This window comes from Devosia aquimaris (genome assembly GCF_020169335.1).
Taxonomy (GTDB): domain Bacteria; phylum Pseudomonadota; class Alphaproteobacteria; order Rhizobiales; family Devosiaceae; genus Devosia; species Devosia aquimaris.
In genome coordinates this window covers 2128640-2241134 of the sequence record NZ_JAIEZN010000001.1, presented here as the reverse complement: position 1 = coordinate 2241134, position 112495 = coordinate 2128640, and the positions used below count along the sequence as shown (strand labels likewise).

Annotated in this window: 112 protein-coding genes (1 of these 112 only partly in view); 49 read left to right on the top strand and 63 right to left on the bottom strand. The window is 63.9% G+C overall.

Annotated features, from left to right (window positions below):
- Window positions 1-384: 384 nt before the first annotated feature.
- Window positions 385-1980, top strand: coding sequence for a DEAD/DEAH box helicase (locus K1177_RS10775; protein WP_224703300.1), 1596 nt, complete (start codon window positions 385-387; stop codon window positions 1978-1980).
- A gap of 59 nt (window positions 1981-2039) precedes the next feature.
- Entirely contained in the window at window positions 2040-2939 is a 900-nt protein-coding gene (locus K1177_RS10770; protein ID WP_224703299.1) for a 2-dehydropantoate 2-reductase, read from the top strand.
- Between the two features lie 27 nt (window positions 2940-2966).
- On the opposite strand, the gene K1177_RS10765 is transcribed toward K1177_RS10770, so the two are convergent.
- The 6 genes from K1177_RS10765 to K1177_RS10740 all read right to left on the bottom strand — a co-directional run bounded on the left by K1177_RS10765 (window position 2967) and on the right by K1177_RS10740 (window position 7981).
- Window positions 2967-4382, bottom strand: coding sequence for an alpha,alpha-trehalose-phosphate synthase (UDP-forming) (locus tag K1177_RS10765; protein ID WP_224703298.1), 1416 nt, complete (start codon window positions 4380-4382; stop codon window positions 2967-2969).
- A 124-nt stretch (window positions 4383-4506) separates the two neighbouring features.
- Window positions 4507-5283 carry a trehalose-phosphatase gene (otsB, locus tag K1177_RS10760; protein WP_224703297.1) on the bottom strand — a complete coding sequence of 259 codons (777 nt, stop codon included), beginning with the start codon at window positions 5281-5283 and terminating at the stop codon, window positions 4507-4509.
- 322 nt (window positions 5284-5605) lie between these two features.
- Complete coding sequence (locus K1177_RS10755) at window positions 5606-6229, bottom strand: nucleoside deaminase (protein ID WP_318153288.1); 624 nt, start codon at window positions 6227-6229, stop codon at window positions 5606-5608.
- A gap of 3 nt (window positions 6230-6232) precedes the next feature.
- Window positions 6233-6730 carry an ureidoglycolate lyase gene (locus K1177_RS10750; protein WP_224703296.1) on the bottom strand — a complete coding sequence of 166 codons (498 nt, stop codon included), beginning with the start codon at window positions 6728-6730 and terminating at the stop codon, window positions 6233-6235.
- A complete protein-coding gene (locus K1177_RS10745; RefSeq protein ID WP_224703295.1) occupies window positions 6727-7551 on the bottom strand; it encodes a bifunctional allantoicase/(S)-ureidoglycine aminohydrolase in 825 nt (274 codons plus the stop codon). Before K1177_RS10745 ends, K1177_RS10750 begins: the two co-directional genes overlap by 4 nt.
- Window positions 7552-7645: 94 nt before the next feature.
- Entirely contained in the window at window positions 7646-7981 is a 336-nt protein-coding gene (locus K1177_RS10740) for an ArsR/SmtB family transcription factor (protein WP_224703294.1), read from the bottom strand.
- A gap of 52 nt (window positions 7982-8033) precedes the next feature.
- Here K1177_RS10740 and K1177_RS10735 point away from each other — a divergent pair, with 52 nt between their 5' ends.
- On the top strand, window positions 8034-8546 hold the full coding sequence (locus K1177_RS10735) for an SRPBCC family protein (protein ID WP_396119961.1): 513 nt from the start codon (window positions 8034-8036) through the stop codon (window positions 8544-8546).
- Window positions 8547-8615: 69 nt separating this feature from the next.
- Entirely contained in the window at window positions 8616-8744 is a 129-nt protein-coding gene (locus tag K1177_RS18425; RefSeq protein ID WP_263574805.1) for a hypothetical protein, read from the top strand.
- A gap of 18 nt (window positions 8745-8762) precedes the next feature.
- Here the strand turns inward: K1177_RS18425 and puuE are convergent, their stop codons facing one another.
- The 3 genes from puuE to K1177_RS10720 all read right to left on the bottom strand — a co-directional run bounded on the left by puuE (window position 8763) and on the right by K1177_RS10720 (window position 11740).
- Window positions 8763-10181: an allantoinase PuuE gene (puuE, locus tag K1177_RS10730; RefSeq protein WP_224703293.1), complete on the bottom strand. Its 1419-nt coding sequence runs from the start codon at window positions 10179-10181 to the stop codon at window positions 8763-8765.
- A gap of 105 nt (window positions 10182-10286) precedes the next feature.
- A complete protein-coding gene (locus tag K1177_RS10725) occupies window positions 10287-10670 on the bottom strand; it encodes a DUF1801 domain-containing protein (RefSeq protein ID WP_224703292.1) in 384 nt (127 codons plus the stop codon).
- An 89-nt stretch (window positions 10671-10759) separates the two neighbouring features.
- Window positions 10760-11740 carry a LysR family transcriptional regulator gene (locus K1177_RS10720; protein ID WP_224703291.1) on the bottom strand — a complete coding sequence of 327 codons (981 nt, stop codon included), beginning with the start codon at window positions 11738-11740 and terminating at the stop codon, window positions 10760-10762.
- 111 nt (window positions 11741-11851) lie between these two features.
- Between K1177_RS10720 and uraH the strand changes: the two genes are divergently transcribed.
- From uraH to K1177_RS10665, 11 genes are all read left to right on the top strand, one after another.
- Window positions 11852-12208, top strand: a complete 357-nt coding sequence (gene uraH / locus K1177_RS10715) for a hydroxyisourate hydrolase (protein ID WP_137152871.1) — start codon at window positions 11852-11854, stop codon at window positions 12206-12208.
- Window positions 12209-12211: 3 nt separating this feature from the next.
- Window positions 12212-13678, top strand: a complete 1467-nt coding sequence (gene xdhA, locus K1177_RS10710; protein WP_224703290.1) for a xanthine dehydrogenase small subunit — start codon at window positions 12212-12214, stop codon at window positions 13676-13678.
- On the top strand, window positions 13678-16014 hold the full coding sequence (xdhB, locus tag K1177_RS10705; RefSeq protein WP_224703289.1) for a xanthine dehydrogenase molybdopterin binding subunit: 2337 nt from the start codon (window positions 13678-13680) through the stop codon (window positions 16012-16014). The genes xdhA and xdhB overlap by 1 nt, the downstream gene beginning before the upstream one ends.
- A 55-nt stretch (window positions 16015-16069) precedes the next feature.
- Entirely contained in the window at window positions 16070-16933 is an 864-nt protein-coding gene (gene xdhC, locus K1177_RS10700; protein ID WP_224703288.1) for a xanthine dehydrogenase accessory protein XdhC, read from the top strand.
- Window positions 16923-18467: an ABC transporter ATP-binding protein gene (locus K1177_RS10695; RefSeq protein WP_224703287.1), complete on the top strand. Its 1545-nt coding sequence runs from the start codon at window positions 16923-16925 to the stop codon at window positions 18465-18467. The genes xdhC and K1177_RS10695 overlap by 11 nt, the downstream gene beginning before the upstream one ends.
- Complete coding sequence (locus tag K1177_RS10690; protein WP_137152866.1) at window positions 18451-19530, top strand: ABC transporter permease; 1080 nt, start codon at window positions 18451-18453, stop codon at window positions 19528-19530. Before K1177_RS10695 ends, K1177_RS10690 begins: the two co-directional genes overlap by 17 nt.
- A 2-nt stretch (window positions 19531-19532) precedes the next feature.
- A complete protein-coding gene (locus K1177_RS10685) occupies window positions 19533-20456 on the top strand; it encodes an ABC transporter permease (RefSeq protein ID WP_224703734.1) in 924 nt (307 codons plus the stop codon).
- Between the two features lie 52 nt (window positions 20457-20508).
- Entirely contained in the window at window positions 20509-21597 is a 1089-nt protein-coding gene (locus tag K1177_RS10680; RefSeq protein WP_171015896.1) for a BMP family ABC transporter substrate-binding protein, read from the top strand.
- Between the two features lie 127 nt (window positions 21598-21724).
- Window positions 21725-22951: a urate hydroxylase PuuD gene (locus K1177_RS10675; protein WP_224703286.1), complete on the top strand. Its 1227-nt coding sequence runs from the start codon at window positions 21725-21727 to the stop codon at window positions 22949-22951.
- On the top strand, window positions 22948-24258 hold the full coding sequence (guaD, locus tag K1177_RS10670) for a guanine deaminase (RefSeq protein ID WP_224703285.1): 1311 nt from the start codon (window positions 22948-22950) through the stop codon (window positions 24256-24258). Before K1177_RS10675 ends, guaD begins: the two co-directional genes overlap by 4 nt.
- A gap of 37 nt (window positions 24259-24295) precedes the next feature.
- A complete protein-coding gene (locus K1177_RS10665) occupies window positions 24296-26455 on the top strand; it encodes a malate synthase G (RefSeq protein WP_224703284.1) in 2160 nt (719 codons plus the stop codon).
- Between the two features lie 102 nt (window positions 26456-26557).
- Here the strand turns inward: K1177_RS10665 and ade are convergent, their stop codons facing one another.
- The 4 genes from ade to K1177_RS10645 form a co-directional block, all read right to left on the bottom strand.
- Complete coding sequence (ade, locus tag K1177_RS10660; protein WP_224703283.1) at window positions 26558-28267, bottom strand: adenine deaminase; 1710 nt, start codon at window positions 28265-28267, stop codon at window positions 26558-26560.
- Window positions 28268-28354: 87 nt separating this feature from the next.
- Window positions 28355-29836, bottom strand: coding sequence for a diguanylate cyclase domain-containing protein (locus K1177_RS10655; RefSeq protein ID WP_224703282.1), 1482 nt, complete (start codon window positions 29834-29836; stop codon window positions 28355-28357).
- A gap of 91 nt (window positions 29837-29927) precedes the next feature.
- Window positions 29928-32171: a putative bifunctional diguanylate cyclase/phosphodiesterase gene (locus K1177_RS10650; protein ID WP_224703281.1), complete on the bottom strand. Its 2244-nt coding sequence runs from the start codon at window positions 32169-32171 to the stop codon at window positions 29928-29930.
- Window positions 32172-32262: 91 nt separating this feature from the next.
- Window positions 32263-33489, bottom strand: a complete 1227-nt coding sequence (locus K1177_RS10645; protein ID WP_224703280.1) for an ROK family transcriptional regulator — start codon at window positions 33487-33489, stop codon at window positions 32263-32265.
- 329 nt (window positions 33490-33818) lie between these two features.
- Here K1177_RS10645 and K1177_RS10640 point away from each other — a divergent pair, with 329 nt between their 5' ends.
- From K1177_RS10640 to K1177_RS10615, 6 genes are all read left to right on the top strand, one after another.
- Entirely contained in the window at window positions 33819-34838 is a 1020-nt protein-coding gene (locus K1177_RS10640) for a substrate-binding domain-containing protein (protein WP_396119950.1), read from the top strand.
- A gap of 101 nt (window positions 34839-34939) precedes the next feature.
- Window positions 34940-36019 carry an ABC transporter permease gene (locus K1177_RS10635; RefSeq protein ID WP_224703279.1) on the top strand — a complete coding sequence of 360 codons (1080 nt, stop codon included), beginning with the start codon at window positions 34940-34942 and terminating at the stop codon, window positions 36017-36019.
- The gene (locus K1177_RS10630) at window positions 36016-36807 is read left to right on the top strand and encodes an ATP-binding cassette domain-containing protein (protein ID WP_224703278.1); all 792 of its coding nucleotides are present in this window, start codon (window positions 36016-36018) and stop codon (window positions 36805-36807) included. The genes K1177_RS10635 and K1177_RS10630 overlap by 4 nt, the downstream gene beginning before the upstream one ends.
- Window positions 36808-36931: 124 nt before the next feature.
- Window positions 36932-37978 carry an NAD(P)-dependent alcohol dehydrogenase gene (locus K1177_RS10625; RefSeq protein ID WP_224703277.1) on the top strand — a complete coding sequence of 349 codons (1047 nt, stop codon included), beginning with the start codon at window positions 36932-36934 and terminating at the stop codon, window positions 37976-37978.
- Window positions 37979-38011: 33 nt separating this feature from the next.
- Window positions 38012-38797, top strand: coding sequence for an SDR family NAD(P)-dependent oxidoreductase (locus tag K1177_RS10620; RefSeq protein ID WP_224703276.1), 786 nt, complete (start codon window positions 38012-38014; stop codon window positions 38795-38797).
- Complete coding sequence (locus K1177_RS10615; RefSeq protein ID WP_224703275.1) at window positions 38797-39600, top strand: hypothetical protein; 804 nt, start codon at window positions 38797-38799, stop codon at window positions 39598-39600. Before K1177_RS10620 ends, K1177_RS10615 begins: the two co-directional genes overlap by 1 nt.
- A 273-nt stretch (window positions 39601-39873) precedes the next feature.
- Here K1177_RS10615 and K1177_RS10610 read toward each other — a convergent pair whose 3' ends face one another.
- Window positions 39874-40320 (bottom strand): response regulator, encoded by a 447-nt coding sequence (locus K1177_RS10610; RefSeq protein ID WP_224703274.1) that lies wholly within the window; start codon window positions 40318-40320, stop codon window positions 39874-39876.
- 327 nt (window positions 40321-40647) lie between these two features.
- On the opposite strand from K1177_RS10610, the gene K1177_RS10605 reads away from it, so the two are divergent.
- On the top strand, window positions 40648-42339 hold the full coding sequence (locus K1177_RS10605) for a hypothetical protein (RefSeq protein ID WP_224703273.1): 1692 nt from the start codon (window positions 40648-40650) through the stop codon (window positions 42337-42339).
- Here the strand turns inward: K1177_RS10605 and K1177_RS10600 are convergent.
- From K1177_RS10600 to K1177_RS10585, 4 genes are all read right to left on the bottom strand, one after another.
- The gene (locus K1177_RS10600; protein ID WP_224703272.1) at window positions 42336-42668 is read right to left on the bottom strand and encodes an SMR family transporter; all 333 of its coding nucleotides are present in this window, start codon (window positions 42666-42668) and stop codon (window positions 42336-42338) included. The genes K1177_RS10605 and K1177_RS10600 overlap by 4 nt on opposite strands.
- Window positions 42665-43966, bottom strand: coding sequence for a UDP-N-acetylmuramoyl-L-alanine--D-glutamate ligase (murD, locus tag K1177_RS10595; RefSeq protein ID WP_224703271.1), 1302 nt, complete (start codon window positions 43964-43966; stop codon window positions 42665-42667). Before murD ends, K1177_RS10600 begins: the two co-directional genes overlap by 4 nt.
- Window positions 43956-45287 carry a hypothetical protein gene (locus tag K1177_RS10590; RefSeq protein ID WP_224703270.1) on the bottom strand — a complete coding sequence of 444 codons (1332 nt, stop codon included), beginning with the start codon at window positions 45285-45287 and terminating at the stop codon, window positions 43956-43958. The genes murD and K1177_RS10590 overlap by 11 nt, the downstream gene beginning before the upstream one ends.
- A 126-nt stretch (window positions 45288-45413) precedes the next feature.
- Window positions 45414-46304: a metallophosphoesterase family protein gene (locus K1177_RS10585; RefSeq protein WP_224703269.1), complete on the bottom strand. Its 891-nt coding sequence runs from the start codon at window positions 46302-46304 to the stop codon at window positions 45414-45416.
- A 110-nt stretch (window positions 46305-46414) separates the two neighbouring features.
- Here K1177_RS10585 and K1177_RS10580 point away from each other — a divergent pair, with 110 nt between their 5' ends.
- Window positions 46415-46891, top strand: coding sequence for an NUDIX domain-containing protein (locus K1177_RS10580; RefSeq protein WP_224703268.1), 477 nt, complete (start codon window positions 46415-46417; stop codon window positions 46889-46891).
- 39 nt (window positions 46892-46930) lie between these two features.
- Here K1177_RS10580 and K1177_RS10575 read toward each other — a convergent pair whose 3' ends face one another.
- Window positions 46931-47890, bottom strand: coding sequence for a glutathione S-transferase family protein (locus K1177_RS10575; RefSeq protein ID WP_224703267.1), 960 nt, complete (start codon window positions 47888-47890; stop codon window positions 46931-46933).
- A gap of 350 nt (window positions 47891-48240) precedes the next feature.
- Between K1177_RS10575 and K1177_RS10570 the strand changes: the two genes are divergently transcribed.
- The 3 genes from K1177_RS10570 (at window position 48241) to K1177_RS10560 (ending at window position 50739) form a co-directional block, all read left to right on the top strand.
- A complete protein-coding gene (locus K1177_RS10570; protein WP_224703266.1) occupies window positions 48241-48801 on the top strand; it encodes a GNAT family N-acetyltransferase in 561 nt (186 codons plus the stop codon).
- A 139-nt stretch (window positions 48802-48940) separates the two neighbouring features.
- Window positions 48941-49567 carry a CoA pyrophosphatase gene (locus K1177_RS10565; protein ID WP_224703265.1) on the top strand — a complete coding sequence of 209 codons (627 nt, stop codon included), beginning with the start codon at window positions 48941-48943 and terminating at the stop codon, window positions 49565-49567.
- Window positions 49564-50739 (top strand): CCA tRNA nucleotidyltransferase, encoded by a 1176-nt coding sequence (locus K1177_RS10560; RefSeq protein ID WP_224703264.1) that lies wholly within the window; start codon window positions 49564-49566, stop codon window positions 50737-50739. The genes K1177_RS10565 and K1177_RS10560 overlap by 4 nt, the downstream gene beginning before the upstream one ends.
- On the opposite strand, the gene K1177_RS10555 is transcribed toward K1177_RS10560, so the two are convergent.
- The gene (locus K1177_RS10555; protein WP_224703263.1) at window positions 50736-50939 is read right to left on the bottom strand and encodes a DUF1059 domain-containing protein; all 204 of its coding nucleotides are present in this window, start codon (window positions 50937-50939) and stop codon (window positions 50736-50738) included. The two genes, K1177_RS10560 and K1177_RS10555, sit on opposite strands and share 4 nt — an antisense overlap.
- 163 nt (window positions 50940-51102) lie before the next feature.
- On the opposite strand from K1177_RS10555, the gene K1177_RS10550 reads away from it, so the two are divergent.
- Window positions 51103-51669, top strand: a complete 567-nt coding sequence (locus K1177_RS10550) for a DUF2062 domain-containing protein (protein WP_224703262.1) — start codon at window positions 51103-51105, stop codon at window positions 51667-51669.
- An 8-nt stretch (window positions 51670-51677) separates the two neighbouring features.
- Here the strand turns inward: K1177_RS10550 and K1177_RS10545 are convergent, their stop codons facing one another.
- The 3 genes from K1177_RS10545 to K1177_RS10535 are packed head-to-tail and all read right to left on the bottom strand — an operon-like array spanning window position 51678 to window position 54230.
- Window positions 51678-52850 (bottom strand): AAA family ATPase, encoded by a 1173-nt coding sequence (locus tag K1177_RS10545; protein WP_224703261.1) that lies wholly within the window; start codon window positions 52848-52850, stop codon window positions 51678-51680.
- Window position 52851: 1 nt separating this feature from the next.
- Window positions 52852-53739 (bottom strand): oxygen-dependent coproporphyrinogen oxidase, encoded by an 888-nt coding sequence (gene hemF / locus K1177_RS10540; RefSeq protein ID WP_224703260.1) that lies wholly within the window; start codon window positions 53737-53739, stop codon window positions 52852-52854.
- A 20-nt stretch (window positions 53740-53759) separates the two neighbouring features.
- On the bottom strand, window positions 53760-54230 hold the full coding sequence (locus tag K1177_RS10535) for a tRNA (cytidine(34)-2'-O)-methyltransferase (protein ID WP_224703259.1): 471 nt from the start codon (window positions 54228-54230) through the stop codon (window positions 53760-53762).
- A 235-nt stretch (window positions 54231-54465) separates the two neighbouring features.
- On the opposite strand from K1177_RS10535, the gene petA reads away from it, so the two are divergent.
- From petA to K1177_RS10510, 5 genes are all read left to right on the top strand, one after another.
- A complete protein-coding gene (gene petA / locus K1177_RS10530; protein WP_224703258.1) occupies window positions 54466-54990 on the top strand; it encodes a ubiquinol-cytochrome c reductase iron-sulfur subunit in 525 nt (174 codons plus the stop codon).
- Between the two features lie 14 nt (window positions 54991-55004).
- On the top strand, window positions 55005-56255 hold the full coding sequence (locus K1177_RS10525) for a cytochrome b (protein ID WP_224703257.1): 1251 nt from the start codon (window positions 55005-55007) through the stop codon (window positions 56253-56255).
- A gap of 16 nt (window positions 56256-56271) precedes the next feature.
- Window positions 56272-57144: a cytochrome c1 gene (locus K1177_RS10520; protein ID WP_224703256.1), complete on the top strand. Its 873-nt coding sequence runs from the start codon at window positions 56272-56274 to the stop codon at window positions 57142-57144.
- 142 nt (window positions 57145-57286) lie between these two features.
- On the top strand, window positions 57287-57481 hold the full coding sequence (locus K1177_RS10515; protein ID WP_224703255.1) for a hypothetical protein: 195 nt from the start codon (window positions 57287-57289) through the stop codon (window positions 57479-57481).
- A gap of 24 nt (window positions 57482-57505) precedes the next feature.
- Entirely contained in the window at window positions 57506-58039 is a 534-nt protein-coding gene (locus K1177_RS10510; protein WP_224703254.1) for an adenine phosphoribosyltransferase, read from the top strand.
- Window positions 58040-58057: 18 nt separating this feature from the next.
- Here K1177_RS10510 and K1177_RS10505 read toward each other — a convergent pair whose 3' ends face one another.
- The 8 genes from K1177_RS10505 to K1177_RS10470 all read right to left on the bottom strand — a co-directional run bounded on the left by K1177_RS10505 (window position 58058) and on the right by K1177_RS10470 (window position 63685).
- Window positions 58058-58453 (bottom strand): GFA family protein, encoded by a 396-nt coding sequence (locus tag K1177_RS10505; RefSeq protein WP_224703253.1) that lies wholly within the window; start codon window positions 58451-58453, stop codon window positions 58058-58060.
- 74 nt (window positions 58454-58527) lie between these two features.
- Complete coding sequence (locus tag K1177_RS10500) at window positions 58528-58920, bottom strand: VOC family protein (protein WP_224703252.1); 393 nt, start codon at window positions 58918-58920, stop codon at window positions 58528-58530.
- A 127-nt stretch (window positions 58921-59047) separates the two neighbouring features.
- The gene (locus tag K1177_RS10495) at window positions 59048-60067 is read right to left on the bottom strand and encodes a TerC family protein (RefSeq protein WP_224703251.1); all 1020 of its coding nucleotides are present in this window, start codon (window positions 60065-60067) and stop codon (window positions 59048-59050) included.
- A gap of 165 nt (window positions 60068-60232) precedes the next feature.
- On the bottom strand, window positions 60233-61141 hold the full coding sequence (locus K1177_RS10490; RefSeq protein WP_224703250.1) for a dioxygenase family protein: 909 nt from the start codon (window positions 61139-61141) through the stop codon (window positions 60233-60235).
- A 149-nt stretch (window positions 61142-61290) separates the two neighbouring features.
- Window positions 61291-61635, bottom strand: coding sequence for a hypothetical protein (locus tag K1177_RS10485; protein ID WP_224703249.1), 345 nt, complete (start codon window positions 61633-61635; stop codon window positions 61291-61293).
- A gap of 32 nt (window positions 61636-61667) precedes the next feature.
- Entirely contained in the window at window positions 61668-62225 is a 558-nt protein-coding gene (locus tag K1177_RS10480; protein ID WP_224703248.1) for a MaoC family dehydratase, read from the bottom strand.
- Window positions 62222-62701 (bottom strand): MaoC family dehydratase, encoded by a 480-nt coding sequence (locus tag K1177_RS10475; protein ID WP_224703247.1) that lies wholly within the window; start codon window positions 62699-62701, stop codon window positions 62222-62224. The genes K1177_RS10480 and K1177_RS10475 overlap by 4 nt, the downstream gene beginning before the upstream one ends.
- 111 nt (window positions 62702-62812) lie before the next feature.
- Entirely contained in the window at window positions 62813-63685 is an 873-nt protein-coding gene (locus tag K1177_RS10470) for an AraC family transcriptional regulator (protein WP_224703246.1), read from the bottom strand.
- A gap of 104 nt (window positions 63686-63789) precedes the next feature.
- Between K1177_RS10470 and melA (K1177_RS10465) the strand changes: the two genes are divergently transcribed.
- Window positions 63790-65244 (top strand): alpha-glucosidase/alpha-galactosidase, encoded by a 1455-nt coding sequence (melA, locus tag K1177_RS10465; RefSeq protein WP_224703245.1) that lies wholly within the window; start codon window positions 63790-63792, stop codon window positions 65242-65244.
- 154 nt (window positions 65245-65398) lie between these two features.
- On the opposite strand, the gene melA (K1177_RS10460) is transcribed toward melA (K1177_RS10465), so the two are convergent.
- The 5 genes from melA (K1177_RS10460) to K1177_RS10440 all read right to left on the bottom strand — a co-directional run bounded on the left by melA (K1177_RS10460) (window position 65399) and on the right by K1177_RS10440 (window position 72829).
- On the bottom strand, window positions 65399-66766 hold the full coding sequence (melA, locus tag K1177_RS10460; protein ID WP_224703244.1) for an alpha-glucosidase/alpha-galactosidase: 1368 nt from the start codon (window positions 66764-66766) through the stop codon (window positions 65399-65401).
- A 12-nt stretch (window positions 66767-66778) separates the two neighbouring features.
- On the bottom strand, window positions 66779-68449 hold the full coding sequence (locus tag K1177_RS10455; RefSeq protein WP_224703243.1) for an ABC transporter ATP-binding protein: 1671 nt from the start codon (window positions 68447-68449) through the stop codon (window positions 66779-66781).
- Window positions 68450-68460: 11 nt separating this feature from the next.
- A complete protein-coding gene (locus K1177_RS10450; protein WP_224703732.1) occupies window positions 68461-69591 on the bottom strand; it encodes an ABC transporter permease in 1131 nt (376 codons plus the stop codon).
- 50 nt (window positions 69592-69641) lie between these two features.
- Window positions 69642-70652: an ABC transporter permease gene (locus K1177_RS10445; RefSeq protein ID WP_224703242.1), complete on the bottom strand. Its 1011-nt coding sequence runs from the start codon at window positions 70650-70652 to the stop codon at window positions 69642-69644.
- 95 nt (window positions 70653-70747) lie between these two features.
- Window positions 70748-72829, bottom strand: a complete 2082-nt coding sequence (locus K1177_RS10440) for an ABC transporter substrate-binding protein (RefSeq protein WP_224703241.1) — start codon at window positions 72827-72829, stop codon at window positions 70748-70750.
- 159 nt (window positions 72830-72988) lie between these two features.
- Here K1177_RS10440 and K1177_RS10435 point away from each other — a divergent pair, with 159 nt between their 5' ends.
- The gene (locus tag K1177_RS10435) at window positions 72989-73912 is read left to right on the top strand and encodes a helix-turn-helix domain-containing protein (RefSeq protein WP_224703240.1); all 924 of its coding nucleotides are present in this window, start codon (window positions 72989-72991) and stop codon (window positions 73910-73912) included.
- 9 nt (window positions 73913-73921) lie between these two features.
- Here K1177_RS10435 and K1177_RS10430 read toward each other — a convergent pair whose 3' ends face one another.
- Entirely contained in the window at window positions 73922-74698 is a 777-nt protein-coding gene (locus K1177_RS10430; RefSeq protein WP_224703239.1) for a helix-turn-helix domain-containing protein, read from the bottom strand.
- A gap of 132 nt (window positions 74699-74830) precedes the next feature.
- Between K1177_RS10430 and K1177_RS10425 the strand changes: the two genes are divergently transcribed.
- Both K1177_RS10425 and K1177_RS10420 read left to right on the top strand, forming a co-directional pair.
- Window positions 74831-75655 carry a phytanoyl-CoA dioxygenase family protein gene (locus tag K1177_RS10425; protein WP_224703238.1) on the top strand — a complete coding sequence of 275 codons (825 nt, stop codon included), beginning with the start codon at window positions 74831-74833 and terminating at the stop codon, window positions 75653-75655.
- A 216-nt stretch (window positions 75656-75871) separates the two neighbouring features.
- A complete protein-coding gene (locus K1177_RS10420; protein ID WP_224703237.1) occupies window positions 75872-76306 on the top strand; it encodes a hypothetical protein in 435 nt (144 codons plus the stop codon).
- A 338-nt stretch (window positions 76307-76644) separates the two neighbouring features.
- On the opposite strand, the gene ychF is transcribed toward K1177_RS10420, so the two are convergent.
- Window positions 76645-77742 (bottom strand): redox-regulated ATPase YchF, encoded by a 1098-nt coding sequence (gene ychF / locus K1177_RS10415; protein ID WP_224703236.1) that lies wholly within the window; start codon window positions 77740-77742, stop codon window positions 76645-76647.
- A 166-nt stretch (window positions 77743-77908) separates the two neighbouring features.
- On the opposite strand from ychF, the gene K1177_RS10410 reads away from it, so the two are divergent.
- A complete protein-coding gene (locus K1177_RS10410; protein WP_224703235.1) occupies window positions 77909-79213 on the top strand; it encodes a PQQ-dependent sugar dehydrogenase in 1305 nt (434 codons plus the stop codon).
- Here K1177_RS10410 and K1177_RS10405 read toward each other — a convergent pair.
- Window positions 79210-79914, bottom strand: a complete 705-nt coding sequence (locus K1177_RS10405) for an anti-sigma factor (protein WP_224703234.1) — start codon at window positions 79912-79914, stop codon at window positions 79210-79212. The two genes, K1177_RS10410 and K1177_RS10405, sit on opposite strands and share 4 nt — an antisense overlap.
- Window positions 79911-80456 carry a sigma-70 family RNA polymerase sigma factor gene (locus tag K1177_RS10400; RefSeq protein ID WP_224703233.1) on the bottom strand — a complete coding sequence of 182 codons (546 nt, stop codon included), beginning with the start codon at window positions 80454-80456 and terminating at the stop codon, window positions 79911-79913. Before K1177_RS10400 ends, K1177_RS10405 begins: the two co-directional genes overlap by 4 nt.
- 154 nt (window positions 80457-80610) lie before the next feature.
- Here K1177_RS10400 and K1177_RS10395 point away from each other — a divergent pair, with 154 nt between their 5' ends.
- Window positions 80611-81393: a DUF4394 domain-containing protein gene (locus K1177_RS10395; RefSeq protein ID WP_224703232.1), complete on the top strand. Its 783-nt coding sequence runs from the start codon at window positions 80611-80613 to the stop codon at window positions 81391-81393.
- Window positions 81394-81426: 33 nt separating this feature from the next.
- Here the strand turns inward: K1177_RS10395 and pth are convergent, their stop codons facing one another.
- The 10 genes from pth to lgt form a co-directional block, all read right to left on the bottom strand.
- The gene (gene pth / locus K1177_RS10390; protein ID WP_224703231.1) at window positions 81427-82128 is read right to left on the bottom strand and encodes an aminoacyl-tRNA hydrolase; all 702 of its coding nucleotides are present in this window, start codon (window positions 82126-82128) and stop codon (window positions 81427-81429) included.
- Window positions 82129-82198: 70 nt separating this feature from the next.
- Complete coding sequence (locus K1177_RS10385) at window positions 82199-82822, bottom strand: 50S ribosomal protein L25/general stress protein Ctc (RefSeq protein ID WP_224703230.1); 624 nt, start codon at window positions 82820-82822, stop codon at window positions 82199-82201.
- Between the two features lie 124 nt (window positions 82823-82946).
- Complete coding sequence (locus K1177_RS10380) at window positions 82947-84185, bottom strand: RNA polymerase sigma factor (RefSeq protein WP_224703229.1); 1239 nt, start codon at window positions 84183-84185, stop codon at window positions 82947-82949.
- Window positions 84182-84523 (bottom strand): YciI family protein, encoded by a 342-nt coding sequence (locus K1177_RS10375; protein ID WP_224703228.1) that lies wholly within the window; start codon window positions 84521-84523, stop codon window positions 84182-84184. The genes K1177_RS10380 and K1177_RS10375 overlap by 4 nt, the downstream gene beginning before the upstream one ends.
- An 11-nt stretch (window positions 84524-84534) precedes the next feature.
- The gene (locus K1177_RS10370) at window positions 84535-84882 is read right to left on the bottom strand and encodes a YciI family protein (RefSeq protein WP_224703227.1); all 348 of its coding nucleotides are present in this window, start codon (window positions 84880-84882) and stop codon (window positions 84535-84537) included.
- Window positions 84883-84975: 93 nt separating this feature from the next.
- A complete protein-coding gene (locus K1177_RS10365; protein WP_224703226.1) occupies window positions 84976-85335 on the bottom strand; it encodes a YciI family protein in 360 nt (119 codons plus the stop codon).
- A gap of 73 nt (window positions 85336-85408) precedes the next feature.
- Window positions 85409-86341 carry a ribose-phosphate pyrophosphokinase gene (locus K1177_RS10360; RefSeq protein WP_263574804.1) on the bottom strand — a complete coding sequence of 311 codons (933 nt, stop codon included), beginning with the start codon at window positions 86339-86341 and terminating at the stop codon, window positions 85409-85411.
- 113 nt (window positions 86342-86454) lie between these two features.
- Window positions 86455-87225 (bottom strand): peptidoglycan editing factor PgeF, encoded by a 771-nt coding sequence (pgeF, locus tag K1177_RS10355; protein ID WP_224703225.1) that lies wholly within the window; start codon window positions 87223-87225, stop codon window positions 86455-86457.
- Window positions 87225-88304, bottom strand: coding sequence for a class I SAM-dependent methyltransferase (locus K1177_RS10350; RefSeq protein ID WP_224703224.1), 1080 nt, complete (start codon window positions 88302-88304; stop codon window positions 87225-87227). Before K1177_RS10350 ends, pgeF begins: the two co-directional genes overlap by 1 nt.
- A gap of 114 nt (window positions 88305-88418) precedes the next feature.
- Window positions 88419-89243 (bottom strand): prolipoprotein diacylglyceryl transferase, encoded by an 825-nt coding sequence (gene lgt, locus K1177_RS10345; protein WP_224703223.1) that lies wholly within the window; start codon window positions 89241-89243, stop codon window positions 88419-88421.
- A 112-nt stretch (window positions 89244-89355) separates the two neighbouring features.
- Between lgt and K1177_RS10340 the strand changes: the two genes are divergently transcribed.
- From K1177_RS10340 to proC, 4 genes are all read left to right on the top strand, one after another.
- Complete coding sequence (locus tag K1177_RS10340; RefSeq protein ID WP_224703222.1) at window positions 89356-89610, top strand: accessory factor UbiK family protein; 255 nt, start codon at window positions 89356-89358, stop codon at window positions 89608-89610.
- Window positions 89611-89613: 3 nt separating this feature from the next.
- Window positions 89614-90336, top strand: a complete 723-nt coding sequence (locus K1177_RS10335; RefSeq protein ID WP_224703221.1) for a metallophosphoesterase family protein — start codon at window positions 89614-89616, stop codon at window positions 90334-90336.
- Window positions 90337-90586: 250 nt separating this feature from the next.
- A complete protein-coding gene (locus K1177_RS10330; protein ID WP_224703220.1) occupies window positions 90587-91087 on the top strand; it encodes a type III secretion system chaperone family protein in 501 nt (166 codons plus the stop codon).
- Window positions 91084-91908 (top strand): pyrroline-5-carboxylate reductase, encoded by an 825-nt coding sequence (gene proC / locus K1177_RS10325; RefSeq protein WP_224703219.1) that lies wholly within the window; start codon window positions 91084-91086, stop codon window positions 91906-91908. Before K1177_RS10330 ends, proC begins: the two co-directional genes overlap by 4 nt.
- Window positions 91909-91980: 72 nt before the next feature.
- On the opposite strand, the gene K1177_RS10320 is transcribed toward proC, so the two are convergent.
- Window positions 91981-92190: a cold-shock protein gene (locus K1177_RS10320; protein WP_137152801.1), complete on the bottom strand. Its 210-nt coding sequence runs from the start codon at window positions 92188-92190 to the stop codon at window positions 91981-91983.
- 522 nt (window positions 92191-92712) lie between these two features.
- On the opposite strand from K1177_RS10320, the gene K1177_RS10315 reads away from it, so the two are divergent.
- Together K1177_RS10315 and ltaE are read left to right on the top strand one after the other, a co-directional pair.
- Window positions 92713-93693, top strand: coding sequence for a methyltransferase (locus K1177_RS10315; RefSeq protein ID WP_224703218.1), 981 nt, complete (start codon window positions 92713-92715; stop codon window positions 93691-93693).
- Between the two features lie 58 nt (window positions 93694-93751).
- Window positions 93752-94768 carry a low-specificity L-threonine aldolase gene (ltaE, locus tag K1177_RS10310; protein ID WP_224703217.1) on the top strand — a complete coding sequence of 339 codons (1017 nt, stop codon included), beginning with the start codon at window positions 93752-93754 and terminating at the stop codon, window positions 94766-94768.
- 17 nt (window positions 94769-94785) lie between these two features.
- Here the strand turns inward: ltaE and K1177_RS10305 are convergent, their stop codons facing one another.
- The 3 genes from K1177_RS10305 to carB all read right to left on the bottom strand — a co-directional run bounded on the left by K1177_RS10305 (window position 94786) and on the right by carB (window position 100153).
- Complete coding sequence (locus K1177_RS10305) at window positions 94786-95703, bottom strand: hypothetical protein (RefSeq protein ID WP_224703216.1); 918 nt, start codon at window positions 95701-95703, stop codon at window positions 94786-94788.
- A 124-nt stretch (window positions 95704-95827) separates the two neighbouring features.
- Entirely contained in the window at window positions 95828-96622 is a 795-nt protein-coding gene (locus tag K1177_RS10300; protein WP_224703215.1) for a phytanoyl-CoA dioxygenase family protein, read from the bottom strand.
- 219 nt (window positions 96623-96841) lie between these two features.
- On the bottom strand, window positions 96842-100153 hold the full coding sequence (gene carB, locus K1177_RS10295) for a carbamoyl-phosphate synthase large subunit (RefSeq protein ID WP_224703214.1): 3312 nt from the start codon (window positions 100151-100153) through the stop codon (window positions 96842-96844).
- 609 nt (window positions 100154-100762) lie between these two features.
- Between carB and motA the strand changes: the two genes are divergently transcribed.
- Complete coding sequence (gene motA / locus K1177_RS10290) at window positions 100763-101626, top strand: flagellar motor stator protein MotA (RefSeq protein WP_224703213.1); 864 nt, start codon at window positions 100763-100765, stop codon at window positions 101624-101626.
- Between the two features lie 20 nt (window positions 101627-101646).
- Window positions 101647-102567, top strand: coding sequence for a flagellar motor protein MotB (locus K1177_RS10285; RefSeq protein ID WP_224703212.1), 921 nt, complete (start codon window positions 101647-101649; stop codon window positions 102565-102567).
- A 2-nt stretch (window positions 102568-102569) separates the two neighbouring features.
- Here K1177_RS10285 and clpS read toward each other — a convergent pair whose 3' ends face one another.
- The 6 genes from clpS to K1177_RS10255 form a co-directional block, all read right to left on the bottom strand.
- Window positions 102570-102875 carry an ATP-dependent Clp protease adapter ClpS gene (gene clpS / locus K1177_RS10280; RefSeq protein WP_224703211.1) on the bottom strand — a complete coding sequence of 102 codons (306 nt, stop codon included), beginning with the start codon at window positions 102873-102875 and terminating at the stop codon, window positions 102570-102572.
- Between the two features lie 120 nt (window positions 102876-102995).
- Window positions 102996-103463, bottom strand: a complete 468-nt coding sequence (locus K1177_RS10275) for a GNAT family N-acetyltransferase (RefSeq protein WP_224703210.1) — start codon at window positions 103461-103463, stop codon at window positions 102996-102998.
- A gap of 31 nt (window positions 103464-103494) precedes the next feature.
- Window positions 103495-105042 carry a permease gene (locus K1177_RS10270; protein ID WP_224703209.1) on the bottom strand — a complete coding sequence of 516 codons (1548 nt, stop codon included), beginning with the start codon at window positions 105040-105042 and terminating at the stop codon, window positions 103495-103497.
- A complete protein-coding gene (locus tag K1177_RS10265; RefSeq protein WP_224703208.1) occupies window positions 105039-105782 on the bottom strand; it encodes an ABC transporter ATP-binding protein in 744 nt (247 codons plus the stop codon). The genes K1177_RS10270 and K1177_RS10265 overlap by 4 nt, the downstream gene beginning before the upstream one ends.
- Before the next feature lie 85 nt (window positions 105783-105867).
- Window positions 105868-106110, bottom strand: coding sequence for a hypothetical protein (locus tag K1177_RS10260; RefSeq protein ID WP_224703207.1), 243 nt, complete (start codon window positions 106108-106110; stop codon window positions 105868-105870).
- Between the two features lie 106 nt (window positions 106111-106216).
- Window positions 106217-106651 carry an organic hydroperoxide resistance protein gene (locus K1177_RS10255; protein ID WP_224703206.1) on the bottom strand — a complete coding sequence of 145 codons (435 nt, stop codon included), beginning with the start codon at window positions 106649-106651 and terminating at the stop codon, window positions 106217-106219.
- A 116-nt stretch (window positions 106652-106767) separates the two neighbouring features.
- Between K1177_RS10255 and K1177_RS10250 the strand changes: the two genes are divergently transcribed.
- Window positions 106768-107217, top strand: coding sequence for a MarR family winged helix-turn-helix transcriptional regulator (locus K1177_RS10250; RefSeq protein WP_224703205.1), 450 nt, complete (start codon window positions 106768-106770; stop codon window positions 107215-107217).
- Here the strand turns inward: K1177_RS10250 and K1177_RS10245 are convergent.
- The gene (locus tag K1177_RS10245) at window positions 107214-108200 is read right to left on the bottom strand and encodes a ribonuclease T2 family protein (RefSeq protein ID WP_224703204.1); all 987 of its coding nucleotides are present in this window, start codon (window positions 108198-108200) and stop codon (window positions 107214-107216) included. The two genes, K1177_RS10250 and K1177_RS10245, sit on opposite strands and share 4 nt — an antisense overlap.
- A gap of 71 nt (window positions 108201-108271) precedes the next feature.
- The gene (locus tag K1177_RS10240; protein WP_224703203.1) at window positions 108272-110248 is read right to left on the bottom strand and encodes a bifunctional 2',3'-cyclic-nucleotide 2'-phosphodiesterase/3'-nucleotidase; all 1977 of its coding nucleotides are present in this window, start codon (window positions 110246-110248) and stop codon (window positions 108272-108274) included.
- A gap of 309 nt (window positions 110249-110557) precedes the next feature.
- Between K1177_RS10240 and ypfJ the strand changes: the two genes are divergently transcribed.
- Both ypfJ and K1177_RS10230 read left to right on the top strand, forming a co-directional pair.
- Window positions 110558-111499 carry a KPN_02809 family neutral zinc metallopeptidase gene (ypfJ, locus tag K1177_RS10235; RefSeq protein ID WP_224703202.1) on the top strand — a complete coding sequence of 314 codons (942 nt, stop codon included), beginning with the start codon at window positions 110558-110560 and terminating at the stop codon, window positions 111497-111499.
- A gap of 48 nt (window positions 111500-111547) precedes the next feature.
- Window positions 111548-112345 carry a neutral zinc metallopeptidase gene (locus tag K1177_RS10230; protein ID WP_224703201.1) on the top strand — a complete coding sequence of 266 codons (798 nt, stop codon included), beginning with the start codon at window positions 111548-111550 and terminating at the stop codon, window positions 112343-112345.
- Window positions 112346-112405: 60 nt separating this feature from the next.
- Here K1177_RS10230 and carA read toward each other — a convergent pair whose 3' ends face one another.
- Window positions 112406-112495 carry the 3' portion of a glutamine-hydrolyzing carbamoyl-phosphate synthase small subunit gene (gene carA, locus K1177_RS10225; RefSeq protein ID WP_224703200.1) on the bottom strand. It continues 1116 nt past the right edge of the window, so only the last 90 of its 1206 coding nucleotides appear in the window; the start codon falls outside the window, past its right edge; the stop codon is at window positions 112406-112408.

The following is a 112495-nucleotide window of genomic DNA, read 5'->3' as shown; positions in this document are numbered from 1 at the left end:
CCGCGCCGGAGCTCCAGGCATGTTACTGAAACCAGCATTATGCGATCGTCTGCACACCCCCCATGCAGCGGGGATAGGCGAATGTCCTTGCAATTTCAGCGGTGATCGCCCAAATAGGCGGCATCGTCACCGGCGCATGGACCCCAAAGAGGGCTCCGCAGGCGCCAGACTTTGGTGACGGACTTCACTTCTTATCCCCTGCGGTGAGCGGCGAAGTCAGCCCGGAAACTGTTTGTCCGGGTTCGAGCCAGCACCCGCGCGATACCTCTCAATTATCGCCCGATTGCATCTGTTTATCCGCCAGCGCATGTGCGTCTGGCGACTTGCGCGCTGCATTGTCCTGCGCGCATCGCAGCGCCATCCGGCGCAGAAAGACATAGTCACTTGAACGACTTCATTTCCCTGGGCCTGCCCGAAATCCTGACCGACAGCCTGACTGCGGCCGGTTTCACCGAGCCCACCAAAATTCAGACCCAGGCCATCCCCAAGCTGCTCGAAGGCCGCGACATGATGGGCATTGCCCAGACCGGCTCGGGCAAGACGGCCGCCTTTGGCCTGCCGATCCTGGCGGGCCTGTTGACCCTCAACGGCCGCCCGCGGCCAATGACCACCCGTGCACTGATCCTGGCGCCGACGCGCGAGCTGGCGGTGCAGATCGACGAAGCCATCCGCAAGTTCGCCGGCTCCAAGATGAAGCTGGACACCGTGCTGCTGCTGGGCGGCGTGTCGCGCTATCATCAGGTCAAGCGCCTGGAACGCGGCGTCGACATCACCGTCGCCACCCCCGGCCGTCTCAAGGACCTGATGGACGACGGCAAGATCAAGCTGGCCGAGACGCGCTGGCTGGTGCTGGACGAAGCCGACCGGATGCTCGACATGGGCTTTATTGCCCCGGTGCGCGCCATCGTGAAGGCCATCGGCATCAAGCGCCACACCATGATGTTCTCGGCCACCATGGCCCCTGAAGTCGCCGATCTGGCCAAGACGCTGCTGCAGGACCCGGTGCGGGTCGATGCCTCGGTGGCCGGTTCCACCGTGGTCAAGATCGACCAGCGCGTGATCCTGTCCGGCGCCAAGGCCAAGCGCGGCGTGCTCAACGAGCTGCTGGCCAGCGAAACCGAGAACATGGAACGCGTGATCATCTTCGCGCGCACCAAGCATGGTGCCGATCGCGTCGCCAAGAACCTCGAGATCGATGGTCACAAGGCGGCCGCCATCCATGGCAACAAGAGCCAGAACGCCCGTCAGGGCGCGCTCAAGGGCTTTGCCAGCGGCGATGTGCGCATTCTGGTGGCGACCGATATTGCCGCCCGCGGTATCGACGTTCCCGGCATCACCCATGTGATCAACTATGAACTGCCCGATGATCCGGAAAACTATGTGCACCGCATCGGTCGCACCGGCCGCAACGGCGCCTCTGGCTTTGCCATCACCCTGTGTGACGGCACCGAACGCGGCAAGCTGCGTGATGTCGAACGGCTGATCCGTCGCACGCTGCCCTATACGGGCGACCTGCATCTGGCCAATGATACCGGCGTGGTGGAAGCGCCGCGCTCGGCCTACAAGAAGCCCAGCGGTGGCCGTCCGGGTCCGCGCAGCGCCAAGAACCCGCGCCAGGCCCAGGCCGATCGCCGGTCTCCGGCGGAGCGTCGTCCCTTTGCCGAGTTCGGCAAGGAGGGCGCGGGCAAGAGCCAGCCACACCGCGCCCCTTCGGACACGCCGCGCAATCGCCCGGCAGCCGAGGCGCCGCGCTCGCGGCCCGCTGCCGAAGGCCCGCGTAGCCGCGCCGCCGATGCGCCGCGGACCCGCCCCGAGGGCGCCCCGAGCCGCGGCGTGCGTCGCGACATGGAAACCGGCAAGCCCATGGCTGCCAAGCCGGCAGGCGCCAAGCAGCGCTGGGGCAAGAGCCAGAAGGACGCGGTGCGCCATGAGGGCCGCTCCAATGCCGACCGGCAGCGCGGCCGGGTTGTGCAGGGCTGATTGATTTCAGATAGTAAGAGGGCGGCCAATGGCCGCCCTCTTTGTTTCTGGAGCATGAAATGACCCGTATCGCCATAGTCGGACCAGGCGCCATTGGCGGCACGATTGCCGCCTGGCTGGCACAGAACCCGGCGCTGTCCATAACGGTGTGCGCCCGCACGCCGTTTGACGATCTGGTGGTTGAGACGCCGCAAGCGCAGATCACAGCGCGGCCCAAGGTCGTGACCGATCCGGCCGATGTCGAACCGGTCGACTGGGTGATGGTGGCCACCAAGACCTATGATGTGGACAGTACGGCCCCCTGGTTGAGCCGGCTGGTGGACAAGACCAGCCGCATCGCCATCGTCCAGAATGGGGTGGAGCATGTGCGGCTGTTCTCCCATCTGGTGCCGCCGGCACAGCTGGTGCCCGTGATGATCAACCTGCCGGCGGCGCGGACAGCACCCGGGCGGATTGTGCAGCAGCGGCACGGCATCATCTCCGTACCGGCCGGCGCTGATGGCGAGGCCCTGGTGGCGCTGTTCGCCGGCACCGAGATCTCGGCGTCCGCCGATGCCGATTTCCTGTCGCAGGTCTGGATCAAGCTGGTGAGCAACAGCGCGGCGATCTTTCCGGCGCTGACGCTGCGGGCAACCGGACCGGTGTGGAACAACGACGTGGCGGACATCATTGGCGGTATCGTCACGGAATGCGCCGCCGTGGCCCGCGCCGAGGGCGCCATAGTCCCCGAGAGCGTTGTGGCGGCTACCATCGAGAGTGCCCGCACGATGGACGAGGGGACGCGCGGCAGCTCCATCCAGGTCGACCGCATGGCGGGCAACCGGATGGAGATCGATGCCCGCAATGGGGTGATCGTGCGCCTGGGCGAGAAGCACGGCATCCCGACGCCGGTGAACAAGATGCTTGTCACCCTTTTGGCTGCGTCGGGAAGTCCGTGGGCCAAGCGGGACCAGGTGTAGTCAAACCGTCGCGCGCTGTGATGGTGCTCAGGCCGTTGAGGCCAAATACAGCATGTCGCGATTGACGCCGACGCCGCCGCTGGTATCGGGCGACAGGCGCGCCAGGAAGCTGGCAGCCCAGTTGTCGACGCTGTGCCGGCGCGAGGCCTCCATCAACGCCGTCCAGCGGGCGATGCGCTCGTCGAGCGGCATGTCGAGCGCCATGCGCAGGGCCTCGGCCGTCTCGTCGGTGTCAAAGGGATTGACCTGAATGGCCTCGGGGAAGATTTCGGCCGCGCCGGCGAAGCGCGACAGGATCAACACGCCCGGATTGGCCGGGTCCTGGGAGGCGACGAACTCGTGGGCCACCAGGTTCATGCCATCGCGCAGCGGCGTCACCAGCCCAACGCGGGCGAGGCGATAGAGGCCGGCCAGGCTCGGCTGGCCATAGGCGCGCTTGACATAGGTCAGCGGCTGCCAATCGGGCTCGGAAAAGCGCCCCATGACCCGGCCGCAGATGGCGTCCAGGGTGTCGCTGGTTTCCTGATATTCCTTGATGGTGTCACGCGAGGGCGGGGCCACCTGCATCATGTGCACAGCGCGGCGGAAGCGCGTGTCGTTGGCGAGCAGCTTTTCATAGGCCTCGATGCGCTGCGGCAGACCCTTGGAATAGTCGAGCCGGTCAACGCCCAGGATCAGCTTCTGGTCGCGCAGGGAACGCTCGACGCGCTTGACCATCTTGGTGGCCGCCGGCGTCACCGCGAGCCGGGCGAAGGCGTCGGGGTCCGAGCCAATGGGGAAGGCTGCGGTTTCGGTGCGCGTGAAATCAACCGATCGCAGCGGATTGCCCGACAGGCTCGAGGGCGACTGATGGTCGGCGAATTCGGTAAAGGCCGTGACGTCGCGATTGGCCTGCATGCCCACCACGTCATAGCGCGAGAGATCGCGCATCAGTTCATTGTGGTGCGGAATGGCATAGAGCGCATCGGTGGTGGGGAAGGGGATGTGCAGATAAAAGCCGATGCGATTGCGCGCCCCCAGATTGCGCAGCTCATTGGCCAGCGGAATCAGGTGATAATCATGGACCCAGATGATGTCATCGGGCTGCAGCAGCGGCAGCAGGGCGCGGGCGAACTGGCGGTTGACGGCGCGGTAGCCCTCGTACCAATGCCCCTCGATGGTGGCCAGATCGAGCCGCAGGTGGAAGCTGGGCCACAGGATGGAGTTGGAGAAGCCGGCGTAATAGGCGTGGTGATCTTCGCGGGTGAGATCGATCTGGGCGATGGTGAGCCCGTCGATGTCGTCGAAATGCGCTTCCTCGGACGGCGTGTCCGACAGCTTTCCCGACCAGCCAAACCAGAAGCCGTCGCGCGCGGCCAGCGTCTTGCGCAGCGCGACGGCCAGGCCGCCGGCGGCCGGACCCCTGCCGGGCGTTCGGTTGGATACAACAATCAATCTGCTCATAATGTGCCCCCAGGCGTTGGAGTGATGACGGGCGCACCGCATGCGGGCATGTCAGCGCGCCTGTAGCCAAGACGATGTGCAGGCGGGTGGCGGAAGGCCCGACCCAGGCCCTCCGCGGCCGCGATCAATGGATCGGCGCGAACTCGCGTTCGCGCGCTGCAATATCGCCCAGGCCCTGGATGAGGGCGTGGACGGAGGCGACGTCGGCAATGCGCATGCGGGCCGCGGTTTCGCCTTCGCCCAGCTTGATGCCGATGCCGCCCAGATCCTGGGCAGCAATGAAGGCGTCCTCATCAGTCACGTCGTCGCCGATGAAAATCGGCGTGCGGCCAAGGAAAGGTTCTTCGCGCATGAAGGCGCGCAGGGCATCGCCCTTGCTGACGCCACGTGGACGCGCCTCAAGCACCATCTTGCCGGGCACAAGAGAGAAGCCTTCAACATGGCCGAGCGCTTCGTCCATGGCGGTGCGCACCGCGTCTTCGAGCTCGGGCGCCTGGCGGAAATGGAGCGCGACGGCACCCTGCTTGGTTTCCAGCAGGAGCTCGGGATGGGCGATCAGCAATGGGGAGAGGGAGTCCGCGATCGCCTGGGCATCGCGCAGGCTGGCAGGGTCGATAGGCTCGACAAAGCCATCGGCCCGGCGGCGCTGGGCGCCATGGGCGCCGGCGATGGGCAGCTGAAGCGGGGAGAGGAAGCGGTCGATATCGGCGATTTCACGCCCGGTCAGCACGGCAAAGGCGCTGTCGAACTCGCGGGCGGTCTGTTCAAGGCGGTGGGCAAGAGCGTCGGGGACGGAGACGGCGTCGGGCGTTTCAGCCAGCTCGACCAGCGTTCCGTCGAAATCGGTGAAGATGGCCAGGAGCGGTGTGGTGGCGGTGGACGTTGAGCCTGTCTGCGGCATGCTGCGCCTCATGTGACGTTGACGATGTCATGCGTCATAGGACCGCATTGGGGTCACGATGTGGCGAAAAGGCGACTCATGGCAGGCATGCGCCAGCCGGCCTTCTCGGCGGGCTGCAAGTGGCGCAATCCAAGATCGTGTTGTGGCATGTGCGTGAGCAGGACCGGACAAGAGTGTTCCAGCGTCGACAGTCAGGTCAAAGCAGATGGATGCGCTGGGCGCTGGCGGCGCTGACTGCCGCTGTGGTGAGCCTGGGCGCCTACGCCGGCTCGTTTGCCGCTGCGCCGCGCAGTGAGTTCACCGTCAGTGGCGATGCTCCGGCTCAGGCCAGCGGTATGCCCTTGTTGCCCTTGTCCTTCTGATAGACGGCCGAAAGGTCGGCATAGAGCCCGGTCAGGTCGTCGAAACGGGCGACCAGGGCTTCGCGATCATCACGCGACAGGGCCGCAATCATGCCGCCGATATTGTGGCTGGTCCAATATTGATTGGTGCGGTTGTAGAGCGGGCGGTCTGGCGAGACCAGGCCGGTCTCCGGTTCTGGCACGGCATAGACCGCCTTGAGGATGGCGATGTCATAGGGAATGGCGAAGCTGTCGCGCGTGTCTTCATAGCTGAACAGATAATAGAAATTGTCAAAGCCAGACCAGGTAATGCCGGACAGGCACAGCGAGCAGGGCTCGTGGGTGGCCAGGAAGAGGCAATCCTTGACGTCAGGCCGCTGATCGGCCGGAAGCTCGAAGAAGCGCTTGATGGCGTGCATTTCGCCATGCCAGAGCGGATTTTCGATCTCGTTGTTGGTCTCGGCGATGACGACCGAGAGGTCGGACTTGCGCAGGATGGCGGCGCCGAAGAGCTTGTTGCCCTGGGCGACGCCCCGGCGGGTAACCGGCGCAATATCGTGTTCGATGACGTCAAGCAGGCGCGAGATCAGGCGGGCGGAGTCCATGGGTCACCGTGGAGGATGCTGGATGACGGGTGGGGTGTCGAAGTGGTGTTCTTCGAGATTGTTGCCATCGCCGCCGCGATCAACGACGAGGAAATCGGCTTCGGTCTCGAGCGGGGTCAGCACGCCATGCCAGGTGTTGATGGCGATGTTGACGCCCTGGCCGGGCGCTGGCTGGAAGGCGCGCAGGCGCACCGGCTGGCCGGCGTCGTCCTCGGCGACAATCACCAGCCAGGGGCTCTGCCCGAGCGGATAGAAGGCCTGGCTGCCCAGCGGATGGCGCTCGACCAGCTTGAGCGGCAGGGGAAGAGCGTAGGGTTGACCGCGGAAGATCGAGATCAGCGGGCGGGCATGGACGCCCGCCAGTTCGACGCGGGCGAGATCGTGGTAGCGCTCCGTCATGCCGGCATTGATGGGGTAGTGATGGGCGCCGGCCAGCTCGATGACCTGGCCGAATGGCGTAAAGGCCTCGGCGCTCAGCGGTTCGATCAGGACCAAAGTCACCGGAAAACGCCCAGCGGCATGTGGCGGTTGACGTCTTTGTAGAGCAGATAGCGGAAGCGCTCGGGGCCGGCATAGCAGGCCTGGGGGCAGAAGGCGCGCAGCCACATGAAGTCACCGGCCTCGACCTCGACCCAGTCACGGTTGAGGCGATAGACGGCCTTGCCCTCGAGCACATAGAGGCCGTGCTCCATGACATGGGTTTCCTCAAAGGGAATGACCGCGCCGGGCTCCAGCGTAACGATGTTGACATGCATGTCATGGCGCATGTCGGTGGGGGCGACGAAGCGGGTGGTGCCCCAGGTGTTCTTGGTGCCGGGCATCCAGATGATGGGCTCGTCCTGCTCGTTGGCGACGAAGGGTGCGGGGATTTCGATGCCATCGACCTGCTGGTAGCGCTTGCGCACCCAATGGAAGCGCACCGGAACCGTGCCCTTGTTGAGCAGGCTCCAGGTGCAGCCGGGCGGCAGATAGGCATAGCCACCGGGCTTGAGCAGATGGCTCTTGCCCTCGATGGTCACATTGGCCTGGCCCTCGACCACAAAGAGCACGCCTTCGGCACCGGGATCGAGCTCGGGGCGATCGCTGCCGCCGCCGGGCATGACTTCCATGATGTATTGCGAAAAGGTCTCGGAAAAGCCGGACATGGGCCGGGCAATGACCCAGCAGCGCTCGTCGCGCCAATGCGGCAGATAGCTGGTGACGATGTCGGTCATCACGCCGCGCGGGATCAGCGCATAGGCTTCGGTGAAGACGGCGCGGCCGGTGTGAAGGGCCATCTGGCCGGGCAGGCCGGCAGCGGGGGAGGCGTAGGTGGAGGCCATGGGCAAGGGTTCAACACTGACGATTCTGACCCCACACTAGAGGCTTGCGCGGCGCAAGGCCATGGGTGGCGCGACAGCTGTACGCTGGTGCAGGTCAGGCCTCGGCAGGGGTGTCCAGGTCATGCCGCAGGCGGCTCAGCATGCTGGCGGCATAGGCCGCGTAGGGGCCGATGAAGCGCTCGTGGATGGCGTGGATGGGCAGGGCATCGAGATGGTTCCAGCGCTCGCGGCCGCGCTTTTCGGCCACCACCAGGCCTGCGTCTTCCAATACGCCCAGATGCTGCATGACGGTGCAACGGTCAAGCTCGGGGAACAGGTCGCAGAGCATGCCGGTGGTCAGAGACTGGGTCTTGAGGAGATCGAGAAGTCGCCGCCGCACGCGGTGGCCCAAAGCCTTGAAAATCAGGTCGTCTGCGTCGTCATTTGACATGTTATGAAATTATAACATATTGTCCTGGCAGTCAACCGAAGGAGATGGGCTCATGTGTGCCGATGTCGCCAAGGAGAATGATCTGCCGATCCAGTTCCGGGTCTCGGGCCGGATCAACAAGCCGGTGCATGATGTGTTCGAAGCCGTGGCCGATCCCGGCCAGTTGTCGGGCTATTTCACCACCGGCGGCGCCAAGGGGCGGCTTGAGACGGGGTCCACAGTGACCTGGGATTTCCATGACTTCCCGGGTGCCTTCCCCGTGGAGGTGGTCGAGGTCGTGCCCGACAGCAGGATCGTGCTGCGCTGGGATGCGAGCGAGGCAAGCGAACCCAGCACGACGGGCGAGGCGCCGCAGGCCATTGGCTACAAGACCACCGTCACCATGGATTTCACCGCGCTTGAGGACGGCCGGACCCTGGTGACGATCTCTGAGAGCGGCTGGCGGCAGACGCCGGGCGGGCTCAAATCATCCTATGGCAATTGCGAAGGCTGGACCGGCATGCTGTGCGCCATGAAGGTCTATCTCGAGCATGGCATCAACCTGCGCGAGGGCTTCTACAAATAGGCCTTAGCGGCGCGGTAAGGTTACGCAATCTTCAACAGTTGGCGCGATGATCTCGGGATCATGCGTCAAGTGTTGTTGAGTATCGGCGTTTCCCCGCACCATTGGGTGCAGCACAACCTGCCCTGGCTGGCGGTGCTCGCCATGCTGTTCGGGTTTGATCGTGACGAAGAGCCAGTGGACGGCGAGGCCGACCACTAGCTCCATTGCGCATTCCCCTCAAGGGAGGATGGCCTTGAGCCGCAGCAAGGCAATGCGTTCGACCTGGGCGCAGGCGGCGGCGAATTCTTCTTCAGTACTATTGGTGAGGCGCGTCTCGAAGGCTTCGAGAATGGAGGCCTTGGTGTTGTCGCGCACCGCGATGATGAAGGGGAAGCCGAACTTGTCGACATAGGCGGTGTTGAGCATGGTGAACTTCTGCCGTTCGCCATCGGTCAACGCATCAAGGCCCACCGAGGCCTGCTCGGCAGTGGATTCGGCGGTCAGGCGCTTGGCTGCGGCGAGCTTGCCGGCAAGATCGGGATGCGCCCGCAGGACCGCCAATCGCTCTTCCTCGGACGCCATGCGGAACTGGCTGCGCAGGGCAAAATGCAGGCCAATGGCGGTATCGTTGGCAGGACCCATTTCAGCTTCCCAGGCGCGCTCGGCAATCCAGGGCGAATGCTCGAAAATCGAGCCATAGCGGGTGACGAAATCGGCTTTGTCGAGCTGGGAAGGGATGACCTCGGGCGCGACATAGGGGTGCTCAGCCGCCCAATGTTCGGCGATGGCCAGGCGCGTCGGGATCCACACCTTGTCGAAGCCCTTGATGTAGTCGACGAATTTCTTGAGGCCCTGGTAGCGACCGGGCTGGCCGACGAGGCGGCAATGCAGGCCCAGCGACATCATCTTGGGCGAACCGGCCTCGCCCTCGGCATAGAGGCAATCAAAACTGTCCTTGAGGAACTGGAAATATTCCTCGCCATTGTCAAAGCCCGGGCCGGTGACAAAGCGCATGTCATTGGTCGAGAGGCTATAGGGGATGATCAGGTGCGGCTTGCCCTGATGGACGCGCCAATAGGGCAGGTCGTCGTCATAGGTGTCCGAGATATAGGCAAAGCCGCCAACTTCGGAGACCAGATCGACCGTGTTGAGCGAAGAGCGGCCGGTGTACCAACCACGCGGACGCTCGCCGGTCGCAACGGTGTGCAGGCGGATGGCCTCGGCGATCTGCTCGCGCTCAACCTCGGGCGTCATGTCCTTGTGCTGGATCCACTTGTAGCCATGGCTGGCGATTTCCCAGCCGGCCTCCTGCATGGCCGCAAGCTGGGCTGGAGCGCGCATGAGCGCGGTGGCGACGCCATAGACGGTGACGGGCAGTTCCGCCTCGGTGAACAGGCGGTGGAGGCGCCAGAAGCCGGCGCGGGCACCATATTCATACATGGATTCCACATTGGCATGGCGCTGGCCCGGCCAGGGGGCCGCGCCGAGCACGTCGACCAGAAAGGCCTCGGAGGCGCCATCGCCGTGCAGGATATTGTTCTCGCCGCCTTCTTCGTAGTTGAGCACGAACTGCACCGCGACATGGGCACCGCCGGGCCAATTGGCCTTGGGCGGGATGGGGCCGTAGCCATGCATGTCGCGAGGGTAGCGGTTCATGTCAGAGTCTCATTTGGGTCAGGATCAGTGACCCAATGGTAATCCCATGCGCGGGCGCTGCGCCAGAGGGGTGTGGTGCAAGTGCGATCTGCGGCAGCGAACGCGCTAGGTGTGGTTGACGGCGATGGCGGCGCGCACCAGGGACTTGAAGGCGGCCTCGTCGATGTCGGCGCTTTCAAAGAAGTCGATGGCGCGGCGGGTCTTGCCTTCGAGGCTTGAATTGAACAGGCCCGTGGGGTCGTCCACCGAGGCCCCCTTGGCAAAGGTAGTCTTGACCGCCTTCTTGTAGACCTCACCGGTGCAAATGATGCCGCCGTTGGACCAGACGGGGCCATCCCACTTCCACTCTTCGATGGTATCGGGATGAGCCGCCAGGATCAGCGCGCGGACCTGCGCCAGCATTGGCCCGCGCCAATCATCATAGCTGGCGATCTTGGCGTCGATGAGAGCCGATGCGTCGGGTGTCGGGGCAGAAGGTGACTTGGCCATGGGAGCAGCCTGGGCGATTGGTGATGCTGGGCGATTGGTGATGCTGGGCTCAGCATGGCGCGGTGGGCTGGCTCTGACAACCCGCCAGCTCAGATGGCGCCGGGGAGCACCAGGTTGTCGAAATAGGATTTGGCGTGATCGAAGAAGATCGCGGGCGCCAGATGCAGGGGAGCACCCGCGCGCAGCATGATGCCGAAGCGATTGGTGGGCAGGCCGCCGTCGTCGAGCGGCCGGAAGACCAGGCGTCCGGTCTCCACTTCGCCCTGAGCGCCGATGGGCGTCATGATCGAGGCATAGTGGCCGCCCAGCGCCAGCTCGACCAGCATGCGGATCGAATCGACCTCGACCAGCGGCGGCAGGATGGTGGCGGACTGGCGCAGGAAGGGCTCGATGACCTCGCGGATGGAAATCTCGGGCTTGGCCACAGCCAGGGGATGTTCGAGGCATTGCTGCATGGTCAGCTTGCGCAGCCCGGCGAGGGGGTGGTCTGATGTCATGACCACGCCGATGGGCACGTCGCGGCGGAAGGCGATGTCGATCTGGCGCGGCGGCTTGGCGATGAAGCCGAAGCCGATGTCGATGCGTTCGTCGAGCAGGCGTTCGATCACCTCGGCCGATGAGATCACCGACACATCGATATTGAGCCGGGGATAGCGCTTGCCGAAATCGGTGATCAGCCGCGGCAGGAACGATAGGCCGACGCTTTCCGCGGCGGCGATGCGCACAGCGCCGGAGCGCAAGCCGCGCAGCAGCTCGATCTCGGAGACGGCGGCCTCCATGGGCGCGGTGAGGCGGCGGGCATGGCGGAAGAGGATTTCGCCAGCGGGGGATAGGCGCAGGCGCCGCTTGTCGCGCAGGAACAGGGCAATGCCCAGCGCATCCTCGAGCTGGGCGACCTGGCGGGTGACGGCGGAGGAGGCGATGTTGAGCCGGCGCGCAGCCTCGCGGATGGACAGATGGGTGGCGACGGCATTGAAATAGATCAGTGACGGCTGGTGAAACACCCGGGCCAGCAGGCTGGCCGAGAGGGCATGTTCACGCGGGCGTTCGGGCGGGCTGCGCTGCTCCATCGGGGATTTCCCTGTTGCCATTTTGGCAGCATAGTGCTCCCAATTTGAGTATATCAAGAACAATCAGCCGCGTACTAAGCTTGGCGCGGGGACGACAGCAGGAGCAGGACTATGGCGGGAAACGGGCGTCTGACGACGCATGTGCTGGACACGATGCACGGCAAGCCGGCGCGCGGGATGCGCATCGAACTGCTGTTCGTGCACGGGGACCACACCCACCATATCACCGACAGCTATACCAATGCCGACGGACGGGTGGATCAGCCGCTGCTCGATGAGCAGCAGTTCCAGCATGGCGAGTTCGAAATCCATTTCCATGTCGGGCAGTATTTCGAGCGACTGGGCGTCGAGATCGAGACGCCGTTCCTCGATGTGGTGCCGATCCGCTTCACGATTTCCGAGGACAAGCACTATCACGTGCCGCTGCTGGTCAGCCCGTTTGCCTATTCGACCTATCGGGGGAGCTGAGGCATGACCGCAGTTTCGGGCGCCATTCGCTTCATTCTCAACGGTGAGGCAATCAGCCTGACCGATGTGCCACCCGATCTGACGCTGCTGGACTGGCTGCGGCTCGAGCGGCGGCTGCGCGGCTCCAAAGAGGGTTGCGCGGAGGGCGATTGCGGCGCCTGCACCGTGCTGGTCGGGCGGTTGATGGATGACGAGATCATCTATGACTCGGTGACCGCCTGCATCCGCTTCGTGGGCAGCCTGCACGGCACCCATGTGGTGACCATCGAGCATCTGCGCGGCGAGAACGGCAATCTGCATCCGGTGCAGCAGGCGATGGTGGATCACCATGGCAGCCAGTGCGGCTTCTGCACGCCGGGCTTTGTGATGAGCCTTTACGGGTTGTGGATGCGCAATCCCGACCCCAGCCAGGCGGCGATCGAAAAGGCGCTGCAGGGCAATCTCTGCCGCTGCACCGGCTATGCGCCGATCATTCGCGCAGCACAGGCCATGTCGAGCTATGGCTTGCCGCAGGGCGATCCGCTGCTGGCTGAGCGCATCGCGCTCAAGGCGCAGATCAAGGCACTCAATGATGGCAGCCGCGTCGAGATCGGGGAGGGCGAGAACCGCATTATCGTGCCGGCGTCGCTCGACGATTTCGCTGCAGTCTATGAGTCCAACCCCGAGGCCACGATTGTGGCCGGCTCGACCGATGTGGGGCTTTGGGTCACCAAGTTCATGCGGCGCATCGGTCCGGTGATCTTCATCGGCCATCTGCAGGAGCTCAAGCGCATTGCCGAGAATGCCAGCGAAATCCGCTTCTATGCCGGGGTGAGCTATTCGGAGGCCATGCCGACGCTGACGGCGGCCTTTCCGGCGATGGCGGAGCTGTGGGATCGCATTGCCGGCGAGCAGGTGCGCAACATGGGCACGATCGGCGGCAATATCGCCAATGGCTCGCCCATCGGCGACACCCCGCCGCCGTTCATTGCGCTGGGCGCCAAGCTGCATCTGCGGCGGGGCGAGCATCGGCGCGAGATCAAGCTGGAAGACTATTTCCTGGCCTATGGCAAGCAGGATCGGCAGCCCGGCGAGTTCGTCGAGAGCGTGACCATTCCGCTGTTGCCGGCCGGCGAGCGCTTCGCGGTATACAAGCTTTCCAAGCGCCGCGAAGAGGATATTTCGGCGCTGTGCGGCGCCTTCCGCGTGTTCATCAATGACGCCGGGGTGGTGGGCATGGCCCGCATCGCCTTTGGCGGCATGGCGGCCACGCCCAAGCGCGCCAAGGCGGTCGAGGCGGCGCTGGTGGGCCAGCCCTGGACGCTGGAGAGCGTCGAGGCGGCGATGTCCGCATTTGCCACCGACTATCAGCCGATTTCGGACATGCGCGCGAGCGCCGACTATCGCCTGCTGAGTGCGCAGAACCTGCTCAAGCGGTTCTTCCTTGAGAGCACCGGCCAGGGCCAGAGGCTGCGGCGGGAGGTGGCGTGATGGATCCCAAGCCACAGACCGCCATTCCCCTGTCGTCGCTGCATGTGGGGACCCGCCATGACAGCGGCCCCAAGCATGTGACCGGCACGGCCGAATATATCGACGACATGATCGAGCCGGCGGGCACCATGCACGCCTATCTGGGTCTCGCGACCAATCCGCATGCCGAGATTGCGGCTATCGATTTTTCCGCGACGCTGGCGGCGCCGGGGGTGATCGGCGTGCTGACGGCGGCCGATGTGCCGGGCGACAATGACGTCAGCTCCAATCACAGCCACGACGAGCCGCTGTTCCCGGTGGATCGGGTGCATTTCTGGGGGCAGCCGCTGTTTGCCGTGGTTGCCGAAACGCGCGACCAGGCGCGGCGGGCCGCCCATCTGGCCAAGATCGACTACAAGCCTTTGCCGTTTGCCACCAATGTGCGGGCAGCGCAGGCGGCCGGCGGGAAGCTGGTGACGCCGCCGCTCAAGCTCGAGCGCGGTGATGTGGCGGCCGGCATGGCCGGGGCGCCGCGCCGGGTCAAGGGCAGCATGGAGATCGGTGGGCAGGACCACTTCTACCTCGAAGGCCAGATTGCCCTGGCGGTGCCGGGGGAAGACGAGGATGTGACGGTCTATTCCTCTACCCAGCATCCCACTGAAGTGCAGGTGATGGTGGCGCAGGTGCTCGGCATCCGCCAGCATGCGGTGACCGTCAATGTGCGGCGCATGGGCGGTGGCTTCGGCGGCAAGGAAACGCAGAGCAATCTGTTCGCTGCCATAGCGGCGCTGGCGGCCAAGAAGTGGAACCGGGCCTGCAAGCTCAGGCCCGACCGCGACGATGACATGAGCGCCACCGGCAAGCGGCATGATTTCGTGGTCGATTATGACGTGGGCTATGACGAGACCGGCAAGATCCACGCCGTGGACGCGGTCTATGCAGCGCGGGCGGGCTTTTCGTCCGATCTCAGCGGGCCGGTGACCGACCGGGCGCTGTTTCATGCCGACAATGCCTATTGGTATCCGGCGGTGCGGGTGCGCAGCGAGCCGCTCTACACCAATACGGTGAGCAATACGGCCTTCCGCGGCTTTGGCGGCCCGCAGGGCATGGTGGCGGCCGAGCGCTGGGTCGAAGACATCGCCTATGCGCTGGGCAAGGATCCGCTGGAGATCCGCAAGGCCAATTTCTATGGCACCGATGCCAACAACATCACGCCCTACCACCAGGAAGTGACCGACAACATCATCCACCGCGTGGTTGATGAGCTGGAGGCCAGCGCCGACTATCAGGCGCGGCGCGCCGCGATCATCAAATACAATGCCGGTAGTCCGATCCTGAAAAAAGGTATCGCTCTGACGCCGGTCAAGTTCGGCATCTCGTTCACGGCCACCTGGTACAATCAGGCCGGCGCCCTGGTGCATGTCTATAAGGATGGCTCGATCCATCTCAGCCACGGCGGCACCGAAATGGGGCAGGGGCTCTATATCAAGGTGGCGCAGGTCTTGGCCGACGCCTTTGGCGTGGGGCTCGACGTGGTCAAGATCATGGCCACCAGCACGGGCAAGGTGCCCAATACTTCGGCGACGGCGGCGTCTTCGGGCAGCGATCTCAATGGCGCGGCGGCCTATGATGCGGCCCGGCAGATCAAGGCCCGGCTGACAACCCATGCGGCCAAGCTGCACAATGTGGCGGAGTCCGAGGTGCGCTGGGTGCCGGGTGGTGTCGAATGCGGCAGCACGTTCGTCGGCTTTGCCGAACTGGCGGCCTCGGCCTATCTCAACCGCGTGCAACTGTCGGCGGCCGGCTTCTACCAGACGCCGAAGATCCACTGGGATCGGGCCACGGGGCGCGGGCGGCCGTTCTACTACTATGCCTATGGCGCTTCGGTGAGCGAGGTGACCATCGACACGCTGACCGGCGAATACACCGTCGACCGCGTCGATATCCTTCACGACGTGGGCCATTCGCTCAATCCGGCGATCGACATCGGTCAGATCGAAGGCGGTTTCGTGCAGGGCATGGGCTGGCTGACCACCGAAGAGCTGGTGTGGGACGACAAGGGGCAATTGCGCACCAAGGCGCCCTCGACCTACAAGATCCCGCTGGCCAGCGACGTGCCGCCGGTGTTCAACGTCAAGCTGGCGGAATGGTCGGAGAATGTCGAGCCGACGGTTGGCCGCTCCAAGGCGGTGGGTGAGCCGCCGTTCATGCTGGCCATGAGCGTGGTGGAGGCCCTCTCGATGGCGGTGGCCAGCGTGGCTGACTACACCATCGCGCCACGGCTCAATACGCCCATCACGCCCGAGCGGGTGCTGATGGGCGTGCAGCGGTTGGCACAGGAGCACAAGCAGGCATGATGGCAATGGCTGCTCCGGCTGACCTGATGACCTCGCAGCTGTGCGAGGACAGGCCATGAGCGGTCGCGCTGCCCAACTCTCGGCCTTCCTTGCCGCCAGTCCCGACGCCATAGTCTGCGAACTGACCTCGGTGCGCGGATCATCGCCGCGCGCGCAGGGCACGTTCATGCTGGTGGGGGCGACGGACCTCTTCGGCACCATTGGCGGCGGGGCGCTGGAATGTCTGGTGATCGAGCATGCGCGCCGCCTGTTGGCGGCGGGCCTGGCCAGTGAGGCCATGGATGTGCCCCTTGGGCCCGAGATCGGGCAATGCTGCGGCGGACGCGTTGGTGTCTCGCTGGCCCAGATCGACGCTGCGCGGGCTGGCGCATTGCTGCGCGCGGTCGCAGCGGAAGAGGCGGCATTGCCGCATGTCTATGTGTTCGGGGCTGGCCATGTGGGGCGGGCGCTGGCGCAGATCCTCGCCATGATGCCGGTGCGGCTGCGTGTGATCGACACGCGCCGCGAGGAAATCGCGCTGTTGCCGCCGGGCATTGATACACAGGTGGTTGCCATGCCTGAGGCGTTGGTGCGCAAGGCGCCGGCGGGCAGCAGTTTCGTGATCGTCACCCATGACCATGCGCTCGATTTCCTGATCGCCCAGGAGGCGCTGGCGCGGACAGATACGGCCTATGTCGGCATGGTGGGGTCGGCGACCAAGCGGGCGCGCTTTGCCAGCTGGTTCACCGGCGAAGGGGGAGACGCCGGAGCGCTGGAACGCCTGGTGCTGCCGATTGGCAAGCAGGGGCTTGGGGATAAGCGGCCCGAAGTGATCGGGGTACTGGCGGCGGCGGAAATTATGGTCCACATTGGGCAATGGGAAGCTGGTATCGCGCGGGCAGCCGCCCCCGTTCACGCGGGGGCGATTCATGGACGTTGATATGCCATTGCGGTTGCAACTGACTGGTATCACAAAGCGGTTTCCAGGCGTTCTGGCCAACGACAATGTCACTTTCGCCGTCAAGCCGGGCGAAATCCACGCGCTGCTGGGCGAGAACGGCGCCGGCAAATCCACACTGGTCAAGATGATCTATGGCATCATGCAGCCCGATGCCGGCGAAATCGCATGGAATGGCCAGCCGGTGGTGGTCTCAAGCCCAAAGGCGGCGCGCAAGCTGGGCATCGGCATGGTGTTCCAGCATTTCAGCCTGTTCGAGGCGCTGACTGTTCTGGAAAACATCGCCCTGGGCATGGATGCCAAGATTCCGGCACGGGACCTTGAGGCGCGGATTCGCCAAGTGATGGCGCAATATGGGCTGCTGCTTGACCCGCACCGTACGGTGGCGACCCTGTCGGTGGGCGAGCGCCAGCGCATCGAAATCGTTCGCGCCCTGCTGCTCGAGCCCAAGCTGCTGATCATGGATGAGCCCACGTCGGTGCTGACGCCACAGGAAGTGGAACAGCTGTTCGACGTGCTGCGCCGGCTTGCAGCGCAGGGCTGTTCCATTCTCTACATTTCCCACAAGCTGCATGAGATCAAGGCGCTGTGCGACACGGCGACGATCCTGCGCGGCGGGCGCCTAGTGGACACCTGCGACCCCAAGCAGGAGACCAGCCGGTCGATGGCGGAAAAGATGATCGGCGCGGGCCTCAAGGATATCGTCAGGCCCGAGGGGCGCAGCATGGGCGAGCCCAAGCTGGTGGTGTCGCGCCTGTCGACGGCAAAGACGGGCCATTTCGATGTGCCCGTCAACAAGGTGAGCTTCACTGTCCGGGCAGGCGAGATCTTCGGCATCGCCGGGGTCGCGGGCAATGGGCAGAATGCCCTGCTCGATGCCCTGAGCGGGGAAATCCGCTCCGATGATGCGGAAAGCATCACCATAGACGGGTTTCCGCTGGGTCTGCTGGACACCACGGAGCGGCGCAAGCGCGGCCTCTGTGCCGTGCCGGAAGAGCGCAATGGCCACGCTGCGGTGGGCGAATTCTCGCTCAGCGACAATTCGGTGCTGACCGCGCGCGACCGCCTGGGCATGGTGGTGATGGGCCTGATCAATTCGGGGGCCGCCCGCACCTATACCGGCAAGGTGATTGCCGAGTTTGCCGTCAAGGCCCTGGGGCCGGCTTCCATGGCCGGTTCGCTGTCGGGCGGCAACCTGCAGAAATATATCATGGGCCGGGAAATCCTGCAGAAGCCCAGCGTGCTGGTGGTGAGCCAGCCGACCTGGGGCGTGGATGCCGGCGCGGCTGCCGCCATTCACCAGGCGCTGGTCGATCTGGCAGCGGTGGGTTCCGCCATCGTGGTGATCAGCCAGGATCTGGATGAGCTCAGGGCGCTGTGCGACACGCTGGCGGTGATCAACCTGGGGCAGTTGTCGCCAGCCAAGCCCAATGCGGAGATGTCCATTGAAGAAATCGGCCTGCTGATGGGCGGCGTGCACGGAGCCACGGAGGCGCATGATGCAGTTCCGGCTTGAGAAGCGACCCGAGCCGTCCAAGCTGATGCTCTATGTGACGCCGGTGGCCTCGGTGCTGCTGACGATGCTGGTGGGCGCGATCATCTTCTCGCTGATCGGCTATGACGGTGTCGGTGCGGTTCGCGAAATCTTCCTGACGCCGCTGACCAATTCCTTCAAATGGCAGGACCTGGGCGTCAAGGCGGCGCCGCTGATCATCATCGGCGTCGGGCTGTCGATCGCCTATCGCGCCAATGTGTGGAACATCGGTGCGGAAGGGCAATATGTAATGGGCGGGCTGGCGGCCACCGGGGTGGCGCTGGCCACCTATGGCATGACCGGCTGGTGGATCCTGCCGCTGATGATGATCGCGGGCATTGCCGGCGGGGCGGCCTATGCGGCAGTGCCGGCCCTGCTCAAGACCCGCCTGGGCGTCAATGAGATCCTTACCAGCCTGATGCTGACCTATGCCTCGGTGCAGCTGATCTATTACCTGGTGCGCGCGCCATGGAAGGACCCCATGGGCATGGGCTTTCCGCAGACCCGGCGCTTTGCCGCGGATGCGCTGCTGCCCAACATCATTCCAGGCACGATCGTGCATCTGGGGGTGCCGATTGCCATCGTGGTGGCATTGATCGCCTGGTTCGTGATGTCGCGTTCGGTTTTTGGCTACCAGATGAAGGTGGTTGGCGCTGCGCCGCACGCCGCGCGCTACGGCGGGTTCTCGGAAAACAAGACGATCTGGCTGGCGCTGCTGGTCAGTGGCGCGCTGGCAGGCCTGGCCGGCATGCTGGAGGTCGCCGGGCCGTTCCAGCGCATGGTGCCGGGCTTTCCGACCAATTACGGCTTTACGGCCATCATCGTTGCCTTCCTGGGGCGGCTCAATCCGCTCGGCGTGATCCTGGCCGGTATCGTGATGGCCATCACGTTCGTGGGCGGCGAGGTGGCTCAGACCACCATTGGGCTGTCGAGCTCGGCCACGGGCGTGTTCCAGTCGATGATGCTATTCTTCCTCTTGGCCGGGGACATTTTGGTGCGATACCGCCTCAAGCGGGTCATTCCGGCGCAGGAGGCGCGCGCATGAACCTGGACCTGTTGATCGCCATCTTCATCACCGTGGTCGGCGCATCAACGCCGATCCTGATTGCGGCCACCGGCGAGCTGGTGGTGGAAAAATCCGGTGTGCTGAACCTGGGTGTCGAGGGCATGATGCTGGTGGGCGCCATCACCGCGTTCCTCGTCGTGTTCCTGACGGGGCAGCACTATTTGGCCATCGTGCTGGCAGCGGGGGCCGGCATTGCCACCTCGATGATCTTTGGTTTTCTGACCCTGAGCCTTTCCGCCAACCAGACGGCCACGGGGCTGGCACTGACCATTTTCGGCACTGGCTTTTCGGCGCTGGCCGGGCAGGGCTACAGCGCCCGGCCCGTGACGCTGCTGGGGCCGCTGTTTCCGGCAGACCTCGCCACCCATCCGGTGTTGCGCATCGTGTTCGGCTATTCGGCGCTGGTCTATTTTGCGCTCATCATGGTCGTGGCCGTGTGGTGGTTTCTCAAGAAGACCCGGGCAGGGCTGATCCTGCGCGCCGTGGGCGAGAACGATCTGTCGGCCCATTCCATCGGCTATTCGGTGATCGGCGTGCGCTATGCCGCCGTCGCCTTCGGCGGCGCCATGGCCGGCATCGCCGGCGCCTGCTTCCCGCTGCTGCTGACGCCGCAATGGGCGGAGCGTATGACGGCCGGCCGTGGCTGGATTGCCGTGGCGCTGGTGGTCTTTGCCTCCTGGCGGCCCTTCCGCCTGCTGGCAGGGGCCTATCTGTTCGGCCTGGTGATGACCATGGAGCTCTACGCCAAGGCCGGTGGCGGGCCCCTGTCCGCGATCCCCAGCGAATTGTGGGCGGCCTTGCCCTATCTGGCTACCGTCGTCGTGCTGGTGCTCATCTCGATCCGCCGCGACGCATCCACCAATGCACCGGCCTGTCTCGGCAGGCCGTTTCTGCCCAGCAATTGAGGGCCGCCCAACGGCGCTCGATCAACTAAGAAAAGTCATTCAGGAGAAACAGATGACAATCACTCGTCGCAATATCCTCAAGATCGGCGGCGCTGCCGCGGCCCTGCCGCTGCTGGGGTCGCGCGCCTTCGCCCAGAGCGAACCGCTCAAGGTCGGCTTCATGCTCATCGGAACTGTCAATGACAATGGCTGGAACTTCGGCCACGCCACCGGCGCCAAGTTCATGAAGGACGCGCTGGGCGATGCCGTTGCTGAGCCCACGATCGTGGAAAACGTGCCAGAAGGCCCGGACTGCGAGCGCGTGCTGCGCGAACTGGCCCAGTCGGGCCACAAGCTGATCTTTGCGACCAGCTTCGGCTATGGCGACTATGTCATCAAGGTCGCCCAGCAGTTCCCCGACGTGAAGTTCGAGCATGCCACGGGCTACCAGCGCTCGGACAATGTGGCGACCTACAATGCGCGCTTCCATGAAGGTCGCGCCGTGTGTGGTACGCTGGCCGGCCATCTCTCCAAGACCGGCAAGGCGGGCTACATCGGCTCCTTCCCGATCCCGGAAGTGGTGATGGGCATCAATGCCTTCGTGCTGGCAGCCCGCAAGGTCAACCCCGAGTTCACCATCACCCCGGTCTATATCTCGACCTGGAATGACCCGGCCAAGGAAGCCGACGCTGCCCGCGCCATGATCGACCAGGGCATCGACGTGATTGCCCAGCACACCGACGGTCCGGCTGCCCTGCAGGTTGCCGAAGAACGCGGCATTGTCGGCGGCTTCGGCCAGGGCGCCGACATGAGCGCCTTTGCTCCCAAGGCACAGCTGACCTCGATCATCGACAACTGGGGTCCGCACTATGTGGAAGCCGCAGAAGCCGTGATCGCCGGCACCTGGACCTCGGGCGACCGCTGGCCGGGCCTGAAGGAAGGCGAAGTGGTGATCGGGCCCTACAATGAGTCCATCCCCGCCGACGTCGTGGCTGCCGCCGAAGCTGTCAAGAACGGCCAGATCGACGGCTCGTTCAACATCTTCACCGGCCCGATCAACGACCACACCGGTGCCGAGAAGGTGCCGGCAGGCGTGACGCTCACCGATGCCGAGCTGCTCAGCATGGACTGGTATGTCGAAGGCGTGAACCCGCCCGCATAAGGCCTGTCCTGATGCAAATTCCAGGGGGGCGGGTTGTGCCCGCCCCCTTTTTCTGAGCAGTGCCCAGCGCAGGACAGGTTGCTGACCCGAGGGGGGCGGCACGCGGCGGGCAAACGGAGAGCGACGCATGCCCGATTACATCATTTTCTACGAATGGCTGATGTTTGCCGTGCGCTGGCTGCACGTGATCACGGCCATCGCCTGGATCGGGTCGTCGTTCTATTTCATCGCCCTCGACCTGGGCTTGCGCAAGACGCCGAGCCTGCCGCCGCTGGCGCATGGCGAGGAATGGCAGGTGCATGGCGGGGGCTTCTATCACATCCAGAAATATCTGGTGGCGCCCGAGTTCCTGCCCGAGCACCTGACCTGGTTCAAATGGGAAAGCTACTGGACCTGGCTGAGCGGCTTCATGCTGATGGTGCTGGTCTATTATGTGGGCGCCGACATCTATCTGATCGACCGCAATGTGCTCGATGTGCCCAATTGGGCCGCCATCCTGATCTCGATGGCCTCCATCGTGGTGGGCTTTGTGGTCTACAACCGGCTGTGCAAGTCGCCGCTGGGCAATTCGCAGAACGGGCTGATGCTGGTGCTGTTCGTGATCCTGACGGCCATGGCGTGGGGCTATACGCAGCTCTTCACCGGCCGCGCCGCGCTGCTGCACATGGGCGCGTTCACAGCCTCGATCATGGCGGCCAATGTGGCCATGATCATCATCCCCAACCAGAAAATCGTCGTCGCCGATCTCAAGGCCGGCCGCGTGCCCGATGCCAAATATGGCAAAATCGCCAAGCAGCGCAGCCTGCACAACAATTACCTGACGCTGCCCGTGATCTTCTTCATGTTGAGCAGCCACTACCCGCTGGCCTTTGCCACGCAGTGGAACTGGCTGATCGCGTCGCTGATCTTCCTGGTCGGCGTGGTGATCCGGCACTATTTCAACACCCGCCATGCCCGCAAGGGCAATCCGCACTGGACCTGGCCGGTGGCGGTGATCCTGTTCATCCTCATCGCCTGGCTGTCCTCAGGCCCCAAGCTGCCGGGCTCGGCGGGAGAGGAGGTGGCGTCTCGTGCGGCCGAGCCCTTTCTCGATGCAGAGCATTTTGCCGCGGCCAGCCTGACGGTGCAGACCCGCTGCGCCATGTGCCACACGGCCGAGCCGGCCTGGCCCGGCGTCTATGAGGCGCCCAAGAACGTGATCCTCGACAATGACATCGCCATCGCCAACCACGCCAAGGACATTGCCATCCAGGCGGGCTATGCCCATGCCATGCCGCCGGGCAATGTGACCGAAATCACCCCCGAGGAACGGGCGCTGATCGTGGCCTGGTTCCGCGAGGGTTCGGGACAATGACGCGGACCATCCTGCGCGGGCGCGTTCTGAGTTTTGAACGCGAGCCGCTGAGCATCGATGATGCGGGCAGCTATCGCTATTTCAGCGACGGCGGCATTACCATCGAGAACGGCGTTATCGTCGCGGTTGGCGATTTCGTCGCCGAAGCGGGTGCGGAGGTAGTCGATCATCGCCCGCACCTGATCCTGCCCGGGTTCATCGACATGCATCTGCATTATGTGCAGAGCCAGATCGTGGGCTCCTATGCGGGATCGCTGCTGGAATGGCTCAACACCTACACCTTCGTTGAGGAGCAGAAGTTCCGCCAGCAGGGCCATGCCGAGGCCATGGCGACGGCGTTCTTCGATGAACTCCTGCGCAATGGCACGACCACGGCGGTGGCCTATTGCTCCAGCCACCCGCGTTCGGTGGATGCGTTTTTCGGCGAGGCCGAGAAGCGCAATATGCTCATGGTCGGCGGCAAGGTGATGATGGATCGCAATGCGCCCGAGGCGCTGTGCGACACGGCCCAGTCGGGCTATGACGACAGCAAGATGCTGATCGAGCGCTGGCATGGGCGGGGGCGCGGGCTCTATGCCATTTCGCCGCGCTTTGCCATCACGTCGACGCCGGAGCAGCTGGAGGCGTCGCGCGCCTTGGTGCGCGAATTCCCGGACTGCTATGTGCAGACCCATCTCAGCGAGAACGACGCCGAGATCAGCTTTTCCATGGAGCTCTATCCGGATTCGCCGGATTACACGGGCATCTATGAGGACTATGGCCTGCTCGGGTCCAGGACGCTGCTGGGCCATTGCATCCACCTCAACCACCGCGAGACGGGCGTTCTGGCCGAGACGGGCGCCGTGGCCGTGTTCTGCCCGACATCGAACCTGTTCCTGGGTTCGGGACTGTTCGACCGCGAGCGGCTGGCCAAGGCCGGCGTGCGCATGGGGCTGGCCACCGATATTGGCGGCGGCACCAGCTTTGGCATGATGGCGACCATGGGCGAAGCCTATAAGGTGTTGCAGCTGCGCGGGCAGCGCCTCAACCCGCTTGCTTCGTTCTATATGGCCACGCTGGGCAATGCCCGGTCGCTGTCGCTCGAGGGCACCATTGGCGCCATCGCCCCGGGGCATGCTGCCGATCTGGTGGTGCTCGATGCCGGCGCGACGCCGGCGATGCGGCTGCGCCAGGGCAATATCGGCACTCTCGCCGATGAGCTGTTCCTGCTCCAGACCATGGGAGACGATCGTTCCGTGGTGGAAGCCTATGTCGCTGGCGCAAGGGCGAAGTCGACTTTAGGCGGGTTGGCAGCCCCGCGGGCATGACTTAAGTCTGCAGCAAACGCATTCAAAGGAAGCAATGATGAACGACTATCAGACGAAGTCCGGCCTGTCGGTGCATTCCCTGCTGGTCGATTTCGTCGAGCAGGAAGCGTTGCCCGGGCTTAGCGTGTCGGCCGAGCAGTTCTGGAGTGGCTTTGCGGCCATGGTCGCCGAGCATGCGCCCACCAATGTGCGGCTCCTGGCGCGACGCGATGCGCTACAGAGCCAGATCGATGACTGGCATCGTCGCTACGGACCGGTGGCGAACAATCCGCAGGGCTATGAGTTCTTCCTGCGCGACATCGGCTATCTGGTGCCTGAGCCGGCGGATTTCACCATCGAGACCGATGGGCTCGACCCCGAGATTTCCACGCTCTGTGGCCCGCAGCTGGTGGTGCCGGTGAGCAATGCGCGCTATGCGCTCAACGCCGCCAATGCCCGCTGGGGCAGCCTCTATGACGCGCTCTATGGCACCGATGTGATCTCGCGCGATGGCGCGCTGGCGCCTGGCAAGAGCTACAATGCCGAGCGCGGCGCCGCCGTGGTCGAGCGCGCGGCGCAGTTCCTTGATGCCAATTTCCCGCTGGCGAGCGGCAGCCATCGTGACGTGACCGGCTATCACGTGGTCAAGCAGGACGACGTGCGCCACCTGGAGGTCGACACGACTGCCGGCCGCACAGGGCTGCGCGATCCGGCGGCCTTCGTCGGCTATGGCGGCACCGAGGTCAAGGGCGAGCTGGTGCTGGTGCACCATGGGCTGCATGTCGTCCTGGTGATCGACCCGGCCAGCGTCATCGGCGGCGCCCACAAGGCCGGGCTGAGCGACGTGATGGTCGAGGCGGCGCTGACCACGATCCAGGATTGCGAGGACTCTGTTGCAGCGGTCGATGCTGCCGACAAAGTCGGCGTCTATCGCAACTGGCTGGGCCTGATGAATGGCACGCTTTCGGACACGTTTGAAAAGGGTGGCCGCAGCGTCACCCGCAAGCTTAATGCCGACCGCAGCTACAGGGACGTCAATGGCGCACCATTGGTGCTCAAGGGGCGCTCGCTGCTGCTGGTGCGCAATGTCGGCCATCTGATGACCACCGACGCGGTGCTGTGGAACGGTGCGCCCATCGGCGAGGGCCTGATGGACGCCGCCGTGACAGTGCTGTGCGCCATGCAGGACAAGGTCAACAGCCGCACCGGGGCGATCTATATCGTCAAGCCCAAGATGCATGGCCCTGAGGAAGTGGCCTTTGCCTGCGCCATCTTCGCCTCGGTCGAGGCCTTCCTGGGGCTGGCCCCCAATACGATCAAGATCGGCATCATGGATGAGGAGCGCCGCACCTCGGCCAATCTCAAGGCCGCCATCTATGAGGCCCGGGCGCGGGTGTTCTTCATCAACACCGGCTTCCTCGACCGCACGGGCGACGAGATCCACACCTCGATGGAAGCCGGCGCCGTGCTGCGCAAGGACGAGATCAAGTCCGAACGCTGGATCAGCTCCTACGAAGACCGCAATGTGCTGATCGGGCTGGCCTGCGGCCTGTCCGGCCGCGCGCAGATCGGCAAGGGCATGTGGGCGCGGCCCGATGACATGGCGGCCATGATGAGCTCCAAGTCGGGCCATCCCAATGCCGGCGCCAATACGGCCTGGGTGCCGTCGCCGACGGCGGCCACGCTGCACGCGCTGCACTATCATGAGATCGATGTGTTCGAGGCGCAGCGTCGCCGGCACAACCAGCCGCTGCCGTCGTTGACAGATCTGTTCTCGATGCCGGTGCAGGCGCCGTTCTCGCTCAGCCGCGAAGAGATCACCCGCGAGCTGGAGAACAATGCGCAGGGCATCCTGGGCTATGTCGTGCGCTGGGTGCAGCAGGGCGTGGGCTGTTCCAAGGTGCCTGACATCAACAATGTCGGGCTCATGGAAGATCGGGCCACCTGCCGCATCTCCAGCCAGGCCGTGGCCAACTGGCTGCGGCATGGCCTGGTCTCGCGCGATGAGGTGACCGCCACCTTCGAGCGCATGGCGGCGGTGGTGGATGGCCAGAATGCTGGCGATCCGCTCTATCGTCCGATGGCAGAGAATTTTCAGTCCATAGCCTTTAATGCAGCACTCGATCTGGCGCTGCATGGCGCCGATCAGCCCAGTGGCTATACCGAGCCGCTGCTGCATGCCGCGCGCCGCAAGGTCAAGGCGCGCGACGGGCTTTAGATCGTTCCACCCTTAACTGGATTTGCGGCTCTCTTGCCTCCCTCCCCCTTGAGGGGAGGGGGCGATGGACCTCGTCAATCTGAACTTGAAGCGATCTGAGCCTCAGCTGACGAAGTCGAACTTGTCGACGTCGAACAAGCCGCGGTCGGTCATCTTGAGATGGGGGATGACCGGCAGCGCCAGGAAGGCGACCTGCAGGAAGGGTTCTGGCAGGACGCAGCCGAGCGCATAGGCGGCGTCGCGCAGGGCGTGCAGGTCATGAGTGACGGCTTCGAATGGCTTCGGACTCATCAGGCCGGCAATGGGCAGGGCCAGTTCGGCGGTGATCTGGCCGCCATCGGACACGGCAAAGCCGCCGCCCAGCTCGATCAGGCGATTGACTGCCACGGCCATGTCGGCGTCAGTGGCGCCGATGACAGTGATGTTGTGGCTGTCGTGGCCGACCGATGAGGCGATGGCGCCGCGCTTGAGGCCGAAGCCGGTGACGAAGCTGCGGCCGATATTGCCATTCTTCCCATGCCGTTCGATGACGGCGACCTTGATGACATCGGTGGCCAGATCGGGCTGCAGACCGGCTTCCGTGACAGCCAGCGTCGCTTCTTCACGGAACGTCAGGATCAGGCCGGGGCGCACGCCGATGACCGGAGTGGCATTCTGGCCGGCGCGCGGCTCGGTGATGAAGCTCTCGGCGGTGACCGGCGTCGCCTTCATGGAGGTGAGGCCAACGGGGGCCACTTCAGTCCGTGCCGCGAATAGTTCGGGAGTGACCAGACGCCCCGCTGTGATGACATCGGTAACGCGGCAATCGTCCAGGCTATCGAGCAGGGCGATGTCGGCGCGCCAGCCGGGCGCGACCAGGCCGCGGTCGGTGAGGCCAAAGATACGGGCCGCCGAATGGCTGGCGGCGCGATAAACATGGTGCAGTGGCCGACCCATGGCGATCAGGCGGCGGATGGAGCTATCGAGATGGCCTTCCTCGGCAATGTCGAGCGGGTTGCGGTCATCGGTGCAGAGCGCCACAAAGCTCGAGGTGTTCTCGTCCAGCACTTCGGCCAGGGCCTTGAGATCCTTGGAGACAGAGCCTTCGCGAATGAGGATGGCCATGCCCTTGGCCAGTTTTTCACGGGCTTCCGCAGCGCTGGTGGCCTCATGGTCGGTGCGGATGGCGGCGGCGAGGTAGCCGTTGAGCGCCTGGCCCAGCAGCAGGGGCGCATGACCATCGATGTGGCCGCCCTGGAAGGCCACGAGCTTGGCCAGAATGCCGGGGTCTGCATTGAGCACGCCGGGGAAGTTCATCATCTCGGCCAGGCCGATGACCTTGGGGTGGTCGCGGAACACGTTGAGGTCGTCGATCTCAAGGGCGGCGCCCGACGTCTCAAAGCCCGTCGCCGGCACGCAGGACGAGAGGTTGACGCGAATGTCCATCACCGTCTGCTCGGCGCAGTCGAGGAAATAGCGGATGCCTTCGCTGCCCAGCACATTGGCGATCTCGTGCGGATCACAGATCACGGTGGTGACGCCATGGGGCAGCACGCAGCGATCGAACTCCAGGGGTGTCACCAAGGAGGACTCGATGTGCAGATGGGTATCGATGAAGCCGGGGACAGCGAAGCGTCCGCGACCATCGATCTCCACCTTGCCCTGATAGGGGGCATGGGTGCCGACGATGCGGTCGTCAACGATGGCGATGTCGGTGGTGGTCACCGCGCCGGTGATGACATCGAGGAGCTGCACATTGCGCACCACCAGGTCTGCGGGCTCCCGGCCCTGACCGGCCATGATCATGCGGGTGAGCGAGTGTGCAGAGGTCATCAGTCCATCCTGGGGTTGTCTCATGCGGGACACTGGTGTCCCGCACCCCATGACGTCAAGGCCGCGCTGGCATGGCTGGCATGGGTGTCAGGCAATCCCGCGCTTGGCAAAGGCGGTTGCAAGCCGCTTGCCGAGCTCTGCCGGTGAGCCGCTGGCTGTCTCGGCTGGGCTAAAAAAGCAGTAGCGGTTCCGGCCGTCCGCCTTGGCCTGGTAGAGGGCGGTGTCGGCACAGATCAGCAAGTCGAGTTCTGTCCGGGCATGTTCGGGCACGGTGGCTATGCCGATGCTGATGCCAATGTTGACGCGCTTTCCCTGGACGACGAAGGGTTGGCCAACCACACCGATGATGCAGGCTGCAAGGTCCGCGGGCTGCTCGGCGCCGGAAATGCCGGGCTGAATAATAGCGAACTCATCGCCGCCCAGGCGCACCAGCGTATCGCGCGGGCCCAACTGCGCCTTGATCCGCCGTGAAACCTGCTGCAGCAGGTCGTCGCCGGCCTTGTGACCGAGCGTATCATTGACGGGCTTGAAGCGGTCGAGATCCAGGCAGTGCAGCGCCAGCCGCCGTGCGCCTGGCGCTGCTTCCGCCAACGCCTCGGCGAGGCGGCTCTCGAACATGGCGCGGTTGCCCAGGCCAGTCAGCGGATCATGCAGGGCCCGGTGATTGGCATCGGCACGCTCGGCAAGCAGCTGGCGCGATGCCCGCCGCAGATTGCGCAGCAGCAGAGCAATGATGACGGCCACGATCGCCATGGCTGCACCCAGCGCGGGCAGCGTGGAGTCGATGATGTTGCGGCCGGGGCGGGCCGGCAGCCACTTGAACCATGACACCACCTCACCACTGGCGTTCTCGACCGGAAAGACCGCGGCGGAAAACGGCCATTCGGGCGTGTCGCTGAAGTGCGCGTCGCGCAGCATGAACTGCTCGGCGATGGATTGTCCCAGGTTACGATCCAGGGCCGTGGCGGTGATCAGCAGCGGCCCGCCAGCAACGCGCGCTTCAATCGTATCCGAAACAATGGGGGTGGCGACCAGGATGGAAGGCACGCCATTGACCACCGCCACGTCAAAGGCGTGGGGCGTGCCGTCGCGAATGCCCTGCAGGTAGGCATCGAGCGCCCGGCGGTTGCTGTCAGAGGACAGCTGCGCCATCAGCGGAGCAGCCTGGACCTGCACGGTCTGAAAGCTGTCTGGCTCGACCATCTGGCCCTGGCGAGCGGCAAAGACGGGCTGGCCGTCCGCCGTCACCACATAGAGTTCGGTCTGTCCCAGATAGTCATAGGATTCCGAGAGCAGCGTATCGGACAGCCAGTTGATATCGCGTGTCTGGCTTGCGGTCACCAGGGCGTCCCAGGCGGTAATGTCATCCTGACCGTGGGTTGCGGTGCGGATAAAGGTCTCGAGGGCCCGGGCGACCAGGCGACGCTGGTGCTCGATGGCATCGGCGTCGACACTGTTGATCACCAGGCCTACAAAGCCGGCCAGGGCGGTCATGGTGACCACGAATGCGGCGACGATGGGCAGGATCACCCGCGTCGCAAACTGCTCCCTGTCCCGACTGGTCTCCATAGGTGTGGCTCCAAGCGATGCGCTGCACCGGGGTACTATCCCCGGGCCGCTTTACGGCCACGTAAATTGCTAATTCATTCGTGCGCGGCAGTTAACGAGCCATTGCCTTGACGCTGCGGGCGCCGCGCGACATCAGCGCATTGGCGGGATCGGCGAAGACATCGACGATCTTCTCGCGGGGGACGCCGGAGGAAAACAGGAAGCCCTGCAACACATTGCAGCCCATCTGTCCGAGGATGGTGGCCTGGATCTCGGTTTCCACGCCTTCAGCCGTCACCTCGATGTCCATGGCATGGGCCAGGGTGACGATGGCCTGGGTGATTGACACAGAGACATGCCCCTCGGCCAGCTGGCTGACGAAGGACCGGTCGATCTTGATGCGATCAACCGGATAGCGCTTGAGATAGCTCAGCGATGAATAGCCGGTGCCGAAGTCATCGAGCGCGATCTTGATGCCGGCCGTCCGGAAGGTACGCAGGTTCTGCGATGAGACATGTTCGTCGTCGAGGAGGATGGACTCGGTGATCTCGAGCTCGAGATCGCTGGGGCGCATGCCGGTGCGATGGAGAATGTCGAACACGACATGGGAGAACTGCGGATTGCGCAGCTGGGTGGGGGAGATGTTGACGGCAATGGTGCGGCCGGGGGCATTGGCGCCCAGTTCGCAGGCCCGGCGCAGCACGAACTCGCCCAGCGCTTCAATGAGCCCGGTGTTCTCTGCCACCGGAATGAAGCGGGCCGGGGAGATCTGTCCATACTTGGGATGGGACCAGCGCGACAGTGCCTCGGCGCCCACGACACGGCGGGTCTCCTGGCTGACGAGCGGCTGGAACACCACCGACAGCTGGTCGTCGCGCTGCAGCGCCTCGCGCAGCTCGCCTTCGATCGTGTGCTGCAACTGCAGCATCTCGTTCATGTGCTCCTCGTACACCATGGCGCGGTTGCGTCCGCCGGCCTTGGCTTCGTAGAGCGCGATGTCGGCCTTGCGCATCAGCTCGCTGGAGCCGACCTCTTCGCTGCCGCGGTCGATGCTGACGATGCCAATGCTGGCGCCGACATGAGCCTTGTAGTGGTGCAGCTCGAAGGGCTGGCCAATGGCATCGATGACGCGCTGGGAGGTCTGGGGCAGGTCGGTGTCCGATGCGTTGTGCACCAGCACAATGCCGAATTCGTCGCCACCGAGGCGCGCGATCAAGGTGTCCTTGCCCAGCACAGCGCGGAGCCTGTCGGCGACGGCGCAAATCAGCTCGTCGCCGGCCTGGTGGCCCAGGGTGTCGTTGACCTGCTTGAAGCGATCCAGGTCAAGCATCAGGAGGCTGATGGTGCCCACCTCATGGCCGCGCCCATCGAGGCGCCGCGCCAGTTCGGCCTCGAAGCTGGAGCGATTGGGCAGGCCGGTCAGCTCGTCGTGGCTGGCCTGGTAGCGGCTGAAGTGCTTGCCGGCCTCGAGGGCCTCGGCATAGCGGCGCAACTGGTTGAGCAGCAGCAGGACCAGGCCGCCGATGACCAGGAAGGTGACGCTGAGCATGGGAATGGTCTGGCTGAGCACGGTCTGGCCAGGACGATCCAGCGTCCACTGGAAAAAGGTGATGAAGCGGCCGGCATTGTTGACGATCGGGTAGACGGCCTGGTCGGGCGCCGTTCCGCTGGTCATGGTGAAGTGACCGGCTTCGATGGCGTATTGGCGGTTGATCTCGGTCGCTACCGTGGTGTCGAGGAAGCGCGTCAGGACCAGCACATATTCGGTCCCCGGCTGCTGTTGCAGCGCGCCGGTATCGGACACGATGGTGGCTGCCGTGACCAGGGCCGGGCGATCATCGACCAGCAGGAAGTCGGTCAGGATGACGGGCTGCTGCCCGGTGCCGATGGGCGCGGCCTGCAGATGGGTCGCGCGCAGATCGGCCAACAGCGTCCGGTAGGGGGTGTTGTTGCTGGCGTTCTCGGGGAGGATGACCGGAAAGCCGTCCACCATGGCGTATGTGGGGTTGTTGGCCTCGTCCACCACCACAAGGGCGTCATAGCCGAAATTGGCATGCATGCGGCTGGCCAAATTGCGCTCGATCCAATTGGCGTTGAACGCCAGCTTGGTATTGATCAGCGTCTCATCCCACACGGCCAGGCTGGCAGCCTGCATCTGCATCTGGTCGCGCCGCGCCTGAATCACACGCGACACGGACTGGGTCTGCCGCTCCAGCGAGCGCTGGTCGATATTGGCTGTGGACCACACCACAAAACCCAGCACGGTGATGATGGCCAGGGCCAGCATCAGCACGACCGGCAGCAACACGGCCACGGGCACGTGCCGTCTGATGGCGGAGGGGTTTGGTGGCTGCATAGGTCAATCTTGTGTACGTACAGTCCACAGTTTAACCCCAACGAAGTTTAGGACTTGTTACCGCGGGGAAATCCCTTTTTGCAGCAATGCCTTAATGATTGTGCTGCGGCGGAATATTGTCCTTGAACAGCACTTCACGGTCCTGGGTGAAATTGGCCAGCAACGGCAGGCAGGCGCCGCCGATCTCGCGGGCCCCAAAGCCAATGGTGCCTTCAACCACTTCGAAGGGGGCAAGGCCCTGGCGGTCAAAGCCCGCGACAGCCTCGCGGACCGCTGCGACGAGCGCTGCGCGCACCACCGGGGGAAAGGCTCCGTCGATGACGATCGTGCTGAAATCGATGATCGAGACAGCACTCACGGAGGCCACCGCAAGGCTGCGGGCTGCATCGGCAATCCACTGCGTGATCTCGGGGCCGATCTCGCCCCAGTCACTGGGATCGCGCCACAATATGCTGGCGTCCTTGCCGGCAGCGGCCAGCGCCTCGGCCAGCACATAGATCGAGGCGCTCTTCATCAACTGCTGGAAACCGGAGGGCGTGGCGATGGGCATGGGCGCCAGGGCCCCGGCATAGCCGGTGCGACCGGGGAAAAGGTGGCTGTTGAGCACGACGCCACCGCCCACGAACGAGCCCAGGAAAACATAGAGGAAATCGTCGCCGTGCTGGCCATTGCCGAGCACCAGTTCGGCCGCACAGGCGGCGGTGCCGTCATTGTGCAAATAGACCGGCCAGGGACAGATGGCGGCGATGGCGGCGCGCATGTCCGCATTGCGCCAGGCTTCGAGAACGTCGGGTGGTGCCCCGATCTGGGACTCCCAGTTCCAGAGCTCGAAGGGCGCGGCAATGCCGAAGCCGGCGATGCGGGCGCGTTCGCCTTCCGAGAGGCTGATCGTCAGTTCATCGATGCCACGGCGCGCGAGGTCGACGATGATCTCGGGCGTGGGGTAGGGATGGGGCTCGTGCAGGCGGCCGAGCACATTGCCCAGGAAGTCCATCAGCACCACGTCGGAGCTGCGGCGGCCGATCTTGAGCCCGAGAAAGAAGGCGCCGCGGGGATTGAGCGCATAGGGGACCAAAGGCTGGCCCACCTTGCCGCGCAGCGGATCAAGGCGCAGCAGGATGCCATCGGCTTCCAGCGCATTGGCGATGGTGGAAATGGTCTGAGGCGACAGGCCGGTCCGGCGCGCAATGTCGGCCTTGGGCAGGGCGCCGTGGCGACGGATCAGCGAGAGCACCAGCCGTTCGTTGTACAGGCGCACGCCTGACTGATTTGTGCCCCGGCTGAGGCTGTCCGTGCCGGTGCCAGCGGTATTCGCCATGACCATCAACAAGTCCCCCTCGGTTGCACAGCGCAGTGCAACGCACAGCTTTAGGCCGCATCCGCAGCGCGAAAGCAATCCCTTTCAGCATGCCTCCAGACGCCGGATCGCGGGTTTTGATTGCAATACAGGCTCCCCGAGCGGTCGAGACAGAGAAAGTCGGATAATAAATAAATCCGGTGGAATAACTTATTGACAGATGGATTGGCCTTGGTAGTGTCTGGCCGATCGACGGACCGGGCAGCGACCTGCCGCCGTCGGATCGAAGGCCCGCAAGACTGAGCAAAAACAGCTGCGCGCCGGGACCATTTTCCTGGGAGGAAACCGACGTGACCAAATTCAAGACTTCGCTGCTGCTGGGCGCTGCTGCCTGTGCCTTTCTCTCCGCACCGGCGGTCATGGCGGCCGATCTGGCCTGCCTGATCACCAAGAACAACACCAATCCGTTCTTCGTGAAGATGAAGGAAGGCGCCGAAGCTGCCGCCAAGGCTGCCGGACTCGATTTCAAGGCCTATGCCGGTGAGAAGGATGGCGATGCCTCGCCGCAGCTGACAGCCATCGAGAACTGCATGGCGGCCGGTGCCAAGGGCATTCTGATCACGCCCTCCAACGACTCCGTCGGTCCGCTGCTCAAGGATGCGCGCGCTGCCGGCATCCTGGTGATCGCGCTCGATACGCCGCTGGCGGATCCTGAAGCGCAGGACATGACCTTTGCCACGGACAACTTCGAAGCCGGCATGCTGATCGGCAAGTGGGCTGCCGCCAAGCTTGGGCCGGAGGGTGTCAAGACCGCCAAGATCGGCATGCTCGACATCAACAAGGACAATATCTCGGTGGACGTGGCGCGTGACACCGGGTTCCTGGTCGGCTTCGGCATCGACGTGCCCGATCTCAAGGTCATGGGCTCCGAGACCGACCCGCGCGTGATCGGCCATGAATCCTCGGGTGCAAATCCGGAAGGCGGCGTGACCTCGGTTGAGAATCTGCTGGCCAAGGACCCCGACATGAACGTGGTCTACACCATCAACGAACCGGCGGCCGAGGGCGCCTACCAGGCCCTGACCAAGGCCGGCAAGACCGGCGTGCTGATCGTTTCGGTCGACGGCGGTTGCCCCGGCATCGCCAACGTCAAGGCCGGCGTGATCGGCGCCACCTCGCAGCAGTACCCGCTGCTGATGGCATCCAAGGGCGTGGAAGCCATTGCCGCCTTTGCCAAGGACGGCACCAAGCCCGTGGCCACCGAAGGCCTGAGCTTCTTTAACACCGGCGTCAATCTGGTCACCGACCAGCCTGTCGATGGCGTTCCCTCGATCGACAGCACCAAGGGCACCGAGCTCTGCTGGGGCTAATGGCCCGCTGACCAGACCGTGAGCAGGGGGCGGCGTGTCAGTCGCCCCCTGTCCGCCTGCGCCTTGACAGGGCGGACAGCCAGCATTGGGCAGGGAGAGCCATGAGCGACAGCAACGCGCCGACCAAAACCATTTCAGACTTCGAGGCCAAACTGGCCCAGGCAGACAAATCCGTCGCCAGCTTCGAGCGGGACGACAGAAGCCTGTTTCACATTGTGCGGTCTTTCCTCAGGACCAATCCAACAACAATTCCTACGCTGGTGCTGATCGTCAGCATCGCGGCCTTTGGTCTGATTGCACCGCGTTTCCTGGGGCCGGGCGCCCTGTCGACGGTCCTGCAGCAGATCACCGTCACCGGCATCATTGCCATTGCCCAGACGCTGGTGATCCTGACCGCTGGCATCGACCTGTCGGTGGGCGCGATCCTGGTGGTCACCTCGCTGATCATGGGCAATATGGCGGTCAATCTGGGCGTGCCGCTGCCGATTGCGATCGGGGTGGGCATGATGTTCGGCGCGCTGATGGGGTGGCTCAACGGCGTGCTGGTGGCCATCATCAAGCTGCCGCCCTTCATCGTGACACTGGGCACGCTCTCAATCTTTACGGCGCTCAAGCTCTGGTATTCGCATTCGGAATCGATCCGCAATGCCGACATTCTCGAAAAGGCGCCGGGCCTGTTGTGGTTCGGCGAGGCCGTGCGTTTCGGCGGCTTCAAGCTGACCTACGGCACCATTTCGCTGGCGGTGGTGGCCGCCATCGTCTGGTACATGCTCAATCGCACCGCGTGGGGGCGCCATGTGCATGCCATTGGCGATGATCCTGATGCGGCGCGGCTTTCGGGCATTCGCACGCGGCGGACGCTGATCTCGGTCTATGCGCTGGCCGGGCTGATCTGCGGCTTCGCTGGCTGGGTCGCCATCGGCCGGGTTGGCTCGGTGTCGCCAATCTCCTTTGACACGGTCAATCTGGGCTCGATCACCGCCGTGGTGATCGGCGGCACGTCGCTCTTTGGTGGGCGCGGTTCCATCGTCGGCTCGGTGCTCGGCGCCATCATTGTTGGCGTGTTCAACACCGGCCTGTCGCTGGCCGGGGTGGACGACTATTGGCAGATGTTCGCGGCGGGCACGCTGGTGATCATCGCTGTTGCACTTGATCAATGGCTGCGGAGGGCATCGCAATGAGCGATATCGAGCCAATCCTGAAAGCGCGTGGCCTGCTCAAGCGCTACGGCACCGTGGTCGCGCTCAACGGCGCGGACTTCGATCTCTATCCCGGCGAAATCCTCGCCGTGATCGGCGACAATGGTGCGGGCAAGTCCACCCTCATCAAGGCCATCAGCGGCGCAATCATTCCCGATCACGGCGAAATCGCTTTCGAAGGCAAGCCGGTGCATTTCCGTTCGCCCGAGGACGCGCGCAACGCCGGGATCGAGACGGTTTACCAGAACCTGGCACTGTCGCCGGCCCTCTCGATTGCCGACAACATGTTCCTGGGACGTGAGGTGCGCCGATCCGGCCTGCTGGGGTCGCTGCTCCGCATGATGGACCGTGGCCACATGCAGAAGTTTGCCCGCGAGAAGCTGAGCGAACTGGGCCTGATGACCATTCAAGACATCAACCAGGCGGTCGAAACCCTGTCGGGTGGGCAGCGGCAGGGCGTGGCTGTGGCCCGGGCGGCCGCTTTCGGCTCCAAGGTCATCATCCTCGACGAGCCGACGGCAGCGCTGGGCGTCAAGGAATCGCGGCGCGTCCTCGAGTTGATCCTGGATGTCCGCTCACGCGGCATTCCGATCATCCTGATCAGCCACAACATGCCGCATGTGTTCGAGGTGGCGGATCGCATCCATATCCACCGGCTGGGCAAGCGGATCGCCGTGATCCGGCCCAAGGACTATTCCATGTCCGATGCCGTGGCGATCATGACGGGCGCCATGCAGCCGCCAGAAATGGTCGAGGCGATGGCGGGCTGATCGCCGGAGCGAACGCAAAGGCCGTCGCGCGCCCTTCGCGGCGGGCACGGAACAGGCTAGAACGGAGGCGGGTGCATCACGGTTTGATGCGCCCGCAACTCTGTGATGCCTCGGGAAAATGACCATGACCAAAGTGCGCGCCCTTGTTCTTGAACGCCAGCACGAACTGGCCCTGCGCGAGATCGACATGCCGCTCGATGTCGGCCCGGGCATGGTCAAGATCGCCATCCACACCGTGGGCGTGTGCGGTTCGGATGTGCACTATTACACCCATGGCAAGATCGGCCCCTTTGTCGTCAATGCGCCCATGGTGCTGGGGCATGAGGCGGCCGGCACGGTGACTGAGGTTGGTGCGGGTGTCACCCATCTCAAGGTGGGCGACCGGGTCTGCATGGAGCCGGGCATTCCCGATGCCAATTCGCGCGCCAGCCGGCTGGGCATGTATAATGTTGATCCGGCCGTGCAGTTCTGGGCGACGCCGCCGGTGCATGGTGTGCTGACGCCTGAAGTGGTGCATCCGGCCAATTACACCTTCAAGCTGCCCGACCACGTCAGCTTTGCCGAAGGCGCGATGGTGGAGCCTTTTGCAGTGGGCATGCAGGCGGCCACCAAGGCGCGCATCACGCCCGGCGATACCGCAGTTGTTCTCGGTGCAGGGCCGATTGGCACCATGGTGGCGCTGGCGGCACTGGCGGGTGGCTGCGCCCGCGTGATCGTCGCCGACCTGGCCCAGCCCAAGCTCGACATTGCCGCGCAATACCAGGGCATCATTCCGGTCAATATCCGCGACAGCAACATCGTGGCCGAGGTGGCGCGGCTGACCGAGGGCTGGGGCGCCGATGTGGTGTTCGAGTGCTCGGGGTCGCCGCATGCCTGGAAGACCATCATGGACCTGCCGCGTCCCGGCGGCTGCATCGTCGTGGTCGGGTTGCCGGTCGAGCCGGTGGCGGTCGATGTCGCCGGGGCCTCGGTCAAGGAACTGCGCATCGAGAACGTCTTCCGCTATGCCCATCAGTATGATCGCGCCATTGCGCTGATCGCCTCGGGCAAGGTCGACCTCAAGCCGCTGATCTCGGAGACCTTTGCCTTTGAAGACTCCAAGGCGGCGTTTGACCGGGCGGTCGAGGCAAGGCCGAGCGATGTGAAACTGCAGATCAGGGTCGCCAACTAGCGGAAGCATCGAGGCGACCAGAGGGAGGACAGCATGGATCTCAACCTGCGCGACAAGGTCGCCGTCATCACGGGCGGCACGGTGGGCATTGGCCTGGCCGTGGCCGAGGGGCTGGCGGCGGAGGGCGCCAATCTGGTGCTGGTCGGGCGCAATCGTGATCGGGCCGATGACGAAGCCTCGCGCATTGCGGATCGCTATGGCGTCATCACCACGGCCATTGCGGCTGATGTGGCGACGGCAGAGGGGTGCGACGCGGTGATCGCCGGCACGATCAAGGCCTTTGGCGGCGCCGATATTCTGATCAACAATGCCGGCACGGGCTCCAATGAGACCATTGCCGAGGCTGATGATGCCAAATGGCAGTATTACTGGGATCTGCATGTGATGGCCGCCGTGCGGCTGGCGCGTGGGTTGGTGCCGACCATGAAGAAGCGCGGCGGCGGCGTGGTGCTGCACAATGCTTCGATCTGTGCCGTGCAGCCGCTCTGGTATGAGCCGATCTACAACACCACCAAGGCCGCCTTGATGATGTTTTCCAAGACGCTGGCCAATGAGGTGGTGGGCAGCAATATCCGCGTCAACACCATCAACCCCGGCCTGGTGCTGACGCCGGACTGGATCAAGACGGCCAAGCAGATTGCCGGCGAAGACGGCTGGCAGGCGCATCTGCAGGGCGTCGCCGACGCTGCCGGCGGCATGAAGCGTTTCGCTACGCCCGAAGAACTGGCCAATTTCTTTGTCTTCATGTGTTCGGACAAGGCCAGCTACTCGACGGGCTCGACCTATTTCGTGGACGGCGGCTGGCTGCAGACAGTCTGATGCTGCCGCGGAGCGGCGCGGTCCTGGGTGTCGATATCGGCTGGTCGCTGCGCCAGCGCTCGAGCGCGGTGTGCCTGCTGCGCTGGGATGGCTCATCGGTGCATTGGCGCATCGCCCGGTTTACGGCGCAGGACGATGATCGCCGGGCCACCCTGGCTGGAGTGATCGGCGACACGCCGCTGCTGGCGGCGGCGTTCGATGGGCCGTTGCGCGGCGACCTCAGCGAAATCGATGTCTATCGCGCGGCCGAGCGGCTGCTCAGCATCCGTCCGCTGCGCGAGGCCATCGGCAAGCTGGCGCAGTCCAACAGCGGCAATGGCCGGTTGCTCAATCGCGCCACCAATGCCTGTGCCCGCGACGTGATTGCCTCGGGACGGGTGGGGGTGGCGCGCCATGCGCAGGCGATCCATCCGCTGGCCATTGCCGAGGCGTTTCCCAATTGCTTCCTTGGCCTGATGCTGGGCGATCCGGCGCCGCACAAGGGCGGGCGCGGCAGCCGTTCGGATCGCTACTACACTGCGCTCGTGGCCGACGGCACGCTGGAGCGTCTGTTGCATCACCATCTGCCGGGTCGGGCGTCCGCGGCAGCATTTGCCAGCGTAACAAACCACGATGATCGTGCCGCCCTGGTCTGTGCCCTGACGGCGTTGGGCGTGGCGGGGCAGGACTATTGTGCAGCCGGCGATGCGGAGGGCTGGATCATCCTGCCGCCCCCCGCTTTCATCGCGCCATGGGCGATGCCAATTCTTGCGGATCCGGACGTGCGGGCCGCGGGCGGGGAGATGGTGCTGAGGGGAGCCTAGTGCCTTGCGTGGCCGCGGGGAGAAGCAGGTGTGCTGCGATGCGCTCGAGGGACAAGCGCCCATTCAGCTCTGCTTCTCCCCCCGTGCGCGGACGACAGGGAGGTGACGTCGCGCTTCGACCTGGGCCTTCCGGGAAGAAGGCCCGGCCCAACTGCTGGAGGAGGTTCAACAGCCGGGAAATAATGGCCGGAGGGGATGCCTGGGAATGCAGACGATCCGAGAACCGCGTGCGACACCCCTCCGGGCCTGACATGCAACCTGTGGACGCAGGCGCTACATGCCAACTGCTTCGGGCCGCTGAGACAGCGACCAGAATTCGAGAATGGCCATGGCTTCGTCGCGATAGGCCGCGACGTCGGCATGGCGGGTAAAGACGGCTGCTGCACCGGCCGCGATCAGCTCTGCGCGGGCAGCGCTATCGGCAGCGGCGGTCATGACCAGCACGGAAATGCCCTTGCTGGCGACCAGCCGCCGAATGGCGGTGATGAACTCCAGATTGGCGCCGCTATGGGCCTTGAGGTCGACGATGACGGCCGAGGGCCAGTGGCGGGGAGCCCCGCCCAGCACGCCAGACAGCAGGGCAGCGCCGCGCTCGGCATTGCCATACCACTGCATTTCCGGACCGCCCTGCGCTTCCAGCGTGCGCATCAACAAGCCCGCCGAGAAGGAATCATCATCGATCAACGCCAATTGAGGCGCGCTGCTACTGTCGTCGTTCACAATGTGCCTCATGTGTCCGTGCCGTTCGGACAATTCAAACGCAACTACCGGCCAGGGCAAAAAACCACGCTGGACTGGAAGCGATGTCGAAGAAGGCGAAGCGACTTGCAGGGGGCCTAACCCGGCAGGTCTAATAAATTCCATCGCCGCACTATATGCCCTTAGCTATGCCGCACAATTCGTTCGGCGGCTAGAGGAACGCACGTAACAGGGTGTAATTGTGCTTGCGTTTTACATGTAAATCGCGCCAAATCGACAGTAGAAGCGGAGTCTGTCGTGGCCGAGCCGGCGCAATCAAATGACAGAGCGATCCAGGCTTTGGAGCGATTGCTCACTTGGCCCGAAATCGCGCGGTCTCCGCAGCTGGCCAAATTTCTCGATTACATTGTCCGGCGCAAGCTGGAGGGGCAGGAACAGGCGATCAAGGCCTATGCCATTGCCGTGGATGTTCTGGGCCGGCCAGCCGATTTTGATCCACAGGCCGACCCCATCGTGCGCGTGCAGGCCCGTCGCCTGCGGGCCCTTCTGGACCAATACTACCTCACCGATGGGGCGGCCGAGACGCTGCGCATCCGGCTGCCGGTGGGGCGCTATGTGCCGGAGCTGGTGGAGCGGGAGGAGTCGCTGCCTCCCCTTAGGGAGCCCGAGCCGCTCAGTGCCATGCCCGCGTTGCCGGCGGTCAATGTTGCCAAGGGCGACAGCTTCGGCGTGTCCTGGTTTGCGCTGATGATGCTGGTTGCCGGCGTTCTGGTGCTGTCGCTCGCCCTGGTCGCGTTCTGGCCGCGCGACAGTGTGGAGGCCACTGGCGATGCGCTGGACCGGCCAAGCCTGACAGTTGTGGAGTTCCAGACGCTGGGTGGCCTGCAGGGCTTCGTGGCACCGTCGGGCGGGTTGGCCATTGAGCTGGTCACCGATCTTGAGCTGTTCGACGAATTGATCGTCCGCTATGGCGGCGGTGGTGACGCGGCGACGATGGGCGATGCGGCAACCGACTATGTGCTCACCGGCATCGTGCGGCCGGATGGCGACATGGTCCAGTTCAGTGCCATTCTCACCGACGTCAACTCGGGCCTTGTAGTGTGGAACCAGTCCATCGCGGAAACCGCCCAGGCCGCCACCCAGCCCGGCGTGCTGGATGATGTGTCGCGCCAGCTGAGCCTTCGCCTGGGCAGTGCGCGCGGCCCGCTGCATCGCAAGGCGCAGGCGCTGCTGGACGAGGCGCAGCTGCCAGATGGGCCGGTTACCGACTATCTGTGTACCATGATGTTTCACCGCTACCGGGACACGGCCGCTCAGGCGGCTGCCGAGCTGGTGCAGACCTGTCTGGCCAAGCTCCACCTGCAGGGTGAGCCGTCAGCGGCCATGCTGGCCATCGAGGCAAGCCTGATTGTCGACCGGCTCGGCACCGGAAATGGCGACCGCTTTGCCAGCCCGGTCAGCATCAGCCGCGCCGAAGTCCTGCTCAACAAGGCGTTGCAGACGGACCCCACCAGTGCGTTCGTCTGGGAGCAGCTGGCGCGGACGCGGCTGGCCGCCGGGGCGACGGAGCGGGCGCGCGCTGCCTTCAGCTCTTCACTGCAGCTCAATCCGGCCAATGCCGATGCCCTGGCTGCCTATGGGCTGCAACTGGCGCTGTCGGGCGAGGTGGGCGATGCGGCCGCCATGGCGCAGGATGCCTTGGACAGTACCGCCGATCCGCCAGACTGGTATTTCGGCGCGCCGGCGCTCGAGGCGCTGCGCCAGGGGAAGCCAGAGCTGGCGGCGATCTACGCGGAATCCTATTCGCGCGCGGATCGGGAACTGGGCCCGATCCTCGCCATCATGGCCGGGCAACGCGCCGCCGACCCGGCAATCGTCAACCGCTATGTCGCGCAGGTGCTGGAGGTGCCGGCATTCCGCGTTGCCGGCGTTCTGCCCCGGTTGCGCGAGCGAATTTCGGACCCTGCACTGATTGAGCAGGCGCGCATTGCCCTGCTGGCTGCCGGCGTGCCGCAGGCTTCGCTGGTCAATGGGTTCTAGTGCGCGCTGGAGTGCGAGAAGAGATTGATGACCAGGACACCGGCAAGGATCAGCGCCATGCCGATCAGCGCCGGCAGGTCTAGGGTCTGCCCATAGGCGAAATAGGCGATCAGCGAAACCAGAACGATGCCCACGCCCGACCATATGGCATAGCCAATACCCACGGGGATGGTCTGCAGCGCCAGCGAGAAGAAGTAGAAGGTGATGCCATAGCCCAGCACCACCACGACGCTGGGAACCAATTGCGTAAATCCCTGCGAGGCGCGCAGGAAGGAGGTGGCAATCACCTCGCCGACGATGGCAATGCCCAGATAGATGGCCCCGTTCATGGTGTGGATGGACCGAACAGATCGCGCGCAAGTGCGATGAAACGGTCGCCGCGTTCCTCAAAATTCTTGAACTGGTTGTAGGATGGTGCGCCGGGCGAGAGGATCACGGTGTCGAAATCGTCGCTGCGCGCCCGCAGGGCCTGCATGGCTGCCGCAAGATCGGGCGCCTCGATGACGCCGATATAGGGTGCAGCGCTCCGCGTGGCGCTGGCCAGTCGCGCACCGGTAACGGGCAGGCAGGCCAGGGTTGTCACCCCGTAGCCGACCAGGCGCTGCGCCAGTTCGGCGTAGTCCTGCTCACGTTCATGACCACCGGCAATCAGGGCAAGGCGCCGGCCGGCATAGGCGGCAAGGGCAGCCTTGGTTGCCTCGGGCGTGGTGGAAATGGAATCGTCGACGAACAGCGTCGCGCCGAATTCATGTTCTTCCAGCCGATGCGGCAAAGGCGAGAAGGCGCGAATGCCCTGGACAATGCCGTCCAGCGTGCCGCCGGCGGCCAGGGCGATCTGCGCGGCGAGATGGGCATTGTCGCGATTGTGTGCGCCCTTGAGCCGCGAGCGGTCGACGGCGGCATCCACCGCCGACAATTCATCGGCACTGAGATCGCGGATCAGCCGGCGATGGTCACGCACGGCCATGGCGACGCGGGTATTGCCCTTGGCGGCGGCGCCCAGGGCGACCGGGAAGCCGCCATCGCGGTCAATCAGGTGCAGCTTGTCACGGTAATAGGTGTCGACCGAGCCATGCCAGTCGACATGTTCGGGATAGAGATTGGTCACCGCCGCGATATCGGGCAGGAAGTTCATGTCGGCGGTCTGATAGCTCGACAGCTCAAAGATCACCACGGCGTGGCGATCCGCGATGTCGAGCGGCGCCAGCCCGACATTGCCGGCCAGGCCCGCATCGATGCGCGAGCGGGTCAGCATGAGGTGGACAAGCGTGGCCGTGGTGGATTTGCCCTTGGTGCCGGTGATGGCGATCACCGTGCGGCCATTGCGGTAGGCACCGCCCCAGAGGTTGAGGTTCGAGGTGACGGCAATGCCGGCGTCGCGGGCAATCGAGAACACGGGCTTGTAGAGCGACACGCCCGGGCTCTTGATGATATGGCCGACCAGATGGTTGCGCAGCGCTGAGGGGAGCTCTTCGAGCGCGACCGGCGTCGTCTCGGGAATGTCGGCGGTGCCGCTGTCGACGGTCACATAGACCTTGAGGTCCGGCTGGCGTGCCTTGAGAAAGGCCCGGGTGGATAGCGCCTCGCGGCCAGCGCCATAGAGCAGGACGGGTTCGTCAAACCGCATAGGCCGCCACCTTTGCTGCCAGCGCGGGCGGAATGTGGTGGTCGTGGCTGTCCGTCAGGCATTCGGCCATGGCGGCCTGCAGGCGCGGCTCGCCATATTGGGCCAGGAGATCGGCTTTAACCGCACGGACCACGGCGGCCTCGTGCCAGTCGGCGTGGCGGGTCAACGTATAGAGGCAGGCTGCGGCCTCGAGGATTTCGCCGACACATTCCCATGGCTTTTGGCCGGCGAGCCCGGCCAGTTCGCGGAACGAGCCTTCGTGCGCGGGATTGTCGAGCAGGTCCTTGCCGAAGATCGATAGCAGCCTGTCCTTGGCCATGAAGGGCGCAAAGATCAGGAAGACGAAGTGGCACTTGGGGCATTCGCCGCACCACAGCGGGCCGTCATTGCCCGTCAGGCGGAAATTGCGGTTGCAGCTCGAAAAGACGTGGTCGAACTTGGTCTCGTGGGTGAACAGCGAGGCGATGCGGGCCTCCGAATAGGGCCGCAGCAGCGAGAAATACTGCAGCGCGCCGCCGGTGGCGTCCGCCAGAATGCCGGCGATGCGCAGCTCGAAGCCCAGGGACTTGGAATACTGGTGATTGGTCTCGCGCCCGTCGAACTCGACATTGCCCTCGCTGGCCGAGCGCTCATTGCTGAGCACGATCTGGTTGTAGCCATAGAGCAGGGCGCAGAGTGCGGCGATCATCGAGTTGATGGCCGTCGAGGGCACATGGCCGTTGTAGTAGCCCGGTTCCTTGCCCAGGCGGATCATCTCGGCGTCGAGCGTGCGGGTCACATAGACCGGATCGGTGCCGATGGCGGTAACCGAGGTCAGGATCGGCCCCTTGGGATTGACGGCAAAGGGCGTGAAGGGGACGCCGGTGTGGGTCAGCAGGTCGACGCTGACCAAGGAGTCCTTGCCGCCGCCGATCGGCAACAAGGTGCGTTCCGGAAGCTGGACACGGGGCAGGGGGGCGTTGGCGTCGTCGGGCGCGTCGATGGTCAGCCGGCCAAAGCGCTGCAACTGGTTGCGGGCGTAGAATTCGCCCAGGCCATTCTCATAGATGTCGATGGCAAAGGCGCGCTCGCTTTCCGTCAGCGGAATGGCATCGGCCACAATCGCAAACGGCGCGCGCAGCTTGAAATAGCTGACGCCCAGCACAATCGCGGTCAGGTCGAGCAGCTTGATGAAATTGGCGCTGGTGGCCGCCGTGGCATCGCTGCCGGGCGGCAGCCCAAGGGTTTCCACGAAATGCAGGTCGCCCAGGCGATAGCCAAATCTGGCCAGCCCCGTGGCAGGGTCGAAGTGCGGGCGCTCGATGCGGAACTGTTCAGTCAAAGGGGTCACTCTTGGCGGTGCCCCTCATATAGGTGATTTGCCGGGCCGGGGGGAGGGGCTGGCTCACATGTCGGCCAGCGGGAGTCTGATGGCACTGAAGTTGGTTTGGAGTGAGGCAGTTGCCGATCAGCAGATGCGCATCTGCAGGCGCATCACGATCTCGCTGCCCAGGCGCTGGTAACCGAACTCGCGCATGGTGCAGCTCCAGCCATTGCCGGCGCGCTCGATGCGGAACAGGTTGTAGCGGGCTGGATCATCGAGCGTGCCGCCCTGGGCGGAGCTGGCCGCAGCGACGCCGACGACGGGCACCTCGGCACCCTTGCCGGGGATGGAGTGGATCGACGAGCGGTGGGTGTGCCCATGCAGGATCAGCTCGGCGCCGTGTTCGGCGATCACCGAGCGGAACAGCTTATGTCCCTTGAGGCCAAAGGAGGGATGCTGCAATTCGGGATTGGGCGGGTGGTGGATCAGCACGGTGCGGAAATAGCCGGCCTCACCCATGACCTTGAGAATGCGGCCAAGGCGGTCGGCCTGGGCCTCGTCGAAGCGTCCGACTGCCAGGAAGGGGCGGGTGGGCACAGCGCTGGAGCAAGAGATCACGGCCAGCTCGCCGACGCGACGAACAAAGGGGAAGACCGCGGCGTCCAGGGTTTCACCCTGCATATATTCGCCCCAGTTCTGCTGGGCGGCTTCCAGTGCCCCCGAGACATAGGCGTCGTGATTGCCGGGGCAGACCGCGATCTTGTCCGACTGGCCCAGCGCCCGCAGCCAGCGGCCGGCGCGTTCGATCTCGAAGGGCAGGGCCAGGTTCACCAGATCGCCGGTGACGGCGGTGAAATCGGCATTCTGGGTCTGCAGATGGCTGACAAGGCTCGCCAGCGTCTCGCTGTTCAGCTCGTCGTGGCGCTTGAGCTTCCAGTTCAGGTAGCCGGTCAGGCGCTTGCCGAGCAGATCGCGCCAGCCCACCTCGGGCATCGGGGAAAGGTGGATGTCGGAAATGTGGGCCAGGGTGATCATCGCAGGCGTAATGCCAGATGGCAGCCGGCAAGAAAATGCAGAATCGCCCCGCCGGTTGATTTTGTGGTCATCAAACCTCTGATACCGGTAGGCACCCAAGGAGAGTTCGCATGCAGATGAATCGCCGGCAAAGGCTTTTGGCCAAGGTGTTCCTGACCCTCAAGGGGTTCTGGCACCGGCTGACCATGGGGTCGCGGGTGATGGTGGTGGATGGCGACAAGGTCTTGCTGATCCGCCACACCTATGTGCCGGGTTGGCAGTTTCCGGGCGGCGGGGTGAGCCCGGGCGAAACGCTGGAGCAGGCGGGCGCGCGCGAGACCCTGGAAGAGACCGGCTACAAGATCGTCGGACCGATGGAACTGTTCGGCATCTACCATAATTCCAGCCCGGTGACCGATCGTGACCATGTGGCCTTCTATGTCGCGCATGGTTTTGAGAAGGTGTTTGAGCGCAAGCCGGACCGCGAGATTGCCGAAGTGGGTTGGTTCGACCGCCATGCCTTGCCCGACAAGGTGACGCCGGCAACCAGCCAGCGCATCGATGAATATTTCGACCGCGTGCCCAAGCGCGACGTCTGGGGCTACTGAGGCCAGCGGCCCCTCCCCGTGGGGAGGGGCCGAAGCGAGCTACTTGAGGAATTCCAGATCCGGACCCGTCGGGACAATCCGCGTCGGGTTGATGGTGATGTGGCTCCAGTAATAGTGCGTCTTGATGTGGGCGAGGTCGACCGTTTCCTTGACGCCTGGCACCTCGTAGAGCGCCTTGAGATAATGCGACAGGTTCGGATAGTCGGCGATGCGGCGGCGGTTGCACTTGAAGTGACCGACATAGACCGCGTCGAAGCGCACCAGCGTGGTGAACAGGCGCCAATCGGCTTCGGTGATGCTGTCGCCGGTGAGGTAAGCGGTTTCGCCCAGCTTGGCCTCGACCCAGTCGAGCGCGTCGAACAGCTTGCCGACTGCCTCTTCATAGGCGGCCTGGGTGGTGGCAAAGCCGGCCTTGTAGACGCCGTTGTTGATGTCGTCATAGACGCGGTCGTTGATGGGATCGATCACCGACCGGAGCTCGGCGGGGTAATAGTCCTCGGTGTTGCCGGTCAGCTCGTCAAAGGCCGAGTTGAACATGCGGATGATTTCCGAGCTCTCGTTGGACACGATACGGCCGGTCTGCTTGTCCCACAGCACGGGCACGGTGACGCGGCCGGTATAGTCCGGGACGGCCTGGGTATAGACCTGCCACAACGTTTCCTTGCCAAACAGGGCATCGCCGGTTGAGCCGGTGGATGTGTCAAAGCTCCAGCCGGTCTCGTCGGGCATCTTGGGGGAGACCACCGAGACCGAGATCAGGTCTTCCAGGTTCTTGAGCTTGCGGAAGATCAGCGTGCGGTGCGCCCAGGGGCAGGCCAGCGAGACATAGAGGTGGTAGCGGCCGGGCTCGGCCTTGAAGCCGGCATCGCCCGAGGGGCCTGCACTGCCATCAGCGGTGACCCAATTGCGGAACCCAGCCTGGCTGCGCTCGAATTTGCCACCGGTCTTCTTGGTGTCGTACCACTGGGTGGACCATTTTCCGTCTATCAATTGTCCCACAATCGAAGCCTTTCCGTCATGTTGTCGACGCCATCAGCGCGTCTTATCGGGGCTGTTGCCTGCGTTGGTTTACACATAGGGCGGTCTGGCGCGAGGGATAAGTCCGCATTGACGTAACGAAGCGTTGTGCATTTCGGACACAGCTGGCGGCCAGGTCCCCATTTTGCGGGGTTGGACAATGAGTTTTTGTTTACGTGCCGCGCCGGTGGTGCTAATGCGATTTTCAGGCGTGGAGGCGCCCAGGATGGTGAAGGTATTGCGTTTGATTCGACGACCGTAAGCGGTCCCCCTTGTGCCGGTGCATGTTGCGCGCCGGGTTGTTCGACGCATTCCCAAATCTGGATCCTGCCATGTCCCTTGTCCCTGCGCCCTCGGCTGCGGTTGCTGCTGTCACCTCATCGCCTGTACGGGTTCCCACTGTTCGTCCCGCTGACCAGCCGGGCGATGATGCCTTCATTGAAGAGCTGCAGGCCCTGGCCTTTGGTCCGGGCCGGTTTGCGCGCACGGCCTTTCGCATTCGCGAGCGGCTGCCCATCGACAAGAGCCTGAGCCTGGTTGCCGAAGTCAACGGCACGCCCTGTGGCTCGGTGTGGATGACGCCGATCAGCATTGGTGGCCTCAATGGCTATATGCTGGGCCCGCTGGCGACCCATCCCGGGTTCCGCAAGCTGGGCGCGGGCAAACTCCTGGCGCGGGAAGTGACGCGGCGGGCGCTGGAGCGTGGCGAAGGCAAGTTCGTCATGCTGGTCGGTGATCGCGACTATTACTGCCCGCTGGGCTGGGAGCCGACGACGCCGGGCAATATCGAATTCCCCGGCCCGGTGGACCCCACCCGCGTGTTGCTGTTTGCCGAGGACAAGAGCCTGGCCGCAACGCTCTCTGGCCCGATCGCGGCCTGGCAGCAGGGCTGATTGCCTGGCCCGCCACTGGCGGGCCAATGGCGTCTGCAGACTTGACGGCTTGGTGCCAGGCGCCCACCTCTGCAGTGCGGGTAGCCACTGCGCGTGCGCTGTTCTAATCTTTGGCGATGAAACCAATTCTGGTGACGCGTTGACGTCTGACGACAGCTTTATCGACCGTCTGTCGGGCCGGTTGCTTGCGGTGCCGCCGCCCGCACCGGCGGCGGAGCGACTGGTGCCCGATTGGGCGCCGCCGCGTCCGTTCAACCGTCCGCCTGTGCCGGCGGCCGTGCTCATTGCCCTGATCCGGCGGCCCGAGGGCGTCACCGTGCTCTATACCGAGCGCTCGCCCGACCTGCGCTCGCACTCCGGCCAGGTGGCCTTTCCCGGCGGCAAGGTGGATGCCGGCGATGCCGATGTGGCCGCCGCGGCGCTGCGCGAGGCACATGAGGAAGTGGGCATGGTGCGCAGCGAAGCGGAGGTCATCGGCTTCATGCCGACCTATTTCACCGGCACCAACTACCTGATCACCCCGGTGGTCGCGCAGGTCTGGCCCTCCGGGCCGTTCGTGCCCAATCCAGGCGAAGTGCATTCGGTGTTCGAGGTACCCTTGGCGCGCATTCTCCATCCGGAAAGCTATGGCGAGTTTCGCATCACTCGCGACGGCAAGGAGCACCGCACCTGGCAGATCGACCACGACGGCCATCGCATCTGGGGCATCACCGCCAACATTACCCGTCTGTTTCGTGACCTGGCCATGGGCGAGGTGGCCGCGTGAGCGTGGCCGCATTGCAGACGGCGGACTGGCTGCGGCGGCCGGAAACGCAGGCGATCTTTGCCGCGCTGGACGGCGACAGGCGGCGCACCCGCGCGGTGGGCGGCGTGGTGCGCGATACGATCCTGGAGCGGCAGCGTGCCAATCCCGACATCGACATGGCGACCGAGCTGCTGCCCGACGAAGTGATGGCGCGCGCCCAGGCGGCAGGCATAGCCACCTATCCCACCGGCCTTGCGCATGGCACGGTGACGCTGAAGCTGGGCGAGACGCTGGCAGAGGTCACCACGCTGCGGCAGGATACCGAAACCGATGGGCGGCACGCCGTGGTGGCCTTTGGGACAGACTGGGTTCTCGACGCGAGCCGGCGCGATTTCACGCTCAACGCGCTCTATTGCGCGGCCGACGGCACGCTCTATGACCCGCTCGGCGGGCTGGACGATGCCTTGTCCAGCCGGGTGCGTTTCATCGGGGACGCCCGACAGCGCATCGCCGAAGACGGTCTGCGGGTCTATCGCTTCTTCCGCTTCTCGGCCAGCCACGGCGGCGAACAGTTCGATCAGGCGGGCTTGTCGGCCTGTGCTGACGCCGTCCATGCGCTCGACCATTTGTCGCGCGAGCGGATCGGGCAGGAAATGGTGCGGATGCTGGGGTTGCCCCGCGTTGCCATGACGCTGGCGACTATGGCCGGGATCGGCCTGTTGCAGATCGAGGAGGCGGTGGCCAAGGCCTTGCTGCGCTATGAACTGCTCGGCGGACAAGCGCCGGCCACGCGGCTGGCGCTGCTGGCCGGCAGCAGGATCGACGACGCCCAGGCGATGTGGCGGCTGTCTGGCGATCTGGTGAAAACGGCGCGGGCGACGCTGGTGGCCGCCGATATCCTGGCTGCCGATCGTATCGGCGAGGCCGCCTATCGCCATGGCGAAGTGGCGGTGGAGGGGCTGGCACTCGCAGCCGCTCGAGACGATTGGCGCCCGGCGCATCTGGCGGAAGCGGCGCGCATGCTAAGCCGTCTGGTGGTGCCGCCCTTTCCGGTAAAGGGCAATGATCTCATGGAGATCGGTGTGCCGCCCGGGCCGGCCATAGGAACACAGCTGGCGCAGCTCGAGCGGATCTGGATCGACAGCGGCTTTACCTTGGGGAAGGCAGCTCTGCTGACGAAGGTCTCGGTCTAGCCGTGCAACTTGCGCGGCTCGGACGCATCGGTGTCGGTGATGCGCTCCTTGATGCGATCGATCATTTCGGGACGCACCTGGTCCTCGCCATGCAGGCGGCGCAGGTTTTCCACGGCACGGCGCACGACTTCGGCCTCGCTGTCGGCCTGGGCAACCCAGGTGGCACCGGGGATCAATGACGCAGACTCAAAGCGTTTCATCATGTCCTCCTTGTTTCGACTTTTTGAGAAGACACCACCAAAGGGGCCATATTTTGACGCCAGTGCAGATATCACGATAGTTTTCCTGGGTGCGGCGGCGGTTTGCTCATAGCCTGTCGGCGCGAGGCCATCGGAGGGTTGAAAACGCATGCGGGCAGGGCTGGTGAACAAGATCAGGGACGTGGTGTGGCCGCGCATGGGTCTGCGACGCTATAGCCGCTATCTGGTCAAGCGGGTGATGCGGCTCTCGGCCAGTCCACATGCCATCGCTGCCGGGGTCGCCTCGGGGGCGGCCGTGTCCATGCTGCCGCTCATCGGGCTGCATTTCTTCCTCGGCTTCGTGCTGGCGTTTGCCACGCGCGGCAACATGATTGCCGCGGCCATTGGCACCGCCTGGGGCAATCCCCTGACGTTTCCGTTCTTCTTTGCCGCGGCCTATGGGCTGGGCGACCTCATCCTGGGTGGTGGCGGCGTCAGCACGGGAGAACAGGCACAACTGGCGGCAACGGGCGAGCAGCTCAGCCATGGCCTGTTCTCGGCTGGCTTTGAAGCCATCTGGCCCAGCTTTCAGACCATGATGATCGGCGGCCTGCCGATCGCCGTGCTGGTCTATGGCGTGTTCTACGTGGTGGTGCGGGCGCTGGTGTCCCGTTTCCGCGCGCTGCGGCAGGCCCGCCTGGCAGACAAGCGCCTCGCGGCCGGCAACGCAGCCCCGTCATCCACCAATTAGGTCCGCCGTCAGTCGTCGTCGAATTCGCCGATCTGGGTCAGGCCATCCAGCCAGGTGCCATTGTCATCGCGGATCACTTCGCGTGGCAGGATGCCGCTTTCGGCGGCTATGGCGTCGGCCAGGTCTCGCGCATGGGTGACGACCCAGATCTGGCTGCGCTCAGCCGCCTTGACGATCAATTGCGCCAGCACCGGCAAAAGGCTGGGGTGAAGGCTGTTCTCGGGCTCGTTGAGCGCGATGAAGGGCGGCAGGCGGTAGGACAGCAAAGCTCCGGCCAGCGCCAGAAACTGCAGCGTTCCGTCCGACAGCTCGTGCGGCCCGAACACACGCTTGGGCATTTCCTCGTAACGCATGCCGAAGCTGGCGAAATCGCCGACCTCCGGAATGACCAGTTCCGCGCCCGGGAAGGCGTCAGCAACAGCGCGGTCGAGATCGACGCGGTCGCCCCGGATATGATGCAGCGTTGCCAGGACTGCGCCCAGATTGCTGCCGTCGGAAGCGAGGGCCGGGGCGGTGACGGCGCGCGATGGACGACGCAGGGGCGAGTCGGCATCGGTGCGGAAGCCATGGAAGAAGCGCCAGGCGATCAGGGAGTCGCGCACCAGGGCGATCTCTGTGCGGCCTGACAGCGCGGCGAGCGCCGTCTCGCTGGCCAGCACATCATCATCGACCGTTTCGCGTCGACCCTCGGCATCCCGCGCCCAGATCACGCCGCCCTTGCGCTCCATCAGATTGACCGGCTTGCCCCGCTGCTGCCAATCAAGGGACTCATGGGTCACCTGCGCTTCATTGGGAAAGGCGGCAGCCGTCGGGGTGGGAAAGCCCAGCTCAAGCCGATAGGTCGGATCGAAGTCGCCATCGGCGAGGTCAGCGAAGCCGGCCGCCAACTGCAGCTTGTTGCCCTCGCCCTTGCGATAGCCATCGGTGCGATATTTGGGATCAAAGCCGCCATCGGGGCTCAGATTCTTGCCGCCGGCCCAGAATATGGAGCCAAGGCCACCCTCGCGCGCGATCTCGTCGGTCAGCGTGCCGCGTGCAGCGGCCTGCAGCAGCTCCAGCGAGCGATAGAGATTGGTCTTGCCCACGCCATTGCCACCCACCAGCACCGTCAACTGCCGCACCGGAAACCGGATCTTGCGGATGGAGCGGTAGCCAGTGATCTCAACGGCTGTCAGCGTCATGTCAGGGCCAGCGGACTTCCGGGGGCATGGACGAGAGGATCGAGTTCACATTGCCGCCGGTCTTGAGGCCGAATGTGGTGCCCCTGTCATAGAGCAGGTTGAACTCGACATAGCGGCCGCGGCGCACAAGTTGCTCGTGGCGATCGGCCTCGGTCCAGGGCGTATCGACATTGCGCCGCACCAGCGCGGGATAGATGCCGAGGAAGGCCTCGCCCACCGCCTGGGTGAAGGCAAAGTCGGCGTCCCAGTCGCCCGAATTGTGGTGGTCGTAGAAGATGCCGCCGATGCCGCGCGGTTCGTTGCGGTGGGGCAGGAAGAAATACTCGTCGCACCAGGCCTTGTAGCGGTCGTAGTCGACGCCGGGCCGGTCAGCGCAGGCAGCGCGCATGGCGGCGTGGAAATCGACCGTGTCGGGATCGTCCTGGGTGCGGCGCCGATCGAGCACGGGGGTGAGGTCCGCGCCGCCGCCGAACCACTGCTTGCCGGTGACGATCATGCGCGTGTTCATGTGCACGGCCGGCACATGCGGATTGCAGGGATGCACGATCAGCGAAATCCCGGCGCTCCAGAACTGGGCGCCGGCTTCGGTGCCGGGCATCTGCTTGGCAAAATCGGCCGAGAACTCGCCGTGGACAGCCGAGATATGCACGCCGGCTTTTTCGAAGACGCGGCCGTGCAGCATGCCCATCTCGCCGCCGCCGCCGGCGGCGCGGTCCCAGGGGGTGCGCTCGAATGTGCCGGCAGGCAGATGGGCATTGGGACCCTGGTGTTCGGCCTCGATGGCCTCGAAGGCCGCGCAGATGCGGTCGCGCAGAGTGCGGAACCACGCCTGGGCCGTGGCCTTTTTGGCGTCAATGTCGGGCGGGAGAGCGGCGGGAGCGTCTGTCATGATGGAAGTGAAATGAACGCTCAAACGAGGCCTGTAAAGCCGTCGGTCTGTCTTTTTGCTTCGCCGAGCACCAAAGTGGCCGCCAGGGCCACGTTGATCGAGCGCAGGCCGGGGCGCATGGGGATGCGCAGCCTCAGGTCGGCCCCCTCGGCGACGGCGTCCGGGACGCCCGCGCTTTCCCGGCCCATCATCAGGATGTCGCTGTCTTCAAAGCGGGCGGCGTAGAGGCTGGTCTCGGCCTTGGTGGTGAGCAGCACCAGTCGCCGCCCCTCGGCCCGCCGCCAGGCGTCGAACTGGCTCCAGCTGTCATGCTCGCGCACGGACGCCTGATCGACATAGTCCAGCCCGGCCCGCGCCAGGTTCTTGGGCGAAAAGACGAAGCCGGTGGGGTGGATGATGTGGATGATCGTGCCCAGGCAGGCGCTCAGCCGAATGAGGGTGCCGGTGTTGTTGGCGATGTCGGGCTGGTAGAGGGCGAGATCGACCGGCATGGCAGTCCCCAGGTGATCAGGGTGAAAAATGCCCGGTTTTACGGGGCTGGGCTGGGTATAGTGTCGCAGATGCGGGCTGTCACGGTTGCGATCACTGGACAAGCGCATGGGACAGTGCAAAAAGAGCCGCAACTGACGGGCCGCTTGAGGGCGGACGGCTGCCGATTCTGCGTATGCGAGAACGGTGTTGCTGCTGCAGGCTGCGTCGGATCTGCTTTGTACGGGGATACGGACCTTGGCCACGCAAACACAACATTCAACGACACGGCGGGATTTCCTGTTTGTCGCAACCGGTGCAGTCGGCGCAGTCGGCGCTGCTGCGGTCGTCTGGCCATTGATCAACCAGATGAACCCGGACGCTTCGACCCTGGCTCTGGCCAGCATCGAATTCAGCCTTGCCGGCATCGAGGAAGGTCAGTCGGTGACCATTCTCTGGCGCGGTCTGCCCGTGTTCGTGCGCAATCGCACGGCCAAGGAGATCGAAGAGGCCAAGGCCGTTCCGCTGAGCGAGCTCAAGGATCCCGCGACCGATGAGTCCCGGACCAAGGAAGGCCACGAGAACTGGCTGGTGATGATCGCCAACTGCACCCATCTGGGCTGCATTCCCGTCGGCGAGTCCGGCGAATTCGATGGCTGGGCCTGCCCGTGCCATGGTTCGCAGTTCGATACTGCCGGTCGTATCCGCAAGGGGCCCGCGCCGACCAACCTGGTCGTGCCGCCCTATGAATTCATCAACGATACGTTGATCAAGATCGGTTAGTGGGGGCTTCTCCGATGTCTGAACATTCGACTTACACACCCGGCTCGGGCATCGAGAAGTGGCTCGATGAACGCCTGCCGATCATCCGGTTCTCCAAAGAGCACCTGATGGATTTCCCGACGCCGAAGAACCTCAACTACTGGTGGACGTTCGGTGCGATCCTGGTGATGTGCCTTTTGGTGCAGATCGTCACCGGCGTGATCCTGGCGATGCACTACACCCCCAATATCGCCATGGCCTTCGACTCGGTCGAGCATATCCGTCGCGACGTCAACGGCGGCCGCATCATCCAGGCCACCCATGCCGTGGGCGCCTCGATGTTCTTTGCTGCCGTCTACATCCACATCTTCCGCGGCATGTATTTCGGCTCCTACAAGGCGCCCCGCGAAATCCTGTGGATCCTGGGCGTGCTGATCTTCCTGCTGATGATGGCCACCGCCTTCATGGGCTATGTGCTCCCCTGGGGCCAGATGTCCGGCTGGGCCGCGACCGTGATCACCAATATCTTCGCGGCCATCCCGGTCATCGGTACGCCGCTGCTCGAGCTGCTGCGCGGCGGTTTCTCGGTGGGCAACCCCACGCTCAACCGCTTCTTCTCGCTACACTACCTGCTGCCGTTCGTGATTGCCGCGGTCGTTGCGCTGCACATCTGGGCGCTGCACGTGCCGGGCAACAACAATCCCACTGGTGTGGACGTCAAGGACAGCCGCGATACGCTGCCCTTCCACCCCTACTACACGATGAAGGATCTGTTCGGCATGGTGCTGTTCATGATCCCGTTCGCGTGGTTCATCTTCTTTGCCCCCGATATCCTGGGTCACCCGGATAACTACATCCAGTTCGACAGCCAGGTGACGCCGGCCCACATCGTTCCCGAATGGTACTTCCTGCCGTTCTACGCGATCCTGCGCGCCATCGACTTCAACCTGCTGTTCATCGACTCCAAGCTGTTGGGCGTGATCTTCTTCGGCGGTTCGATCCTGATCCTGTTCCTGCTGCCGTGGCTGGACACCTCCAAGGTGCGTTCGGGCAATTTCCGTCCGATGTTCCGCTGGTTCTACTGGCTGTTCGTGATCAACTTCGTGGCCCTGACCTATCTGGGCGCGCAGCCGGCCGATGGCATCTACGTGCTGCTGTCCAAGATCTGCACGGCTTACTACTTCATCCACTTCATCGTCATTCTGCCAGTCCTTGGCCGCATCGAGACGCCCCGGCCGCTGCCGACCAGCATCTCGGAAAGCGTCCTCAGCAAGTCGCATGCGTAAGAGAGGGGCAGGAACCATGTTCAATACCAAGACGATCCTTGCCACTGTGGCCATTCTGGCCGGGCTCGCCGGCATGCCGGCAGCACAGGCGGCTGAAGAGGCCCCGCATATCGAGAAGCAGAGCTGGAGCTTTGCCGGCATCTTCGGGACCTATGACCAGAACCAGCTGCAGCGCGGCTTTCAGGTGTTCCGCGAAGTCTGCTCGAGCTGCCACAGCGCCCGGCTGATCTCGTTCCGCAACCTGGCTGAAGAGGGCGGTCCTGGCTTCTCTGAAGAGCAGGTCAAGGCGCTCGCCGCCGAGTATGACATTGCCGACTCCACCGCTGACGGCGGCACCCGCAAGGGCGTGGCTGCCGATCGCTGGCCGTCGCCGTTCGCCACCGAACAGGATGCCCGCGATGCCAATGGCGGCGCGCTGCCGCCGGACTTCTCGGTGCTGGCCAAGGCCCGTGGCGTGCATGACGCCTTCCCGTTCTGGATCTTCAACTACTTCACCGGCTATTCCGAAGGCGGCCCGGACTATATCCACGCCCTGCTGAACGGCTACCACGAAGAAGTGCCGGAATCGGCGCCGCACAATGCTGACGGCACCCCGTTCGAACTGCCTGAAGGCAAGTACTACAACGACTACTTCCCCGGTCACGCCATCGGCATGGCGCCGCCGCTGCAGGATGGCCAGATCTCCTATGAAGTGGCCGAGGGCGAGGCCGCCGTGCCGCTGACGGTGGACCAGTACTCCAAGGACGTTGCTGCCTTCATGATGTGGATGGCCGAGCCGGGCCTGGTCTCGCGCAAGCAGACCGGCTTTGCCGTGCTGCTGTTCCTGGTGCTGTTTGCGGGCCTGATGTATGGCACCAAGCGCAAGATCTGGGCCGGCATCGAGCACTGATCGCCTCGACATCATCCAAATTCTCAAAGGGCCCCGATGGGGCCCTTTGTCGTTTGCGAGGTTGTGACGCTGCTGCCCCTTGCCAATCGGGCGCAGGCCCGCAATATGGAGGGGTGATCGTCTCTTGCGCCGGGGAGCCAGCATGTCCGCCATCCGCCTTGCCGCCACCGTCGTCGGTGCCGCCCTCACCTTGAGCCGTCACCCTGTGGTGCGTGCGGGGATAACGGCCGTTGCCAGCAATCCCCAGGCCCGCGAAACAGCCATCAAGGTCACGCGCAAGGCGGCCTATAACGCCGGCGTTGTCGCGCGGCACCTGATTGGCCGCCGTCTCCCCTGATTCTTACTCTCTGTTAGGTTTGCCATGTCGCTCGACCTCAAGGCCCTCGTGCGCACGATTCCGGACTATCCCAAGAAGGGGATCCTGTTTCGTGACATCACCACGCTGATCGAGCATCCGGAGGGCTTCAAGCAGAGCGTTGAGGACATCGCCAGCCTCTATCGCGGCAAGGGCATTACCCATGTCGCCGGCATTGAGGCCCGCGGCTTCATCTTCGGCGCCGGCGTGGCCATTGCGCTGGGCGTGGGCTTCATTCCCGTGCGCAAGAAGGGCAAGCTGCCCGGCGAGACCATCGGGCAGAACTACGCGCTCGAATACGGCGTGGACACTATCGAGATCCATGCCGATGTGATCGACCACAGCCATACGGTGCTGCTGGTCGATGACCTGATCGCCACCGGCGGCACGGCCATTGCGGCTGCGGGGCTTTTGCGGCGCACCGGCGCCACTGTGGCCGGCGCGGCCTTTGTCATCGACCTGCCCGTACTGGGCGGGGCCGCCAAGCTGGCCGCCGAAGGCGTACCGGTGACGGCGCTCATGGAATTTGACGGCCACTGAGCCAGTGCGCTGAGGCGCCTACCAGTTGTGGCGGCCGTCGAATTCGTCGACCGTCACGCTGCTCCAGTCAAAATCGTCAATGAGATTGAGATTGACCGAGTAGCTGCGCGCCGTCGGCATGCCGCCCACGCCGTCCTTGGGCGTGCCGTCGGCATTGTACATGCTGCTCCAGTCCGGCGAGTCGCCCCAGGTTTGCATGCCGCAGGTGCCGCAGAAATGGTGCCTGTTCAGGCCGCTGGCGCTGTAGGTGCGCTCGCCCTCGTTTGCCACGATGGTGAGGTCACCTTCGCCGTAGTAGCCCCACACCGCCCCGGCGCGGGCGCAATAGGTGCAGTTGCAGCGACCGGCGCGGGCCGGAGGCCGTGGCAGGGTAATCTGGGTTGCGCCGCAATGGCATTTGAGGGTCAGGGACATGGCAGGGCTCCTTTTGGACCGGGCCCAAAGTGCCGCCTTGCGACGTCAGACTGTGTCAGCAGACCTGCCTGACGTCACGCCGCCAGTTCAACGGCCGTGTCGACAATCACGAACTGGTTGCCCTCGGGGTCGCGCATTACGGTGTAGGTGGGCAGCACGCGGACGGTCTCGGCGCCTGACTGGGTCAGTGTCTCGACGAGGCCGGCGCGGTCGTCGACGGCAATGTCGAAGTGCACGCGGTTGTTGTCCGGGCGGCGACCGTCGATGTTCTGGAAGCAGATCGAGGGACCCGGGCCGTCGATCATCACCGTGGGTTCGGGCACTGGCTCGAGGCCGAGGTCTGACAGTGCCGCCAAGGTTGCGGGATCGGTGCTGCGGACCGCATAGCCATCGAGCAGGCTGGCCCAGAAAGCGGCGAGGGTCGCCGGCTTCTCACAATCGAACACGATCTCGTGGATCTTGCCCATGGTCGTCTCCTTGTCATCAATTCCCTCGCTGGTTAGCGGGAAAATGCGGCAAGACTGGCGCAGGCGGGCACGGCACGGCGGGACGGGCGAGAGCGGCGCCTGGGCGCCGCTCTGCCAGCAATTCGATCTAGGGCTCGAGTTGGCCCGTCTTGGGCTGCTGCTCGGCGCTGATGTCGGGCTCGTTGCGGGTCTTCCACAGCGAGAACAGGACACCGCCGGCCAGGATGGATACCGTCACCAGCAGGGAGAGCAGGGTGTCGATCTTGATGCCCAGGGGCACCAGGAAGATCTTGATACCCACCAGCACCAGGATGATGGCCAGCGAGGTCTGCAGGTAGCGGAAGCGGTTCATCGCCGCCGCCAGGGCGAAGTAGAGCGCGCGCAGGCCCAGGATGGCGAAGATGTTGGACGTGTAGACAATGAAGGTGTCCTGGGTCACGGCGAAGACGGCGGGCACGGAATCGACGGCAAAGACCAGGTCCACCACCTCGACCATGATCAGGGCGACGGCCAGCGGGGTCAGCCAGCGCACCAGCTTGCCCGTCTTGGGGTGGGGCTGCATCACCGTGAAGTTGTGGCCATGCAGTTCCTTGGTCACGCGGAAGCGGCTGGTGATGAAGCGGAACACCGGGTTCTCGGCAATATCGGGCGTTTCGTCCTGATGACGGAACATGCGGATGCCGGTGAACACCAGGAAGGCGCCGAAGAAGAACAGGATCGCGCTGAACTGATAGACCAGGGCCGCGCCCAGGCCGATGAGAATGGCGCGGAAGGCGATGACGCCCAAAATGCCCCAGAACAGCACGCGGTGCTGGTAAATGCGGGGGATGGCGAGGAAGCCGAAGATGGTGGCGATGACGAACATATTGTCCATCGCCAGGGACTGCTCGATCAGGTAGCCGGTGAAGAATTCGAGGCCGGCCTGTGCGCCGCGCTGCCACCAGACCCAGCCACCAAAGGCCATGGCGATCGCGACATAGAAGCCATAGAGCGTCAGGCTCTCCTTGGCGCCGATCTCGTGATCGTCCTTGTGCAGAATGCCCAGGTCAAAGACCAACAGGCCGATAACGATCGCGATGAACGCGATCCAGAAATAGACGGGGGTACCCAGAAAATCGCCCATCAGGGCTGCAAGTAGCGAATCCATCGCCGGACCTTCTCCATGAGAGTTTGGAGCAGCTCCGACATCACGAGAGCAAACAGGCTCTCGCCAGAGGGGCCCGGCGCTGCGCCCCTAACATGGATGAAACGGCGCAAATTTCAACCCCCGTCTCCGCGCCATGTGAAAACGGGGGCCAGATATGCCTTGCGGTCAGTTGCTCGGCGGCGGGCCCGAAGGCTGGCTGCCATCGGCGGGGGCGCCGGGAGGTGGGCCGCCCGCACCGCCCGCCGGCATTGATGCACCGGTGCTGCGTTCGGCCGTAAAGTCGATCGGAATGGTCACGGTGCCGGTGTAGCCGGTGGTGGGGCTCCCGCTCATGGCCGGCGTCTGCTGGGCGACTTCCTCGGCGGTATTGTCGCCGAACACATTGTCCGTCGGGATGGTGATGCGGCCCAGATTCTGCGTGCTGCTGGAATAGCGGCTGTCGGCGGCATAGACCGCGCTGCATTCGGCCTCGGGCATGGCGATCTGGGCTGTCAGCAGGGCGTTGTCGCCGCTGACCGCCTTGGTCGCGCTCTCGAAGACCTCAAAATGGATATGTGGCCAGCGGCCGTCATAGCAGCCGGGGAAAATGGTGGTGAACTTCACCTTGCCATCGGCATCGGAGATGCCGACGCCGCGCAGGTAATTGGCATCGGTGATGTCGTAGAGCGAGTATTTGCCGATGGTGTCGCAGTGCCAGATGTAGACGGCGTGGCCCGCCAGCGGGGTGCAGCCATCGGCATTGACCAGGGTGAGCTCGAGGTCGAACTGCAGCCCGTCGGCGACCGGGGTGAGCGTGCCGAACGAGGGGCGCAGGTCCTGCCGGATCACGCCTTCCTGGGTCAGGGCATTGATCACCTGGCCGTCGCGGACATTGGAGCCGTCTGCCGGATAGGGGCCCTGCGTTTCCCAGGGCAGGGCGACGCATTCGAGCGCCAGGGCAGGCAGGCCCGAAAGGCTCGCGACCCCAACGCCGCCCATCAGCGCCAGCAGCTTGCGGCGGCCGAGCATGAATTTGAGATCGTGGGCGAGCCCCAGATCGTGTTCGTGGTGATCGTTGTCATCGTGCATGGACATGCGCATTCCTTCCTGCGGCCCCCTATTCCAGAAGAGAGGCGGTTCATCTGGTGCACCCTAGATAGGGCGCCCAAACTAACCGGGGTGCGTCCAAGCGATGAAAGATTGGCAATGTCCTGCCCGAAGCGGCAGACCCTGGCCGCCGGCGCCTAGCGTGGCGTGCAGAGCATGACGGCGGCCGTCTTGGTCTCCAGCTGAATGGCGACGCCCGCATTGGGATGGGCGACGATGCGCCCAGCCTCGATGCCGCGCGATGCTTTCAGCGCGCCATCATTGAAGCCAACGCCATCCTGATAGCCCGTGATGGTCCCGGTGCCGGAGCTGGTGTCGCCAACGATGGTGGAGGCAAAGCCATAGACGCCGCCATAGATGGTCAGCATGCCGGCCTTGGTGCCGTCGGCATCGCGGCAGCCCCAATTGCCCTCAAAGCTCTGGGCCAGAGCGGGCGAGGCAGTCAGAGCGATCAGGGCGGCAGTCAGGGCGATTCGGCGCATGTCGGAGACAGTGCCGGTCCGGCGCGCGGCTTTCAAGAGCCGCGCTTGATCCATTTGCCGATTACCGGCGATTTGCTCAGCGCCTGCATCAGCTTGAGTGAAAGCGGCATCACATAATCGCGGCGCTTGGAGAAGCCGACCAGTTCGGCGCGATAGACCAGTTCGTCGCGCTGATTGACGGCGGTGATGGTATTGAACAACAGGCCCCAGCCGGGAATGGAGTTCGACGGGCGCTTGTCGGTGACCACAAGGGTGTAGCGCACGGTGTCACCGGGGCGTACGGGCACCTTGAAGTCCATGCTGTTCACGCCGGGGGAGGGGCCGGAGACGCCAGGCTCCTGGCCGAGTGCACGCAGGCGGTCCTCCTCGGCAAACAGGGCGTCGACCATCAGGCGGTGGCCGATGCTGACGGTGTGCCAGCCACTGGCGACAATGCCGCCAAAGTGGCTCTGGCGGGCCGCCTCGGGGTCGATGTGGAAATATTGCGGATCGTAGAGCGTGGCGAAGGCAGTGATTTCGTCCTGGCTGAACATATGATCGCCAAGGGCGAACTCCTCGCCGAGCACGATGTCCTCAAACCAGCGGGTCATGGCTGGGCTCCCGGGTTGCGCGTATCGACCAGATTGGCCAGGCGCATGGTGAGGACCGGCGCGTTCTTCTGGTTGCGGACGTCGAAGTCGAGCGTGACGATGCCCCATTGCGGGTGGCTTTCGGAGCGGCGCAGCTCGACGATGGTGACGGTGCCGCCGATGGTGTCGTCGACCATGACGGGGTTCTTCCATTTGAGGTTGCGAAAGCCCAGGCCGCCGGCGGAGGCGACCGTGCTGAGGAAACTGTCGACCAGCATGCGCAGGCTCAGGGCGCCGGTTTGCCAGCCGCTGGAGGCCAGACCGCCCAGAAGACTGGCCTTGGCGGCGGCTTCGTCGAGGTGAAAGGGGAAGGGATCGAACTGCTTGGCGAAGCCGATGATCATCTCGCGGGTCACCTTGGTGTGGCCCAGGGTGATCACCTCGCCAACGGCGAGATCCTCGAAGTGCCTGCGGTCCGCAGTTACAGTATTGGTCATTGCATTGCCCTATAGGTCAACCGCCCATGTGCGCCCTTTGTGCGCCCAAGACAACCCGGATTCAACCCAAAATGTGCCCGGGCCGGGCGCCCGCCGGCCAGCAATGTGCTGTCACGTTCCGGCGCGCAGGCGCCCGTTGCGACGAAACTCCAGCGGCGCCATGGCGCGCTTGCGCCGGAAGGCCTTGGCCATGTAGTTGGCGTCGGCGAAGCCGGTCGCGGTAGCAATGGCCGCCACCGTCATGTCGGTGGCCAGCAGCAGGCGCTCGATATGGTCGATGCGGCGCGCCAGCACGAAGTCGGATGGTGCCTGGCCGGTGGCGAGGGTGAACTGGCGGACGAAGTGGCCGCGGCTCATTTCGGCGACGGCGGCAAGGCGCTCGACCTGCAAGGGGCGGGCCAGATTGGCCTCGATATGGGTGACGACGCGGGCCATGGCGGGGGGCAGGCTGCGCTCCGGCGTGGCGCGGGCGGAAAAGACGCCGTCGTGCAGGGCTGTCATGGCGGCGTAGGTGGCGCTGGAGGCTTCGCCGGGACTGATGTCGGTGCGGTCGATCAGGGTGAGGCAGGCGGCGGCCAGGCGATCGACAATCGGCATGGGCAGGGTAGAGACGGGGCCGGCGGCATCGATGATCTCGCGGGCCAGGCGCAGCGCCTCGCGTCCGTTGAGCACCATCCAGAAATATTCCCAATGGCCACCGCGCTCCAGCCAGTAGCGATGGGCATGAGGGAGGCTCAGCACCATGGTCTGGCCGGGCGTCAGCCGATAATGCGTGCCGGCGAAATCGAGCCGGCCCTCACCGACCAGGGTGTGCTGGATGACGAGGAACGGCGCATCGCCGCGCTGCAGCCCATCCCAGGAATAGACTTCGTTGATGCGCTGCTCATAGCCGGCGCTGACCGCCATGCAATGGAGCGGCACGGCCGACTTCGGCAGCTCCAGCCGACGCACGCGATGGCCATAGTTGATCAGTTCAGTGAGCACAAAATTACCCGCAATCGCACAAGCTTTCTCTACCACTTATGCTGTGGCAACGGCTAGCACTATGGGCACCAATTCGCAGCAAATGCGACCAGTGGAGGACGCTCATGTCATTCAAAGTTACGGTCATCGGTGCCGGTTCGATCGGCTTCACCAAGACCCTGATCTCGGATCTGCTCAAGGTCCCCGAATTCGTTGATTGCGAGTTCGCGCTGACCGATATCAATCCGGCCAATCTGGATATGGCCCGGCAGATCATCGAGACCATCGTGTCGGTCAACAAGCTGCCGGCCAAGGTGACCGCAACGACGGATCGCCGCGCGGCCATCACCGGCGCGCGCTATGTCATGAGCTGCGTGCGCGTTGGGGGCCTCGATGCCTTTGCCACCGATATCCGCATCCCGCTCAAATATGGCGTCGACCAGTGCGTGGGCGACACGATCTGCGCCGGCGGCATTCTCTATGGCCAGCGCAACATCCCGGTGATCCTGGATTTCTGCAAGGATATCCGCGAGGTCGCCGAGCCCGGCGCGCTGTTCCTCAACTATGCCAACCCCATGGCCATGAACACCTGGGCCGCCGAGCAGTATGGCGGCGTCAACGTGGTGGGGCTGTGCCACGGCGTGCAGCATGGCGCGCACCAGATCGCCAATGTGCTGGGCGTCACGGACGACGAGCTGGACTATGTCTGTGCCGGCATCAATCACCAGACCTGGTACATCGACATCCGCGCCAAGGGCCGCAAGATCGAGGCCGACGAGCTGATCGCTGGCTTTGAGGCGCACCCGGTCTATTCCAAGCAGGAAAAGGTGCGCATCGACGTGCTCAAGCGCTTCGGTGTCTATTCCACCGAGTCCAATGGCCATCTGAGCGAATACCTGCCGTGGTATCGCAAGCGTCCCGAGGAGATCAATCGCTGGATCGACATGAGCGACTGGATCCATGGCGAGACCGGCGGCTATCTCCGTCACTCCACCGAGCGTCGCAACTGGTTCGAAACCGACTTCCCGATGTTCAAGGAGCAGGCAAACAAGCCGCTGAGCGAACACAAGCGGACCACCGAACACGCCAGCTACATCATCGAGGCGATGGAAACCGGGCGCACCTATCGCGGCCATTTCAACCGCCGCAACAATGGCATCATCACCAATCTGCCCGATGACGCCATCATCGAAAGCCCCGGCTTCGTGGATCGCTTCGGCATCAATATGGTCGAAGGCATCACCCTGCCGACCGCCTGCGCGGCGACCTGCTCAGTGTCGGTCTCGGTGCAGCGCCTCTCGGTCGAGGCGGCAATGACGGGCAATATCGATACGCTCAAGCTGGCCGTGCTGCATGACCCGCTGGTCGGCGCCATCTGCACGCCCGACGAGGTGTGGGCGATGGTCGACGAGATGGTGGTGGCCCAGGCCCAGTGGCTGCCGCAATATGCCGATGCCGTGCCGGCCGCCAAGGAGCGCATGGCCAAATCGACCGTCAAGACCATCGAGTGGGAAGGCGCTGCCCGCAAGCGCGTGCGCTCGGTCGAAGAGCTCCGCGAAATGGTGGGTGGCCACCACTAAACCATCCGGATGTCCTCCCGGATCGGGCGCCCTTCGGGGCGCCCTTTTTCGTTCCGGCATTGTCGTGCCGACCGGGCCAGTGCTCGCGCAGCAAAAGGCCCCGATGCCAGTGGCATCGGGGCCCGGTCAGCCTGAGGCTGGCCTCAGTGAGATATCAGGCGACGCGCTGCTTGCGCGGGCCGCGGGCCCATTCGGGCAGCATGCTGCCATGGGCTTCGAGCAGGTCGTCGACGACATTCCAGATTTGCTCGAGATCCAGTTCGGCGGCGGTGTGCGGGTCCATCATGGCGGCATGGTAGATGTGCTCGCGGTTCTCTTCCACCAGCGCGCGGACGGTGAGCTCCTGCACATTGATGTTGGTGCGCATCAGCGCGGTCAGCTGCGGCGGCAGTTCACCGATATAGGTGGGCTGCAGGCCATTGTCGTCGACCAGGCACGGCACTTCGACCGCGGCATTGTTGGGCAGGCTGGTGATGACGCCATTGTTGCGCAGATTGCCGTAGATCACCGAGGGTTCGCCGGTCCAGACCGAGTTGACGATGGAGCTGGCGTATTCCTTGGACTGCTTGACCTCGATGCGGTCGGCCTTCTTGTAGTCCTCGGAGGTCTTCTTCCAATTGGCAATCTGCTCGACGCAGCGCTTGGGATATTCATCGAGCGGAATACCGAACTTCTCGATCAGGTCCTCGCGGCCTTCCTTGATGAAATAGGGCGTGTATTCGGCGAAGTGTTCCGAGCTTTCGGTGACGAAATAGCCCAGGCGGGTGAGCATTTCATAGCGCACCTTGTTGGGGCAGCGCGGGTTCCAGGTCGGCTTGGGGGCGCGGCCTTCGGCATAGGCGCGCAGCAGATCGGGATAGAGGTCGCGATAGCTGCCGTCGGCCTGGCGATGCTCGAACTTGAGGTAGAAGGCCATGTGGTTGATGCCGGCCGAGCGGTAGCGGATCTCGTCGTAGGGAATGTCGAGATCGTGGGCCAGTTCCATGGCCGTGCCCTGCACTGAGTGGCAAAGCCCGACCTGCTTGATGGTGGGGTATTTTTCCGAGATGGCCCAGGTGTTGATGGCCATGGGGTTCACATACTGCAGCATGATCGCGTCGGGCGCGACCTGCAGCATGTCCTCGCAGATGCTCCACAGGTGCGGCACGGTGCGCAGGCCGCGCATGATGCCGCCCACGCCCAGGGTGTCGGCAATGGTCTGGCGCAGATTGTACTTCTTGGGGACGTCGAAATCGATGACCGTCGAGGGCTCATAGCCGCCGATCTGGAAGCAGACCACGACGAAATTGGTGCCATCAAGCGCCTGGCGCTGGTTGGAATAGGTCTCGACGGTCGCCGGCACGCCCAGGGTAGCGATCAGCTTCTTGGCAATGATCTCGCTCTCTTCGAGGCGCGTTGGGTTGATGTCCATCAGGCGGATAGTGGCGCCGGTCAGGGCCGGACGCTGCAGGATGTCGCCGACAATGTTCTTCATGAACACGGCCGAACCGGCACCGATAAATGTGATCTTGGGGTTTGCCATTGGATGCTCCGATCAGGCGGCTATTTCGAACGCGGCGCGTACCAGGCGGGCCGTGTATTCGGTTTGAGGGTTGGTCAGGACATCGGCCACCGGTCCCTGTTCGACGATCTTGCCGTACTGCATGACCATCACCCGGTGACAGAGGGCGCGCACCACTTTGAGATCGTGGCTGATGAAGAGGTAGGAGAGGCCCTTCTCGTCCTGCAGCTTGCGCAGCAGGTCGATGATCTGGGCCTGGACGCTCAGATCGAGCGCCGAGGTGGGCTCGTCGAGCAGGATGAACTCGGGCTCGAGCGCAATGGCGCGGGCAATGGCGATGCGCTGGCGCTGGCCGCCCGAGAATTCATGCGGGAAGCGGTTGAGCACGCCATCGGGCATGCCGGCGTCCTTGAGGGCCTGGCGGACGCGATCGCCGCGCTCGGCGCGATTGGCGCCGATATTGTTGACGATCAGCCCTTCCTCGATGATCTGGCGGATCGACATGCGCGGGTTGAGCGAGGCGAAGGGGTCCTGGAAAACGATCTGCATGCGCGAGCGCAGCGGACGCATGGCCGCGCGGTCCTTGGTGTCGATGCGTTCGCCATCAAAGAAGATCTGGCCGCCCTGGTTGGAAATCAGCCGGATCAGGGCCTGGCCAAAGGTGGTCTTGCCCGAGCCGGATTCTCCCACGATGCCCAGGGTTTCGTGGCGCATCAGCTTGATGTCGAGATTGTCGACCGCCTTGAGCTCGAAGAAGTCGGGCTTGAAGAGGCCGCCGCGCTTGAGCGTGAAGCTGACCTTGACCTGCTTGCCTTCAAGCACAGTCTCATGGGCACCTTCGGCCAAGGGGTTGGCCGTGCCCTTGGGTTCGGACGCCAGCAGGTGCTTGGTATAGGGATGGGTGGGATTGGCGAACAGCGCCTCGGTGGCGTTGTGCTCCTGCACCCGACCATTCTGCATGACATAGACATATTCGCTGAATTGGCGAACCACGGTCAGGTCATGGGTGATCAGGATCACCGCCATGCCATACTTGTCCTTGAGATCCTTGATCAGATTGAGGATCTGGGCCTGGACCGTGACGTCGAGCGCGGTGGTGGGTTCGTCGGCAATCAGCACGTCAGGGCGATTGGCCAGGGCCATGGCGATCATGACGCGCTGGCGCTGGCCGCCCGAGAGCTGGTGGGGGTAGTTGTTCAGCCGGGCCTTGGGCTCGGGAATCTGAACTTCCTCGAGCAGCGCCTCGGCCTTGGTCATGGCTTCGGCACGGCTCATCCTGTTGTGCAGGTGCAGCACCTCGCACAATTGCTGCCCGATCGTATAGACCGGGTTGAGCGAGCTCATGGGCTCCTGGAAGATCATCGCGATGTCGTTGCCGCGCAGCTTGCGCATGTCGCGGTCGCTCATGGTGACGATGTTCTTGCCCGACAGGGTAATCTGGGTCTCGGGCAGGATGGTCGCGCGCTTGGTGAGCAGCTTCATCAGCGTGCGCGCGGTCACCGATTTGCCCGAGCCCGATTCACCCACCAGGGCGATGGTTTCGCCCTTGTGGAGCTGGAAGGACACGTCGCGCACGGCGTTGACGGTACCGCCCTCGACGCGGAAGTCGACGCCGATGTTGCGTGCGTCCAGGATCAGCTCACGCCCGTGGCTGCCCAGATCGTGCCGCGTGTCGGAAACAGGCGCGGTGGTTGGTTCGGTCATGGCCTGGTTCCTCAATAGGGGTCAATGGCGTCGCGCAGGCCATCGCCCAGGGCGTTGAACGCGAACACGGTGATGAGCACAAAGATCACGGGGCTCAGGATCCAGGGATAAGATCCAATCACCGAGAAGGTGCCGGTATCCTGCAGCATCAGCCCCCAGGAAATCAGCGGCGGCTTCACGGCAAAGCCCAGGAAGCCCAGAAAGCTCTCGAGCAGAACCACACCCGGAATCGCCAGCGTTATGGCCACGATGATGTGGCTGAGCACGTTGGGCAGGATATGCCTTGTGATGATGCGGCCATCGGTTGCGCCGACCGCAATGGCGGCACGGACATATTCGATGCGGGCCAATGACAGCGTCTTGGAGCGCACCTCGCGGCTCAGTTGCGCCCAGCCCAGCACGGCCATGACGAAGATCACGAACGTCAGGAACACATTGGACGGTGCCGTCACCGGTATCAGCGAGGTCAGTGCCAGGTAGAGCGGCAATTGCGGGAAGGCCAGCACGAAGTCGACGAAGCGCTGCACCCAACTGTCGACGCGGCCACCGATATAGCCGGAGGTGATGCCCACCAGCGTTCCCACCACAGTGGTCAGGGTCACCACGGCAAGCGCGATCATCAGGGAGATGCGGGAGCCCACAATCCCGCGCGACAGGATGTCCCGACCAAATTTGTCGGTGCCCAGCAGCTGGATGGGACGCCCGTCAACAGAGCCGAAGAAGTGGATGTTGGAGGGAATGAGCCACAGGAACTTGTACTCATAGCCGGTGACGAAGAAGCCGGTCGGCGTCGGGTTATCCTTGATCAGCCCGGTCAGGGGCTGGAACGTCACCGGGTCGAACTCACCCGTGTCACCGATTGGGTAGACATAGGGGATGAGGCTGAAATTGCCGTCCGGGTCCTCGAACGCGATAACGTCGGGTGGCGCGAACGGCAGGTTGGCCTGCTTGGGATCGAGCGGCGCGAAGAAGTCGGCAAAGATGGAGACCACCAGCATCAGACTGACCAGCACCAGGCCGATCATGCCCATGGGCGAGCGGCGGAAACGGCGCCACACCAGCAGGGCATAGGTCTCGTTGCCCGAGCCAAAGCGGGTGACCACGGGGGCGTCGGTCTGTGCCTCGTGCGCGGGCGTCGGCATGGGGCCGCCGGCTTCGGTCGGCAGCGGGATGGAGGAGCGGCTTTCGGTGGTCATTCGCTGCCTCCTCCCAGGCGGACGCGCGGATCGAGCGCCACGAGCAGCACATCGGAAATGATGTTGCCGATGATGAGCGTGGTGGCCAGCACCAGCATGAACGTGGCGGTGACATAGACGTCGCCAACACCCATGGAGCCGACGATTGCGGGTCCAACAGTGGCAAGGCCGAACACGATGGCGACTTCAATCTCGCCGGTGAGCATGTAAGGCAGCACGACACCCTGGTAGGCGACCAGCGGATGCAGCGCGTTGGGAACGGCATGCTTCATGATCACGGCGCCTTCCGGCAGCCCCTTGGCACGTGCGGTCTCGACATATTGGCTGTTGAGCACGTCGAGCAGGTTCGCGCGCATCACACGCATGTTGTAGGCGAGCCCGCCAAACGTGGCGATGAAGATGACCGGCCAGATGTGGGTCATCAGGTTGACGAACTTGTCCCAGCTCCAGGGGGCCCCGCCATAGCGGGCAGAAAAGAACATGCCCACTTCCGAGACGTTGAAGCGGAAGACGAGGAAATAGAGGATGATGATGGCCAGCAGGAAGCGCGGGATCGTCATGCCGAGGAAGGAGATGATCCCCAGACCCGTGTCGACCCAGGAATACTGGCGCGTGGCAGCCAGGATGCCCAGGCCGATGCCGAGTAGCGAGGCCAGGATATGGCAGACCAGGGCCAGGGCAATGGTCGCGGGGAGGCGTTCGCTCACAACCTGGCCGACATCCTTGTTGTAGAAGAAGGAATGGCCGAAGTCGAAGCGGGTGACGATGCCGGTGATCCAGCGGAAATACTGCACGATGATCGGATCGTTCAGGCCATTGGCCTCGCGATAGATCTCGGCCTGTGCTTCGGCCTGCACCGCAGGCACGCCGCCCTGGTTCATCAGCATGGAGCGGATCGTGTCACCATAGTCGCCCGGGGGCGCCTGGATGATGGCAAAGGTCACGATGCTGAGCAGGAACAGCAGGGGAATGGCGCCGAGCACGCGCATTGTCACAAATCGAAGCATGATCGCCTCTTCAGTCTAGCGGGGCGAGGCCCCTAACCCTTGCGGGGAAGTGAAGGAGAGGGGTGGCGGCGGACCGCCACCCCAATGGCGTCAGATCACATCGGGCCAGCCGAGCCCGGAGCGCCAGGTAGCGTCTCGGGGTGCAGCTCGAAGTCGCCCTGGCGATCAGCCGGAACAAAGACGCGTTCGCGGATGATGTTGTCTTCTGCCCAGTTGAACATGAAGATCGGAGAACCAGCCGGGATGTTGGCGAAGCGCTTGTTGATGATCAGAGCGCCCGGGTACTGCGTCAGGCCGACGGAATACACGTTCTCGGTGAAGACGTTCTGATACTTCTTCATCAGTTCGGCGCGTTCAGCATTGTCGCTGGTGGCGATAAATGCATTCACGGTGTCGACCAGTTCCTGTTCGAAAGGCAGCAGGTCAAGCGTTCCGTCCGTGCCGGCACGGTGGAACGGATGGGTGCGCGGGCCGGTCGGAGCGAGGGCAGACGTGCCCTGAACCACCGAGACGACTTCGGAACCCTGACGTTCAACTGACCAGTCAAACTGGCCGGACTGGGCCATGTCGTCACGGGCGGTGCCGCTCTGGAAGTTGGCGATAACGCGGATGCCGAGTGGTTCGAGCTGCGCGATGACGCCTTCGGCCAGATTGGTATCGGTGCCGTAGTCAGTATTGGCAAGCAGGGTGATCTCAAGGTCACCGCCGCCGGCCTGGTCTGCCGGGAAGTTGCGGATGCCATTGCCGTCGGTATCGGTCAGACCGAGGCCGTCGAGCAGGGCGTTGGCGGCTTCGATGTTGTACGGATAGTACACGGTCGAGGCCTTGTCGTAGTAGGTGGTGCCAGCATACAGGCCACCCGGATAGATGGCGGTGAAGGGGCCGCGCACCAGAGAGTCGCCGAGGCGCTGGCGATCAAGCGCCACTGTGATTGCCTTGCGGAAATCGAGGTTGCGGTTGAGTTCGCGGACGGCCTGGCCGCGTGCATCGGGTTCACCCCAGCCATTGGCCGAGAAGTTCATGCGCAGGGCATAGCCGATGGTGCGGGCACCGAACTGCAGACGGGCAGGGGCACTGTCTTCAGCCGAGCGCTTGAGCGACTCAACGAAGCTTTCCGCCTGTTCGAGGTTGGAGAAGTCGCCCGAACCGGCAACGGCCTGGACGTCGCGGTCAGCCCAAGTGCTGAGGCGATAGTGCATTTCGTTAAGGTAGGGCAGCTGGTTGCCGGCCTCGTCAACCTTCCAGTAGTAGGGGTTGCGGCGCATCACGACGATATCGTCAGCACGATACTCAACCGGCACCCAGGCGCCCATGACCGGAATGTTCATATATTCCGGCGGGAAGGCGTTCTTGTATTCTTCGTAGGTGTTGTCGGGGTTGTACTTGGGGTGCTGCGGCTTGAGAATGTGGCTCGGGCCCGGGCAGAAGGTGCCATAGGCCATGGTGTACAGATACTGAGTGGGATTGGCCTCCTTGAAGGTCCACTTGATCGTATAGGGATCAAGGGCTTCAAGTGTGGTGCCGACACCCCAGGATTCCGGCGTCGCGCCGTTCAGCGGGGAGACATTGGCGTCGTTGACGTTGTCTTCCCAGTAGAACATCACGTCGTCAGCATCAAAGGGGTCGCCGTCGGACCACTTGGCGCCTTCGATCAGGTGCATGGTGAGCGACTTGCCGTCTTCGGACCATTCCCAGCTCTTGGCCAGGTTCGGCAGGGGCTCAAGTTCGTCTGCCTTGACCATGAACAATGGACCGGTGCGCGTCAGGCACTCGGAGAGGCCGATGTCGATACCGCCCCAACCCTGGCTCTGGCCGCCGATGTAGTTCCAACCTTCCGGCCGGCCGCCGATGACATGGCGCATGGTGTCGCCGTATACGCCGACGCCGTCGGGCATGTTGGCGGTCTTGTAGACCATGGGTTCCTTGGGCAGGCGCTCTGCGACTGGCGGCAGGGTGCCGGCCTCGACATATTTCGAGGTAACCCAGTCGGGCTCGTGGTATTCGGGCAGCGCCTTGTACTCGAGAATGTCGGAGATGCTGACAAAGACCGGTTCGCTCTGGGCTGCAAATTCCGGCGGATCCGGAAGTTCGCCGGTCAGTTCCTGGGCGTGCACTGCTAGCAGCGAAACGCCCAGCATCAATCCTGCCCCGCCAAGGGCAATCGTGTGTTTTCTCATAAAACCTCCCATAGCATCGGGTCGGCTTTAAATGGCCGCGTCCGGATACTCCCATCCGGCGTCTTCCCGTGCTGACCAGCAAAACCTACGCCTTGCCACGCGGTAAACAATCCGGAATAGTAGAGACTTATTCCGGTTTTCTAAGAACGGGCGAATTGTATGATTAAGGGCGCTGGCGTGCTTGCTGCGGTGCCGCGCGAAAGTGCACCCCGTCCGATGCCGCGGCCGGATCGCAGCTTTTATTCGTCCGGCAAGGCCTTCGGTCGCTTCGGCATTCGCTCCTTTGCTCCGCAGCTCATGGCCTATGCCCATACCCATGGGCACATCGAGTTCAACTGGCTGACGCAAGGCAGCATGGACTATGTGTTCGACGGCGGGCCTGTCAGCATCGGCTCGGGGCGACTGGTGGCCTTCTGGGCCGGGATACCGCACCAGACCATTGCGCTCAGCCCTGACACGGCCATGGGCCGGCAGCTCAATATCTACCTGCCCATGGATGCGTTTCTCGAAATGCCGCAGCTGGGCCGGTTGACCGAGACGCTGATGGGCGGCGGCGTCATCCAGCTCAATGCCGATTGCGTGGGGCTGGAAACGCTGGACCGCTGGCATCAGGACTATCGCAGTGGCAATGCCCTGCGCAGCGAGATCGTGCGCGCGGAGATCGGCACCATGTTCCGGCGGGCCGCGATCACCGGCTGGGACACGCTGCTGTCGCCCTGGGTGGAAGGCGCGGGCTCGCGCACGCGGACGGGCTCGCCGGTGCGTTATGTGGTGCGCATGGTGCGCCATATCGTTGAGAACATCACCGAGCCGCTGACTTCGGAGAGCATCGCCGATGTGGTGGGGCTGCATCCCAACTACGCGACGAACCTGTTCACCAAGGTGATGCATATCTCGGTGCAGAAATTCGTCATCCGCATGCGGCTGATCCGGGCGCGCTCGCTGCTGTTCGACGGCAGCCTCTCGATCGCCAACGTCGCGTTCCAATCGGGCTTTGTCAGCCAGACGCAGTTCTACGAACATTTCCGCAAGGCCTATGGCATGACGCCGAGCCAGATGCGCAAGGACACCATCGAGGGCTAGGCGGGATCCTCACCCCTGCCGCCGGCGGCGAAATGCAATGGGGGACAGGCCCGCCCATTGGGTGAAGCGGCGCGAGAAATAGAACGGGCTGTCAAAGCCGGTGCTGGCAGCCACCTGCTTGACCGGAAATCCGGTGCGGCGCAACAGTTCAGCCGCCACCTGCATGCGGCGCAGTTCCAGGTGCTGCTGCAGGGTCTGGCCAGTGTGCTGGCGGAACAGATGCGCCAGGCGGGACGCCGAGAGACCAACCGCGTTGGCAACGTCCTCGACCAGGATTTTCTCGGCCATGTGCCGTTCGAGATAATCGAGTGCCCGGGCGATGCGCGCATCCTGCGCGGTGCCGGCCTGCAGGTCCAATTGCGCATCGCAACCCAGCAGCAGCGCCTCGAGCGCATTGACCGCCAGGGCCTCGGCACGGCGGCGCTGGCTGTTGAGCAGGTCGTGGACAGCGAGGAATTGTGTGGCCAGGCGCCGCCCGTCCTCGCCTTCGATGTGCAGGCGCATCAACCCCCTGGCGACCTCGGGCCAGCCGAGCCAGGCAAACCAGTCCGCACGGGGCTGGAAATGCGCCCACAGCAATTCCCAGCGCTGCTGCTGTGGCTCAACACCATAGTCGTGCGGTGTGCCGGGCCGCAGCAATACCCAATCGCCAGGCGTAGCCAGAAGATCGCCGCCCGCATGGCCAAAGCGCCCCTGGCCATCCAGCGTCAGAATCAGCAACCAATCGCCCGAACCTTGGCGGCGCGTGGCGCGATAGCCGGATTGTTCATGGAAATGTCCGGTCAACAGGCTCTTTGTTGCCTGATATGGGGTGTCTGCGTGATGCGCCATAGCAGGATAGTACAGGAGTTTGGCAGCATATTCGATGGTCGGAAACATCAAAGACGCGCAGGATCAGCTGCAGGGAGAGAGGACCATATGACTGCACAAGACCTGACCGACGCCCAGCGCGCAGACTTTCAGCGAGACGGCTTTTTGGCCGTGCGCGGGCTGTTCAGCGCTGCCGAGATCGATGAAATCCGCGACACCTTCATGGCCGAGGCCGCCAATGGCCCGGTGCCGGGCCTGTCGGACCTGCCGCGTGGTGCAGTGGCGGGCAATGATCCGCTGAGCCGGTTTCCCCGAATGATGCATCCGCACAAGCATGCCGACAAAGCCGTCGGCCAATTGGCGATGCGCCACATGCTCGATCCGCGGCTGGAGCCGATCCTGGCCGATCTATTGGGTGAAGAGCCCTATGCCTGCCAGTCGATGTTCTATTTCAAGCCGCCGGGCGCGCGCGGGCAGGATCTGCATCAGGACAATTTCTACCTGCGGGTCAAGCCGGGCACCTGCATGGCCGCCTGGGTGGCGGTGGACGACGCCGACGCCGGCAATGGCGGCATGATGTGCGTGCCCGAGACGTCAGGGCTCGACATCGCCTGTCCCGAGCAGGCCGACCCGAAACTATTCTTCACCAGCGAGCATGTGGAGCCGCCGCCGGGCCTGACGCCACAGATGATGGAACTCAAGGCGGGGGATGTGTTGTTCTTCAACGGCAGCGTCATCCATGGCTCGACGCCCAACACCAGCACCGACCGCTTCCGCCGCTCGCTGATCTTCCACTATGTGCCGGCCAGCACGGTGGAGATGAGCCACTGGTACGAGGCGATGAGCTTTTCTGGCGTGCGGCAGGTGATCGGGGTGAACAGTGACGGCGGGCCGTGTGGAACCGTGCAGGCTATGCCGGCTGGGCCGCATTGAGGGGGGCAGGGGCGGGGCGGTGCATGTAGAGGCGGAAACGGGACTGGCGGCTTCAGGTGTAAGGCTGTCGAAAGCAGACGTCTTCAACTAGACGAGCACCTGACTTTTGCACCGTGCCTGCTATTGTGATTGCCGGGTGGTCGCTTCGGTGCATAAATCTTGATTTTTGAGTTCAAAGTGTTCTCCATCTCTCTATGGCCGGGAGCGATGTAATAAATGTGGCTGTTGCGTTCGTGCTGGGCGTTGGCGTTAGCAATTCCAGCCTATATCGCCATCGTTCCGTGGTTCTACTATCCTGCAGATTCGGTGGGGCTTCCATCTAGTGCCGACAGCACGATCTTGCCAATCGGCGGGGTTGTCATTCTGGCCCTGCTGCTGGCGCCGATACTTCTCGGCATCACTGTGGTTTGCCTGTGGCGCTCAACGGGGCGCGGCGGCGTTTTTGCTTGGAATACGGCGCGGCCCCTCTTGAGCGCAACCATTTCGCTTATACTTGGGGGAGCGGCGCTGTCGTGTCTGCTGCTGGGGCTGAGTGACTTGTTCAGGCAAATGTCATGGCAGGAATACCTGTGGACGCCCATACCGATATTGTTTGCAGGGTGGCTAGTACTGATTAGGGCCGCAGCGCTATCTCAGAAGACCGCGGCATGATGGATCGGATTTATTAGCGTCTTCACGATTCCATAATCGCAAATACGCGCTGCGAACGGCCCCCTTTGGAATTTGGCAGTGCTGTCCACTATGGCTGTAATGGGATCGCTTCCTGCCCAGAGATTGTTCGCAAGCGCATGGGCCGTCCCGCCCTCGATGTCATCCCGGCAAAGGCCGGGATCCATCCTGAGATATGTCAGCAAGCCAAGCTTGTTGTGGGTTGGTCGATGCCGGCCAGATCGCGTTTGCGGGACATCTGTGCCATTCGAGCATAGCTCTCATGGCCTTAGGACCTGAAATCGCTCCACCGGAGCGATTTCACCGCGCAGCGGCCGGTCCTAAGTATTAAACTTGAACAGCATGACGTCGCCGTCCTTGACGACATATTCCTTGCCTTCGTCGCGGGCCTTGCCGGCTTCCTTGGCGGCCACTTCGCCGCCCAGGGCGACGAAATCGTCATAGGCGATCGTCTGGGCGCGGATGAAGCCGCGCTCGAAATCGGAGTGGATGACGCCGGCGGCGGCCGGGGCCTTGTCGCCCTTGTGGATGGTCCAGGCGCGGCTTTCCTTGGGGCCGACCGTGAAATAGGTCTGCAGGCCCAAGAGGTCATAGGCTTCGCGGATCAGCCGGTTCAGGCCGGCTTCTTCCAGGCCCAGGGATTCCAGGTACTCGGCCTGTTCGGCATTGGGGAGCTGAGCGAGCTGGGATTCGATTTCGGCGGAGATCACCACGACGCCGGCATCATGCTCTTTTGCGTAGGCTTCCACCTGCTTGCTCATGGCATTGCCGGTGGCCGCTGAGCCTTCATCGACATTGCACACATAGAGCGCGGGCTTGGACGTCAGCAGCTGCAGCTCTTGGAAGGCCTTTTCTTCCTCGGCTTCGCGCTTGACGAAGCGGGCCGACTTGCCGTCGCGCAGCAACAGCAGGGCGCGGTCGATCAGGTCGAGCGTCAGCTTGGCATCCTTGTCGCCGCCCTTGGCCTTCTTTTCCACGCCCGCGCGGCGCTTCTCGAGGCTTTCAAGGTCCGCCAGCATCAGCTCGGTCTCGACCACTTCGGCGTCGGCCAGCGGATCGACCTTGTTGGCGACATGGATGATGTTGCCGTCTTCAAAGCAGCGCAGCACATAGGCGATGGCGTCGCATTCGCGGATATTGGCGAGGAACTGGTTGCCCAGGCCTTCGCCCTTGGAGGCGCCTTTGACCAGGCCCGCAATATCGACAAAGCTCATGCGGGCGGGCTGCACATTGATCGACTTGCCGATGACGGCGAGCCTGTCCAGACGCGGATCGGGCACGGCCACTTCGCCCACATTGGGCTCGATGGTGCAGAAGGGGAAGTTTGCGGCCTGGGCGGCAGCGGTGCGGGTCAGCGCGTTAAAGAGGGTCGACTTGCCGACATTCGGCAGGCCGACGATGCCCATCTTGAAACCCATGGGGATAGCTCCGGAAAGTGTTGGTCTTCACTTCGTTCGGATGGGCCGAGATGTCAATGCGTGGCGGTCAATCGGCGGCTTGTCGCGCGGGCCTGCGCATCGTATTACCGCTAACATCTATCTGCCTGCATCCCGTGTTCCCCCCTTTTCCTGTCGGAGGCGTCGCATGAACCTCATTCTCGTTCTGGTCATCCTGGCCGCCCTGATCGCCGCCGGCGCCTGGTATTACTATCGTGGCCGCCACATGGGCAGCTTTGCCCAGGCGGTGGGCGCGGCCCCGGCCATTCCCGAGGCCAAGCCGCAGGGCGCCATCCCCATGCTCAAGATGCCGACGGCCAAGGGCTGGGAAAAGGGCGAGAAGCCGGTTGTGGCGCCAGGCCTCAAGGTCACGCCCTTTGCGCTCAATCTCAAGCATCCGCGTTGGGCCTATGTGCTGCCCAATGGTGACGTGCTGATCGCCGAATCGGCCGGCATTCCGGGCACGCCCAAGAATATCCGCGACTATGCGATGAACCGGGTGATGGCCCGTGCCGGCGCCACGCGCCCGAGCGCCAACCAGATTACCCTCTTGCGCGATGCCGATGGCGATGGCGTGCCCGAAGTGCGGGAAGTGTTCATGAGCGGGCTCAACCAGCCCTTCGGCATGGCCCTGGTGGGTGACCAGCTCTATATCGGCAATACCGACAGCGTGGTGGCCTATCCCTATGTCACCGGCCAGACACGCATCACCGCGCCGGGCAAGACGCTGATGACCATGAAGCCGGGCGGGCACTGGACGCGCAATCTGCTCGCCAATGCCGAGGGCACCAAGCTCTATGTGGCGGTGGGCTCGCTGAGCAATATTGCCGAAAGCGGCATGGAGGTCGAAGAGGGCCGCGCCTGCATTTTCGAGTTGGACCTGGTGACCGGGCAGCATCGCGAATTCGCCGGCGGCCTGCGCAATCCGGTGGGCATGGCCTGGGAGCCGACCAATGGCATGCTGTGGACCGTGGTCAATGAGCGCGACGGGCTGGGCGACGAAACCCCGCCGGATTATCTGACCTCGGTCAAGGATGGCGGCTTTTACGGCTGGCCCTTCAGCTATTGGGGCCAGACCGTGGATGACCGCGTGCCGCAGAATGCCGCGCTGGTGGCCCGCGCGACGGCGCCCGACTACGCACTGGGTGGCCACACGGCTTCGCTGGGCCTGTGCTGGGCGCCGCAGGGCACGCTGGGCGCGCTGCCGGCCGGCATGGTGATCGGCCAGCACGGTTCGTGGAACCGCAGCAAGCTGAGCGGCTACAAGGTGATCCTGGTGCCGTTTGCCAATGGCATGCCGAGCGGCCAGCCGATCGACATCCTCAGCGGTTTCCTTGCCGATGACGAGAAGATCTCGCGCGGCCGCCCGGTGGGCGTCGCTGTCGCCAAGGATGGCGCGCTGCTGGCTGTGGACGACGTCGGCGACGCCGTCTGGCGTGTCACCGTCGCCTAAGGCGACACGGCCTTGGCAAAGCCTTTGACCAGAATGGGGCCCGTCGGCTTGCCTGTGGGTGAGCCGGGGGCCGGTTCAAGGGTAATTTCATAGAGCTGGCCGGCCTGCGGCAGCGGCAGGTCGGGCCCGGTCAGGCGCAGATCCTGCGCCACCTGCAGCGTGCCCAGCGATACCGGACCAGTCTGTGCATCGGGCAAGGTCCAGACCTGCAGCACCTGCCCAGCCGGTGCGGCCAGCGCCTCGAGCGGCATCAGTCGCAAGCTGTCATCGGCAAAGGCCTCCACGATCACCGCCGGAGAAGAATCGGTCTGGTTGAGCAGCACCGCCACGACGGTGGGCTGCTCGGACGGACGCTGGATCTGCCCGGCGACATAGCCCAGTCCGAGCGCAACAACGACACTGGCTGCCAGCGCCAGCCAACGCTGTGCGGGCGCCATGGTCCGGCGGGCGGGGCGCAGCGTCGTGACATTGGGGGCCGAAACCGCACCGAGCCGCTGCTCGATACGCGCCCAGAGGCCTGGATCATATGCAGCCGGGGTCACGGTATCGTCCAGCGCCATCATGCGTTCGCCGAGGTCGCGGGCCATCTCCGCCAGTTCGGTGTCGGTGGCGGCCTGTTGCTCAAAATCGTGCCGTTCTGCATCGTCGAGCAGGCCCAGCACATAGTCGCCAGCCAGCGCAAGCTTGTCCTCGCGGGTCATGACAGGCACTCCTGCAAGGCGATGGTGCCACGGCGGATCCAGGCTTTCACGGTGCCCAGCGGGGCATTGAGCGTGGCGGCGACTTCACCATGGTTCAGTCCGGTGACATAGCACAGCAGGATGGCGCGCCGCTTGGCCTCGTCCAGCCCGCGCAGGCACGCCTTGAGGGCATCGCGCTCGGCCAGGGCATCAAAGGCATTGGTGACGTCTGCATTGCGATCGCCCAGGGCCGCCAGGGTTTCCCCGTCGTGATAGTCGGTGCGGCTGCTGTCGCGCAGCAGGTTGAGCGCGCGGTTGCGCACGATGGTGGTGAGCCAGGCACCGGCGCTGCCGCGCGCCATGTCGAACTGGCCGGCGCGCTGCCAGACCGCGACAAAGGCGTCCTGCACCACTTCCTCGGCCAGATCCTGTCGGCGAACGATGCGCCTGGCGATGGCCACCAGCCGGCCGGCCTCGGCGGCAAACAATTCCGCCAGGGCGGTCTGCTCGCCGGCGGCGATGCGCCGGATCAGCGCGGCGGTGTCTCGGTCCTGTGGGGCCATGGGTCCTGCCTTTTGTCACTCATCTTACGCGCGGAACGGGGCTGTGGATGCACCCGGCAGATTTTTTTGTGCGGCGGTGCATCCGCAAGCGCCGCTGGTGGGTAGAGCCAATGTAACGGGCGCAGAGAGCGCCATCCCGAAATGGAGATGACCGATGACGAAACTGCTTGGCTTGACCCTGATGTCCGGCACCGCACTGGTGGCCTTTTCTGCTGCCGCATTGGCCGCCCCTGCCGTTGGCCTGGTCGGCGACAAGACGCTGGTGATGTTTGATACCGAAACGCTGGCCGTCTCGGGCACCATGGATGTGACTGGCGTGGACGCGCTGGCCGGCATCGACGTGCGCCCCGCCGACAAGATGCTCTATGGCGTGTCCAAGGCCGGCGAGATCGTGACCATTGACACCGCCACGGGTGCGGCGACGGTCAAGAGCACCGTGTCTGAACAGCTGCCCAGCTATGATGGCGCGATTGTCGACTTCAACCCGGCCGCCGATCGGCTGCGCCTGATGGCCAGCGACGGCACCAACCACCGCGTCAATGTCGACGATGGCATGGTCACGGTCGATGGTTCGCTGGCTTATGACGGTGCCGACATGCATGCCGGGGAAACGCCCGCCATCGTGGCGGCAGCCTATACCAACTCCATCGGCAAGCCCGAAAAGACGGCGATGTTCGATATCGATGCCACCATTGTGGCGCTGATCCAGCAGACATCGCCCAATGACGGCGTCCTGGCGGCCATCGGCAAGCTGGGGATCGACGGGGCGGACAATTATGCCTTCGATATCGTTGCCACCGAAGACCTGAGCAACACGGCCTATCTGGTGGCCGGGACCATGCTCTACACCGTCGACCTCGAGAGCGGTGCTGCAACCGGCGTGGGTGAAATCACCGGCGTTGACGGCGCCATCGAGGACATCGCCATCCTGCCGTAACTCCGGCTTTGCGGTCGCGCCCCGGCGCGGCCGCTACTCCTTGCCTAGGAGCTTTTTCAGCATGTCGGCCATGGGGCCGGTCTTGGGCACTTCGGCCTGGGGCTTGGCGGGGCGGGCCTGGCGGATGTGGCTCTGGGCCTTGGGGGCGGGCTTGGCGTCCGGCTCGTCAGTGCCCTTGGTGGCCAGCGCCAGCTTGTTCATGAAGCCGCTGTCGTCACCGGCCAGCAGCAGGCCGATATGGCTGGCAATGGCGTCGAGCAGAGGTTCGAGCCAGGCCTGGTCGGCCTTGGCAAAATCCCCCAGCACATGGTTGGTGACGTATTCCTTGCCCGGGTGGCCGATGCCGAGGCGCACGCGCTTGTAGTCGAGCCCGATCTGCGGATCGATGGAACGCAGGCCATTGTGGCCGCCATTGCCGCCGCCGACCTTGACGCGCACCTTGCCCGGCGCCAGGTCCAGCTCGTCATAGAGCACGATGATGTCGGCGGGCGCGATCTTGTAGAAGCCGGCGACCTGCTGAACGCTGTCGCCAGACCGGTTCATGAAGGTCTGCGGCTTGAGCAGCAGCACCTTCTCCCCGGCGATGTTGCCTTCGGCCAGGAGCCCGGCGTGCTTGCTGCGGAACTGGGTGATGCCATGCGCACGCGCCACGGCGTCCAGCGCCATGAAGCCGATGTTGTGGCGGTTGCCCTGGTATTGGCTGCCCGGATTGCCCAGGCCGACAAGCAGTTTCATGTGCCGCTCCCGAAATGAAAAAGGCGGCCCGGAGGCCGCCTCAAACTGGTTGCAGAAACCGGCGGCGCGATTACTCGGCCGAGGCTTCGGCTTCCGCTTCGCCGGCATCGCCAGCCGACTTCAGCGCCGACGGAGCAACGATGGTGGCGATCGTCAGATCGTCTTCGTGGCTGTGGTCGACAGCGCCGGAGGGCAGCTTGATGGACGAGATGTGGATGGCATCGCCGATGTCCAGACCCGTCAGGTCGACGGTGACTTCCTCGGGGATCTTGTCGGCCGAAACGGTCAGGTCGAGCGTGTGGTGCACGATATTGAGCGTGCCGCCGCGCTTGATGCCCGGGGAGGCTTCTTCATTGATGAAGTTCACATGCACCTGGACGTTGAGCTTGGTGCTCTTGCCGACGCGCAGGAAATCGACGTGGATCGGGAAGTCCTTCACCGGGTCGAGCTGGTAGTCGCGCGGAATCACGCGGTGCTTGGTGCCGTCAACATCGAGCTCGATGATGTGGCTGAGGAAGCCGCCAGCGTAGATGTACTTGTGTGCATCCTTGTAGGCGAGGGCGATGGTGACGGGGGCCTTCTTGTCACCGTAGATAACAGCAGGGACCAGTCCCTGACGGCGCAGTTCGCGAGCGGCCCCCTTGCCAACTCCGTCACGCGCCTGTGCCTTGAGCACTTTAGTCGTCGCAGCCATGGAAATATCCATTCTGGTTGGTGTATGCGTCACTACAACAGCATACGCGCCCGTCCTCCAGGGGTGACGAGCGCTTCATGGCGCGGGCTATAGCCCAAACGCGGGCGGCGGGCAAGCGGGAAGCCTAGCCATCCTGCAGCGCCTGGCGCCGGGCGATGAGATAATGCCGCTCAGCCTCGTCGGTGGAGAGGCCAATGGCGATATTGAAGGCTTCGAGCGCGTCCTGGCGATCACCGGCCCGGGCCGCCAGATGGCCGCGGGTAGCCCAATAGGGCTGATAATCAGCCATGCGCGGATCGCCCGCGACGGAGTCGAGAGCGGCCAGGGCTTCGCGTGGACCCGCGGTCTCGGCCAGCGCGGCGGCGCGGTTGAGCGCAACCACGGGCGAGTGCGTCAGCGCGAACAACACATCGTAGAGCGCCACGATGGACCGCCAATCGGTCTGGGCGGAGACTCGCCCGGCGACATGGGCGGACTGGATGGCCGCCTCGATCTGGTAGCGGCCAGTGGGGCCGGCGCGGTTGGCTGCATGCAGCAGCGATTCCGCCTTCGCGATGATGGCGCGGTCCCAGAGCCCAGTGTCCTGCGCGTCGAGTGGAATATAGGCGCCGTCGGCACCGCGCCGGGCCGCGCGCCGCGCCTCGGCATAGAGCATCAGCGCCAGCATGCCCTTGGCCTCGGGTTCATCGGGCGCCAAAGCGACCACCAGCTGGCCCAGCCAGATGGCTTCGCCCGCCAGGCGATCGGCAGCCGTGTCGCCGATCTGCGTCCAGCCCTTGGAATAGGCGGCATAAATGGCTTCGAGTACCGCATCGAGGCGCCCCGCCAGCTCGTCGCGATCGGGAATGGCGAAGGCGGCACCCGCCTCGCGCAGCCTGGCCTTGGCCCGCACGAGGCGCTGCCCCATGGTGGCGGGCGGGATCAGGAAGGCCGCAGCAATATCGATGGCGGTCAGGCCCAATATGGTCTGCAGGATCAGCGGCGCACGCATGCCCGGCTCGACGGCGGGGTGGGCGCAGGCGAACATCAGCGCCAGGCGACGATCGGGAATATTGTCTTGCTGCATGGCGGCATCGTCCATCTCCTCGTGCATCAGCTTGAGATGCACTTCGCCCTCGCGACGAGTCTGGCGCCGCCGCATGGCGTCGGTCTGGCGGCGGCGGGCCACGGTCAGCAGCCAGGCGTCCGGATTGTCGGGCACACCATGGACGGGCCAGGTGTGCAGGGCGCTGGCGAAGGCCTCCGCCAGCGCATCTTCGGCACCCGCGACATCGCGGGTACGGGCGGCCAGATAGGCCAGGAGCCGGCCATAGCTGTCGCGCGCGACGCGCTCGGCAGTCTGGCGGGCAGTCGCCGCGTTCATTGCGGGCGCGTCGGCCAGATGGGGCGCACCTCGACGGTGCCATACTGGGCGCTGGGGCAGCGCGCGGCCCATTGCACGGCCTGCTCGACATCGGGCAGGTCCATCATGAAATAGCCGGCGAACTGTTCCTTGCTCTCCATATAGGGACCATCAAACAGCTCGGTCTTGCCATTGCGCTGGGTGACGGCGCGGCCCTTGCTGGCGTGTTCGAGCCGCAGGCCCGAGGTGCCGCCGGCCTTGGCCAGCGCCTGGTTGAAGGCGGCATATTCGTTCCACAGCGAAGGTGGCGCTGCGGCCAGGAGTTCGTCGTCGTGGTGGATCAACATCATGAACTGCATGGCTTTTCTCCTCAGCCCTGAACCACGGGGCGCACTTCGATGGTGCCATGGCGCGACGCCGGGCACTGCAGCGCCCAGTCCATGGCCTTGTCCAGATCGGGGGCTTCGATGATGTAGAAGCCGCCGAACTGTTCCTTGGTGTCGGCATAGGGGCCGTCAAGCACTTCGGTGCGGCCGTTGCGGATGCGGACGCTGGCCGCATCTGTGGTGGGCCGCAGGCGCTCGCCTGCCACCATGGCGCCAGCCTTGACCAGGGCCATGTTGTAGGCGGCATAGTCCGGGGTCATGCCGGTGGCGTCGGTGGGTGTCGCCTCCATCATGGCGCGTTCATTGCCGTGGATCAGCAGCATAAATTGCATAGGAAAGTCTCCTGTGGTGGCTCGGGTGCTCTCACTCCGATGCAACAATGTCGGAGAGTGCCCGAGCCTTTCGACTCTTCCAGCAGAAAAATGTCAGTCGGGACCAAATTGCGGGTGATAGGGGCGGATTTCGATGTGGCCCCAGGTGGCCGCCGGGCACTGGGCGGCCAGGGCTATGGCCGCGGCCATGTCGGGCGCTGCGATGATGAAATAGCCACCGAACTGTTCGCGGGTGTCGGCATAGGGGCCGTCATGCACCTTGAGCTCGCCGCCCTGGGTGGTGATGGTGCGGGCCGTGTCGGTGGTCTGCAGCGCGGCGGTGCCAACAAAGGCGCCGGCTTTCTCCAGCGTCGCCTGATAAGCCGCCATCTGGTTCATGAAGCCGGCCATCTGGTCGGGTGGGATTGCCATGCCGGCCTTTTCGTCGGCGAAGAGCATCAGCAAATAGTTCATGGTCGCACTCCTTTGTCGGCAACATAGCCAGTCAGGGCAATGTCGCGCGAGATAGAGTGATTTCGACAGGTGCCTAGTCGAACAGGCTGGAAACGCTCTGTTCGCTGGCGGTGCGGGCGATGGCTTCGCCGATCAGCGGGGCAATGGCCAGGCGGCGGATATTGCCGGCCAGGCGCTGGGCCTCGGTTTCCTCGATGGAATCGGTAACCACCAGTTCCTTGAGTTTGCTGGCGGCGATGCGCTCGGAAGCGCCTTCGGACAGCACGCCATGGGTGATGTAAGCCGAGACCTGCTTGGCGCCGGCCTTGAGCAGGGCCTCGGCAGCGTTGACCAGGGTGCCGCCGCTGTCGACGATGTCGTCGATCAGGATGCAGGACTGGCCCGAGACGTCGCCGATGATGTTCATCACTTCGGACACACCGGCGCGGGGGCGGCGCTTGTCGACGATGGCGAGATTGGCGCCGATGCGGCTGGCGACATTGCGGGCACGCACCACGCCACCGACGTCGGGCGAGACGATCATGACGTTCTTGACGTCATAATTGTCCTGAATGTCGCGCACCATCACGGGGGCGGCAGTCAGATTGTCGGTGGGGATATCGAAAAAGCCCTGGATCTGGCTGGCATGCAGGTCGAGCGTCAGCACGCGATTGGCACCGGCCTGGGTGATGAGGTTGGCGACCAGCTTGGCCGAAATGGGGGTGCGCGGCGCCGATTTGCGATCCTGACGGGCGTAGCCGAAATAGGGGAGCACGGCGGTGATGCGGCGGGCCGATGAGCGACGGAGCGCGTCGGTGAGGATCAACAGCTCCATCAGGTTGTCATTGGCCGGAAAGCTTGTCGATTGCAGGATGAAGGCATCCTCGCCGCGCACATTCTCATGCACCTCGACATAGACTTCCTTGTCCGCGAAGCGCTTGACCGTACAATCTGTCAGGGGGAGCTCAAGATAGCTGGCAATGGCCTGGGCAAGGGCCCGGTTGGAGTTGCCGGTCACCAGCTTCATGGGCGCGATCCTGTCTCAACCGGCCTCCGGGAGCGAGGCCTTCCAGTTTCGCGGGCAGCTTTAGCGAGTCCCTGTCAGACTCGCAACGCCGCAATTGGTCGATAGGTAAACAATTAAAGCCAACCGATCATGGCGATCTGCCGCCCGGTGCGGGTGTGCTGGTGTGTGGCACGGCGGTGGGAGAAATAGCGGTCGGCATCGGCATAGGTGCAGGCGCCGGCGCGCTCGACCGTGGCGACGCCCGCCCCGCGAAGCTGTTCCACCACAAAGCCGGGCAGATCAAAATGGGGTTGTCCGCCTGCCGGCGCCGAGAAATGGTGCGCGCCGCCGGGATGAAGCGCGAGAAAATCGCGCTCGAACTGGGCGCCGACTTCGTAGTTCTCGGGATAGATGGTGGGGCCGATGGCCGCCACGATGCGGGTGCGCTCGGCCCCCACGGCGACCATGGCATCAATGGTGGTGCCACAGATGCCGTCGACAGCGCCGCGCCAGCCGGCATGGGCGGCGCCGATGACACCAGCCTCCCTGTCAGCCAGCAGAATCGGCGTGCAGTCGGCGGTCATGATGCCCAGCACCAGACCGGGGGTAGTGGTCACCATGGCATCGGCATCGACCAGCGGCTGGGGCGATGTCGGGGCATCCACGGTCACGACGGTATTGGAATGCACCTGGCGCAGCAGGCAGAGCGTGGTAGCGGCAAAGCCGAGCTGGGTGGCGGCATCGGCGCGGTTGCGGATGACATTGTCTTCGTCGTCGCCAACAGTCAGGGACATGTTGTTGCCGGCAAACTCGCCGGACGAAACGCCGCCCTGGCGGCCGAAGAAGGCATGCTTCAGTCCAGGGACGACGGCGAGGGCCGGGGCCTGCTCAAAGGGGGCGGTCATCATTCGAACCCCGGCGGCTGCAGGCCTGGGCTGGCGGCACAGAAGGCCTTGAACAGATTGCCCATCTGTTCAGGCGCGACCAGGCGCGCCTTGGCGGCGGCCAGCTCATCGGCCATGCCGGGATTGGCGGCGATCAGGGCGCTGGCGCGCTGGTTGATACCCATGCGGGTGAGGAACTGACCCTGGGTGGCCAGTGGCTGCACCGTCAGGCCGGCGCCCTTGGCGACCGTGCCAAGCGCCTCGAAATCGACATGGGCGGAGATGTCCACCTCGCCGGGGGCGTCGAGCACGTCGGCATACTGATGACGGCGCACGCCCTGCAGCGTTTCCCCCGTCTGGGTGCGGGCATAGCCATAGTCGATGGCGAGAATCGCGCCGCCCTGGGTGGAGATGGTGGTGGCCAGGCGGTTCATCACCTCGCCACTGGCCAGGCCCACTTCGAGCACCGCATTGGGTTCGGCATCGGCAACAACTTCAGGCATGGCCGAGGCCGGGATGGGCGTGGGGTTGAGGCCGAAGCGGCGCTGGCCATCGACGAGACCCACCATGCGCTCGTGCCAGCCCTGTTCGCCGCGCACGAACTGGCGGATAGGCAGGGCGTCGAAGAATTCATTGGCGACCACAAGAAGCGGGCCGGGGCCGACCTTGTCGAAGCCATCGATCCACTTGGCGCCATAGGCTTCCAGCCGTGCATTCTGTTCCGCGATCAGGGCCAGATTGGTTTCGAACAGGCGCAGGTCCAGCGCATCGCGAAATCCTTCGGCCCGGCAGGCGACACGTAGGATGTCGGCCATCAGCGTGCCGCGGCCGGGGCCCAGCTCGAGCAGGGTGAATTCCTTGGGGCTGCCCATCTGCTGCCAGAGATTGACGAAGAAGAAGCCGATCAGCTCGCCGAACATCTGGCTGATCTCCGGCGCCGTCACGAAGTCACCGGCCGTGCCGAGCGGATCGGCATTGCGGTAGTAGCCCTTGGTGGGGTGGGTGAGGCACAGACCCATATAGGTGGCCACCGACATGGGGCCGGTGGTGCGGATCTGCATGTCGATCAGTTCGGGCAGGCTGGGGCTTTGTTCAGTCATGAGCACCTTGATCAGTCATTGGCCAGGTCCGGCTCGGGTGCAGGGCGGGCGCATCCAGGGGTCGGGGCGGACATGGACGGGCTTTCTGACCAGAGTGGGGCGCCTGGCGGCATTTCAGCCGCGCAGCGGGCTTTGCTTGCGCGTTCCGGCATAAACCACAAGGCCGATCCCCGCCAGAACCGGCGGCAGGCTGAGGAGCATGCCCATGGTGAGCCAGCCGCCCCAGAGATAGCCCAGTTGCGGATCGGGCAGGCGCACAAATTCGACAGCGATACGGCTCAGGCCATAGCCAATGCCGAAGATGCCGGCGACCATGCCGGGGCGGCGCAGGCTGTAAAAGACATGGGTGAACACCCGGATGACCAGGAACAGTAGCAGCCCCTCAAGCGCAGCTTCATAGAGCTGGCTGGGATGGCGCGGCACGAGATCGGGGTCGGTGGGGAAGATCACGCCCCAGGGCAGGGTGGTGGGGGCGCCATAGAGCTCGGCATTGATGAAATTGGCGATGCGGACCAGGAAAATGCCGATGGTGGAAACCGAGGCGATCAGGTCCAGAGCGCTCAGCCAATTGCCGCCCTTGGAGCGGGTGAAAACGATGGCCGCGATCATCAGGCCAATCATGCCACCGTGGTAAGACATGCCGCCGTCGAGGGTGTTGATGATCTCGGTCGGGTTGGCCAGGTAGAAGGGGAGATTGTAGAACAGCACGTATCCGGCGCGGCCACCGATGACGATGGCCAGCATGGTCCAGAAGGCGAAATCCCAGATATCGGGGGCCTTGAAGGGCGGCTGGCCCTTGTGCCACAGCCCGGTGTTGGCAAGCAGGCGGTAGCCATAGGCGGCGCCCAGGCCGACGCCGAACAGATAGCCCAGCGCATACCAGCGCACGGCAAGGGGGCCGATGGCAAAGGCAACCGGATTGATATCGGGAAAGGGCACGCTTTGGCTCCTGCGGCAATCGGGCGGACCATTGCCGCTTCGGCCTCTCTGGTCAAGTCGGCAGCCATCGCCTAAGTATCAAGACACCAATCCGAACCAAACGGGGTATGCGATGAACCAGAGCAACAGGATCTTTGACGGGCTTGGCCGCGTCATGAACGAGGCCGCTGGCGTCGCTGACGGGGTTCGCCGCGAGGTGGAGACCGTGGTCAAGGGCCAGGCCCAGCGCATTGTTGCCGACATGGACCTGGTCAAGCGCGAGGATTTTGACGCGCTGCGCGAACTGGTGCAGGTGCAGGGCGAAGAAATCGATGCCTTGCGGCGCGAACTGGCCGAACTCAAGGGCAAGCCTGCCAAAGCCCAGTAGGATATGCGGCTCGCCATCATCTCGGATGTGCATGGCAATGTTCTGGCACTCGATGCGGTGCTGGCCGATATCGCCCGCCAGGGTGTCGATGCCACACTATGCCTGGGCGACCATGTGAGCGGTCCGCTGGACCCGGCCGGCGCCGCCGACCGACTGATGGCGCTCGATGGCCCGGTGATCCGCGGCAATCATGACCGCTGGCTGATCGATCCGCAGGACAAGGGGTTGGACCCGGTCGACCGCTTCGCGCTGATGCGGATGAAGCAGAGCCACCGCGCCTGGCTTGCCGATTTGCCGGCAACGGCCGTGTTCAATGGCGAAGTGTTTCTCTGCCACGGCACGCCGCAGTCCGACGTGATGCCTTGGGTCGATGGCTGGTTTCAGGACCGGCAGACCATCTTGCCGCCGCTCGAGACCGTCGCGCGACTTGCCGAGGGCGTCGACTTCCCCGTCATGCTGTGTGGCCACACCCACATCGCCCGGGCCGTTCGCCTGCCCGACGGGCGGCAGATCATCAATCCGGGTGCGGTGGGGCTTCAACTGGTGCACGGATCGCCCGATGCCCGCTATGCGATCATCGAACGGCGCGGTGGCCAGTGGTTCACCGACCTGCGGGTGGTGCCCTATGACTATATGGCCGCAGGCGAGAAAGCGGTCGCCAACGGCTTTGCGCCCTGGCAGGCGGCGCTGCAGACCGGCTGGGTCGATGCAACTGGCCTGTTTTGACCCATTTTGACCTGTTGAGAGAGTGTTTGTGTTAACACTTGGTTAACCCTTCACCCTCGATCATCATCCACAAGAGAATGGTGTTCCTGCTCTGCGTCGCGTCCCCTGAATCAGTGGGGACGTGTACGGTCTGAGCATCGGGACGATTCGTAAGCCCTTGTACGGGCATTGAGTTCCCTGAGTATCCGACAGTTGCGCGCCCCAAGGGCTGCATCAATTCCAATACGCGTTGCCAGGACACAATACGTCTATGTCACTTATTCAAGTCGAGATTGATCGCAATGTTCACCCGGTGGACATTATTGAGCACATTGCCTCGATCAATGACTGGACATTCGAGCGCCAGGACGCCGACGAGATTTCCATCTCGGTTCGCGGCGGCTGGAGTGACTATCACGTGTCTTTCAACTGGATGGAAGATCTGGAGAGCCTGCACATCGCCAGCGCCTTCGACCTGAAGGTGCCCGAGGGCCGGCGCGCCGAGATCAAGCAACTCATCTCGCTGATCAACGAACAGCTCTGGATTGGCCATTTCGACATCTGGAACAAGGAAGGCGTGGTGCTGTTCCGCAATTCACACCTGCTGACCGGCGGAGCCGAAGTGTCGCCGCAACAGTGCGAAGCGCTGTTGCGTTCGGCGACGGACAGTTGCGATCTCTACTACCAGGCGTTCCAGTTCGTGGTCTGGGCCGGCAAGACGGCTGCGGACGCGCTGAGCCATGTGATGTTTGAAACCGTAGGTGAAGCATGAGCGCGCCATTGCGATCCATCGGGCCGGTCATGCTCGTCGGTGCCGGCAAGATGGGGCTGGCGCTGGCGCGGGGCTGGCTTGATGCCGGCCTGCCGCCCAACAATCTCATTCTTGTCGATCCGTCGCCTGCACCGGCTGCCAAGGAACTGGCCGAGGACTACGGCCTGACTTTGTACAGCCAGGCCAGTGGGTTGACGCCAAATGTGCTGGTTCTGGCTGTGAAGCCGCAGATCATCGATGGGGTGATGGAAAGCCTGGCGCCGGTTATAGGACCGAACACGCTGGCCATTTCGATTGCGGCAGGCATTGACCTGGCGCGGCTGGCAAGTCGGCTGGGCACGGGTCGGGTCGTCCGCGCCATGCCCAATACCCCGGCCCAGGTCGGCAAGGGGATCACCGGACTGGTCGCTGGCAGCGATATTGCGCTGGCTGACCGCGACACCGCCGATGCGCTGCTGCAGGCGGCAGGGCAGGTGGTGTGGCTGGACAACGAAGGCCAGATCGATGCCGTGACGGCGGTTTCGGGCTCGGGCCCTGCCTATGTGTTCCACATGGTCGAGGCGTTGGCGGCTGCCGCGCGGGCGCAGGGCCTGTCCGATGCGGTTGCCGATCAGCTGGCCCGACAGACCGTGATCGGTTCTGCTGCGCTGCTGGATGCCGACGGCACGGCGCCGTCGATACTGCGTGAGAATGTGACCTCCCCCAATGGCACCACGGCCGCCGGCCTTTCCGTGTTGATGGGCGAGCCGGGGCTCACCGATCTGGTGGGACGCACGGTGGCAGCCGCACGCGCCCGCAGTGAAGAACTCGGGCGCGGCTAGCGCCAGACAAAAAAAAAGGGCGCGTTCCCTCCTACCGGACGCGCCCCAATTCCGAGTTCGGTCTCGATCAGCTCAAGCAGGCGTGAGATTGTCTGCGGCCGACTTGCCGGTCCGCTTGTCCTTGACGATCTCGTAGTTGATCTTCTGACCTTCATCGAGGCCATTCAGGCCGGACCGCTGAATGGCGGAGATGTGGACGAAGACGTCCGCCCCGCCTTCATCGGGCTGGATGAAGCCGTAGCCCTTTTGACCGTTAAACCATTTTACGGTGCCAGTTGCCATGATGCGCGTTCCCTCGTGCAGTCTGCTGGTAGGCAGCCTGGGCCACTATTGGTCCAGGCTTGTAGTGATATCGAAATATCGGAAATTGACGTCAGCAGAGGCGAATGGACGTTCGCAGGTTCAGATCGGTCGGCCGCAATATTCGATCTGGTGACTTTAGCGTTAAAAACTTCGACGTTCAATACTCCGCCGCAGCATGCCAAAGGGGCTGAGTCGAACACAGTGACGGCGGCGTTGGGCGCTTGTGATGCCAAGTATTGATAGGAAAATCCCAAGAAGTGTGGGCGCTGCCAACAAGATGTGGCTGGAATTGGCGTGGTCGTTGCAACGGGTTGGGCGGGGGCTCCAAGACTAAGGGGAAATGCTGACGTGCGTCGCGCCGCTGGCACCGAGCGTGCCATGCGGTGCCACCGGGCCAGCCCTGCGCAGTGCCGGCCCTGCAAGCCTCTTGCGTTCTGCCGCGTTTTCAGTCAAATCCGCGCGCCGGGCGATTGGGCCCGTTGCTCCCTGAGATCTTTCGTCTTGACCAAGGCGTTTCATTCTTCCGGCGATGTGATCGCCGACCGCCGCGCGGGTTATGCCAAAATGCTGGCTGACGGCGGCGACTTCAGCGCGGCTGCCGAACTGATGCAGCAGGCACTCGAACTGGCGCCCGACTGGGCTGCAGGCTGGGACCTGCTGGGCAGCTATTGCGACAAGGCCGGCGACACCGCCGGCGCCATATCGGCCTGGCGCCATGTCGAGGCGCTGGACGATGCCGGCGTGTTCGGTGCGCAGCTCAAGCTGGCCGTGCACGGTGCCGCTGCGGCGGGGCAGGGTACCGCAGTGAGCTATGTCGAGGCGCTTTTCGACCAATATGCGCCCCAGTTCGAAGAGTCGCTGGTGGGCAAGCTGGGCTATCGCGTGCCTGAAATTCTGGACGATCTGGTCCGCGCCGAGATGGAGCGGCTGGGAATCGAGCAGTTCCAGCGCGGGCTTGATCTGGGTTGTGGCACCGGGCTGATGGGCGAACGCCTGCGCGCCAAGGTGGCGCATCTGGAAGGCGTGGACATTTCGGCAGCCATGATCGCTGAAACGGCCCGCAAGGGCATTTATGATCGACTCGACAAGGCGGAACTGGTGGCGGCGCTCAATGCCCGCCGGGCCGATGCCGATCTTGTCACGGCGGCAGATGTGTTCATCTATTGTGGCGCGCTGCAGCCCGTGCTGGCGGCACTGGTGCCGGCCTTGCGGCCAGCAGGTATCGTGGCCTTTTCGCTCGAGGCCCATGACGGCGAGGAGGCTGTGTTCCTGCGCCCCTCGCTGCGTTATGCCCACGGCGTCAACGCAACGCGCGACGCAGTGATCGCGGCGGGGCTCGAAATCCTGCGGTTCGAAACCGTGGTGTTGCGGTTCGACCGTGGCGCGCCGATAACCGGCATTATCGTGGTGGCGCGCAAGCCACCCAATGTGTTGACTGCGGCCAATGATGGATCGGAAACGGGCGGGGACGTGGCGGCATAGGCCATAGCCATCGACGCGGGATTGCGGTTAGGTGCAGCAACCAAATCGGGACCTGCCCATGAATACGATCCGTTTCGACTTTCGCTCCGACACCGTGACCCGGCCATCGTCCGGCATGCGCACGGCCATGGCCGATGCAGAGGTTGGCGACGATGTGTTCGGCGATGATCCAACTGTTCGACTGCTTGAGCAGCGCATGGCGGCAATGCTGGGCAAGGATGCTGCGTTGTTCGTGCCGAGCGGGACGCAGTCGAACCTGTTGGCACTGATGAGCCATTGTGGGCGCGGCGATGAGTATATCGCCGGGCAGCAGGCGCATCTCTATAGCCACGAAGCCGGTGGTGCGGCCGTGCTGGGCTCGATCCAGCCACAGCCGATTGCGCATCAGGCTGACGGGACGCTGGCGCTGGCCGATATCGAGGCGGCCATCAAGCCTGACGACAGCCACTATGCGCGCACCCGCGTGATTGCGCTGGAAAACACTTTTGGCGGGCGCGCGTTGCCCATGGGCTATATGCGCGATGTGGCCGAGATTGCCCGGCGCCATGGCCTGGGCCTGCACCTGGACGGGGCACGCGCGTTCAATGCCTGCACCGCTTTGGGGGTTGGGATTGCTGAATTCACCGCGCCGTTCGACACGGTGTCGATCTGCCTGTCCAAGGGGTTGGGCGCGCCGGTGGGTTCTGTACTGACTGGACGGCAGGACCTGATCGACATGGCGCGGCGCCATCGCAAGATGCTGGGCGGCGGCATGCGGCAGTCCGGCATTCTGGCGGCCGCGGGGCTCTACGCGCTGGACCACAACATAGCGCGGCTGGTTGAGGACCATCGCCGCGCCAAGCGCCTCGCCGAGGGTCTTTCAGCCTACCCGGCAATCCGGCTCGACATGCCCGACACCAATATCATCTTCGTGGACATGGACCCTGATGTTGGCGAGCGCTTCATGGCCTTCCTCAACGAGCAGGGCGTGGGCATCACCGGCACCTATGGTCAGCAGCGCTGGGTGACCCATCTGGACGTTGACGATGCGGCGGTGGACGGAGCCCTGGCGGTGGTTGAATCGTTCTTCGCCTGAGACTGGGTACGCCCTGGTCAGTGCTTGCGCGAAGCCCGCAGGAAATAGACGTCGCCGATAACTTCAGCCCGACGGAAGGCAATAGCGGAGAGCTCGTCATCATTGAGCGCTGACTCCCGCCAGACGACGTCGATCGACGAATCCTGGCCCAGGTTCCGGTCGATGGCGATGAAACGGTAAAAGGCGTCATCGCGAACGGACTCGGGATGTTCGCCGCCGGTCCATTGATAATGGCCGGCTTCGGCATTGGCCCAATAGCCAAGCACTGCCAGTTGCGACACGGCGAAGGCGGGGGTGGCAATGTCATCGGACTGCGCGGCATAGACCTCCGGCCATTCGGGCAGGTTGCCGTCCATTTCGGTCCATTGGACGACATCGTTGAATGTCATGTCCAGATCCAAGCAGGTTCGCCCCATGCAGTCCGCTTTCGACGCTTCCTTGTCCGATACCGTGCGCACGCTGGCGTTGATCAGGACGGCTGAATTGTTCATCAGCGGCTGAAAGGCAAACCGCCAGGCCATGTGGTCGCCGAGACCAAAATCTGCCGTGTCCGCGGTGTCGTCGGCGCCAAATTCGTCGACCGTCAGATCGTGAATGGTCGGTCCAAGATTGTAGTGGATCACCTCGATCAGGCTGACAGGTGTGCCATCTTCAGCGATCAGTTCGCCATAGGAGAGCTGGGTGCGGGTGCGGGTCGATGGAATGGCCTGGGTGGCGATCAAGAGCGCCTTTTCGATGGGCCCAACGGTGCCGCCGGGCGAAACCTTGTCCGTGTCCAGCCATTGTTCGGAGAGATCGATTTCCAGCGGCACGGTGTCGACGGCGTCAAAGCCGGGGGCGTCGATAAACGCCTGGACCTGGTCGTCAATTGTCTGGGCCCAGGCTATGGCGGTTCCGGCCAGCAGAAGGGCAATGGCAGTGGCTAGGCGGATCATGATGTTCCCCATGGTCTGGCGGGTCTTTTGACGCAATCGAGCACGAATGCAGACAGACGGAAAGGTGCCGGAGGCCATTTCCCGTGCGGGACGACCTCCGGCCTGTCAAATGCGGCGGGTACGATCAGCTATAGCCAAGTGCCTGCCGGATAGCGATCTCGACGGGGGAATAGGCGTCATTGACCCTCTCGATCTGGAGGGGTTGGCGCGGCAGCAGTGCCGGCTGGGCCATGAACTTGACGCTGTTGCCGCGGTTGAGCTGAGCGGCATGCACCAGGAAGGGATGGCACAGGAAGACCGTGCCGGCCGGGCCAGTGGCCAGGGCTTCTCGACCGGTATCAAACCAGTCCGGGCGATCCGCGAGCATATCGCGTAGTGAGCGCCCGGCGTCGCCTGCCGGGGCGAGATACTGTGCGACGGCCAGATGAGAGCCCGGACGAAGCCTGGTGGGCGCGTCTTCGTCTCCGACGTCGGAGAACAGGAACAGCATCAGCAGCGCCCGCCCGCGCGACTGGACGTTGACCCGCCAATCGAGAAAGTCTGGCGCCTCATGGCCGAAGCTGACGTCGACATGCCAGCCGGTGTCTCCGGCATCGGTGGCCGATGGGAAGCGGATGGGAAAGGTGCCAAGGCTGCCCCGGGGCAACCAGCGGCCCGGGCCGACAAGCTGGTCGTAGGCCGCTTGCAGGATTGGCGTATTGGCAATCTGCTGGAAGATCGGCTGGGCCATGTCACCCAGCCTTACGACAGGCTGGGTCCAGGTGGACCGATCGTCGGGATTGCAGCCGCTGGCCGCCCAGAGAATGGCGCGGGCCTGAGCGGCTTGCTCTGGCGAAAAGGCATTGTCGAGACGGACGAAGCCGTCGGTTACGAAGGCGTCGATCTGCGCGTCGGTGAACGCGGGAATGGTGTCAGGCATTGAAATGTCCATAAGTTCGCAAGGCCGTCGCTGAGGACAGCCGGATCGAGCGAGCGAACCGCTCGGGTCAAATGCTCCAGTGAGCGCCCTCAGGCGCTCAAGTGCACTGCGAACCGAATGGACTTGGTCATCATCATGATGACCACAGGATAGCGGCGTGATCTGGAGTGTCAATCCAGTCGATCAGGGCGCCTCGCCCCAGGGGGGCGAGGCAAACAATCAAGCTGCGAAGTAGCTCTGCAGCGAGTTGACGGTCAGGCTGCCCTTCTGCAAGGCAATGATCCCTTCCACGGCGGCGAGGGCGCCGTCGATCGTGGTGTAGTAGGGGATCTTGGCCAGAAGGGCCGTGCGGCGGATGTCGCGGCTGTCGCTGATCGACTTCATGCCATCGGTGGTGTTGATCACCAGTTGCACGCCGCCATTCTTCATGGAATCCACGATGTGCGGACGACCCTCGAGCACCTTGTTGATCTTGTCGGCGGCAATGCCGTTGTCGACCAGATAGCGCTGCGTGCCGCCGGTGGCGAGGATCTTGAAGCCGCCTTCCGCCAGGTGACGGGCCATGTCGACGATGTACTTCTTGTCCTCGTCGCGCACCGAGATGAATACGGCGCCGCTGGTGGGCACCTTGGAGCCGGCACCCATCTGTGATTTGGCGAAGGCCATGGCGAAATCGGTGTCGAGGCCAATGACCTCACCGGTCGATTTCATTTCCGGGCCCAGAACCGTATCGACGCCGGGGAAGCGGCTGAAGGGGAACACGGCTTCCTTGACCGCGACATGGCGGAAGGTCTTTTCCTCGAGCCCAAAGCTCTCCAGCGTCTCGCCGGCCATGATGCGCGAGGCGATCTTGGCGATGGGCTGGCCGATGACCTTGGCGACGAAGGGCACTGTGCGGCTGGCGCGCGGATTGACTTCGAGCAGGTAGATGACGCCGTCCTTGAGCGCATACTGCACGTTCATCAGGCCGCCAACCTTGAGAGCAAAGGCCAGTTCGCGCGTCTGGCGCTTGAGCTCGGCAATCACCTCGGGAGACAGGTTCTGCGGGGGCAGCGAGCAGGCGCTGTCGCCCGAGTGAATGCCGGCTTCCTCGATATGTTCCATGATGCCGGCGACAAAGACGTCCTTGCCGTCGCACAGGGCGTCGACGTCGATTTCGGTGGCGCCGGAGAGATAGGCGTCAAACAGCAGCGGATTATCGGAGAGGACCGAGTTGATCTGGCCGGTCTTGTCGTTGGGGTAGCGCAGCATGATGTGCGGCGGCACGAGGCCGGTCAGCGTATCCTGCACATAGCGCTCGAACTCGCTGGAGGAATGGACAATCGCCATGGCGCGGCCGCCCAGCACGTAGGATGGGCGGATCACCAGGGGATAGCCCAGGCGCTCGGCGACGAGGCGGGCCTGTTCCAGACTATAGGCGATGCCGTTCTTGGGCTGGGTCAGCTCAAGCTTGTTGAGCAGCTTGGAGAAGAGGTCACGGTCTTCGGCTAGGTCGATGGCGTCGGGCTGGGTGCCCAGGATGGTGACGCCGGCCTTCTGCACAGCCTCGGCCAGGTTGAGCGGGGTCTGGCCGCCAAACTGCACGATTACGCCATGCAGCGTGCCGTTTTCCTTCTCGCGCTCGAGGATCTCGATGACGTCTTCTTCGGTCAGAGGCTCGAAATAGAGGCGGTCTGAGGTGTCATAGTCGGTCGAGACAGTCTCGGGGTTGCAGTTGACCATGATGGTTTCATAGCCGGCGTCGGCCAGCGCGAAGGCCGCATGGCAGCAGCAATAGTCGAACTCGATGCCCTGGCCGATACGGTTGGGACCGCCGCCGAGGATGACCACCTTCTTGCGGTCGGACGGGCGCGCCTCGTCGGCAACGCTGCCGGCAAACGGCGTCTCATAGGTGGAGTACATGTAGGCGGTGGGCGAGGCGAACTCAGCGGCCGAGGTGTCGATGCGCTTGTAGGCCGGGCGGACGGAGAGGCTGTGGCGCAGGGCGCGCACATCGCTGGTCTTGATATTGGCCAGCTGAGCCAGGCGGGCGTCCGAGAAGCCCATGGCCTTCAGGCTGCGCAGATTGGCGGCATCCTGAGGCAGGCCGAACTCGCGGACCTTGGCTTCGGTGTCAATGATGCCCTGCATCTGCTCGAGGAACCAGGGGTCGATCTTGCAGGCCTCGTGGATGTCCTCAAGGCTCATGCCCAGGCGCATGGCTTCTGCCACGTGCAGCAGGCGGTCTGGCGTGGCGGTGCCGAGGGCTGCCTTGATGGCATTCTTGTCTTCACCTTCGCCGAGACCGGGAATGCCGATTTCGTTGAGACCAGTGAGGCCGGTTTCAAGCGAGCGTAGCGCCTTCTGCAGGCTTTCCTGGAAAGTGCGGCCGATCGCCATGGCTTCGCCGACCGACTTCATCGAGGTGGTCAGGCGGTTGTCGGCGCCAGGGAACTTCTCGAAGGCAAAACGCGGGATCTTGGTGACGACATAGTCGATGGTGGGCTCAAAGCTCGCCGGGGTCATGCCGCCGGTGATGTCATTGTCCAGCTCGTCGAGCGTGTAGCCGACGGCCAGGCGTGCGGCGACCTTGGCGATGGGGAAGCCGGTGGCCTTGGAAGCCAAGGCCGAGGAGCGCGACACGCGCGGGTTCATCTCGATGACCACCATGCGGCCATCGGCAGGGTTGATACCGAACTGGACGTTGGAGCCGCCGGTCTCGACGCCGATCTCGCGCAGGACCGCGAGGCTCGCGTCACGCATGATCTGGTATTCCTTGTCGGTCAGCGTCAGCGCCGGAGCGACAGTGATGGAATCGCCGGTGTGGACGCCCATAGGATCGATGTTTTCGATCGAGCAGACGATGATGCAGTTGTCCTTCTTGTCGCGGACAACTTCCATTTCATATTCCTTCCAGCCGAGGACGCTTTCCTCGACCAGGACTTCATTGGTCGGGCTGGCATCGACGCCGCTCTCGACAATGGCGAGATATTCCTCGCGGTTGTAGGCAATGCCGCCGCCGGTGCCGCCCAGGGTGAAGCTGGGGCGGATGATGCAGGGCAGCCCGATCACTTCGAGCGCCTGCAGGGCCTCGATGGTGTTGTGTGCCAGCATGGAGCGCGGGGTTTCCAGCCCGATTTTCTTCATGGCGTCGCGGAACAGCTCGCGGTCCTCGGCCTTGTCGATGGCCTCGGCGGTGGCACCGATCATCTCGACGCCGAACTTGTCGAGGATACCCATCTTGCGCAGGCTGAGGGCGCAGTTCAGTGCCGTCTGGCCACCCATGGTGGGGAGCAGCGCGTCGGGGCGTTCCTTCTCGATGATCTTGGCGACCACTTCAGGGGTGATCGGCTCCATATAGGTGGCATCGGCCAGGTCCGGATCGGTCATGATCGTGGCCGGATTGGAGTTGACCAGGATGATGCGGTAGCCCTCTTCCTTGAGGGCCTTGCAGGCCTGGGTGCCGGAATAGTCGAACTCGCAGGCCTGGCCGATGATGATCGGACCCGCACCGATGATGAGGATCGATTTGATGTCGGTACGTTTTGGCATGGTGCTCGCTCAACTGTGTCTACGTGTGTCGCACTTCCGAACCGGATCAGTGGGGCCCACTGTCCTGGAAGCACTCCGAGTCGCAGGGCGGTAAGGAAGAATCGCCCGGACAGCACCTGTCTCGTGGCAAACCCGCACTGCAACTGAGCGCTGCGGCGCGGGGGGTAGGGTCAGACATGGTGGTTAAGTGGGCTCTCTAGCGGAGATGGTCTGGAAAGGGAAGGGGTGGCGGCAATTGAGTTGCGGGCTTCCCCACCGTGTTGCCGAATGGGTGCAGCGACCAGCGCGAATAGCGGCGACAGGTCGTTGAGCCGCAGCTGCAGGTGCCGTTGAGCAGACGATATGTGCGGCGAGGGGAGCACCTCTTGTGGGCCGGTCAGGGCTCGCTGGAGCCAAGTGTCTGATTCATCGGGATTTCATTCTGCGCCTGCGACAATTGAGCGTGTCATGATGAGGCGCGAAGTTACGCGCTGTTAAGGCAAAGGGCTGATAGTGACGGATGCGGAGTGCCAGGAGGCGCTTTGCGGAAAGTCGAATGGAGCGGCGTGTTCGATTGGGTGGTGACGCCCATCGCGCGCAACGTTCCATCAAAAACTGGAAGCCCTAGGTATGCGTCTTGTTGTCGGAATCCTGGTGATCTTTGGCTGCGTGTTTGGCGGTTACTCCGCAATGGGCGGTCACCTTGAAGTTCTCTGGCAGCCTTGGGAATATGTGATCATCCTGGGGGCGGCGATTGGTGCATTCATCATCGGCAATACCGGCCCGGTCATCAAAGGCACGCTGGGCGTCTTCGGCACGCTGGTAAAGGGCCCCAAGTACAACAAGGCTGCCTATATCGAACTGCTCGCCATGCAGTTCAGCCTCTACAAGCTGGTTCAGTCCAAGGGCATTCTCGCGCTGGAACAGCACATCGAGAATCCGCATGAGTCCACGCTCTTCTCGCGCTTCCCCACCTTTGCCAAGAACCACCACGCGGTGGAATTCGTCTGCGACTACCTGCGCATGGTGACCCTGGGGTCCAACAATGTGCACGAGATGGAAGCGCTGATGGATGAGGAGCTCGAGACGCATCACCAGGAACAGCACCGTCTCGTGGCAGCCGTTCAGGCGCTGGCCGATGGTACGCCTGCCTTGGGCATCGTGGCCGCGGTGCTGGGCGTGATCAAGACGATGGGCGCCATTGCTGAACCCCCCGAAGTTCTCGGTCACATGATCGGCGGCGCGCTCGTGGGTACGTTCTTCGGCGTGTTCATCGCCTATGGCTTCTTTGGTCCGATGGCCCAGTCTCTGGGTAACATCTACCAGGCCGAATCCAAGTATTTCTCGTCTCTCAAGGCTGGTCTTCTGGCCCATATTGGCGGGCAAGTGCCTGTGATGGCCGTCGAATTTGCCCGCAAGGCGCTGTTTGCCGAAGATCGTCCAACCTTCCTTGAAGTGGACGAAGCCACGTCCAACCTCCCAGCTGCCACCTAGAACTCCGGACAGGTATAACCATGGCCGGATACGACCAGCCGATCATTATCAAGAAGGTCAAGAAGGGCGGCCATGGTCACCATGGCGGCGCCTGGAAGATTGCCTACGCCGACTTCGTGACTGCCATGATGGCCTTCTTCCTGCTGATGTGGCTGCTGGCCATGACGACTCCGGAGCAGAAGGAAGGTCTGGCCAACTATTTCGCGCCGCCCAATGTGACCCTCTCGACCAATGGTTCGGGCGGCATGATGGCTGGTACGGCGCTCGATACCAGCGGCGCCAAGATGGCGGGATCGGCGGTCGAGGCCCTGCGCGATGTCGCCATTTCGCCCGAGAATACAAGCAATGGTCAGCCGGAAGCGCAGAGTGGCGGCCGGACAGGCGATATCGGCGAGACGCAGGCGGCGATCGGCGCGTCCAATGCCGACTTGCAGTCCAAGGAAGATGACGCCTTCCACAGCGCCGCGGCCAGCATCCGCCAGGCCTGGCAGTCGCTCCCCGACATTACCGAAATGCAGGAGAGCCTGATCCTGGACGTGACCGATGAAGGGCTCGACATCCAGATCGTGGATCAGCAGGGGCGGCCGATGTTCCCCGAGGGCTCCAAGTATCCCACCGAGGATGCGCGCCAAGCTCTTGCAGCGCTAGCGCCGATCCTGCAGCGGCTGGGCGATCAGGTCACCATTTCGGGCCATACTGCAGCCGGAGGCACCTATAGCAATCCGCGGTACGGCCCGTGGGAACTCTCGAGCGATCGGGCCAATGTGGTGCGGTCCCTGTTGGGTGAATTCGGCTTGGCCGATGACCGGATCAAGTCTGTGAGTGGTCGAGCCAGTTCGGACCCGTTCTTCCCCAATGACCCCTACCAGGCGGCCAACGAGCGTATCAAGATCACTGTGGTCAAGGAGCCGCCGCCGGTGCCGGCCAATCTGGGGTTTTGAGCCTATTCCTCAGGCTCGGTGGTGAACAGCAGGGGGAAGCCCATGCTGCGCGCCAGATCGGTGGCGCGCCCGGCTTTTTCCTCGGCGACCTCGCGGGTGAACACTGCCACAACGCAGGAACCCTTGGTGTGAGCCGTCAGCATGATGCCCATGGCCTGGGATTCCGGAACGCGGAACTCGGCCTTGAGCACGCGGACGACAAATTCGCGCGGCGTGAAATCGTCATTGACCAGGATGACCTTGTGTAGCGGCGGGCGCGCCGTCTTGAGAGCTGTCTTGCTGCGGGTCTTGGTGCCAGTGTCTGCCATGGGCGTTCCCTGTCGATAGGCTGACGCCGCCCGCAGAGTCGCGCGGGCGCCAATGGAAGCCAGTTTAGCGTCTTGGGCGGTTGGGAGCCAGTATGTCGGCCGCCATGGCGCCAGCAGCGGCTATAGTTTGAGCTTGAAGCCCTCGTGGCTCTTGGCAAAGCCCAGGCGCTCGTAGAACCGGTGGGCGTCGAGGCGAACCTTGTTGGACGTCAGCTGCACCACGCCGCAGCCCTTCGAGCGGCACTGTTCGACCGCCCAGGTGACCATCTGCGTGCCCAGGCCTGTGCCGCGCTGGTCGCTCCGGATGTGGACATTCTCCAACATGCCGCGCTTCATGCCGAAGTTGGGCATGCCGGGAACAACCGTAATCTGGAGCGTGCCGACGACTTCCCCATCGAGTTCGGCAACCACCAGCTGCTGCCTGGGGTCGGCAGCGATTTCCTCAAAGGCGGCTCGATAGCGCGGGTCATCCAGGCTGGCCGGGTCGAGCGGCGGCGTATCCTTGCCGCGCGCGTCGCCAGCATGGCTGAGGCGCAGGATGGTGGCGATGTCGGCTGGGGTCGCGTCGCGCAAACGAAGGCTGGGCATGGGGATAGTCCGGCAGGTGAGGTGCGGCAGGTCAGCCGCGGCGCGGGCTGAGCAGTCGCGCCAGGGCCAGAACAACTATAGCCATGACCGCCGGCCCCAGCGCAAGCCAGGAGCCAGAGGCCCAGACGGCGCCGGTGGCCGCCCACATGATGGAGGCAAAGGCTTCGCTGAGCGTAGCGGCGCGCGAAGCTACCTGGCGGCGGCGGAACATGGCGCGGCGCGCCACGGTGCGGAACCAGAGCTGGATAGTGGTGGCCGAACCTGCCGAGAGGGTGACGCAGATGGCGGTGACCATGGCCATGAATGGCGACGCGATGGCCAGCGCCAGCAGGAGGGGGGCCAGGATGACGGCGATGACTGCCAGTACGGCTTCGATCTTGGCCAGCAACACCGTCCGCGGAGCCAGCGGCGCCGTGGCCACCAGGTCATGCGCATCTTCCCCCGAGATCGCCAGCCAGGCCAGGCCGCCCGCCAGTTGGCCGGCGGCCATGACCAGCACGGGCACGACCACCACGAAGGCGCCGGCGCTGTTGCCGAAGTTGAGCCAGAGCAGGAGTGCGGGCGGGAGCAGATAGAGGATCTGCATCAGGGTTTGCGAGAGCAACCAGGGGTCACGCTGCAGCAGCCGCCATTCCTTGAGGCGCAGTGCCTGGCGTTGCGACATGCGCCGGAAACCGCGGCGGGAGGGTCGGCGCTGACTGCGGACATGGCTGAGGCCGGCTGCTGAAATGGCATGGGCGCCGTAGCTCGAGGCAGAGAGAACAATCGCCAATGTCAGGGCACCCAATCCCAGGACCAGCATCAGCACCAGCGCGGGGACCTCACCCATCAGCGCTTTCGCCGGCAGCCAGACAGGGCTATCCGGGGGCGGTGCGGCAGCAATCACGTCGGGCGATTGCAGCAGGGCGAAGCGGGAGAAGCTGCCGTAGTAGATGATGGCTGCGGCCTGAATGCCAATGACGAAGCCGGCGCCGACAATGGCCGCGACGATCTGGGCGATCAGGCGGGTTCGCTTGGGGCCGACAAATCGGAACAGGGCCAGTGTGACTGCCAGGGCGATTGCCGTGGACAGTGCGCCCATGGCCAGGACCACGCCATAGCCGGCCAGCCAATGCGGGCCATCGAGAAAGGCAAGCATGTTGAGCAGGGGACTGGCGAGAAGGGCGGCGAGCAAGACGGTGGACAGGCCCACGGCGGCCGTACGCACGGCAAACACTTGCCTGGAGGAGGCCGGTGAGGAGAGGATCAAGTCAAGGTCAGACCGGGCGTAGTAGACGCGGGTGATCGATTCCAGCGCCTGAGAGAGCATTACCGTCCAGAACAGCAGGCCACTGCCCGTCAGCAGCACCAGCGTTGCCCTGTCGGGCACGATGCCCTGGCGCACCCAGGGCGCCAATAGGCCATAGGCCAGCAGATGGATCAGGCTCGCCGCAACCACAAGGAACACGGCAATCGCGACACGCCGTGTAACGCGGCCGCCGGACATCATGGCCATCCATTCGCGCCAGGCCAGGCGCAGCTCGTGGCGGGCGAACCAGCCAAGGCCGATGCCGGGTTGTAGTGGGGTAGGCCCGGTCATGCAGCAGGGGCGTGCTGGGCGACCAGATCGAGGAAGATGTCTTCCAGGCTCGACTGGCGGCCGAGGCGAAGGCGCAGTTCGTCCAGTGTGCCCTCGGCGATCAGGCGGCCATGGGCGATCACGCCAATACGTTCGGCCATGCGCTCGGCGACCTCGAGGATATGGGTGGTCATGATGACAGTCACGCCCTCGCGCACCTTGCCGAGCAGCACGTCCTTGACCTGGCGCGCCGAGCCAGCGTCGAGCCCGGTGAGGGGCTCGTCCAGGATGATCAGCCGGGGATCATGCACCAAGGCACCGGCAAGGGCGACCTTCTGCAGCATGCCCTTGGAGAAGCCACCACACAGCTCGTTGGCGTGGGGCGCCAAACCCAGCCAGTCCAGCAGTTCGGCCGCGCGCGTCGCCGCAATGGCCGCATCGACCTGCCAGAGGCCGGCGACGAATTCGAGATACTCTAGCGGTGTCAGCCGGTCGTAGACCATGGGCTCGTCCGAGACCCAGGCCACAAGGCGCTTTGCGGCGACCGGGTCGCTGCGGGTGTTGATACCGAGAATGGCGATGTCGCCGGCGTCGGGCTGCAACAAGCCGGCAACCATGCGCAGGATGGTGGTCTTGCCGGCGCCATTGGGGCCGAGCAGTGCATAGAACTCGCCGGCGTGGACCGTGAGGTCGAGGCCATCGACCACCAGCCGGTCAAAGCTCTTGGACAGACCGGAAATGGCGAGGGCAGGGGCAGGCATGGTCGGCTCCGACACGGGGGCCAGGCGAGTCTAGGCGCCGTGCCTTTCGACCCGGTGAAGCGACAGGCTTAACAATGTCTTGGTGTCAGGCGAGGCGATCAACGATCTGGCGGGCGGGTTCGAGTGCGTTTACCGCCGTGCGCCCAGACAGACTGCCGCCGAAGCTGACGGCCAGATCAGGATCACGCGTAGCGTCTCGCGTCGCGGCTGTCTCCAGTGGCGTTGCCGTGGGATCGATGAAGCGCTTGGCCTTGGAGACGTCATCGCAATTGCGGCAGACGTAGCCATTGACGTTGATCGGGCGGGGATAGTCCGAGCTGATGGCCATGATTTGTCTCGCGGCGGCTTTGTCCTGACATTCGCGCCGGCGCCAAAACAGTTACAGCCGCCTGCCGAATTGGCCGGCGGCCGTATCATCATGGTTAATGAATGGTTTAGGCGACGGTCAGCTTGACGTCGACATTGCCGCGCGTGGCGTTGGAATAGGGGCAGACCTTGTGGGCCTTTTCCACCAGAGCAACAGCATCGTCGTGCTCGAAGCCGGGGAGGGTGACCTTGAGTTCGACGGCGATGTTGAAGCCGACACCACCTTCGTTGGCGTTCTCACCGAACGATACGCTGGCGTCGATGGTGGTTTCGTCGGGAACCTTGATCTTGTCGCCACGGGCCACAGCCTTGATCGCGCCCAGGAAGCAGGCGGAATAGCCAGCGGCAAAGAGCTGCTCGGGATTGGTGCCTGGACCATCGTTGCCGCCCATGGCCTTGGGGGTATCCAGGGTGACGGCCAGACGACCATCATCGGTCTTGCTGGTGCCAGTGCGGCCACCGGTGGTGTGGGCGTGAGCGGTGTAAACTGCCGATTTGATCATGGTGCATTTTCCTTGGACTGGCGTTGCGGTGATCGTTAGATAGCGCGCAATTCAATTGCGTGCAAGTGAAAAATATGGCATATGATGGTCGTGGTTGGCAGAGGACGGTGAAGACAATGACGGCACAGGAAGACTCGCTGAAACTGGATTCCATGTTGTGCTTCGCCGTCTATGCGGCGGGGCATGCGTTTACGCGGTTCTATAAGCCGCGGCTGGATGCGCTGGGGCTGACTTATCCGCAGTACCTAGTGTTCCTGGTGCTGTGGGAAGCCGATGGGCTCACCGTCAAATCCCTGGGAGAGAGGCTATTTCTTGATTCGGGCACGATTACGCCGTTGATCAAGCGGCTTGAGGGCCGGGGGCTGGTGCGGCGCGAACGCGACAGCGAGGACGAGCGGCAGGTGCTTGTGTTCCTGACTCCCCAGGGCAGGGCATTGCGCGAAAAGGCGCTGGCCGTGCCGCTGGCTGTGCGCACAGCCCTGGCCGGAGAGCGTGAGGCCGTCGACACACTGCGGCTGGGTCTGCAGAAGCTGCGGGCGAGCCTGGACGAGCAGTCAGGGCGTTAGCGCAGACCGACAGGGTCTACCATGCCGGAGGTGCAGCCACCCTCGACCGGCGATGCGTTCAAGATGAGGCTGGTGAAGTCATCGGGGCCGGTGATTGCACCGGTCAGGCCAATGGTCAGTTCGGTGATGATCTGACGATTGCCATCCGGCTCGCAGGCCATGGCGACGCGCAGGCCCGCCCCCGCGCCAAAGCTGCTGTCAAACGCGGCGCGGACCTGGGTCAGGGTGATCTTGCGTCCGATATTGTTAGCAAAAAGGTCCACCACTGCTGACGTATTGACGGCCAGCAGCATGTCCAGGGAACTCTTGAAATAGAGGTTCGCATTGGTGCCGAAACAGGTTCCGTGTTTCGTCCATTCGTGCCGCTCCAGGTTCGACATGGTGCCGGGCATGACCTGGGAAAGTTCCCCCGCGATCGCTGGGTTGAGGGCCAAGGGGGGCAAGGCGCGCCAATTTCCCGTTTCGCTGTCGCGGCGTTCGCTTTCGGAGACATTGCAGTAGGCGTTGGCCCGCGGCTGCGGCCACAGACCATGCAGGGTGAAGTGCGTGGCCTCGAAACTGTCCGGACGCTGGCCGCGGCATTCGGGCTTGTTGGGGCTGGTCTCGCAGAAGGCGGGCTGCCAGTTGATGGCCAGGACATACTGAGTGCCGCGAAAGGTGGACGGCGCGGGTTTTGGCGCGGGGTCTGGCAGGCGCGCCTCGGAATCGGTTGAGCGCTGGCCGCACTCAACATCCACCCAACGCCGGTCCGGCTCGGCGCCGGGAATGACGATCCAGAAATGGCTGGGCCGGTCAGTGTTGCCCGCCAGCAGGTCATAGGCCTTGCCGGGGCTGGTCATGACATTGCCGGGGTTGGTCTCGCGACGGATCGACTGCAGCGCCGGGCAAGCCCGCTCGGCAATGAAATAGCCGTTAAGGGGAACCTCGGCCTGGGCGGGAAGGGCTGTCAGGGCCAGGACAAAGGCGAGCAGCAGGCGGCGCATGACATTTCCCCCTCAGTAACAATGAGGGAGCCATAGTGGCCCCCTCATCGCAAGACCAGTGTTTGTTGCGGCTAGAGCGTAATGCGATAGAGGCCGAAGCCGTCCGCATTGTTATCGCCCGTGGCTTCAATCTTGACGGCGGTGACATCAGCCACATGGTCAGCGGCCTTGGGGCCGGTGGCAAACAGCACAGTGGTGTCGCCGATCGGCGCGAGTGACCAGTTGCTGTCGGCCTTGGGGTTGATGGTGCCCTGTTCGACAATGTAGCGCACGATGAGGTCGCGATTGGTATCGGGGCCCTTGAAGACGATGACGCTGGAGTTGATGCCAGGGAAATTGCCGCCGCCACCAGCGCGGTAGTTGTTGGTGGCAACAACGAACTTGGCGGCGGGATCGACGGGCTTGCCATCATACATCAGGTCGACGATGCGGCTGGCATCGGGGTTGATCTCTTCCTTGCCATCCGACGAGTAGCGCGAGGGCTGGGTGAGATCGATCTTGTAGGTGACCCCGTCGATGACGTCGAAATTGTAGGACGGGAAGTCGGGATTGATCAGCTCGGCGTCGACGGCGCCCTTCTCCACCTGGTTGAAGATGCCAGCAGAGCGCTCCAGCCAGTTCTTGACGTCAGCGCCGGTGATGACCACGGCCTGGATCGTGTTGGGGTAAAGGTAGAGGTCGGCGACATTCTTGATGGCGACCGGACCGACGGGAACGTCGGTGTAGTAATCCGGACCGCCACGACCACCGGCCTTGAAGGGGGCAGCAGCCGAGAGGATCGGCAGGGCCTCAAACTCGGTGCCCTTCATCATCTGGGTGATGTACCAGGTCTGCGCCTGGCTGACGATCTGGACAGACGGGTCGTCGGCCACGAGGGCAAAATAGGAATAGAGCGGGGCGGCCGTTTCGCCGACGGGACGACGGATGTAGTCGAGGGTTTCCTTGTGCTCGGCCTCGGCAGCAGCCACGACGCCGGCCTGGTCCTCGACCAGCGGGTTCACCTGGCGTTCGACGCGTTCGAAGATCGGGCGGGCTTCGGACGTGTGCGAAACGATGGACCACTTGCCCGCTTCGTCCTGCTCGAGCAGCAGGTCGATCAGGCCCATGTGGCTGCCCCAGAAGCCGGCCATGACGGCCGGCTTGCCATTGAGCGTGCCGGCAGCGACGTCGGCGCCTTCGACACCTTCATAGTCCGGACCGGGGAAAACCAGATGCTGGTGGCCGGTGAGCACGACGTCGATGCCGTCAACGGCAGCCAGTTGCAGCGAGGCGTTTTCGGCACCGGTGGTCTGATCGGCGGCAATGCCGGAGTGCGAGAGGGCGATGATGAGCTCGGCGCCCTCGGCCTTCATCTTGGGCACATAGGCGGTGGCGGTTTCGACGATGTCGCGGGTGTTGACCTTGCCCTCGAGATGGGTGGCGTCCCAGGTCATGATCTGGGGCGGCAGGAAGCCGATGAGACCGATCTTGATGGTCTTCTCCACGCCCTGGCCATCGACCAGCTGCTTTTCGACGATGATATAGGGCTTGATATAGGTGGTGTCGCTCAGAGGCTCGGCAGCGAGCTCACCCTTGACCAGATTGGACGAGACGAAGGGGAACTGGGCGCCTTCAAGCGCCTTGTCGAGATAGTCGAGGCCGTAGTTGAATTCGTGATTGCCCAGGGTTGCGGCTTCGTAGCCAAGCGTGTTCATGGCGGCGATGATGGGATGAACATTGCCGTCCAGGCCCTTTTCATAGGCCATATAGTCGCCCATGGGATTGCCCTGGATGATGTCGCCATTGTCGATCAGCATGGAATTGCCGGCTTCGGCGCGGATGGAGTCGATGATCGACGCAGTGCGAGCCAGGCCCATGGTGTCATTTGGGGCGTCAGCATAGTAGTCGTAGGCGAAGACCGCGACGTGCAGGTCGGTGGTCTCAAGAATGCGCAGATGGGCCTGATTGGCCTGGGCCATGGTGGCAAACGGGTGCATGGCGGCCATGGCACCGATGCTGGCGGAGCCGACCAGGAAGCTGCGACGGGAAATCTTGGGCAGGACGTTCATCAATCATCTCCAGGATGCGTTCAATCATTCAATCAAACGTCGGGGGGCATGCGCTCCCGGACAGCCGAAGCAGGTCGGCCCATGGCACAGCCGGCGGGAGCGACCATCTCATGCCGCCGCGAAATGACGTCCGCATGACAGCGGACGGCCGAAGCTAGGACGGTCTGACCATTTGGTCAATTTTTGCGGGATGGCAATTGATTGGGCGGCCAGAAAAAGGGGCGGTCACGTTTGTCGTCGGGCCGCTGGAAGCAATTCCCATCCCGCAGGGTAGTTGCTAGGTATGGGACAAAGCGGAGTACAGATTCAATGAAGTGGCGCGGTCGCGAACAGAGTTCCAATATTGAAGACCGGCGCTCCCAGGGCGGCGGTTTCCGCGGCGGATTGGGCGGTGGCCCGTTTGGCCAGGGCGGGGGCGGTTTCCGTATTCCCAGCGGTGGCGGGCGCGGTTCTCGCGGTGGCATGGGAACGCTGATCGGCATCGTGGTGGTGCTGGGCATCATCTGGTTCGTGACCGGCGAGAACCCGATCGACATGCTCTCCGGCAATTCAAGCAGCAGCGGTGGTGGCACCACCATGAGTTCGTCGGCCAGCGCGCCGACCAGTGGCGACCAGGCGGAGCTGCGCGATTTTGTGGGCGTGGTGGTCAAGGAGACAGAGGATCTGTGGACGCAGGTATTCGCACAGCAGAACGAGCGCTACCCCGCACCCAAGGTTGTGCTGTTCTCGGGCCAGACCGACACGGCCTGTGGCACGGCAGATTCCGCGACGGGGCCGTTCTACTGCCCGGGCGACCAGAAGGTTTATATCGACCTGAGCTTCTATGATCAGCTGCGCAGCCAGTTCGGTGCGCCGGGCGACTTTGCCCAAGCCTATGTGCTCGCCCATGAAGTGGGTCACCACATCCAGAACATCACCGGTGTTCTGCCTGAATTCAACCGCCGCCGGGCGTCGATGAGCCAGGAGCAGGCCAATGCCTATTCGGTGCGGGTTGAGCTACAGGCTGACTGCTACGCCGGGGTGTGGGCCAATTACGCGGGCCAGGAAGATCTGCTCGACAATGGCGACATCGAGGAAGCGCTCAACGCCGCCAACCAGATCGGCGATGACACGCTGCAGAAAAAGATGCAGGGCTTTGCCGTGCCCAAGACCTTCAATCATGGTACGTCGGCACAGCGCAAGAACTGGTTCGAGCGCGGCTATCAGTCCGGAAACCCGGGCGATTGCGACACCTTTTCGGGCAGCGTCTAGTGCCCGACTCAACGGGATGGGCCTGTGCTGGGAATACCTGACAATGTGATGCCGCACATTCGGCGCTTCGGTTTTTCCGGCGTGCTGGCGGTGTCGATCGTGGTGGTAATGCTGTTCGGGATCAACCCGATCACCCTTTTGACCGGGCAGGTGGCCAAGCCGCCGCCGCATACACCGTTGACGGCCTTGAAGGCCATCGCGGCCGGCGAGGGGCAGCCGAAAGACCTGGTGGAAGCGCTGGAGCGCGAGACCGACGGTTTCTGGGCGCGGGGCTTTCGCAACGGGGCTGCGTATTATCCGCCGTCCAAACTCAAAATGGTCGAGACGCGCAGCGATCTGGGCTGTGGCTTGGCCGGATCAAGCATCGGCACGTTCTATTGCCCGGAAGACAGCACGATCTATGTCGATATGTCGGCCTATGCCGAGCTGGTGGCATCTCGTCCCGAAACGGGTCATCAGGCCGAGGCCTATCTGATCGGGCTGGCCTATAGCCACCATGTGCAGAATGCCCAGGAGCTTTATGCGCCGGGCGCTGCGGACACGACCGGCATGGACGGCACTACGCGCGAGCAGACATTGAGCGCGCAGGCGGCGTGTTACGCCGGAGCGTCCAGCAAATGGGCGGGACTGCCGCGCCTGCTGGATTCACCGGCTATCGTTCAGGCAATTGAGGCGGGGCTTGCGCGCGGCGGTGACCTCACTCGGGCGACGTCGCGCGCCGAAGTACCCGTGCCCCGCGAGTTCGAGCGGCCCAGCCCGGAAGCAACGCGGCGCTGGTTCAATGCCGGCTATGCCATTCCGGCGATTGGCACGTGCCGACTCGACAAGATTACGCTGGAGCCCTGAGCGTCCAGACCTTTGACATCGGGACAGGCGGCTGGGCCACCTGTCCCGATCCGTTTCCGATCAGGCGGCCGGCGCGGCGTGTTCTGGACGCTGCTCGACACCCTTCTGGGCGCGAACCAGGTTCATGAAGCGCGTGAACAGATAGTGGCT

Coding starts and splice junctions, on each gene's coding strand:
- pth (WP_224703231.1), bottom strand. CDS start 82,128: ATGAAACTGCTTGTCGGCCTGGGCAATCCGGGCAGCCAATACCAGGGC.
- K1177_RS10330 (WP_224703220.1), top strand. CDS start 90,587: ATGTCACTTATTCAAGTCGAGATTGATCGCAATGTTCACCCGGTGGAC.
- xdhB (WP_224703289.1), top strand. CDS start 13,678: ATGGATCCCAAGCCACAGACCGCCATTCCCCTGTCGTCGCTGCATGTG.
- melA (WP_224703244.1), bottom strand. CDS start 66,766: ATGGCAAACCCCAAGATCACATTTATCGGTGCCGGTTCGGCCGTGTTC.
- K1177_RS10385 (WP_224703230.1), bottom strand. CDS start 82,822: ATGGCTGCGACGACTAAAGTGCTCAAGGCACAGGCGCGTGACGGAGTT.
- K1177_RS10420 (WP_224703237.1), top strand. CDS start 75,872: ATGTGGCTGTTGCGTTCGTGCTGGGCGTTGGCGTTAGCAATTCCAGCC.
- ypfJ (WP_224703202.1), top strand. CDS start 110,558: ATGAAGTGGCGCGGTCGCGAACAGAGTTCCAATATTGAAGACCGGCGC.
- K1177_RS10600 (WP_224703272.1), bottom strand. CDS start 42,668: ATGAACGGGGCCATCTATCTGGGCATTGCCATCGTCGGCGAGGTGATT.
- K1177_RS10620 (WP_224703276.1), top strand. CDS start 38,012: ATGGATCTCAACCTGCGCGACAAGGTCGCCGTCATCACGGGCGGCACG.
- K1177_RS10615 (WP_224703275.1), top strand. CDS start 38,797: ATGCTGCCGCGGAGCGGCGCGGTCCTGGGTGTCGATATCGGCTGGTCG.
- K1177_RS10485 (WP_224703249.1), bottom strand. CDS start 61,635: ATGCGCCGAATCGCCCTGACTGCCGCCCTGATCGCTCTGACTGCCTCG.
- K1177_RS10305 (WP_224703216.1), bottom strand. CDS start 95,703: ATGATCCGCCTAGCCACTGCCATTGCCCTTCTGCTGGCCGGAACCGCC.
- K1177_RS10320 (WP_137152801.1), bottom strand. CDS start 92,190: ATGGCAACTGGCACCGTAAAATGGTTTAACGGTCAAAAGGGCTACGGC.
- K1177_RS10255 (WP_224703206.1), bottom strand. CDS start 106,651: ATGATCAAATCGGCAGTTTACACCGCTCACGCCCACACCACCGGTGGC.
- K1177_RS10630 (WP_224703278.1), top strand. CDS start 36,016: ATGAGCGATATCGAGCCAATCCTGAAAGCGCGTGGCCTGCTCAAGCGC.
- K1177_RS10260 (WP_224703207.1), bottom strand. CDS start 106,110: ATGGCCATCAGCTCGGACTATCCCCGCCCGATCAACGTCAATGGCTAC.
- xdhC (WP_224703288.1), top strand. CDS start 16,070: ATGAGCGGTCGCGCTGCCCAACTCTCGGCCTTCCTTGCCGCCAGTCCC.
- K1177_RS10525 (WP_224703257.1), top strand. CDS start 55,005: ATGTCTGAACATTCGACTTACACACCCGGCTCGGGCATCGAGAAGTGG.
- K1177_RS10505 (WP_224703253.1), bottom strand. CDS start 58,453: ATGTCCCTGACCCTCAAATGCCATTGCGGCGCAACCCAGATTACCCTG.
- K1177_RS10395 (WP_224703232.1), top strand. CDS start 80,611: ATGACGAAACTGCTTGGCTTGACCCTGATGTCCGGCACCGCACTGGTG.
- ade (WP_224703283.1), bottom strand. CDS start 28,267: ATGACCTCTGCACACTCGCTCACCCGCATGATCATGGCCGGTCAGGGC.
- K1177_RS10665 (WP_224703284.1), top strand. CDS start 24,296: ATGAACGACTATCAGACGAAGTCCGGCCTGTCGGTGCATTCCCTGCTG.
- K1177_RS10455 (WP_224703243.1), bottom strand. CDS start 68,449: ATGACCGAACCAACCACCGCGCCTGTTTCCGACACGCGGCACGATCTG.
- K1177_RS10635 (WP_224703279.1), top strand. CDS start 34,940: ATGAGCGACAGCAACGCGCCGACCAAAACCATTTCAGACTTCGAGGCC.
- K1177_RS10720 (WP_224703291.1), bottom strand. CDS start 11,740: ATGGAGCAGCGCAGCCCGCCCGAACGCCCGCGTGAACATGCCCTCTCG.
- K1177_RS10380 (WP_224703229.1), bottom strand. CDS start 84,185: ATGAACGCGGCGACTGCCCGCCAGACTGCCGAGCGCGTCGCGCGCGAC.
- K1177_RS10285 (WP_224703212.1), top strand. CDS start 101,647: ATGGCCGGATACGACCAGCCGATCATTATCAAGAAGGTCAAGAAGGGC.
- K1177_RS10655 (WP_224703282.1), bottom strand. CDS start 29,836: ATGGAGACCAGTCGGGACAGGGAGCAGTTTGCGACGCGGGTGATCCTG.
- K1177_RS10755 (WP_318153288.1), bottom strand. CDS start 6,229: ATGGACTCCGCCCGCCTGATCTCGCGCCTGCTTGACGTCATCGAACAC.
- K1177_RS10765 (WP_224703298.1), bottom strand. CDS start 4,382: ATGAGCAGATTGATTGTTGTATCCAACCGAACGCCCGGCAGGGGTCCG.
- K1177_RS10690 (WP_137152866.1), top strand. CDS start 18,451: ATGCAGTTCCGGCTTGAGAAGCGACCCGAGCCGTCCAAGCTGATGCTC.
- puuE (WP_224703293.1), bottom strand. CDS start 10,181: ATGAACCGCTACCCTCGCGACATGCATGGCTACGGCCCCATCCCGCCC.
- K1177_RS10745 (WP_224703295.1), bottom strand. CDS start 7,551: ATGGCCTCCACCTACGCCTCCCCCGCTGCCGGCCTGCCCGGCCAGATG.
- K1177_RS10520 (WP_224703256.1), top strand. CDS start 56,272: ATGTTCAATACCAAGACGATCCTTGCCACTGTGGCCATTCTGGCCGGG.
- K1177_RS10410 (WP_224703235.1), top strand. CDS start 77,909: ATGAACCTCATTCTCGTTCTGGTCATCCTGGCCGCCCTGATCGCCGCC.
- K1177_RS10365 (WP_224703226.1), bottom strand. CDS start 85,335: ATGAACTATTTGCTGATGCTCTTCGCCGACGAAAAGGCCGGCATGGCA.
- K1177_RS10625 (WP_224703277.1), top strand. CDS start 36,932: ATGACCAAAGTGCGCGCCCTTGTTCTTGAACGCCAGCACGAACTGGCC.
- K1177_RS10680 (WP_171015896.1), top strand. CDS start 20,509: ATGACAATCACTCGTCGCAATATCCTCAAGATCGGCGGCGCTGCCGCG.
- K1177_RS10435 (WP_224703240.1), top strand. CDS start 72,989: ATGATTAAGGGCGCTGGCGTGCTTGCTGCGGTGCCGCGCGAAAGTGCA.
- K1177_RS10740 (WP_224703294.1), bottom strand. CDS start 7,981: ATGTCAAATGACGACGCAGACGACCTGATTTTCAAGGCTTTGGGCCAC.
- K1177_RS10350 (WP_224703224.1), bottom strand. CDS start 88,304: ATGACTGAACAAAGCCCCAGCCTGCCCGAACTGATCGACATGCAGATC.
- ltaE (WP_224703217.1), top strand. CDS start 93,752: ATGAATACGATCCGTTTCGACTTTCGCTCCGACACCGTGACCCGGCCA.
- uraH (WP_137152871.1), top strand. CDS start 11,852: ATGGCGGGAAACGGGCGTCTGACGACGCATGTGCTGGACACGATGCAC.
- K1177_RS10480 (WP_224703248.1), bottom strand. CDS start 62,225: ATGACCCGCTGGTTTGAGGACATCGTGCTCGGCGAGGAGTTCGCCCTT.
- melA (WP_224703245.1), top strand. CDS start 63,790: ATGTCATTCAAAGTTACGGTCATCGGTGCCGGTTCGATCGGCTTCACC.
- K1177_RS10535 (WP_224703259.1), bottom strand. CDS start 54,230: ATGCCGGTCGATCTCGCCCTCTACCAGCCCGACATCGCCAACAACACC.
- K1177_RS10400 (WP_224703233.1), bottom strand. CDS start 80,456: ATGGCCCCACAGGACCGAGACACCGCCGCGCTGATCCGGCGCATCGCC.
- K1177_RS10770 (WP_224703299.1), top strand. CDS start 2,040: ATGACCCGTATCGCCATAGTCGGACCAGGCGCCATTGGCGGCACGATT.
- K1177_RS10360 (WP_263574804.1), bottom strand. CDS start 86,341: ATGAAGCTGGTGACCGGCAACTCCAACCGGGCCCTTGCCCAGGCCATT.
- K1177_RS10375 (WP_224703228.1), bottom strand. CDS start 84,523: ATGCAGTTCATGATGTTGATCCACCACGACGACGAACTCCTGGCCGCA.
- K1177_RS10250 (WP_224703205.1), top strand. CDS start 106,768: ATGACGGCACAGGAAGACTCGCTGAAACTGGATTCCATGTTGTGCTTC.
- K1177_RS10580 (WP_224703268.1), top strand. CDS start 46,415: ATGCAGATGAATCGCCGGCAAAGGCTTTTGGCCAAGGTGTTCCTGACC.
- clpS (WP_224703211.1), bottom strand. CDS start 102,875: ATGGCAGACACTGGCACCAAGACCCGCAGCAAGACAGCTCTCAAGACG.
- motA (WP_224703213.1), top strand. CDS start 100,763: ATGCGTCTTGTTGTCGGAATCCTGGTGATCTTTGGCTGCGTGTTTGGC.
- K1177_RS10650 (WP_224703281.1), bottom strand. CDS start 32,171: ATGCAGCCACCAAACCCCTCCGCCATCAGACGGCACGTGCCCGTGGCC.
- K1177_RS10270 (WP_224703209.1), bottom strand. CDS start 105,042: ATGACCGGGCCTACCCCACTACAACCCGGCATCGGCCTTGGCTGGTTC.
- K1177_RS10405 (WP_224703234.1), bottom strand. CDS start 79,914: ATGACCCGCGAGGACAAGCTTGCGCTGGCTGGCGACTATGTGCTGGGC.
- K1177_RS10440 (WP_224703241.1), bottom strand. CDS start 72,829: ATGAGAAAACACACGATTGCCCTTGGCGGGGCAGGATTGATGCTGGGC.
- K1177_RS10475 (WP_224703247.1), bottom strand. CDS start 62,701: ATGACCAATACTGTAACTGCGGACCGCAGGCACTTCGAGGATCTCGCC.
- K1177_RS10425 (WP_224703238.1), top strand. CDS start 74,831: ATGACTGCACAAGACCTGACCGACGCCCAGCGCGCAGACTTTCAGCGA.
- K1177_RS10340 (WP_224703222.1), top strand. CDS start 89,356: ATGAACCAGAGCAACAGGATCTTTGACGGGCTTGGCCGCGTCATGAAC.
- K1177_RS10585 (WP_224703269.1), bottom strand. CDS start 46,304: ATGATCACCCTGGCCCACATTTCCGACATCCACCTTTCCCCGATGCCC.
- hemF (WP_224703260.1), bottom strand. CDS start 53,739: ATGACAGACGCTCCCGCCGCTCTCCCGCCCGACATTGACGCCAAAAAG.
- ychF (WP_224703236.1), bottom strand. CDS start 77,742: ATGGGTTTCAAGATGGGCATCGTCGGCCTGCCGAATGTCGGCAAGTCG.
- proC (WP_224703219.1), top strand. CDS start 91,084: ATGAGCGCGCCATTGCGATCCATCGGGCCGGTCATGCTCGTCGGTGCC.
- K1177_RS10240 (WP_224703203.1), bottom strand. CDS start 110,248: ATGAACGTCCTGCCCAAGATTTCCCGTCGCAGCTTCCTGGTCGGCTCC.
- K1177_RS10545 (WP_224703261.1), bottom strand. CDS start 52,850: ATGACGCTGACAGCCGTTGAGATCACTGGCTACCGCTCCATCCGCAAG.
- K1177_RS10500 (WP_224703252.1), bottom strand. CDS start 58,920: ATGGGCAAGATCCACGAGATCGTGTTCGATTGTGAGAAGCCGGCGACC.
- K1177_RS10490 (WP_224703250.1), bottom strand. CDS start 61,141: ATGTCCATGCACGATGACAACGATCACCACGAACACGATCTGGGGCTC.
- K1177_RS10450 (WP_224703732.1), bottom strand. CDS start 69,591: ATGCCGACGCCCGCGCACGAGGCACAGACCGACGCCCCCGTGGTCACC.
- K1177_RS10515 (WP_224703255.1), top strand. CDS start 57,287: ATGTCCGCCATCCGCCTTGCCGCCACCGTCGTCGGTGCCGCCCTCACC.
- K1177_RS10245 (WP_224703204.1), bottom strand. CDS start 108,200: ATGCGCCGCCTGCTGCTCGCCTTTGTCCTGGCCCTGACAGCCCTTCCC.
- pgeF (WP_224703225.1), bottom strand. CDS start 87,225: ATGACCGCCCCCTTTGAGCAGGCCCCGGCCCTCGCCGTCGTCCCTGGA.
- K1177_RS10370 (WP_224703227.1), bottom strand. CDS start 84,882: ATGCAATTTATGCTGCTGATCCACGGCAATGAACGCGCCATGATGGAG.
- K1177_RS10510 (WP_224703254.1), top strand. CDS start 57,506: ATGTCGCTCGACCTCAAGGCCCTCGTGCGCACGATTCCGGACTATCCC.
- K1177_RS10735 (WP_396119961.1), top strand. CDS start 8,034: ATGTGTGCCGATGTCGCCAAGGAGAATGATCTGCCGATCCAGTTCCGG.
- xdhA (WP_224703290.1), top strand. CDS start 12,212: ATGACCGCAGTTTCGGGCGCCATTCGCTTCATTCTCAACGGTGAGGCA.
- K1177_RS10645 (WP_224703280.1), bottom strand. CDS start 33,489: ATGGCGAATACCGCTGGCACCGGCACGGACAGCCTCAGCCGGGGCACA.
- K1177_RS10695 (WP_224703287.1), top strand. CDS start 16,923: ATGGACGTTGATATGCCATTGCGGTTGCAACTGACTGGTATCACAAAG.
- carB (WP_224703214.1), bottom strand. CDS start 100,153: ATGCCAAAACGTACCGACATCAAATCGATCCTCATCATCGGTGCGGGT.
- K1177_RS10300 (WP_224703215.1), bottom strand. CDS start 96,622: ATGCCTGACACCATTCCCGCGTTCACCGACGCGCAGATCGACGCCTTC.
- K1177_RS10675 (WP_224703286.1), top strand. CDS start 21,725: ATGCCCGATTACATCATTTTCTACGAATGGCTGATGTTTGCCGTGCGC.
- K1177_RS10570 (WP_224703266.1), top strand. CDS start 48,241: ATGTCCCTTGTCCCTGCGCCCTCGGCTGCGGTTGCTGCTGTCACCTCA.
- K1177_RS10265 (WP_224703208.1), bottom strand. CDS start 105,782: ATGCCTGCCCCTGCCCTCGCCATTTCCGGTCTGTCCAAGAGCTTTGAC.
- murD (WP_224703271.1), bottom strand. CDS start 43,966: ATGCGGTTTGACGAACCCGTCCTGCTCTATGGCGCTGGCCGCGAGGCG.
- otsB (WP_224703297.1), bottom strand. CDS start 5,283: ATGCCGCAGACAGGCTCAACGTCCACCGCCACCACACCGCTCCTGGCC.
- guaD (WP_224703285.1), top strand. CDS start 22,948: ATGACGCGGACCATCCTGCGCGGGCGCGTTCTGAGTTTTGAACGCGAG.
- K1177_RS10335 (WP_224703221.1), top strand. CDS start 89,614: ATGCGGCTCGCCATCATCTCGGATGTGCATGGCAATGTTCTGGCACTC.
- K1177_RS10555 (WP_224703263.1), bottom strand. CDS start 50,939: ATGAAACGCTTTGAGTCTGCGTCATTGATCCCCGGTGCCACCTGGGTT.
- K1177_RS10445 (WP_224703242.1), bottom strand. CDS start 70,652: ATGCTTCGATTTGTGACAATGCGCGTGCTCGGCGCCATTCCCCTGCTG.
- K1177_RS10275 (WP_224703210.1), bottom strand. CDS start 103,463: ATGCCCAGCCTTCGTTTGCGCGACGCGACCCCAGCCGACATCGCCACC.
- K1177_RS10230 (WP_224703201.1), top strand. CDS start 111,548: ATGCCGCACATTCGGCGCTTCGGTTTTTCCGGCGTGCTGGCGGTGTCG.
- K1177_RS10725 (WP_224703292.1), bottom strand. CDS start 10,670: ATGGCCAAGTCACCTTCTGCCCCGACACCCGACGCATCGGCTCTCATC.
- K1177_RS10495 (WP_224703251.1), bottom strand. CDS start 60,067: ATGGATTCGCTACTTGCAGCCCTGATGGGCGATTTTCTGGGTACCCCC.